The 111,620-nt window shown below is 73.0% G+C and carries 104 protein-coding genes and 4 pseudogenes (2 of these 108 running past the window's edge); 62 read left to right on the top strand and 46 right to left on the bottom strand.

The genetic code is table 11. From position 1 onward, the window contains the following. Positions 1-641: the final stretch of a potassium channel family protein gene (locus tag ACZ6ZT_RS11925; protein ID WP_469718305.1), read on the top strand. Its footprint begins 1,267 nt before the window's first position; only the last 641 of its 1,908 coding nucleotides appear in the window; the start codon falls outside the window, past its left edge; the stop codon is at positions 639-641. A gap of 53 nt (positions 642-694) precedes the next feature. On the opposite strand, the pseudogene ACZ6ZT_RS11920 reads toward ACZ6ZT_RS11925, so the two are convergent. The 6 genes and pseudogenes from ACZ6ZT_RS11920 to ACZ6ZT_RS11895 form a co-directional block, all read right to left on the bottom strand. Then, positions 695-1,992: pseudogene (locus ACZ6ZT_RS11920) on the bottom strand (ArsB/NhaD family transporter). Positions 1,993-2,007: 15 nt separating this feature from the next. Next, positions 2,008-2,478: a CBS domain-containing protein gene (locus ACZ6ZT_RS11915; RefSeq protein ID WP_469718149.1), complete on the bottom strand. Its 471-nt coding sequence runs from the start codon at positions 2,476-2,478 to the stop codon at positions 2,008-2,010. A 16-nt stretch (positions 2,479-2,494) separates the two neighbouring features. Continuing rightward, positions 2,495-2,852: pseudogene (locus ACZ6ZT_RS11910) on the bottom strand (cation:proton antiporter); the annotation flags it as partial. 356 nt (positions 2,853-3,208) lie between these two features. Further along, positions 3,209-3,598 (bottom strand): amphi-Trp domain-containing protein, encoded by a 390-nt coding sequence (locus ACZ6ZT_RS11905; protein WP_469718146.1) that lies wholly within the window; start codon positions 3,596-3,598, stop codon positions 3,209-3,211. A gap of 86 nt (positions 3,599-3,684) precedes the next feature. Next, positions 3,685-4,341, bottom strand: coding sequence for a GAP family protein (locus ACZ6ZT_RS11900; RefSeq protein ID WP_469718142.1), 657 nt, complete (start codon positions 4,339-4,341; stop codon positions 3,685-3,687). A gap of 66 nt (positions 4,342-4,407) precedes the next feature. Further along, positions 4,408-4,827 (bottom strand): SHOCT domain-containing protein, encoded by a 420-nt coding sequence (locus tag ACZ6ZT_RS11895; RefSeq protein ID WP_469718140.1) that lies wholly within the window; start codon positions 4,825-4,827, stop codon positions 4,408-4,410. A gap of 289 nt (positions 4,828-5,116) precedes the next feature. Between ACZ6ZT_RS11895 and ACZ6ZT_RS11890 the strand changes: the two genes are divergently transcribed. Together ACZ6ZT_RS11890 and ACZ6ZT_RS11885 are read left to right on the top strand one after the other, a co-directional pair. Then, positions 5,117-6,550, top strand: coding sequence for a DUF2252 domain-containing protein (locus ACZ6ZT_RS11890; RefSeq protein WP_469718138.1), 1,434 nt, complete (start codon positions 5,117-5,119; stop codon positions 6,548-6,550). A 145-nt stretch (positions 6,551-6,695) separates the two neighbouring features. Next, positions 6,696-7,124 (top strand): hypothetical protein, encoded by a 429-nt coding sequence (locus ACZ6ZT_RS11885; protein WP_469718134.1) that lies wholly within the window; start codon positions 6,696-6,698, stop codon positions 7,122-7,124. A gap of 57 nt (positions 7,125-7,181) precedes the next feature. Here ACZ6ZT_RS11885 and ACZ6ZT_RS11880 read toward each other — a convergent pair whose 3' ends face one another. After that, complete coding sequence (locus tag ACZ6ZT_RS11880; protein ID WP_469718130.1) at positions 7,182-8,507, bottom strand: chloride channel protein; 1,326 nt, start codon at positions 8,505-8,507, stop codon at positions 7,182-7,184. Beyond that, a complete protein-coding gene (locus ACZ6ZT_RS11875; protein WP_469718127.1) occupies positions 8,504-9,775 on the bottom strand; it encodes a DUF2254 family protein in 1,272 nt (423 codons plus the stop codon). Before ACZ6ZT_RS11875 ends, ACZ6ZT_RS11880 begins: the two co-directional genes overlap by 4 nt. Before the next feature lie 258 nt (positions 9,776-10,033). Here ACZ6ZT_RS11875 and ACZ6ZT_RS11870 point away from each other — a divergent pair, with 258 nt between their 5' ends. Continuing rightward, the gene (locus ACZ6ZT_RS11870; RefSeq protein ID WP_469718125.1) at positions 10,034-12,712 is read left to right on the top strand and encodes a winged helix-turn-helix domain-containing protein; all 2,679 of its coding nucleotides are present in this window, start codon (positions 10,034-10,036) and stop codon (positions 12,710-12,712) included. Positions 12,713-12,828: 116 nt separating this feature from the next. Beyond that, positions 12,829-13,026 carry a hypothetical protein gene (locus ACZ6ZT_RS11865; RefSeq protein WP_469718122.1) on the top strand — a complete coding sequence of 66 codons (198 nt, stop codon included), beginning with the start codon at positions 12,829-12,831 and terminating at the stop codon, positions 13,024-13,026. On the opposite strand, the gene ACZ6ZT_RS11860 is transcribed toward ACZ6ZT_RS11865, so the two are convergent. After that, positions 12,938-13,810, bottom strand: coding sequence for a YhjD/YihY/BrkB family envelope integrity protein (locus ACZ6ZT_RS11860; protein WP_469718118.1), 873 nt, complete (start codon positions 13,808-13,810; stop codon positions 12,938-12,940). The two genes, ACZ6ZT_RS11865 and ACZ6ZT_RS11860, sit on opposite strands and share 89 nt — an antisense overlap. A 184-nt stretch (positions 13,811-13,994) precedes the next feature. After that, entirely contained in the window at positions 13,995-15,230 is a 1,236-nt protein-coding gene (locus tag ACZ6ZT_RS11855; protein ID WP_469718116.1) for a hypothetical protein, read from the bottom strand. 290 nt (positions 15,231-15,520) lie between these two features. Here ACZ6ZT_RS11855 and ACZ6ZT_RS11850 point away from each other — a divergent pair, with 290 nt between their 5' ends. Beyond that, positions 15,521-17,143: an MFS transporter gene (locus ACZ6ZT_RS11850; protein ID WP_469718114.1), complete on the top strand. Its 1,623-nt coding sequence runs from the start codon at positions 15,521-15,523 to the stop codon at positions 17,141-17,143. Positions 17,144-17,238: 95 nt separating this feature from the next. Here the strand turns inward: ACZ6ZT_RS11850 and ACZ6ZT_RS11845 are convergent, their stop codons facing one another. Continuing rightward, positions 17,239-18,642 (bottom strand): DUF2252 domain-containing protein, encoded by a 1,404-nt coding sequence (locus ACZ6ZT_RS11845; protein WP_469718302.1) that lies wholly within the window; start codon positions 18,640-18,642, stop codon positions 17,239-17,241. A gap of 326 nt (positions 18,643-18,968) precedes the next feature. On the opposite strand from ACZ6ZT_RS11845, the gene ACZ6ZT_RS11840 reads away from it, so the two are divergent. The 12 genes from ACZ6ZT_RS11840 to ACZ6ZT_RS11785 all read left to right on the top strand — a co-directional run bounded on the left by ACZ6ZT_RS11840 (position 18,969) and on the right by ACZ6ZT_RS11785 (position 31,401). After that, complete coding sequence (locus ACZ6ZT_RS11840) at positions 18,969-20,279, top strand: diacylglycerol/lipid kinase family protein (protein WP_469718111.1); 1,311 nt, start codon at positions 18,969-18,971, stop codon at positions 20,277-20,279. A 170-nt stretch (positions 20,280-20,449) separates the two neighbouring features. Then, positions 20,450-21,274 carry a 2OG-Fe dioxygenase family protein gene (locus ACZ6ZT_RS11835; RefSeq protein WP_469718107.1) on the top strand — a complete coding sequence of 275 codons (825 nt, stop codon included), beginning with the start codon at positions 20,450-20,452 and terminating at the stop codon, positions 21,272-21,274. A 120-nt stretch (positions 21,275-21,394) separates the two neighbouring features. After that, a complete protein-coding gene (locus tag ACZ6ZT_RS11830) occupies positions 21,395-21,724 on the top strand; it encodes an STAS domain-containing protein (protein ID WP_469718103.1) in 330 nt (109 codons plus the stop codon). A 155-nt stretch (positions 21,725-21,879) separates the two neighbouring features. Beyond that, positions 21,880-22,785, top strand: a complete 906-nt coding sequence (locus ACZ6ZT_RS11825; protein WP_469718100.1) for an AraC family transcriptional regulator — start codon at positions 21,880-21,882, stop codon at positions 22,783-22,785. Between the two features lie 161 nt (positions 22,786-22,946). After that, positions 22,947-23,696 (top strand): SDR family oxidoreductase, encoded by a 750-nt coding sequence (locus ACZ6ZT_RS11820; RefSeq protein ID WP_469718095.1) that lies wholly within the window; start codon positions 22,947-22,949, stop codon positions 23,694-23,696. Positions 23,697-23,914: 218 nt separating this feature from the next. Continuing rightward, the gene (locus tag ACZ6ZT_RS11815) at positions 23,915-24,577 is read left to right on the top strand and encodes a hydrolase (RefSeq protein ID WP_469718092.1); all 663 of its coding nucleotides are present in this window, start codon (positions 23,915-23,917) and stop codon (positions 24,575-24,577) included. 5 nt (positions 24,578-24,582) lie between these two features. Then, entirely contained in the window at positions 24,583-25,095 is a 513-nt protein-coding gene (locus tag ACZ6ZT_RS11810) for a DoxX family protein (RefSeq protein ID WP_469718088.1), read from the top strand. A gap of 205 nt (positions 25,096-25,300) precedes the next feature. Then, positions 25,301-26,734 (top strand): dihydrolipoyl dehydrogenase family protein, encoded by a 1,434-nt coding sequence (locus tag ACZ6ZT_RS11805; RefSeq protein ID WP_469718083.1) that lies wholly within the window; start codon positions 25,301-25,303, stop codon positions 26,732-26,734. Positions 26,735-26,811: 77 nt separating this feature from the next. Then, on the top strand, positions 26,812-27,642 hold the full coding sequence (locus ACZ6ZT_RS11800; RefSeq protein WP_469718078.1) for an alpha/beta fold hydrolase: 831 nt from the start codon (positions 26,812-26,814) through the stop codon (positions 27,640-27,642). A gap of 144 nt (positions 27,643-27,786) precedes the next feature. Beyond that, entirely contained in the window at positions 27,787-28,740 is a 954-nt protein-coding gene (locus ACZ6ZT_RS11795) for an alpha/beta hydrolase (protein ID WP_469718076.1), read from the top strand. After that, positions 28,737-30,650 carry an amidohydrolase gene (locus ACZ6ZT_RS11790; RefSeq protein WP_469718073.1) on the top strand — a complete coding sequence of 638 codons (1,914 nt, stop codon included), beginning with the start codon at positions 28,737-28,739 and terminating at the stop codon, positions 30,648-30,650. The genes ACZ6ZT_RS11795 and ACZ6ZT_RS11790 overlap by 4 nt, the downstream gene beginning before the upstream one ends. 16 nt (positions 30,651-30,666) lie before the next feature. Next, on the top strand, positions 30,667-31,401 hold the full coding sequence (locus tag ACZ6ZT_RS11785; protein WP_469718069.1) for a GPR1/FUN34/YaaH family transporter: 735 nt from the start codon (positions 30,667-30,669) through the stop codon (positions 31,399-31,401). Positions 31,402-31,416: 15 nt separating this feature from the next. On the opposite strand, the gene ACZ6ZT_RS11780 is transcribed toward ACZ6ZT_RS11785, so the two are convergent. Continuing rightward, entirely contained in the window at positions 31,417-32,361 is a 945-nt protein-coding gene (locus ACZ6ZT_RS11780; RefSeq protein ID WP_469718299.1) for a helix-turn-helix domain-containing protein, read from the bottom strand. A 160-nt stretch (positions 32,362-32,521) separates the two neighbouring features. Next, positions 32,522-35,230 (bottom strand): ATP-binding protein, encoded by a 2,709-nt coding sequence (locus tag ACZ6ZT_RS11775; RefSeq protein WP_469718066.1) that lies wholly within the window; start codon positions 35,228-35,230, stop codon positions 32,522-32,524. Positions 35,231-35,444: 214 nt separating this feature from the next. Here ACZ6ZT_RS11775 and ACZ6ZT_RS11770 point away from each other — a divergent pair, with 214 nt between their 5' ends. The 11 genes from ACZ6ZT_RS11770 to ACZ6ZT_RS11720 all read left to right on the top strand — a co-directional run bounded on the left by ACZ6ZT_RS11770 (position 35,445) and on the right by ACZ6ZT_RS11720 (position 46,800). Then, positions 35,445-35,630 carry a streptamidine-related RiPP repeat protein gene (locus ACZ6ZT_RS11770; protein WP_469718064.1) on the top strand — a complete coding sequence of 62 codons (186 nt, stop codon included), beginning with the start codon at positions 35,445-35,447 and terminating at the stop codon, positions 35,628-35,630. A 105-nt stretch (positions 35,631-35,735) separates the two neighbouring features. Further along, entirely contained in the window at positions 35,736-36,560 is an 825-nt protein-coding gene (locus ACZ6ZT_RS11765) for a hypothetical protein (RefSeq protein ID WP_469718058.1), read from the top strand. Beyond that, positions 36,557-38,191: a CocE/NonD family hydrolase gene (locus ACZ6ZT_RS11760; protein ID WP_469718054.1), complete on the top strand. Its 1,635-nt coding sequence runs from the start codon at positions 36,557-36,559 to the stop codon at positions 38,189-38,191. Before ACZ6ZT_RS11765 ends, ACZ6ZT_RS11760 begins: the two co-directional genes overlap by 4 nt. Beyond that, positions 38,188-39,558 carry a YcaO-like family protein gene (locus tag ACZ6ZT_RS11755; RefSeq protein WP_469718052.1) on the top strand — a complete coding sequence of 457 codons (1,371 nt, stop codon included), beginning with the start codon at positions 38,188-38,190 and terminating at the stop codon, positions 39,556-39,558. Before ACZ6ZT_RS11760 ends, ACZ6ZT_RS11755 begins: the two co-directional genes overlap by 4 nt. Before the next feature lie 74 nt (positions 39,559-39,632). Then, positions 39,633-40,961 carry a YcaO-like family protein gene (locus ACZ6ZT_RS11750; protein WP_469718049.1) on the top strand — a complete coding sequence of 443 codons (1,329 nt, stop codon included), beginning with the start codon at positions 39,633-39,635 and terminating at the stop codon, positions 40,959-40,961. A 25-nt stretch (positions 40,962-40,986) separates the two neighbouring features. Continuing rightward, positions 40,987-42,174, top strand: coding sequence for a FecCD family ABC transporter permease (locus ACZ6ZT_RS11745; protein ID WP_469718046.1), 1,188 nt, complete (start codon positions 40,987-40,989; stop codon positions 42,172-42,174). Next, complete coding sequence (locus ACZ6ZT_RS11740; RefSeq protein ID WP_469718043.1) at positions 42,174-42,989, top strand: ABC transporter ATP-binding protein; 816 nt, start codon at positions 42,174-42,176, stop codon at positions 42,987-42,989. Before ACZ6ZT_RS11745 ends, ACZ6ZT_RS11740 begins: the two co-directional genes overlap by 1 nt. 4 nt (positions 42,990-42,993) lie before the next feature. Beyond that, entirely contained in the window at positions 42,994-44,037 is a 1,044-nt protein-coding gene (locus ACZ6ZT_RS11735) for an ABC transporter substrate-binding protein (RefSeq protein WP_469718041.1), read from the top strand. Between the two features lie 103 nt (positions 44,038-44,140). Further along, positions 44,141-45,373, top strand: coding sequence for an MFS transporter (locus tag ACZ6ZT_RS11730; protein ID WP_469718038.1), 1,233 nt, complete (start codon positions 44,141-44,143; stop codon positions 45,371-45,373). Positions 45,374-45,448: 75 nt separating this feature from the next. Continuing rightward, on the top strand, positions 45,449-45,619 hold the full coding sequence (gene rpmF / locus ACZ6ZT_RS11725) for a 50S ribosomal protein L32 (protein WP_469718034.1): 171 nt from the start codon (positions 45,449-45,451) through the stop codon (positions 45,617-45,619). 5 nt (positions 45,620-45,624) lie between these two features. Further along, entirely contained in the window at positions 45,625-46,800 is a 1,176-nt protein-coding gene (locus tag ACZ6ZT_RS11720; protein ID WP_469718030.1) for a GTP-binding protein, read from the top strand. Between the two features lie 129 nt (positions 46,801-46,929). Here the strand turns inward: ACZ6ZT_RS11720 and ACZ6ZT_RS11715 are convergent, their stop codons facing one another. The 4 genes from ACZ6ZT_RS11715 to ACZ6ZT_RS11700 form a co-directional block, all read right to left on the bottom strand. Then, on the bottom strand, positions 46,930-47,802 hold the full coding sequence (locus ACZ6ZT_RS11715) for a GTP-binding protein (protein WP_469718026.1): 873 nt from the start codon (positions 47,800-47,802) through the stop codon (positions 46,930-46,932). Positions 47,803-48,136: 334 nt separating this feature from the next. Next, a complete protein-coding gene (locus ACZ6ZT_RS11710) occupies positions 48,137-48,523 on the bottom strand; it encodes a hypothetical protein (RefSeq protein WP_469718022.1) in 387 nt (128 codons plus the stop codon). A gap of 36 nt (positions 48,524-48,559) precedes the next feature. Next, on the bottom strand, positions 48,560-49,030 hold the full coding sequence (locus ACZ6ZT_RS11705) for a Fur family transcriptional regulator (protein WP_469718018.1): 471 nt from the start codon (positions 49,028-49,030) through the stop codon (positions 48,560-48,562). Between the two features lie 203 nt (positions 49,031-49,233). Next, positions 49,234-50,052, bottom strand: a complete 819-nt coding sequence (locus ACZ6ZT_RS11700; protein ID WP_469718015.1) for a TrmB family transcriptional regulator — start codon at positions 50,050-50,052, stop codon at positions 49,234-49,236. Positions 50,053-50,417: 365 nt separating this feature from the next. Here ACZ6ZT_RS11700 and ACZ6ZT_RS11695 point away from each other — a divergent pair, with 365 nt between their 5' ends. Continuing rightward, positions 50,418-52,343, top strand: a complete 1,926-nt coding sequence (locus tag ACZ6ZT_RS11695) for a putative Ig domain-containing protein (RefSeq protein ID WP_469718295.1) — start codon at positions 50,418-50,420, stop codon at positions 52,341-52,343. A 104-nt stretch (positions 52,344-52,447) separates the two neighbouring features. Here the strand turns inward: ACZ6ZT_RS11695 and rpsN are convergent, their stop codons facing one another. Further along, positions 52,448-52,753 (bottom strand): 30S ribosomal protein S14, encoded by a 306-nt coding sequence (gene rpsN, locus ACZ6ZT_RS11690; RefSeq protein ID WP_469718011.1) that lies wholly within the window; start codon positions 52,751-52,753, stop codon positions 52,448-52,450. Next, entirely contained in the window at positions 52,753-52,989 is a 237-nt protein-coding gene (gene rpmB / locus ACZ6ZT_RS11685) for a 50S ribosomal protein L28 (protein WP_469718008.1), read from the bottom strand. The genes rpsN and rpmB overlap by 1 nt, the downstream gene beginning before the upstream one ends. A 104-nt stretch (positions 52,990-53,093) precedes the next feature. Between rpmB and ACZ6ZT_RS11680 the strand changes: the two are divergent. Further along, positions 53,094-53,516, top strand: a pseudogene (locus tag ACZ6ZT_RS11680) (hypothetical protein); the annotation flags it as partial. A gap of 132 nt (positions 53,517-53,648) precedes the next feature. On the opposite strand, the gene ACZ6ZT_RS11675 reads toward ACZ6ZT_RS11680, so the two are convergent. From ACZ6ZT_RS11675 to ACZ6ZT_RS11665, 3 genes are all read right to left on the bottom strand, one after another. Then, positions 53,649-54,536, bottom strand: a complete 888-nt coding sequence (locus ACZ6ZT_RS11675) for a metal ABC transporter permease (protein WP_469718004.1) — start codon at positions 54,534-54,536, stop codon at positions 53,649-53,651. After that, a complete protein-coding gene (locus tag ACZ6ZT_RS11670) occupies positions 54,533-55,336 on the bottom strand; it encodes a metal ABC transporter ATP-binding protein (RefSeq protein ID WP_469718292.1) in 804 nt (267 codons plus the stop codon). The genes ACZ6ZT_RS11675 and ACZ6ZT_RS11670 overlap by 4 nt, the downstream gene beginning before the upstream one ends. A 101-nt stretch (positions 55,337-55,437) precedes the next feature. Next, positions 55,438-56,382, bottom strand: coding sequence for a metal ABC transporter solute-binding protein, Zn/Mn family (locus ACZ6ZT_RS11665; RefSeq protein WP_469718000.1), 945 nt, complete (start codon positions 56,380-56,382; stop codon positions 55,438-55,440). Between the two features lie 362 nt (positions 56,383-56,744). On the opposite strand from ACZ6ZT_RS11665, the gene ACZ6ZT_RS11660 reads away from it, so the two are divergent. The 3 genes from ACZ6ZT_RS11660 (at position 56,745) to ACZ6ZT_RS11650 (ending at position 59,974) form a co-directional block, all read left to right on the top strand. Beyond that, entirely contained in the window at positions 56,745-57,782 is a 1,038-nt protein-coding gene (locus tag ACZ6ZT_RS11660; protein WP_469717997.1) for a permease, read from the top strand. Next, entirely contained in the window at positions 57,779-58,585 is an 807-nt protein-coding gene (locus tag ACZ6ZT_RS11655; protein WP_469717994.1) for a TIGR03943 family putative permease subunit, read from the top strand. The genes ACZ6ZT_RS11660 and ACZ6ZT_RS11655 overlap by 4 nt, the downstream gene beginning before the upstream one ends. Positions 58,586-58,699: 114 nt before the next feature. After that, positions 58,700-59,974 (top strand): APC family permease, encoded by a 1,275-nt coding sequence (locus ACZ6ZT_RS11650; protein WP_469717991.1) that lies wholly within the window; start codon positions 58,700-58,702, stop codon positions 59,972-59,974. Positions 59,975-59,989: 15 nt separating this feature from the next. On the opposite strand, the gene ACZ6ZT_RS11645 is transcribed toward ACZ6ZT_RS11650, so the two are convergent. Further along, entirely contained in the window at positions 59,990-61,228 is a 1,239-nt protein-coding gene (locus ACZ6ZT_RS11645; protein ID WP_469717987.1) for a hypothetical protein, read from the bottom strand. Between the two features lie 9 nt (positions 61,229-61,237). Beyond that, on the bottom strand, positions 61,238-64,039 hold the full coding sequence (locus ACZ6ZT_RS11640) for a hypothetical protein (protein ID WP_469717984.1): 2,802 nt from the start codon (positions 64,037-64,039) through the stop codon (positions 61,238-61,240). Positions 64,040-64,295: 256 nt separating this feature from the next. On the opposite strand from ACZ6ZT_RS11640, the gene ACZ6ZT_RS11635 reads away from it, so the two are divergent. After that, complete coding sequence (locus tag ACZ6ZT_RS11635) at positions 64,296-65,330, top strand: serine/threonine-protein kinase (protein WP_469717982.1); 1,035 nt, start codon at positions 64,296-64,298, stop codon at positions 65,328-65,330. Positions 65,331-65,360: 30 nt separating this feature from the next. On the opposite strand, the gene ACZ6ZT_RS11630 is transcribed toward ACZ6ZT_RS11635, so the two are convergent. Both ACZ6ZT_RS11630 and ACZ6ZT_RS11625 read right to left on the bottom strand, forming a co-directional pair. Next, on the bottom strand, positions 65,361-66,098 hold the full coding sequence (locus tag ACZ6ZT_RS11630) for a dienelactone hydrolase family protein (RefSeq protein ID WP_469717978.1): 738 nt from the start codon (positions 66,096-66,098) through the stop codon (positions 65,361-65,363). An 89-nt stretch (positions 66,099-66,187) separates the two neighbouring features. Continuing rightward, a pseudogene (locus ACZ6ZT_RS11625) lies at positions 66,188-67,356 on the bottom strand (DUF4246 domain-containing protein). Positions 67,357-67,895: 539 nt separating this feature from the next. Between ACZ6ZT_RS11625 and ACZ6ZT_RS11620 the strand changes: the two are divergent. From ACZ6ZT_RS11620 to ACZ6ZT_RS11600, 5 genes are all read left to right on the top strand, one after another. After that, positions 67,896-68,114, top strand: coding sequence for a hypothetical protein (locus ACZ6ZT_RS11620; protein WP_469717975.1), 219 nt, complete (start codon positions 67,896-67,898; stop codon positions 68,112-68,114). Between the two features lie 115 nt (positions 68,115-68,229). Then, entirely contained in the window at positions 68,230-69,036 is an 807-nt protein-coding gene (locus ACZ6ZT_RS11615; RefSeq protein ID WP_469717971.1) for a hypothetical protein, read from the top strand. An 89-nt stretch (positions 69,037-69,125) separates the two neighbouring features. Further along, positions 69,126-71,267 carry an NHLP family bacteriocin export ABC transporter peptidase/permease/ATPase subunit gene (locus ACZ6ZT_RS11610; RefSeq protein ID WP_469718288.1) on the top strand — a complete coding sequence of 714 codons (2,142 nt, stop codon included), beginning with the start codon at positions 69,126-69,128 and terminating at the stop codon, positions 71,265-71,267. Position 71,268: 1 nt separating this feature from the next. Further along, the gene (locus ACZ6ZT_RS11605; protein WP_469717966.1) at positions 71,269-74,142 is read left to right on the top strand and encodes an NHLP bacteriocin export ABC transporter permease/ATPase subunit; all 2,874 of its coding nucleotides are present in this window, start codon (positions 71,269-71,271) and stop codon (positions 74,140-74,142) included. Between the two features lie 49 nt (positions 74,143-74,191). Then, complete coding sequence (locus ACZ6ZT_RS11600) at positions 74,192-74,995, top strand: class I SAM-dependent methyltransferase (RefSeq protein WP_469717963.1); 804 nt, start codon at positions 74,192-74,194, stop codon at positions 74,993-74,995. 21 nt (positions 74,996-75,016) lie between these two features. Here ACZ6ZT_RS11600 and ACZ6ZT_RS11595 read toward each other — a convergent pair whose 3' ends face one another. From ACZ6ZT_RS11595 to ACZ6ZT_RS11580, 4 genes are all read right to left on the bottom strand, one after another. Further along, positions 75,017-75,361, bottom strand: coding sequence for a hypothetical protein (locus ACZ6ZT_RS11595; RefSeq protein WP_469717959.1), 345 nt, complete (start codon positions 75,359-75,361; stop codon positions 75,017-75,019). Positions 75,362-75,366: 5 nt separating this feature from the next. Beyond that, entirely contained in the window at positions 75,367-75,897 is a 531-nt protein-coding gene (locus ACZ6ZT_RS11590) for a DoxX family protein (RefSeq protein ID WP_469717957.1), read from the bottom strand. A gap of 66 nt (positions 75,898-75,963) precedes the next feature. Further along, positions 75,964-77,283, bottom strand: a complete 1,320-nt coding sequence (locus tag ACZ6ZT_RS11585; protein ID WP_469717955.1) for an aldehyde dehydrogenase family protein — start codon at positions 77,281-77,283, stop codon at positions 75,964-75,966. Positions 77,284-77,328: 45 nt separating this feature from the next. Continuing rightward, entirely contained in the window at positions 77,329-77,844 is a 516-nt protein-coding gene (locus ACZ6ZT_RS11580) for a MarR family winged helix-turn-helix transcriptional regulator (protein ID WP_469717954.1), read from the bottom strand. Positions 77,845-77,967: 123 nt separating this feature from the next. Between ACZ6ZT_RS11580 and ACZ6ZT_RS11575 the strand changes: the two genes are divergently transcribed. Next, positions 77,968-79,062 carry a hypothetical protein gene (locus tag ACZ6ZT_RS11575; RefSeq protein WP_469717952.1) on the top strand — a complete coding sequence of 365 codons (1,095 nt, stop codon included), beginning with the start codon at positions 77,968-77,970 and terminating at the stop codon, positions 79,060-79,062. A gap of 19 nt (positions 79,063-79,081) precedes the next feature. Here the strand turns inward: ACZ6ZT_RS11575 and ACZ6ZT_RS11570 are convergent, their stop codons facing one another. The 5 genes from ACZ6ZT_RS11570 to ACZ6ZT_RS11550 all read right to left on the bottom strand — a co-directional run bounded on the left by ACZ6ZT_RS11570 (position 79,082) and on the right by ACZ6ZT_RS11550 (position 84,579). Further along, positions 79,082-79,837 carry a class I SAM-dependent methyltransferase gene (locus ACZ6ZT_RS11570; RefSeq protein ID WP_469717950.1) on the bottom strand — a complete coding sequence of 252 codons (756 nt, stop codon included), beginning with the start codon at positions 79,835-79,837 and terminating at the stop codon, positions 79,082-79,084. 55 nt (positions 79,838-79,892) lie between these two features. Then, on the bottom strand, positions 79,893-81,092 hold the full coding sequence (locus tag ACZ6ZT_RS11565) for an aminotransferase class V-fold PLP-dependent enzyme (protein WP_469717946.1): 1,200 nt from the start codon (positions 81,090-81,092) through the stop codon (positions 79,893-79,895). Beyond that, positions 81,085-82,404, bottom strand: coding sequence for a pyridoxal-phosphate dependent enzyme (locus tag ACZ6ZT_RS11560; protein ID WP_469717943.1), 1,320 nt, complete (start codon positions 82,402-82,404; stop codon positions 81,085-81,087). Before ACZ6ZT_RS11560 ends, ACZ6ZT_RS11565 begins: the two co-directional genes overlap by 8 nt. Continuing rightward, positions 82,401-83,897, bottom strand: a complete 1,497-nt coding sequence (locus ACZ6ZT_RS11555) for a Y4yA family PLP-dependent enzyme (protein ID WP_469717941.1) — start codon at positions 83,895-83,897, stop codon at positions 82,401-82,403. Before ACZ6ZT_RS11555 ends, ACZ6ZT_RS11560 begins: the two co-directional genes overlap by 4 nt. Before the next feature lie 130 nt (positions 83,898-84,027). Continuing rightward, complete coding sequence (locus tag ACZ6ZT_RS11550) at positions 84,028-84,579, bottom strand: GNAT family N-acetyltransferase (protein ID WP_469717938.1); 552 nt, start codon at positions 84,577-84,579, stop codon at positions 84,028-84,030. Between the two features lie 206 nt (positions 84,580-84,785). Here ACZ6ZT_RS11550 and ACZ6ZT_RS11545 point away from each other — a divergent pair, with 206 nt between their 5' ends. The 3 genes from ACZ6ZT_RS11545 to ACZ6ZT_RS11535 all read left to right on the top strand — a co-directional run bounded on the left by ACZ6ZT_RS11545 (position 84,786) and on the right by ACZ6ZT_RS11535 (position 87,625). Then, positions 84,786-85,517, top strand: coding sequence for an alpha/beta fold hydrolase (locus tag ACZ6ZT_RS11545; RefSeq protein ID WP_469717935.1), 732 nt, complete (start codon positions 84,786-84,788; stop codon positions 85,515-85,517). Positions 85,518-85,838: 321 nt separating this feature from the next. Next, positions 85,839-87,104, top strand: a complete 1,266-nt coding sequence (locus ACZ6ZT_RS11540; protein ID WP_469718285.1) for a molybdopterin-dependent oxidoreductase — start codon at positions 85,839-85,841, stop codon at positions 87,102-87,104. Beyond that, positions 87,068-87,625 (top strand): hypothetical protein, encoded by a 558-nt coding sequence (locus ACZ6ZT_RS11535; protein ID WP_469717931.1) that lies wholly within the window; start codon positions 87,068-87,070, stop codon positions 87,623-87,625. Before ACZ6ZT_RS11540 ends, ACZ6ZT_RS11535 begins: the two co-directional genes overlap by 37 nt. A gap of 25 nt (positions 87,626-87,650) precedes the next feature. Here ACZ6ZT_RS11535 and ACZ6ZT_RS11530 read toward each other — a convergent pair whose 3' ends face one another. From ACZ6ZT_RS11530 to ACZ6ZT_RS11520, 3 genes are all read right to left on the bottom strand, one after another. Further along, positions 87,651-88,955, bottom strand: coding sequence for an MFS transporter (locus tag ACZ6ZT_RS11530; RefSeq protein WP_469717929.1), 1,305 nt, complete (start codon positions 88,953-88,955; stop codon positions 87,651-87,653). A gap of 387 nt (positions 88,956-89,342) precedes the next feature. Beyond that, on the bottom strand, positions 89,343-89,504 hold the full coding sequence (locus tag ACZ6ZT_RS11525) for a hydrophobic protein (protein WP_283454630.1): 162 nt from the start codon (positions 89,502-89,504) through the stop codon (positions 89,343-89,345). A 119-nt stretch (positions 89,505-89,623) separates the two neighbouring features. Further along, positions 89,624-90,160 carry a DUF2231 domain-containing protein gene (locus ACZ6ZT_RS11520; RefSeq protein ID WP_469717926.1) on the bottom strand — a complete coding sequence of 179 codons (537 nt, stop codon included), beginning with the start codon at positions 90,158-90,160 and terminating at the stop codon, positions 89,624-89,626. 243 nt (positions 90,161-90,403) lie between these two features. Between ACZ6ZT_RS11520 and ACZ6ZT_RS11515 the strand changes: the two genes are divergently transcribed. The 4 genes from ACZ6ZT_RS11515 to ACZ6ZT_RS11500 all read left to right on the top strand — a co-directional run bounded on the left by ACZ6ZT_RS11515 (position 90,404) and on the right by ACZ6ZT_RS11500 (position 92,636). After that, positions 90,404-91,438 carry a YihY/virulence factor BrkB family protein gene (locus ACZ6ZT_RS11515; protein ID WP_469718282.1) on the top strand — a complete coding sequence of 345 codons (1,035 nt, stop codon included), beginning with the start codon at positions 90,404-90,406 and terminating at the stop codon, positions 91,436-91,438. Between the two features lie 93 nt (positions 91,439-91,531). Then, positions 91,532-91,945 (top strand): phage holin family protein, encoded by a 414-nt coding sequence (locus ACZ6ZT_RS11510; protein WP_469717924.1) that lies wholly within the window; start codon positions 91,532-91,534, stop codon positions 91,943-91,945. Continuing rightward, entirely contained in the window at positions 91,942-92,373 is a 432-nt protein-coding gene (locus ACZ6ZT_RS11505; protein ID WP_469717922.1) for a DUF3618 domain-containing protein, read from the top strand. The genes ACZ6ZT_RS11510 and ACZ6ZT_RS11505 overlap by 4 nt, the downstream gene beginning before the upstream one ends. Next, positions 92,370-92,636, top strand: coding sequence for a DUF4235 domain-containing protein (locus ACZ6ZT_RS11500; RefSeq protein ID WP_469717920.1), 267 nt, complete (start codon positions 92,370-92,372; stop codon positions 92,634-92,636). Before ACZ6ZT_RS11505 ends, ACZ6ZT_RS11500 begins: the two co-directional genes overlap by 4 nt. Before the next feature lie 247 nt (positions 92,637-92,883). On the opposite strand, the gene ACZ6ZT_RS11495 is transcribed toward ACZ6ZT_RS11500, so the two are convergent. After that, positions 92,884-93,378, bottom strand: coding sequence for a hypothetical protein (locus ACZ6ZT_RS11495; protein WP_469717918.1), 495 nt, complete (start codon positions 93,376-93,378; stop codon positions 92,884-92,886). A gap of 323 nt (positions 93,379-93,701) precedes the next feature. Here ACZ6ZT_RS11495 and gvpO point away from each other — a divergent pair, with 323 nt between their 5' ends. From gvpO to ACZ6ZT_RS11440, 11 genes are all read left to right on the top strand, one after another. Continuing rightward, a complete protein-coding gene (gvpO, locus tag ACZ6ZT_RS11490) occupies positions 93,702-94,013 on the top strand; it encodes a gas vesicle protein GvpO (RefSeq protein ID WP_469717917.1) in 312 nt (103 codons plus the stop codon). Between the two features lie 50 nt (positions 94,014-94,063). Further along, the gene (locus ACZ6ZT_RS11485; RefSeq protein WP_469717915.1) at positions 94,064-94,498 is read left to right on the top strand and encodes a gas vesicle structural protein GvpA; all 435 of its coding nucleotides are present in this window, start codon (positions 94,064-94,066) and stop codon (positions 94,496-94,498) included. Beyond that, positions 94,495-95,214, top strand: a complete 720-nt coding sequence (locus ACZ6ZT_RS11480; protein WP_469717913.1) for a GvpL/GvpF family gas vesicle protein — start codon at positions 94,495-94,497, stop codon at positions 95,212-95,214. Before ACZ6ZT_RS11485 ends, ACZ6ZT_RS11480 begins: the two co-directional genes overlap by 4 nt. A gap of 5 nt (positions 95,215-95,219) precedes the next feature. Then, entirely contained in the window at positions 95,220-95,456 is a 237-nt protein-coding gene (locus tag ACZ6ZT_RS11475; protein ID WP_469717912.1) for a gas vesicle protein GvpG, read from the top strand. 8 nt (positions 95,457-95,464) lie between these two features. After that, entirely contained in the window at positions 95,465-95,788 is a 324-nt protein-coding gene (locus tag ACZ6ZT_RS11470; RefSeq protein ID WP_469717909.1) for a hypothetical protein, read from the top strand. A 329-nt stretch (positions 95,789-96,117) separates the two neighbouring features. Beyond that, on the top strand, positions 96,118-97,245 hold the full coding sequence (locus ACZ6ZT_RS11465; protein WP_469717906.1) for an SRPBCC family protein: 1,128 nt from the start codon (positions 96,118-96,120) through the stop codon (positions 97,243-97,245). Continuing rightward, positions 97,242-97,562: a gas vesicle protein gene (locus ACZ6ZT_RS11460; RefSeq protein ID WP_469717903.1), complete on the top strand. Its 321-nt coding sequence runs from the start codon at positions 97,242-97,244 to the stop codon at positions 97,560-97,562. The genes ACZ6ZT_RS11465 and ACZ6ZT_RS11460 overlap by 4 nt, the downstream gene beginning before the upstream one ends. Then, the gene (locus tag ACZ6ZT_RS11455) at positions 97,559-98,395 is read left to right on the top strand and encodes a GvpL/GvpF family gas vesicle protein (RefSeq protein ID WP_469717900.1); all 837 of its coding nucleotides are present in this window, start codon (positions 97,559-97,561) and stop codon (positions 98,393-98,395) included. Before ACZ6ZT_RS11460 ends, ACZ6ZT_RS11455 begins: the two co-directional genes overlap by 4 nt. Continuing rightward, positions 98,392-98,577, top strand: coding sequence for a gas vesicle protein (locus ACZ6ZT_RS11450; protein ID WP_469717896.1), 186 nt, complete (start codon positions 98,392-98,394; stop codon positions 98,575-98,577). The genes ACZ6ZT_RS11455 and ACZ6ZT_RS11450 overlap by 4 nt, the downstream gene beginning before the upstream one ends. Continuing rightward, positions 98,574-98,849 (top strand): gas vesicle protein K, encoded by a 276-nt coding sequence (locus ACZ6ZT_RS11445; protein WP_469717892.1) that lies wholly within the window; start codon positions 98,574-98,576, stop codon positions 98,847-98,849. Before ACZ6ZT_RS11450 ends, ACZ6ZT_RS11445 begins: the two co-directional genes overlap by 4 nt. Before the next feature lie 51 nt (positions 98,850-98,900). Beyond that, positions 98,901-99,278, top strand: a complete 378-nt coding sequence (locus ACZ6ZT_RS11440) for a hypothetical protein (protein WP_469717891.1) — start codon at positions 98,901-98,903, stop codon at positions 99,276-99,278. Between the two features lie 27 nt (positions 99,279-99,305). Here the strand turns inward: ACZ6ZT_RS11440 and ACZ6ZT_RS11435 are convergent, their stop codons facing one another. Beyond that, positions 99,306-99,737 (bottom strand): CBS domain-containing protein, encoded by a 432-nt coding sequence (locus ACZ6ZT_RS11435; RefSeq protein ID WP_469717888.1) that lies wholly within the window; start codon positions 99,735-99,737, stop codon positions 99,306-99,308. Between the two features lie 104 nt (positions 99,738-99,841). Between ACZ6ZT_RS11435 and ACZ6ZT_RS11430 the strand changes: the two genes are divergently transcribed. After that, complete coding sequence (locus ACZ6ZT_RS11430) at positions 99,842-100,096, top strand: DUF6213 family protein (RefSeq protein WP_469717886.1); 255 nt, start codon at positions 99,842-99,844, stop codon at positions 100,094-100,096. Positions 100,097-100,180: 84 nt separating this feature from the next. Here ACZ6ZT_RS11430 and katG read toward each other — a convergent pair whose 3' ends face one another. The 4 genes from katG to ACZ6ZT_RS11410 all read right to left on the bottom strand — a co-directional run bounded on the left by katG (position 100,181) and on the right by ACZ6ZT_RS11410 (position 108,593). Then, positions 100,181-102,370 (bottom strand): catalase/peroxidase HPI, encoded by a 2,190-nt coding sequence (gene katG, locus ACZ6ZT_RS11425; RefSeq protein ID WP_469717884.1) that lies wholly within the window; start codon positions 102,368-102,370, stop codon positions 100,181-100,183. A gap of 148 nt (positions 102,371-102,518) precedes the next feature. Continuing rightward, a complete protein-coding gene (locus ACZ6ZT_RS11420) occupies positions 102,519-104,078 on the bottom strand; it encodes a mucoidy inhibitor MuiA family protein (RefSeq protein WP_469717881.1) in 1,560 nt (519 codons plus the stop codon). Positions 104,079-104,086: 8 nt separating this feature from the next. After that, positions 104,087-106,156 (bottom strand): DUF4139 domain-containing protein, encoded by a 2,070-nt coding sequence (locus ACZ6ZT_RS11415; RefSeq protein WP_469717879.1) that lies wholly within the window; start codon positions 106,154-106,156, stop codon positions 104,087-104,089. Between the two features lie 88 nt (positions 106,157-106,244). After that, positions 106,245-108,593: an Orn/Lys/Arg family decarboxylase gene (locus tag ACZ6ZT_RS11410; protein WP_469717876.1), complete on the bottom strand. Its 2,349-nt coding sequence runs from the start codon at positions 108,591-108,593 to the stop codon at positions 106,245-106,247. Positions 108,594-108,932: 339 nt separating this feature from the next. Between ACZ6ZT_RS11410 and ACZ6ZT_RS11405 the strand changes: the two genes are divergently transcribed. Both ACZ6ZT_RS11405 and ACZ6ZT_RS11400 read left to right on the top strand, forming a co-directional pair. Continuing rightward, a complete protein-coding gene (locus tag ACZ6ZT_RS11405; protein WP_469717873.1) occupies positions 108,933-109,916 on the top strand; it encodes a magnesium and cobalt transport protein CorA in 984 nt (327 codons plus the stop codon). Positions 109,917-110,012: 96 nt separating this feature from the next. Then, positions 110,013-110,309, top strand: a complete 297-nt coding sequence (locus ACZ6ZT_RS11400; protein ID WP_469717871.1) for a WhiB family transcriptional regulator — start codon at positions 110,013-110,015, stop codon at positions 110,307-110,309. A 362-nt stretch (positions 110,310-110,671) separates the two neighbouring features. On the opposite strand, the gene ACZ6ZT_RS11395 is transcribed toward ACZ6ZT_RS11400, so the two are convergent. Beyond that, positions 110,672-110,860: a DUF6381 family protein gene (locus ACZ6ZT_RS11395; protein ID WP_469717868.1), complete on the bottom strand. Its 189-nt coding sequence runs from the start codon at positions 110,858-110,860 to the stop codon at positions 110,672-110,674. A gap of 118 nt (positions 110,861-110,978) precedes the next feature. Beyond that, a protein-coding gene (locus ACZ6ZT_RS11390) for an MFS transporter (protein ID WP_469717866.1) crosses the window boundary here: on the bottom strand, positions 110,979-111,620 show its 3' end. The gene runs 852 nt beyond the window's last position; 642 of the gene's 1,494 nt are visible here — the last part of the coding sequence; its start codon lies off the right edge, out of view; the stop codon is at positions 110,979-110,981.

The following is a 111,620-nucleotide window of genomic DNA, read 5'->3' as shown; positions in this document are numbered from 1 at the left end:
TGCACGTCCCGGTCGTCATCGGGGACGTCACCGACGAGGGCGTACTGGAGGCGGCCCGCATCCACCGCGCCCACTCCCTGCTGGCCATGACCAGCTCCGACACCACCAACCTGGAAGCCGCCCTGTACGCGCGCTCGGTCAAGCCCGAGGTGCGGGTCGTGATGCGGCTGTACGACGACGGCTTCGCCACCGCCGTCTACCGCACGCTGCGTGCCGCCCACCCGGGCGCCCTCACCCGCAGCCGCAGCGTCACCCACCTCGCCGCTCCCGCCTTCGCCGGCGCGATGATGGGCCGCCAGATCCTCGGCGCCATCCCGGTGGAACGCCGCGTCCTGCTGTTCGCGGCCGTCGAGGTGGCCGGGCATCCGGAGCTGGAGGGGCGCACCGTCACCGAGTCCTTCCGGCCCGGCGCATGGCGGGTGATCGCCCTGGACACCGCGGCCCCGGGCAACCGCCGCCCGGACCTCGCCACCGCCCCCGGCGACGACGCCGCGCAGCAGCCCGCCCTCGTCTGGGACCTGCACCCCGGCTACGTCCTCAGGCCCCAGGACCGCGTGGTGCTCGCTGCCACCCGCCGGGGCCTGGCCGATCTGCTCGGACGGGGACGAGTACGTACCCCGGGGCCGCCCTCAAGGCCGTGACGAAGGCCCTTCCGGCCGTGGCGCGGCCCGAGCGGTTCCTTGAGCCAGGCGGCTCATGCGAGGGCGAAGTAGCGGAGCCAGATGTAGCGGGCCGCGATGGCCGTGGTGGTGGCCGTGACGACGAGGCCGTACTTCGTGAACTGCCAGAAGGTGATCGGCTGGCGGTTGCGCTCTGCGATGCCGAGTACGACGACGTTGGCGGAGGCGCCGATGGCGGTGGCGTTGCCTCCGAGGTCGGCGCCGAGGGCGAGGGCCCACCACATGACGTGATCCCCGGCGCCGCCCATGGACTTGACGAGGTCGCTGGTGATGGGGGCCATGGTGGCGACGTAGGGGATGTTGTCGACGACCCCGGACAGCACGGTGGAGGCGCCGAGCATCAGCATGGAACCGCCCAGCTCCCGGCCGCCGATGGCGCCGGCGAGCGCGTCGGAGACGGTCTCGATGACACCGGTGTCGATGAGGCCGCCGATCATGATGAACAAGCCCGCGAAGAAGGCCAACGTCGGCCACTCGACCTCGGCCAGGACCTCGGTCTCCACGGTGGAGATCGCGACGAGAAGACCCGCACCGAGGAGGGCGACGATGCTGGGCTCGTAGTGCAGGACAGGGTGGAGGACGAAACCGGCGATGACCAGGGCCAGGACGATCAGGCCCTGGACGAGGAGGCGGGGATTCTGGATGGCCTCCTTCTCCTCCAGTGCCATGATCTCGGCGCGGCGCGGTCCTCGTCGTAGACAAAGGTCTTTCGGAACAGCCACCGGCACAGGCCGACCAGGACCGCCACCAGCACCACGCAGAGCGGAGCCAGGTGCACGAGGAAGTCGTTGAAGGTCAGGCCCGCACGACTCGCGATGATGATGTTCGGCGGGTCACCGACGAGGGTGGAGGCGCCACCGATGTTGGACGCGAACACCTCGGCGATCAGGAACGGCGCCGCGGGCAGGTTCAGCCGCTCGCACACCAGCAGGGTGACCGGGGCGACCAGCAGCACGGTGGTGACGTTGTCGAGGAGCGCCGAGGCCGTCGCGGTGATGACGATGAGCATGGCCATGACCCGGAAGGGCCGGGCCCTGGCCTTCTTGACCGACCAGATGGCCAGGTACTCGAACATGCCGGTCTTCTTCAGCACACCGACGATCATCATCATGCCCAGGAGCAGGAAGATGACGTTCCAGTCGATGCCGGAGTCCTCGGAGTGGAACGCCGAGACGTCGTCGGTCGCCCCGATCGCGAGCATCAGGCCGGCGCCGCCCAGGGCGGCGGCGACCCGGTGGATCTTTTCGCTGATGATCAGGGCGTACGTGCCGACGAAGACGGCGATCGCCGCCCAGCTGTGCCAGTCGCTCACGGGGCTCCAGTCGGGTCAGGGGGTCGGGTTGACGTCGAGCAGTCGGTCCAGGAGGTGCGCCGCGGTGATCACACCGAGCAGGGCGGTGGTGCCGTCCTTGTGCCGCTCGACGACGGCGACCAGCGGACTGCGCTGCCGAGCCATGAGGGCGGCCACCTCCAGCGCGGTGTCATCGGGCACGGCCACGGGCGGCGCCGGGGCCTTGGGCGGCAGACAGTCGCCGACGGAGCGTCCGGCCAGGGCGGCGCACAGCCGGTCGGCGTGCCTCTCGTCGATCACCGCCGCCAGGGCGGGGTCGTCGATGACGTACTCCGGCACCAGCATCCGGATCATCTGGGAAGCGGGCAGGATCGCCTTCGGGGCGCCCAGCCCGTCCAGGACCAGGAGTCCTGGCAGCCGGTGCGCGGCCATGAGCCGGGCCGCCTCCAGGGCATCGGTCCGGACGGTGACGGTCTCGTACCGGACTGCCAGGTCACGTGCGCGCATGGGCGGTTCCGTTCGCCTAGGTGGGAGTGTGGGGGCCGGGCTCGTCCGCGTCCGGGATGCCGACGAGGTCGTTGGCGTGGAGCATGCGGGCGACCGGTACGTCGGTACTGCTGTGGGCGATGACCGGGAAAGCGATGCACACCGCGATCAGCGTGTACGCCTCCTCGGCCTGCGGGATCCCGGACTGGAGCACCAGCAGCCCGTATACCACCGAGGCGAACCCCTTCGGCCCGAACCACGAGGGATTCGCCGAGCGGCTCGAACGCCTGCTTGGACTCGGGCGATACGGAGGCCAGTACCGCTCCCGCCGAGAACGCGGCGAGGAGCGGCTGGAGCTTCGGCTCGGCCCCCAGCAGCCGGAACCGGACGAGCCCGCCTTCCAGGCGCTGCGCAGGGCGGGGCGGGGAAAGACACGTGCAGCACCGCAATGAGCAGTGCCACTCCGAATACCGCGGCAAGCACCACGGTGTGAGCCCCCGATCGGAAAAGAGAGTTGACAGGACATTGTCGTGCCGCGGAACGCCTCGACGGCTGCCGGGATCCGGCGGCAGGTGAACGCGCGCACGCTCAGGTTCCCGATTCAGCGCACCGCACCCAGGAACACCCGCGTGTGTGTGGGGGCTTCGAAGAGTTGGCTCCGGGGGGCCGGTTTCGAGGACGCGGCCATGGTCAGGCAGCGGCGGAGGCGCCGGGTCCGCTCAGCGTGGGCCGGCGTCCTGCCCCGGCCGTCTCAGGAGGTAGGTGCGGCCGCACGCTTGGTGCTTTTGCTCGCGTCGGCAGCGGTCTTCCGGCCGGACTTGGGCGTCGCCCTCTTGCGCGTCGCGGCGGTACCGGAGTTGGTTCCGGGGGCCGTGCCGGTGCCGGTGGCCGCCCGTGGGGACGTCGGCCGGCGTGCTGCGGTCGGCCACTTGAACTCGATCTCCAACTCGACCTCCCCGTCACCGATCTCGACCTCCACCTCGCAGCGGAGCTCGTCGGCGACCCGCAGGCTCAGCGTCCCGGTACCGAGGTCCAGTTCGGCGTCCGGGCCCTCCCGCAGCGCGTCGGCGAGCGCGGTGAGCTGGTCGGCCGCTTCGCTGCGGGACAGCGAGCGCTTCTGCTCCAGCTTGAGGTCCTTCATGGGTTTCTCCGATCCGTTCGGATTCGGCACAGGGAGCGCATCACGCGTCACCTCAATTCTGGGGCCGCGGAGGGGATCGCTCATCTTCAGCCGGTGAGCTGGTAGAGGCTCCTGCCGACGAGCCACAGGCCCAGGAGCAGACAGGTGAGGATGATCGCCGGCTCCTTGTTCCGTTCCAGCCACCTGCGCAGCGCCCTCAGCGTGCGCTGGGCCCTGGCGGGCCGGAAGACCATGAAGAGCTCCATGGCCAGCAGGGTGGAAGTGGCCAGGACGCAGAAGGCCGTCAGGGCCACGAAGGACGTGCCGTGGGACAGGTCGGCCTGGACGACGGTGGCGGCCGCGGCGCCGACCATCCCCCAGGGCTGGAGGAGTACGGCGAGGGCCGCCGCCGACCAGTAGCCGGCCTCGCCCTCACCAACATCGTCCCCGTGGGCCTCGTCCTCACGGGACGCCGCTGCCGCACGGCTGCGGCGGCGGCGTTCGCCGTACACGACCAGTCCGGCGCCGATGACGAGCGTGGCCACGAGGGCCGCGACGGACGGCGGGGAGCGGGGCGGCGGCGGCTGGCCGCCGGTGAGCAGGAGCACGACCGCCATGACCGCCACGAGGCAGGCCAGCCAGGCGAGGATGAAGACCAGGCCCTTGAGCGCGCCGCGCGGTGAGGACACCACCAGGACGAAGGCCATGACCGGCAGCGGGAAGAGGGTGACGGCCAAGCCGATGAGGATGAGGTCGAGCACCATGGCGGCGCGTCCCGTTCCTGTGGTTCCTGATCCCGTTCCGGATGCCGGTCCCGTACCGCCCGGTGTTCAGGAGGCGAGGACTTTGGCCTTGGCCTGCTCGTACTCGGCTGCGGTGATGTCGCCGCGGTTCTTGAGCTCGGCCAGCCGCGCCAGTTCGTCGGCGCTGCCGGCGGGGCCGGCGCTCTCGCGTACGTAGGAACGGAAGGCCTGCTCCTGGCGTTGGGCCCGCTTCAGCTCGCGTTCGCCCATGCTGCGTCCCCGGACGATCAGGTAGACGAAGACGCCCAGGTAGGGCAGCACGATGACGAAGAAGGTCCACAGGGCCTTGCCCCAGCCGTTCAGTTCGTCGTCCCGGAAGATGTCACCGATGACGCGGAAGAGCAGCATGAACCACAGCACCCACAGGAAGCACAGCATCATGGTCCAGAAGATGTTCAGCAGGGGGAAGCCGTAGTCCTCTGCCAGATCGAGCACCGGGTAGTGCATGGCCTTGTCTCCTGATCGGTCGCGGAGGAGTACGGCGCCCGACGCCGGACGCCTTCCGAACGAAGGACGTGGGAGGCGGTGGGCGGAGGGGCTCGGGATGGGACCCGGACCGCTGCTGTCACCCCTTCCATCCTGGGCCTGCTCCCCGGGGTGCGCCACGCGGGCGGTGAGGGCGCCGCCCCCTGCGCGGCGCCGGAGCAGGTCCTACGGTGGAGGAGGCCGGGCTGTCTTCCGGACGCGGGGCTCCACCCCCGTCCGGGGAGCCGTAGGGCCAGGCAGGAGCGCACCGATGTCCGCCTACGTCTCCACCACCGCGATGCGCGCGGTGCCCCACAGCACCCCCGAGGAACGCGCGGCTCGCGGCAAGCAGGCCCGGCGCGGTGCGCCGCGGTCTCAGCACGCGGCGTACCGGCCGTCCCCGGGCCGGCCGGACCCCTTGGCGATCCTGGAGGCGCAGTCCGCTTCGCGGGTCGGCGAGCTGGTGCCGATCCGGTACGGGAGGATGGCGGAGTCCCCGTTCCGCTTCTACCGGGGGGCTGCCGCGATCATGGCGTCCGACCTGGCCGGCTCCCCGGACTCGGGGATCACGGTCCAGCTGTGCGGGGACGCGCACCTGTTGAACTTCCGCCTGCTGGCCTCTCCCGAGCGGCGGCTGATGTTCGACATCAACGACTTCGACGAGACGCTGCCCGGGCCCTGGGAGTGGGACGTCAAACGGCTGTCGGCGAGTCTGGCCATCGCCGGCCGGGCGAACGGCCTCGACGACTCCGAGCGGGCCGGCATCGTGCGTTCCGCCGTCCGCGCGTACCGCGAGGCGATGCGCGGCTTCGCCGGCATGGGCAACCTCGACATCTGGTACGCGAAGATCGACGCGGACCGCCTTGAGGACCTGACCGCCGGTCAGCTCGACGCGCGAGGACGGCAGAAGCTGGCCGGGGCCATGGCGAAGGCGCGTGGCCGGGACACCTTGCAGGCCTTCGGGAAACTCACGGAACTGGTCGACGGGCAGCGGATGATCCGGGCGGACCCGCCGCTGCTGGTGCCGATCGCCGACCTCATGCCCGATGTCGAGCGCGGTGAACTCGAAGAGCGCATGCGCCGGCTGATGACCCGCTACGGGCGGACGCTGCCGAGCGACCGGCGGGCGCTCCTGGCGGACTACCGGCTCGCTGACATGGCCCGCAAGGTGGTCGGTGTCGGCAGCGTCGGCACCCGCTGCTGGATCCTGCTGCTGCTCGGCCGCGACGGGCGCGATCCGCTCTTCCTGCAGGCCAAGGAGGCCGATGCCTCCGTCCTCGCGGCGCACGTCGGCGCGAGCGGGTACCGCAACCAGGGCGAACGGGTGGTGGCGGGGCAGCGGCTCATGCAGGCTGCCAGCGACATCTTCCTGGGGTGGGAGCAGTTGGAGGGGATCGACGGCAGGCGGCGCGACTTCTACGTCCGGCAGCTGCGCGACTGGAAGGGGATCGCCATGCCGGAGACGATGTCCCCGGGACAGCTCAGTGCCTTCGGGGAACTCTGCGGCATGACCCTCGCCCGGGCCCACGCGCGGTCAGGCGACCGGATCGCGATCGCCGCCTACCTGGGCCGCGGCGAGTCCTTCGACCGGGCGCTGGTGGGCTTCGCGGAAGCCTATGCCGACCAGAACGAGCGCGACCACCAGGCCCTGATCGAGGCGGTACGGGACGGCCGCCTGAGGGCGGAGGAACTGACGTCGGCCTGACGGCGGTCGGCCCGTCCCCGGGAACCGGCGCGCGCCTGCGAACGGTGAGAGTGCGGATGCAGAAAGTCACTCCTGTGCATATTTTGGCGTCTGTGGTCATAGATATCGATCACACGGTTATGCCCCCTTTGAGGAAGGCCTCTCCATGAAGCGTTTCCCCGTGATCGGCGTGCTCTGCGTCAGCGCGGCGTTCGGTCTCGCGGCCTGTTCCGACGACAGCAGCTCACCGTCCGAGCAGGCCACTCAGGCCGCCGCTGACCTCTGCACCGACCTGAACGCCCTCAAGGCCGACAATGCCAAGCTCAAGGCACTGAACCCGGCAGTGGCGACGAAGGACGAGGTCAAGAGCACCACCGACGCGATCAAGAAGGACTGGGAGGGCGTGAAGAACAACCTCGACAAGATGAAGGAACAAGAGCGCAACGCGGTCAAGACGGCTGCCGAGAACCTCACCAAGGCGTACGACGACCTGCCCGGTGACACCACGGGCCAGGACGCGCTCACCAAGCTCCAGCCGCAGATCCAGTCGCTCGACCAGGCGACCACGCAGGCCTCGACCGGCCTCAGGTGCTGAGCGGACGACCCCGCGCCCGTCTGGCCCCCGCCGGGCGGGGGCCCCGTCCCCCGTCCCTCACGCGGTCTTCGCCCCGGGCAGCAGCTCCGTGACGACGAAGGCCGCGACCGCCGCCAGGATCACCACCGGCATCATGGCGGCACTGCCCAGCAGCAGCACGACGAGCACCACGCTGCTCACCGGCAGCCGCAACGTCGCCGCCGTCGCCGCCGCCATCCCCGCCGCCATCCCGGGGACGACGCCCAGCCCGGGCAGCGGCGCCAGCAGCACGCCCGCCGCCGCGCCGAGGAACAGCGCGGGGAACACCGGCCCGCCGCGCAGGGCGCCCAGGCAGAGCGTGTAGCCGGCGCCCTTGAAGAGCAGGACGGCGACCAGGGCGCCGGCGCCCCAGGCGTGCGGATCGACGGCCAGCGCGGCGAGCGTCCCCTGCCCCGAGGAGGCCACGTCGACCGGGGAACGGCCGGTGGCCAGGGCGTACAGCGCGGCGCAGACGGCCGCGCCCAGGGCGCACAGCACCGTTCGCGGGAGGATCCCCGCCGAGACGTACGAGGCCACCCGGCGGGCCCCCGCCAGCACCGGGTGCAGGACGGCGGCCAGGGCCACCCCGATGAGCAGGGCCCAGAACACGTCGGGCACGTCCAGGTGGGGGAACGGGGCGTACAGCCGCAGGGAGAGGTCGCCGGTCGCCAGCCCGGTCCAGCGCCCGAGCCCGGTGAACACCACGGAGCCGACCCCGCTGGAGAGCAGAGCCGGAAGCATCACCGCGAACAGCCGGGGCCCGCCCACCCCCGCCACCTCGATCAGCAGCACCGCGGCCACCAGCGGGTTCCCGAAGATCGCCGCGACGGCCGCCGCCGCTCCGGCCGCGCCCAGCAGCACCGGGCCCTGCGGAGTGTCCGACGCCCGGACGAGCCGGCGGAAGGCCAGCGCCAGGCCGCCGCCCAGCGCGATCAGCGGCGCCTCGGGACCCAGGACGGCGCCGAGCGGCAGGCACAGCGCCGCGAGCAGCACCCCCGGCACCGCCGCCGCCGAGGCCCCGCCCGTGTGCAGGCCGGACGCCGGGACGTGCCCGCCCGCTCCGGTAAGCCGGGCCGCGACGAGGCCGACGACCACGCCGGCGACGGCGAGCAGCGGGAAGGGCCACCACCAGGGCGGGGCGCCGAGGCCCAGCGCCTCCGGGACGTCGGCCCACAGGACGTGCTCCAGCTCGTGCAGGACCACCAGGAACCAGAACGCGGCGAGGGAGACCGGGATGCCGATCAGGGCGGAGAGGACGAGGGCCTTCAGGTAGCCGGGGCCGCGGAGCAGGCTGCGCAGGACCTCGGCCTCCTCGGGCTCGGCCGCGCCCGGGGGCGGGCCGGGCCGCGGCGGTGACTCCGTCATGGCGTGCTCCCTTTCCGTTCGTCCGTCGGCCCCCCGGTGTGCGGAGCGCCGCCGTCCGGCCAGATCAGCGGGTAGCGCTCGCGGCCCGTGCGCTCCACCCGGCGCAGCCGGTCCCGTACGACCTCCCGGCGGTCCTCGGGGCACCGCTCCAAGAGCCCGGCGAGCAGGGCGCGCAGCCGGCTCAACGCCATGGGCGAGCCGACGGCGGCGAAGGCGAGCTCGTCGACGGCGGTGTGGACGTACCGCTCCCAGTCGGGCACCGGGACCGTCACCCGCAGCCGGCCCGACGCGTCGTCGAAGCGGCCGATGGCCAGCTCCCGGTCGGCGAGGCGGGCCAGCAGGTCCTCCGTACGGTCCATGCTCTCGACCGCCGTCGCGGGGTCGTTGACCGCCGGGGACAGGGCCCGCAGGGCGATGTCGGCGAGCAGCCTGAGGGGCAGTTCGGGGTCCTGCTCGAAGGTCCGTTCGATTCCGGTCAGCAGGGCGGCGCGCACCTCCCGCGCGGCCGGGGCGGAGCCCGTCACCTCGGCGAGGAGCGTGTCGCGGGACAGCGGCCGGCCCGGGGCGGTACGCAGCAGGATCGCGCAGTCGTGCCGCTCGGCCAGAGCGACCAGCGCGGATACGTTCACCTGCTGGAGCACGACCGCCGGCCCGGTCCAGCGGATGGGGACGGCCGCGGGGGCGGCGGTGGCCGGGGGCGCGGCGGGGCGGGCGGGGTCGTACGGGTCCGCGTACAGGGCGTCGAAGAGCCGGTGCCCGCGACGCGTGATGGCGGTCAGCGAGTGCGCGAGCTGGATCGAGTCGAAGGCCCTCATCTGGAGCGTCCTCATCAGGGTGAGGGCCACCAGCGTGAGCACCATCGCGACGCACGGCAGCACGGCCGACACGCTCGTGCGGGCGCCGATGGACAGGCCCGAGGCGACGCTGAAGACGAACACGCCGACGGTGAAGGCGAAGGTCCGCCAGACGATCGGCTCGTCCCGGAAGAGGCCGAGCCGCGGGGTGAAGGCGCTCGCCGAGAACTGCACGACGAGGAACAGCATGGAGTAGATGATGCTGACCAGGCTGATGACGCCGAACCCGAGGGTGAACAACAGCGTCGCCGCCCGGCCGGCGTCGACCTGTGGCCCGGCGCGGAGCAGTGGCACCAGCAGCCCCAGCACCAGTCCGAGGACCGCGCACACCAGCTGGGAGAGGTCCCGGCGCATCGCGCGCCGGGGGCGGCGGAAGACCGTGCCCACGGGGCGCCGTTCGGTCGAGCCGGACATCCAGCCTCCTCCACGGCCCACCGTCGGACGGGAGCCCGCTGAGGATGCAATCACGGGAAGGCCGGGAGGATGCGGTGAAATGCCGGATATCAGGCATTTCTTCGCCATTCTCGTGCAAGGGAGACCCGGAGTGTGCGCTGCCGGTATGCGACGTAAGATCGACGGCAAAGGCATGCATCGCAACCCGGTTCACACGTCGGCGTAGGGGGACCTCCCAGAGCGCGGCGCTCCGCGCCCGCCTTCCTCCCGGTGATCGCCATGGGTGAAGAACCCGAAATCTCCTGCTTCTCCGGTTCCCGGCTTCCGGTGCTGCCGTCCGGCGACGCGATGCTGTCCAGCCGCTTCGCGGTTCCCTCGGTACCCCCCGGTTTCGTGCGCAGGTCACGCCTCGCGGCACAGCTGACCGAAGGTGTCCGCGGGCCCCTGACCCTGGTCACCGGGCCGGCCGGAGCCGGCAAAACCCTGCTCGTCGCCGACTGGCTCGCCCGGAATCCGGTCCCCTGGCCCACCGCGTGGCTGACCTTGGAGTCCGGCGACGACGCCCCGGGCACGTTTTGGGCCTGTTTCCTCCAGAGCCTGTGCCAGCACCGGTCCGCCCTCACCGAAGACGTGGGCAGCCCGGCGCGCGCCGACGAGGTCGACCGGTCGCTCCTCGTACGCCTTGCCGCGTATCTGAGCGGACTCACCGGTCCGGTGCTCCTGGTGCTCGACGAGTTCGACAGGGTGTCGTCCCCGGAGGTCGCGGACCAGGTCGAATTCGTCCTACGGCATTCCGGCCCCGTACTGCGCCTCGTTCTCATCAGCCGCACGGACCCGCTGCTGCCGCTCCACCGGCGGCGTGCCGCAGACGAGATCGCCGAGGTCCGCGGGGCCGACCTCGCCTTCACCCAGGAGGAAACGGCCGCCTTGCTGGCCGGGCACGGGCTGCACCCGACGGCCGAGGCGGTACGGCTGCTGTGCGGGCGCACGGAAGGCTGGGCAGCCGGGATCAGGCTGTGCGCCCTGGCGATGCGGCGGGCGCCGGACCCGGACGCGTACCTGAGGGAATTCGAAGCGGGCCACAGTACGGTCGCCGATTTCCTGCTGGGCGAAGTGCTGGCCACACAGCCCTCGAAGACGCAGGACCTGCTGCTGCGCACCAGCATCCTGGAACGGACCCACCCCGACCTCGCGAACGCCATGACCGGCCGCGAGGACGGCGAAGCCGTCCTGGCCGCGCTGGAGCGGTCGAACGCGTTCGTCACCGCGGTCGGCCACTCGTGGTACCGGCACCACCCGCTCTTCGCGGAGATCCTGCGGGTGCGCCTGCGGTCCTGGAACCCGGGGCTGGAACGGGAACTGCACCGCACGGCGGCACGTTGGCTCTGCGCGGCCGGGCAGCTCACCGACGCTCTGCCACACGCCGCCGCAGCGGCCGACTGGGACTTCGCCGCGACGCGGCTTGTCGACCACCTCGCACTCGGACAGCTGTTCACGGGCCTCGACGCCGGCAAACTGAACGCGGTCTTCGCGGGCATGCCCCACGACACCCGGGGCGCGGCGCCCGAGCTGGTGCGGGCGGCGCGTGCCCTGGCCCGGTACGACGTCACCGCCGGGCTCGCGCATCTGCGCCCGGCCGGGGAACGCCTCGTGGACGACGCGGAGGCCGGGCCCGCCGTCGCACTCGGCCGCGCGTTCCTGCGGGTGCAGGCGGCCAGGCTGCTCGGTTCGGCGGACATGGCCGAAGGGGCCGCGGCGGACGCCGGGCGACTGACCCGGCAGCTGCCTTCCGAGGAACTGGACCGGCACCCCGAACTCTCTGCTCTTCTGCTGACCGGTCTCGGGTCCGCACAGCTGTGGGCCGGGCACCTCGACGCCGCCAGGAGAACGCTGGCCGCCGCGGTGCGGACCCCCGACGGCCCCGGCACAGCGTTCCCCCGCCATGAGGCCCTGGGCGGGATCGCCCTGATCGACTACCTGCACGGGTGGCCCGGGAGGGCCGCGGCCACCGCCCGGGAAGCCGTTGCGCAAGCGGCGAGGGCCGGGCTGGCACCGGCCCACTGTGGCGGAGCCGCCCACCTGGTCCTGGCCGGCGTCGCCATCGATCACGACGACCTCCGGGCCGCTCGCGCCGACTTGGATCGCGCCGCAGCGTCCTGCGGCGCCCGCGAAGATCCGGTCATCGCCGCGGCCCTCACCGTTCTGCACTCCCGGCTCCTGCTGGCGGCCGGGCAATCGCAGGCGTCACTGGACGTGCTCACGGGAGCCGACGACCATTCGGCGGCGGGCCTGCGCTCGCCCTGGGTGACCTCCTGGCTGGCCCTGGCCGTGTCCACCGCGCACCTGGCACTCGGACGGCCCGAGGCCGCGCTGGACGCCTTGGGCGCGGACCTGGACGGCAGCCGGGAATGCGCCGTCGCCGCGGCCCGCGCCCACATCGCCCGTGGCGAGGGCGAGCGGGCGGCCGACGCCCTCGACCTCCTCCTCGCCGAGCCCGGCGCAGGTCCCGCCGTCACCGTGGGGGCACTGCTGGCCCGGGCCGAGGCGGCCGACTGCCTGGGAGACGCGGCGGCAGCCCTGCGCCTGGCCGTCCGCGCCCTCGGCCTCGCCCGCCCCGAGCACCTGTGCCGCCCCTTCCGCGACGCCGGACCGTGGCTGCGCCGGACCCTGCGGGGCCGACCGACCCACGCGGACGACTGGCTCTCTCCCGCACCCGTCGGCGCGTCCTTGGCGGAGCGGGGAGGGACGACGGCGCTCCTCGTCGTCGAACCGCTCAGCCCCCGCGAGCACGACGTCCTGGAGCGTGCGGCGCAGATGCTGTCGACCGAGGAGATCGCCGCCGACCTGTGTCTGTCCGTCAACACCGTCAAGACCCACCTCAAGAGCATCTACCGCAAGCTCTGCGCCAGCCGCCGCGGCGAAGCGGTGCGGCGGGCCCGTGAGCTCCAACTGCTCTGAACGCCCCGTCCACCGGCACGGCTCCACGCTCACCTGCGCGGGGTGAGTCCCCACTGCCGCCTCCCGCTCACCATGAGACAGAGGGGGGAATTCGTCCGTCGGGAGAGAGCGGCCCCATGCGATACGAGATACGCATCGGCGGACAGATGTCCGAGGCGCTCAGCGGGGCGTTCCCCGAGCTGGACAAGTTCGTCGTGTCCGATGAGACGGTCCTGTTCGGTCCCGTCACCGACGAGGCCCACCTGTACGGCCTGCTGTCCCGTTTCCAGTCCCTCGGCCTGCACGTCCTGGAGATGCGTCGGCTTCCGGATTAGGCGACGTGCCCAGCCATCGGTTGAAGGGACGCTCGTGGGCGAGGACGTAGCCCAGCGAAATGCCGAGGGAGACGAGAGCGAACAGGACGATCAGCCAGGACAGCAGGGTGAAGACGGAGCCGAGCGGGCCGAACTGGCTCACGCTGTGGTTCAACGCGGCCGGCAGGTAGAGCCGCGACACGGTGGGCGTGAGGGCAGCCGCGATGCCCGTGAGCAGCGCACCGGGCAGCAGGGGAAGCCACCGGACGCGGCCGCCGAGGAGAAGGTGCTGGGTCCACCACCACAGCAGAACGCCGGCGATCACCGACAGCGGGATGCCCAGCCACGCACTGACGCCGAACCCGCTGCGCAGGGTCTCCTGGAACAGCAGAAAGACCAGCCAGACCAGCAACCACGCCACCCATCGCCACGCCGCCAGCCGAGAGCCCGCCTTCGGAAGATGCCACGAGCGTTCGCACAGCCGCTGCAGCGCTCGGCTACAGGCCGTGGCCGACAGGATGGTGACCACCGCTCCCATCGCACCGTACGCGTCACGCGTCTGCTCACTCGTCGGCGTGTACACCCGCTGCACCTGCTCCAAGGAGGCCCCGTCAAGGCCGAGAACGGCCCGCAGCGAGGAGACCAACTGCTCACGCAGGCCCGGCGGGGCGTAGGCGCCGACGACGAACAGCACGGGCAGCGCGGTCAGGAAGGTCTGCGCGGCCAGACGCGTGGCGTTGTCCAGAATCCTGATGTGGCCGAGTTGCGCGAAGGCCCGCTCGACCGGCGGAGGGAGGCGGCGCATGGCCGGTGGGCCGTCAGCCGCTCACGTACGCGGCGAGCGGGACTCGGTGGCCGGCGGCGTAGGCACTCCGACCGGTGCTCCGTGCGGCAGCGGTCGGCCGGGACGGGCGAAAGGCATGACGGTTCTCCTCAGTTCGTGCCGGGGACTGCCCGGTGGCCACCACAGATCACCCTTGCGGGCCGTGTCACCCCCGGCCGTCCGGGTGCGGCTCGGCGGGCCGCTCCGCTTCCGCGGTCGCCCGGCCGGACGCGGCCAGCAGCGCGAGCAGTGCCAGGACGGCGAGCAGGACGAGGACCAGAAGCAGGATCGTGAGAACCGTCGGGTGGTTCCACAGAGCGAAGACCAGGGCCACGACGAGCAGCGCGGCCACGCTGATCCACCGGCGGTACGTCTGGAACCACATCCCGGCCCGTCCCGCGTGGACCTGGTGGCGGTACGCCCACAGGGCGGCGGAGTCGGCGGTGCGGTCGGACACGCCGCGCACCGAGCGCGGCAGCCGGCCGGGACCGACCAGATAGGCGCCCAGTGCGATGACGATGCCGAGCACGACGGCCGTGCGCAGGCTGACCCGCAGGAAGCGCACGAGCGTGTCGAAGATGGCGGCGGCCGCGGCCGGGGACTGGACCTGGGCGGGGAGGTGGTCGAGGTAGTAGCGCCGGGCGACGACCAGCCCGATGATCATCACCAGACAGGCGAAGGCCGCGCCCAGGGCCGTGCGCGCGAGGGCCCGGCGGCGGTGGTGGGCCAGCAGCACCCCCGCCGTGCCGATCAGGACGACGAACAGAAGGATCCAGTTCCCGATCACATCCAGCAGGTGAGCGCCGCCGCGGATCTTTTCCAGCTTGTCGGACTGGAAGAGCACCATCTGTTTGTCGACGTCCGGGATCTTGCTCGCGGGGGAGAGCCCGGCGGCCACGAGCTCCTCCCTGATCCGGTCCACGGCCGCGCCGACATCGAGGGTGACCGTACCGTCGTCGATTCCCACCGCCCCGCGCCCCTCGCCGGTGAGGGCGCGCACCACGGCCGTGTGGGCAGCCCGGTTCGCTCCCGTCCAGACATCGGCGAACTGATCGCTCCGCACCACCCGCGTGGCCACCTTGGTGACCGCTTCGTCGACGGCGGAGTCGAGCTGCGGTGCCAGTCCCTCCAAGGCCTTGGCGGCCTTGGGCGGCAATCCCCGCGACTGGAGCCAGGCCGATACGTCCGACACCACCTCGCGTGCGTCCACACGGACGTCGACGGCCTGCGTGGCGCGATGGACCGCCGCGTCCTGCACAGCGGGTTCGGTGGCGAGAGGAGCCATCGTGGACACGTACCGGTCGGTGTCGAGGACGATGTCGTGCACCCAGACGGTGAGCAGCGCGACGGGCACCAGCACGCAGGTCAGGACGATGAAAATCGCCGAGGCCGTACGTCGCACGATGCGGCCGCCCGGTGATCCGCGCGCATGACCGTCTGCCCCGCCCCCCGGGCCCTCCGGGTGTGCGGGCTCGTTCGGGGGCTGCTCGTGGGGACTGGTCACGGAGGCTCCGGGAGAGGTCGGTGGTCTGCCTCCATTGCGGACCCGGTGGCCCCTCACGGCACGTCCGGTGGACCGTACGGGCGAAGGAGCCCGAGTACGCGCCGGACCGCGTACGGGGCGTACCCCGGTCGGTGGACTCGCGCGGCGAGCCGACGGGCGGCCCTCCCTCTGCGTGGAAGGCTCCGTACATGGCAGCCAAGGCACATGAGACACCCGCCTCCGGAAAGGCGAAAGCCGCGCGGTCCGTCCTGCTGACTCTGGCGGCCGGCCAGTTCCTGATGGCCCTGGACAGTTCGGTCATGAACGTCTCGATCGCCACGGTGGCGCAGGACATCGGCACCACGGTGAGCGGCCTCCAGGGCGCGATCACGGCCTACACGCTGGTCATGGCGATGCTGATGATCAGTGGTGGCAAGGTCGGGGCACTGATCGGCCGCAAGAGGGCGTTCATGATCGGTTGCGTCATCTACGGATGCGGGTCCCTCACCACGGCGCTCGCCCCGAACCTCACCGTTCTGCTGCTGGGCTGGTCGTTCCTGGAAGGGGTGGGAGCGGCGTTGATCCTGCCGGCGATCGTGGCCCTCGTCGCCTCGAACTTTCCGGTGGAGCGACGACCGGCCGCCTACGGGCTGGTCGCCGCCGCGGGCGCGGTGGCGATCGCGGTGGGTCCGCTCGTCGGCGGTGTGGCGACCACCTACTTCTCCTGGCGCTGGGTGTTCGCCGGCGAAGTGGTGGTCGTACTGGTGATTCTCCTGCTCGCCCGCAGGGCTGCCGACGCACCCCCCGGAGCCAGACCGCGCATCGACGTCCTCGGCGCGGTCCTGTCCGCACTGGGCATCGGGCTGTTCGTCTTCGGCGTGCTGCGCACCAGCGAGTGGGGCTGGTTCCGGCCCAAGGCCGGTGCGCCGTCGTGGTTCGGCCTTTCTCCCGTCGTGTGGCTGGTGCTGGCCGGTCTGCTGCTCGTCTGGCTCTTCTTCCGCTGGGAGGAGCGCCTGGTCTCACGTGGTACCGAGCCCCTGGTGGATCCGGGGCTCATGCGCAACCGGCAGCTCACCGGCGGTCTTATGATGTTCCTCTTCCAGTACCTCGTCCAGATGGGCGTGTTCTTCGTCGTACCGCTCTACCTGTCCGTCGCGCTGGGCCTGTCCGCGGTCAAGACCGGTGTGCTGCTCCTGCCCCTGTCGATCTCCCTGCTGGCCTCCGCGGTCGGGATCCCCAGGTTCCGTCCGCACGCCTCACCGCGGCGCGTGGTGCGACTGGGAATCCTGCTGATGCTCGTCGGCGCCGTCGTCCTGCTGGCGGCCCTGGACGCGGATTCCGGAGCCGCCGTCGTCACCGTCCCGCTGCTGTTGATCGGACTGGGCATGGGGGCGCTGGCCTCCGAGCTCGGGGCGGTCACCGTGTCCGCCGTCCCGGACGAGCAGACCGCCGAGGTCGGCGGAATCCAGAACACCGTCACCAACCTCGGCGCCTCGATCGGCACCGCCCTCGCCGGGTCCATCCTCATCACGGTGCTGACCGCGTCCTTCCTCGCGACCATCGAGACCAACCCGGCGATCCCGGCATCGGTCAAGGACCAGGCGAACACCCGGCTCGTCGGCGGGGCACCTTTCCTGTCGGATGCCCAGCTCACCGCGGCACTCGACGAATCGGGTACGGATCCCGCGGTGGCCCAGAGCGCCCTCGACGCCAACGCGACGGCGCGCATCGACGGTTTGCGGGCCGCGCTCGCCGTCCTCTCCCTGGCCGCGCTGACCGCGCTCTTCTTCACGCAGCGCATTCCCTCGACCCAGCCCGGAGCCAGGCCCTGAGGCCGCCGGCCTGCCGCTGACCGTGCGCAAGAAGCGGCGCCGGGTGAAGCCGATGACGACCCCTCTCGGGGCCGGTCCGGTGCGGAGAGGGGTGATCAGCCCTCGGCCGTCGGTACGCGGCCGGTGCGCGCGGCTTCGACGAGCAGGTCGTAATCACGTTGGTTCTGGTCGGCGTAGGCCTCGGCGAATCCGACCAGCGCGCGGTCGAAGGCGTCCCCCGTGCCGAGATAGGCGGCGATGGCGACGGGGTCGCCCGAACGCGCATGACCCCGTGCCAGCGAGAAACCGCAGGCACGGGCCAGGAGACACAGGCCCTTCGGGCGCATGGTCTCCGTCGGCAGCGCCCCCTTCCAGTCGAGCAGCTGCCTGACGTAGAAGTCCCGGCGCAGGCCGTCGATGCCCGTGACCTGGGCCCAGCCGAGGAAGATGTCACTGGTGGCCTGCATCAACCGCTGCCCGGTGACGACGCGTCGGCCTTGGCTTTCGTACGCCGCGGGGGCGACGTAGGGGGCCAGTACGGACTCCCCGGCTTCCTTCGCCTGGAGCAGCAGCGGGTCGTCCTCGTCCCGGCCGGCCAGCAGGACGATCCAGCAACGGGTGCCGACGCTGCCGACGCCCCCCACTTTGCGCGCCGCGTCGACGACGTGGAAGCGTGCGAGCAGGTCCCGGCGCTCGGGCGCGAGGGTGTGCCCGTAGGCGTCGATGATCCCCCGTACGGCGGTGTCCGCGTCCGTACCGGCTGACTCCTCCAGCAGGTCGGACAGCGGAACGATCAGCGGCGGATCGGGCACGATGCGCAGCCTCCCGTCGGCTCGGTGGGTGAGCTTGGCGAGCGCCTGGAGGTGGTCCCTCGTGCGGGCCCTGGCAAGGACCCGGTCGGTCCGGCGCAGGGCGCGCTTGCCGCCCTGGGCGGCGATCAGCCGCAGGGCGTCGGAGTCGTCCTGGGCGTACCAGATGTCCAGGACGCGCATGCCGGCGAGACGTCGCATCCGCCGCCGGTACGCGGATACGGCCTCACGTACGACCGCGGCCCGTTCCCGCGCCGTGAAGCAGTTCTCGCGGCCGGCGATGGCGAGGCTCGCGGCGAGACGTTTGACGTCCCATTCGAAGGGGCCCGGGTGGGTCTCGTCGAAGTCGTTCACGTCGAAGACCAGGGAACGCTCGGGCGAGGCGAAGAGGCCGAAGTTCAGGACGTGGGCATCTCCGCACAGCTGGACGGTGAGGCCCGTGTGGGGTGCGGCCCCGAGGTCGGCGGCCATGACGGCGGCGGCCCCTCGGTAGAAACGGAAGGGTGACGGGAGCATCCGGCCATAACGGACGGAGGCCAGCTCCGGAACGCGCGTCGCGGCCTGATCTTGAAGCACCTCGACGGGATCGGGTCGGTGCGCGCCCGGTTCGAACCGGGCATGCTGGGAGCGCGGTATGTTCGCACGTACCCCTTTACCGCGTTCGGCCCGTTCGGCCGGGGTGAGCGCACCGCCTGCGCGTCCTTCGGACATGATCATGGCGCTGCCGCCTTCTGCCTGCGTCGTCCGTCTGCCCGCGCGCCATCCGCCTTCCGCGTACCACCGGACCGGTGTCGCGCGTCTCCTGGCCCATGCTGAGCGGTGTTCCGTCCGTGCGAACTCACCCGGCGCAGGTGAGAATCGGCTCGGGGGTCCGGGACACCGGGTTTTGCCCGCATGATCTCGTCCCGCGGTCTTGATCGCGTGCCCCGCACCTCACCCGGGCCGGGCGATGCGCGCGGCACCGGGCCAGGTCGCCAATGGACAGTGCGGTGACCGCACGGTTCTGCCGCGGGTCGACGGGAGGTGACGGCGTGGGCATGCGCGCCAAGGCCCGTGTGGCCCTGCTGGCCGGCGCGGCGGCGCTCGCCGTCATGATGGTCTTCGCCGGTCTCCGCGGTCTTGTCCTCACCGCGGTGGGAGTGGCCGGCGTGGCCGTCACCGCGGCCTCGGCCTGGCTGTTCCTGGCCCACCACGGGCCGGTCCGGTGGCTTTCCCTCGCGCTCGGCCTCGCCGCCCCCGCCGCTCTGGTGCTCGCGTACGTGCACGCGGGACTCCTGTGGGTGGTGCTGGGCGCGCTGGCCCTGTGGGCGTTGGCCGTGGCGGCCGGGCGGGCGGCGCTGGCCGACGAGGCGCTGTCGGGGATGCCGGGACGTCCGGCACGGCCGCCGCGACACCCGTTCCTGATCATGAATCCCCGCTCGGGTGGCGGAAAGGTCGGTATCCACCACCTCCGGGAGAAGGCCGAGGCGCTCGGCGCCGAGGTGGTGGTGCTCGACCCGGAGCACCACCAGGACGTCACCGCCCTCGCGCGGCGCGCCGTGGAGCGTGGCGCCGATCTGGTCGGTGTGGCCGGTGGTGACGGCACCCAGGCCCTGGTCGCCGCGGTCGCGGCGGAGCACGACGTTCCGTTCCTGGTCATCAGTGCCGGCACGCGCAACCATTTCGCCATGGACCTCGGACTGGACCGGCGGAACCCGTCGACCTGTCTGGACGCGCTGACCGACGGAGTCGAGGTACGGGTGGACCTCGGTCGCATAGGTGACCGGACCTTCGTCAACAACGTCTCTTTCGGCACCTACGCGGAAGTGGTGCGGGACCCCGCGTACCGCGACGACAAGATGCGTACGACGCTGAGCCTCCTACCGGACCTCCTGGCCCGCCGGACCGGACCCCGGCTGACCGTGCGCACCGACGACGGAACCGCCGTCGAAGAACCGCAGGCCGTGCTGGTGAGCAACAACCCCTACGGCACGGGTGACGTCGCGGGCCTCGGCCGTCGCCCCCGCCTCGACTCGGGCCTCCTCGGCGTCCTCGGGGTGAAGGTGGACAACGCCGCCCAGGCCGCGGGCGTCCTGCGCGGCCGGAACTTCACGGGGCTGACGACGCTGACCGCACGCGAGGTGGTGGTGGATTCGGACGCACCGCACGTCCCCGTCGGGATCGACGGAGAGTCGCTCACGATGCCGGCACCGGTGCGCTGCCGGGTGGGGCCAGGTGCGCTGCGCGTGCTGGTGCCCAGGCACCGGCCCGGGAACCGCGGGGGAATCCCGATGAACTGGGCCGGCGTACGCAGACTGGCCCTCGGCATGGGCCGCGCGGCGGGCGTACGTGCGCGGCCCCCTCGGTAGGCGCCCCGAGGAACGTAGCGGGTGCCCGGGCCCGTGGGTTCACCTGACCGGCGGCCGTGTGACGGCGCCGGGCCGCCGCCCGTGTCAGCCTGGGATCCCCACGACCTGCCACGACGCGTGGCCGCACAGCCGCCCGAGGCCGAGCTGTGCCCGGTGGCTCAGGAGGCCCGGTGAAGCAAGCCCCGACCCTGTACGACCGCCGCCCGCACACCGCCGACGCGGTCACCGACGCCCTGCGCGGCCAGGGCTTCGCCCGCTACCGCGCCGCCGACCTGGACCTGGACCCGGACGCGCACCGCCGGGACCTGGCGGAGATCGAGACCGTCTTCGCCGCGCTCCCCCTCGACCCGTACGCGCCCGGAACCCACCGGTTCCGCCGCTACTCCCACGCCGTGTACCTGCCGTGGACCGGGCAGCTGTCCTTCACCCCGGGCGCCCCCGACCCCGTCCACGGCACGGTGACCGAGTACTGGCAGGACGACCACAACCCGGAGTTCCCGGACGTACGCCGCCGCCTGCCCGACCTGCCGACCACCCTGCACGACAACGCGCTCCTGCAACGCCTGATCCACACCGACCTCGCACACGCCATGTGGCTGGAGGACCTCCAGCGCACCCCGGTCTACGTCGGCGTCCACTTCCTCAAGCTCGCCGTCGACGCCGACGCCGAAACCGCCGTGTCCTCGCCCGACTGCCTCCACCAGGACGGCGGGAACGCGGCGACGTTCACCTTCGCCCACTTCATCGGCTCCACGAACATGAGCGGCGGCGAGAACGTCATCGCCACCCCCGAGTCCGCCGGCCGCCGGCCCGCGGACCTCCCCGACAGCGTGCTGCACGCCCGCTTCACCCTCACCGAGCCCCTCGACGGGTACGCCGTCCACGACCACCGCGTCAGCCACTACGTAGCCCCGGTCAGCCGCGGTGACGGCCCGGGCCCGGGCGAGCGCCGCATCCTCATCATCGGCCTGGCCCCATACGGCCCCCGCCTCTAGGACGACGCCTCGCGCTGGACCCGGCCGTCGAGACCCGCGCGCTGACGCGGCGGCCTTCTTGCCCCGGACGCCCGCCGCCGCCGAGAATGCCCGCAGGCTCGACGTGGGGAGTGTGCGGGGATGGATCAGCAGGTCACGGTCCTGCCGGACGACGATGGCATCCGGGTCATCACGTGCGCGGGTGAGTTCGACCAGGACACGCTGCAACCGCTCGCGGCGGCCGGCATGGCGGCCACCGCCGCACCGGATGTCCGCCGGATCATCGTGGACGTCAGCCAGGTCACCTTCGCCGACTCCTCCATGCTCAACCTGATGCTGCGCCTGCTGCGCTCGGGCCGCCTCGTCCTGGCCGGCCCCGTGCCGGCGCGGCTCGACCGGCTCCTGCACCTCACGCAGGCGCGCGACCTCTTCCAGATCGCCGACGACATCACCACGGCGCGCACCCTGTAGGGGTGGCAGCCGTGGCGGCTTTCTCCCCGCCGGGGGAGTGGGACGGTGTTCCTGAACGGCCCTGGCCTGCGGAAACGTAGAGCGATGCCCGCGCGTGCGTGCACGATCCTCCTGTGCCGGGCGGCTGCGCCGTGACAGGGTGCTGCAATGGGGGCATGCACCTCGAAGAGCTCCGCGCCCTGCTGGCCAGGCATGCCCGCGCAGACTGGACCACCGCCCTCGACGGGGTGCTGATCTCGAAGGTGGACCGGTCGGATCCGCCCGCACCCTCGATGTCGGGCACGGTGCTGGCGGTCATCGCCCAGGGCGCCAAACGGCTCGCACTGGGCGAGAGGGTCTACGCGTACGGCCCCGGCCAGTACCTGGTGGCGTCCGTCGACCTCCCCGTCACCGGCCAGTTCACCCAAGCCGATCCCGAGCGGCCGGCCCTCGGCTTCGGACTCACGCTGGAACCGGCCACCGTCGCCGAACTGCTGTTGCGGGCCGGCCCCGGAGACATCCCCCGCTCCGGGACGGGCGCACCGTCGGGGATCGCCGTCAGCGACGCCCCGCCGGGCCTGCTCGACGCGGTGGTCCGGCTGCTGCGTCTGCTGGACGAACCCCGCGACCGGGCCGTACTGGCACCGCTGGTCAAGCGGGAGATCCTGTGGCGCCTGATCACCGGCGAGCAGGGGGCGGCGGTCCGCCAGCTCGGCCTCGCCGACAGCGGCCTCAGTCACGTCTCCCGCGCCGTGCGCTGGATCCGCGAGCACTACGCCGAGCCCTTCCGGGTCGAGGACGTGGCGCGGCTGTCCGGCATGAGCGCGTCCGCGTTCTACCGCAACTTCCAGGCGGTGACCGCGATGAGCCCCATCCAGTTCCAGAAGCAGATCCGGCTCCAGGAGGCCCGGCTGCTGCTCGCCAGCGACCCCGGCGACGTCACGGGGGTCGGCCGGCGCGTCGGCTACGACAACCCCTCGCAGTTCAGCCGCGAGTACCGCCGCCAGTTCGGCGAACCCCCGAGGCGCGACGCCGCCCGCCTGCGGGAGTCGGCGCGCACTCCCGCGTCCGTACTGCCCTGAGCCGACGAGAAGCGCCGCGCGGGAGGATCGTGCAAGAGGAGGCGAGGATAGTTCTACTATCTGCGCAGCTCAGAGCGCTTCAATGGGATCAGCACTTCTTCCGCCGGGCAGGAACATGCCTGTCCCTCCGCGGATCCCACCGCCGTCGCAAGGGGCCCGACATGAACACCGTACTGATCACCGGCACCTCCTCCGGATACGGGCGGGAGACCGCCCTCCACTTCCACGCGCAGGGGTGGAACGTCATCGCCACGATGCGGACGCCGCGCCCGGGCATCCTGCCCGAGTCCGACCGGCTGCGCGTCATCGAGCTCGACGTGACCAAGCCGGAGAGCATCACCGCCGCGTTCGCGGCGGCGGGCCCGGTCGACGCCCTGGTCAACAACGCGGGCATCCCGTCCATGGGCGTCTTCGAGGGCACCTCCATGGCCCGGGTGCGGGAGGTGTTCGAGACCAACACGTTCGGCGTGATGGCGATGACGCAGGCGGTGCTGCCCCAGCTGCGCGAACGCGGCTCCGGGGTGGTGGTCAACGTGACCTCCAGCGTGGTGCTGGGCCACATGCCGCTCACGGCCGTCTACAAGGCGAGCAAGATGGCCGTCGAGGGGTTCACCGCATCGCTCGCGCTCGAACTGGCGCCCTTCGGCGTGCGGGCGAAGACGGTCGAGCCGGGTGCCTGCCTGACGACGAACTTCGGGGCCAACGCGGCGAAGGACGGGACGCCGGCCGAACTGGTGGCGGCGCCCTACGCGGAGTTCGTGAAGAAGTCCATGGACGACTTCATGGGCGAGGACCTGTTCACCAAGGAGAGCGACGTCGCCGAGACGGTGTGGCGGGCCGTGCACGACACCACCGGCCAGCTCCGGTTCCCGGCCGGCCCCGACGCGGTCCGGCTCGCCCAGGCGAAGTGAGCCCGGCGGACCGGCCGTCGCACCCCGGGACGCGGTGCGGAAGGGCCCTGGAAGCGCGCAGAGCGGGCGGGTGCGGCGGCTGGTGCGCTCTCGTGCCAGTTCCCGTGCCCTGGCGGCAAAGACGGTCAGCCGGGGCGGTCATAGGTTCGGGATGAGCCGGGCCGCGACGGAAAAGCGGCCGGCGAACCCCTCATGACCGCTCCGGGAGGACGCCCCTCATGTTCGACACCCACAAGGTCCAGGCCGCCCCGAGCCGGGACCTGCTCACGCCGGACAACGCGGTGATGGTCTTCGTCGACCACCAGCCGCAGATGTTCTTCGGCACCGGGAGCGGCGACCGCGCCTCGATCATCAACAGTACCGTGGGCCTCGCCAAGGCGGGCCTGGCCTTCGACGTACCGGTCGTCCTGACCACGGTGGCCGCCGAATCCTTCTCCGGTCCGCTCCTGCCCCAGCTGGCCGACGTGTTCCCCGGACACGAGGTCATCGACCGCACCAGCATGAACGCCTGGGAGGACGAGGCCCTCGTCGCCGCGGTCAAGGCCACCGGCCGCAAGAAGATCATCCTGTCCGGTCTGTGGACCGAAGTGTGCCTCGTCCTGCCCGCGCTGTCCGCGCTGGAGCAGGGCTACGAGGTCTACGTGGTCGCCGACGCCTCCGGCGGCGTCACCCCGGCCGCGCACGAGCACGCCCTCCAGCGGATGCTGGCCGCCGGCGCCGTGCCCGTGACCTGGGTGCAGGTGCTGCTGGAGCTCCAGCGCGACTGGGCGCGCCAGGAGACGTACCCCGCCGTGATGGAGATCGTGAAGGCGCACGCGGGCGCGTACGGCCTGGGCGTCGTGTACGCGCAGGCCGTCATCGGCGCGCACGCGGCCGGCTGACCGCCTTGGACACCGGCATTCTGATCCTGCGTCTGCTCGTGGGCCTGCTCGTCGCGGGCCACGGGGTGCAGAAGGTCAGCCGGCGCCTGGGCGGCAAGGGGCTCGACGGCGGCGCGCGGGAGTTCCGCGCGGACGGGTTCCGCGGCGGGACCCTCACCGCCCTCGCCGCGGGCGGCGGCCAGATCGGATCCGGCCTCCTGCTGGCCGCCGGGTTCCTGACGCCGCTCGCCGCGACCGGGGTCATCGGTGTCATGACCGTCGCCCTCACCGTGAAGTGGCCCCACGGACTCTGGGTGCAGAACGACGGGTACGAGTACCCGTTGTTCCTGATCGGCGCCGCCGCGGCCCTGGCCGCTACCGGCCCCGGCGCCTGGTCCCTGGACGCCGCCTGCGGCCTGACGCCGTACCCCCTGTGGTGGACGGCCGTCGTCCTCGCGGCCGGCCTGGGCAGCGGACTGCTGACCCGGCTCGCCCTGCACCGCGCCCCGGCCGCCGGAACCCCCGCCACCCGGCCCTGAGCCGTCCACCCTCCCCGTACCGGCCCACGGCCGCAGACCGGACCCGGCCGGCCGCGTATCCCCGTACCCGCGTCCGGCCGGGTCCTCCCACCCCGTCCCGCCGCTTCCCGATCGCCCGACTGACCTGCTCACTGGAGTACTTGATGCAACCCGCACCCACCACCGCACGCGAACACCTCGCCGGCACCCCGCCGGTGCGCGCCTGATGGACGGAACGTACGACGTCGTGGTGATCGGCGCCGGCCCGGCCGGTGAGGTCGTCGCCGACCGGATCGTCCAGGCCGGGCTGAGCGCCGCCGTCATCGAGGCCGAAGCGGTCGGGGGCGAATGCTCCTACTGGGCGTGCGTACCGAGCAAGGCCATGCTGCGCCCCGGCGCGGCCCGCCAGGCCGCGCTCGCCGTCGAAGGCGCCCGGCAGGCGGTGACCGGGCCGCTGGACGCGGCCGCCGTCCTGGCCCGTCGCGACCGCTTCACCGCCCGCGGCGCGGACGACGGCCAGGCCGACTGGCTCAGCGGCGCCGGCATCACCCTCGTACGGGGCCACGGGCGGCTCGCCGGGGAGCGCCGGGTCGAGGTCACCGGGGCCGATGGCGGAGTCCTTACCCTGCGGGCCCGGCTCGCGGTCGTGCTCAGCACGGGCACGGAGGCCGCGCTGCCACCCGTCGAAGGGCTGGACCGGATCGGCGTGTGGACCAACAGGGAGGCCACCGCGGCCGACGCGGTCCCCGCCCGGCTCGTCGTGATCGGCGGGGGAGCGGTGGCGTGCGAGATGGCCACCGCCTGGCGTTCCCTCGGCGCGGCCGTCACCCTCCTCGTCCGCGACCGGGCCCTGCTGACCGGCTGGGAGCCGTACGCGGCCGAGGAGGTCGCGCGGAGCCTGACCGACCAGGGGGTCACGATCCGCTTCGGGGTCTCGGCGACCCGTGTCTCCCGGGACGCGGGCACCGGTGAGGTGACCGTCGAGACCGACGACGGCTCCGCACTGGTCTGCGACGAACTGCTGGCCGCCGTCGGCCGCCGGCCGCGCACGACCGGCCTCGGCCTGGAGCACGTCGGACTGGCCGCCGGGGAGTGGCTCCAGGCCGACGCCGACTGCCGCGTCACCGCCGTGGACGAGGGCTGGCTGTACGCCGTAGGCGACGTGAACCACCGCGCGCCGCTCACCCACATGGCCAAGTACCAGGCCCGCGTGTGTGCCGCGGCGATCGCCGGACACGCGGCGGGCCGCTGCGACGGCACCGTACGCCGGCACGCCAGGAGCGTCGACGCCGGCGCCGACCGCACCGCCGTCCCGCAGGCCGTCTTCACCCGGCCGGAGATCGCCTGCGTCGGACTGACCGAGCGGGCGGCCCGGGAAGCGGGCATCGAGGTGCGCACGGTCGAGTACCGGATCGACGACGTCACCGGAGCCCGGCTGTACGCGGACGACTACCGCGGCCACGCCAAGCTCGTCGTCGACGCGGACCGCGGGGTGATCGTCGGCTGCACCTTCACCGGCCCCGGGGCCGCCGAGCTGATCCACACCGCCACCGTCGCGATCGTCGGCGAAGTCCCGCTGGAGCGCCTGTGGCACGCCGTCCCCGCCTTCCCCACGGTCAGCGAGATCTGGCTGCGCCTGCTGGAGGCGTACGGCCTCTAGCCCCCCTCACACGCCCGTACAGCAGAACCCCGACCCGCACCCCGACACACCTGAGAACAGAGACAGAGGACCACAGCATGCCGTTCATCAAGGTCGCCGAAGGCAACTCCGCTCCCGTCGAGCTCTACTACGAGGACCACGGCACCGGTCAGCCCGTCGTGCTGATCCACGGCTGGCCGCTGAACGGGGCCTCCTGGGAGAAGCAGACCTCCGCGCTGCTCGCCGCGGGCCACCGGGTCGTCACCTACGACCGTCGCGGCTTCGGCCGCTCCGACCAGCCCGCCGACGGCTACGACTACGACACCTTCGCCTCCGACCTGCACGAGGTGCTCACCGCGCTGGACCTGCGCGACGCCGTCCTCGTCGGCTTCTCGATGGGCACCGGCGAAGTCGCCCGCTACCTGGGCACCTACGGATCCGGGCGCATCGCCAAGGCCGTCATGATAGGCGTGGTCCCGCCCTTCCTCCTGAAGACGGACGACAACCCGGGAGGCGTCGACGCGAGCGTCTTCAAGGGCATCGAAGAGGCCCTCACCGCCGACCGGTACGCGTTCCTGACCGCCTTCCTCGCCGACTTCTACAACGTCGACGTCCTGGGCGGCGACCGCATCAGCGAGCAGGCCGTCCAGGCAAGCTGGAACGTCGCCGTGGGCGCCTCGGCCAAGGGCACCCTCGACTGCGTCCAGGCCTGGCTCACGGACTTCCGCGCGGACCTGCCGCGCATCGACGTCCCCACGCTGATCATCCACGGCGACGCCGACCGCACGCTGCCCATCGACGCCACCGCGATCCCCCTGGCCCAGCACATCAGCGGCGCCCGGCTCACGATCGTGCCCGGCGGACCGCACGGTCTGACCTGGACCCACGCCGACGAGGTCAACGCGGCGCTCCTCGCCTTCCTCGCCTGAGGCGCACAAGCTCCACCAGGCCGCCGGTCCGTCCGCCGCCGAACGGCTGACGGACCGGCGTGCCAGACCCGTCCGACCGGGACGGACCAGGCATACGCCGTCACCGTGTTCCCGCCCAGCCCACTCACACCAGGAGAGCCCACCGTGCCGAACCAGCCGGTCCTCGAACCCGCCGCCCAGGCCTTCGCCGATGCCACCGCCCGGCCGCCGTTCCTCTACCAGCTGCCCGTCCCCGAGGGCCGCAAGGCGCTGGACGACGTACAGAACGGCGAAGGCGTCGCGCTGCCCGACGTCGACGAGGAATGGATCACCGTCCAGGGCGGCCCCAGCGGGGACGTCCGGGCCCGGATCGTCCGCCCCCGCGGCCTGTCCGGCCCGCTCCCCGTCATCCTCTACGTCCACGGTGCGGGCTGGGTGTTCGGCAACGCCCACACCCACGACCGTCTCGTCCGCGAACTGGCCGTGGGCGCCGGGGCGGCCGTGGTCTTCCCCGAGTACGACCTCTCGCCCGAGGCCCGCTACCCCGTCGCCATCGAACAGAACTACAGCGTCGCCCGGTGGGTGGCCCGCGAGGGGCGCACCAAGGAGCTCGACGGCACCCGGATCGCCGTCGCGGGCGACTCGGTCGGCGGCAACATGAGCGCCGCCCTCACCCTCATGGCCAAGGAGCGCGGCGACGTCCGCCTCGTCCACCAGGTCCTCTTCTACCCGGTCACCGACGCCGCCTTCGACACCGGTTCGTACCAGCAGTTCGCCGAGGGCTACTACCTGCGCCACGAGGCCATGCAGTGGTTCTGGGACCAGTACACGACCGACGAGAGCGACCGCGCCCGGATCACCGCCTCCCCGCTGCGCGCCACCACCGACGAACTCACCGGTCTGCCGCCCGCGCTGATCATCACCGCCGAAGCGGATGTCCTGCGCGACGAGGGCGAGGCGTACGCCGCCAAGCTCCGCGCCGCCGGAGTCCCGGTCACCGCGCTGCGCGTCCTCGGCACCATCCACGACTTCGTCATGCTGAACGCGCTCCGCGAGACACAGGCGGCCGAACTCGCCACCGCCCTCGCGGTCGCCACCCTGCGCAAGGCCCTGGCATGACGGGGAACGCCGCGATAGCCGGCGGGGCCGACGGGCCGGGCATGCCCGTGGCCGGAGTCGTCCCCGCCCCGCACCCCCGGCCGGCGGCGGCCGACCTCCTCGTCCGCAACGCCAAGGTGTACACCGGGGATCCCGGCCGTCCCGCCGCCCAGGGCGTCGCCGTCCGCGACGGCCGCGTGGTGGCCCTCGGCGACGACCACGACCTCGCCGCCCTGGTGGGCCCGGCGACGAAGGTGGTCGACGCCCTGGGCCGCCGGGTGGTCCCGGGCCTGAACGACTCGCACCTGCACGTCATCCGGGGCGGCCTGAACTACGTGCTGGAGCTGCGCTGGGACGGCGTACGCAGCCTGCGCCAGGCCCTGGCCATGCTCCGCGAGCAAGCCGGCCGCACCCCCAAGGGGCAGTGGATCCAGGTCGTCGGCGGCTGGACCGCCGAGCAGTTCGCCGAACGCCGGATGCCGACCGTGGCCGAACTGAACGCCGCCGCACCCGACACCCCCGTCTTCGTCCTCCACCTCTACCAGTCGGCGCTGATGAACCGGGCCGCCGTCCGTGCCGCCGGATACACCCGTCAGACCCCCGACCCGCGCGGCGGGCAGATCGTACGGGGCCGGGACGGCGAACCGAACGGGGTGCTGCTCGCGGCGCCGAGCGCGCTCCTCCTGTACTCCACCCTCGCCAAGGCGCCGACCCTGGACGCGGCCGACAAGCGGACCTCGACCCGGCACTTCCTGCGCGAGCTCAACCGCTTCGGACTGACCTCGGCAGTGGACGCGGCGGGCGGGTTCCAGAACTTCCCCGACGACTACGCCACCGTCGTCGACCTGGCACGCTCCGGAGAGCTGTCGCTGCGGATCGCCTACCACCTCTTCCCGCAGACGGCCGGGCAGGAACTCGCCGACCTCAGGCGCTGGACCAGTACGGTCAAGCCCGGGGACGGCGACGAATGGCTCCGGCTGAACGGCGCCGGGGAGAACCTGACCTGGGCCGCCGCCGACTTCGAGAACTTCGCCGAACCGCGGCCCGACCTCGCCGTGGACTACGAGACGCAGTTCGAGCAGGCGGTCCGGCTGCTGATGGAGAACGGCTGGGGCTTCCGGCTGCACGCCACCTACGACGAGACGATCCGCCGCGACCTGGCCGTCTTCGAGAAACTGGCGGCCGAAGGGCTCTTCCCGGGCGGCAACCGCTGGCTCTTCGACCACGCCGAGACCGTCTCCGCCGACAGCCTGGACCGGATTGCGGCCCTCGGCGGAGCCGTGTCCGTACAGAACCGGATGTCGTTCCAGGGCGCTGCCTTCCTCGACCGGTACGGGGCCGCCGCCACCGCCCACACCCCGCCCGTCCGGGCCATGCTCGACCGGGGACTGACCGTCGCCGCGGGCACCGACGCCACGCGCGTGTCCTCGTACAACCCGTGGGTCTCGCTGCACTGGCTGGTCACCGGCCGCACCGTCGGCGGCACGGCCCTCTACCCGGCCGCGAACCTGATCGACCGGGAGGCCGCGCTCGGCCTCTACACCCGGGGCGGTGCCCGGCTCACCGGCGAGCAGGACGTCAAGGGCGTCCTGCGCGAGGGCTGTTACGGGGACCTCGCGATCCTGTCGGACGACTACTTCACCGTGCCCGAGGCCGCCATCCCCGACATCGAGTCCGTGCTCACCGTCGTCGGCGGCCGGATCGTCTGGGCGGCCGCCGAATACGAGGGCCTCGACGAGGCCGTGCCGCCCGTCAGCCCGCCGTGGAGCCCCGTGGCCCACTTCGGCGGCTACCACTCCCGGGGCGCCGACCAGGCCCTGGCCATGGCCGAGGCCGTCGCCGACTCCGAGGAGCAACGGCTGTGGCGCGCCGCACGGGGCTCCGGACCCGGGACGCCCCCGCCCCTCACCGACCCGTGCTTCGCGCACTGAACGGGAGAACCCACCGATGAGCGACATCCCCGCCGACGTCCCGGCCGAGGGCCACCCCGCACCGCCCGAACCGCCCCCCGCACGGCGCTTCGAACCCGACCTGCGGTCGATGACGCGGATCAACCTGCGCCCCATCGCGTCCCCGATGCCCCTCGGCTTCTTCACGGTGGCCATCGCCTCGGTGATGACGGGCTGCCTCCAGCTCGGGGTCTTCGAGGCCGCCGACCGCACCGCCGTCGCCCTGTGCGTCGTACCCGCCTTCGCCCTGCAACTCCTGGTGAGCTTCCTGTCCTTCGGGGCCCGCGACGTGATCGCGGCCACCCTGATGGGCACCTTCGCCGGCAGCTGGCTGGCGTACGGCCTCGTCATCGGGACCGGAGCCGCCGGCGGACACCGGGTGCTGGGCGTGTTCAACCTGGCCTTCCTGTGCTTCGGGGCACTGATGGCGGCCGTGACCCGGCCCAAGCGGGCCCTGTGGCTGGTCCTGGTGGTCTCCCTGCCCAGGTGGGCGGCGACGGGGCTCGCGGGGCTGACCGGAGCGCACTGGCTGACGTACACGGCCGGAGCCCTCGGGCTGCTCGTGGCGCTCGTCGCCACGTACGCGGCCTACGCCCTGATGCTGGAGGACATGCGCAGCGAGGAGGTGCTGCCCATCGGCCGCAGCGGCCCCGCCCATCACGCGGTCGAGGGCGACCTGGCGGTGCAGCTGCGCAACCTGGAACGGCAGGCGGGCGTCCGGCGCACCCTGTGAAGCCGCGGTGGGACCTCACGCGGTGCGGGCGAGGGACCGCCATGCGCGGGGCGACATGCCGTAGGCGGCCCGGAATGCCCGGCTGAAGTGCGAGGGGTTCGCGAACCCCCACCGGTGGGCGACCACCGAGACGGGCGGCGCCGCCGGGCCGCGCGCCAGGTCGCGGCGGCACCGCTCCAGGCGCTCGCGCCGGATCCAGGTGCCGACGGTGCACCCCTGGGTCTGGAAGAGCTTGTGCAGGTACCGCACCGACAGGTGGTGGGCGGCGGCGATCCGGTCGGGGGTCAGGCCCGGTTCGGCGAGGTGGCGCAGGATGTACTCCTTGATCCGCGCCAGCATGCCGCGGGCGGTCTCGGACGCCTGCGGGTCGAGCCGGCCCAGCCGTTCACGGACGAGCACGGCAAGCAGGTCCGCGGCGGTCAGGGCGAGCTGCCCGCCCGTGTACGGGTCGAAGCCAGCGGCCCGTTCGGCCAGCCGGGACAGGTACCCGGCCACCAGCCCGGCGGTGCCGCACTCGTCGCCGAAGACGGTTCCGGTGACGGCACGCAGATCGGTGTCCGCCACCCCCAGCCGCTGCTTGGGCACCCGGATCGCGGTGAAGCGGAAGCGGTCCGGCTGTCGCCTCTCGTAGGGTCGCCCGGCGTCGGAGCAGGTGAACGTCCCGGGTCTGACCAGGGCCTGACGCCCGTCCTGAGTGAGCTGCGCGGTTCCGGAATGCTGGAGGGTGACGGTGATGTACTCGTCCCCGCCCCGCGCGATCAGCCGCTTGTCGCGCCGGACGGTCTGGGGGCCCGCCTCGACCACCGATATCCGGAGGGGGCCGAGGTGCTCGCTGGTGATCGTCCCGACCGAGGGCTCGGGTTCGTGGAGCGTGACGTCCAGCGGGATGAAGGTGTCGGAGACCACGTGGTGCCAGTAGTCCGCCCGCTCGTGCGGCGACAGCGGCGAGGTGGACACCACGACGGCGCCGACGGGCGAGCATTGCGCGGGCGCGGCAGGGGGTGACGAGGTCGGGCTCACGGGGCCTCCGGGGCGAAGTGACGGTCTCCTCCGCCCAGTCTTGGATCACCCGCCTCCGGAGCCATCCGTCACATGACTTGCGCTCTGCCCGACCCGCCCTTCAGCCCGCGGTGTCCTGCTCGACCACATCGCGCAGCTGACTGCGCGAGGCCACCCCGAGCACCGGGAACGCCTGGTACAGGTGGGTGCCCACGGTGCGGGGCGACAGGAACAGGCGCTCGCCGATCTCCCGGTTCGTCAGACCCTGCGCGGCCAGCCGGACGATGCGCTGCCGCTGGGGGGTCAGGGTCCTGAACGCGCTGCGCGGGGACGATTCGACGGCGACGCCGGCGGCCCGGAGCTCGGCCTGCGCCCGTTCGCTCCACCGCACCGCCCCGAGCCCGTCGAAGACCTCGCGGGCTTCGGTCAGGGCCTCCCGGGCCTCGGCGATCTGCCGCTGCCGGCGCAGCCACTCCCCGTACTCCAGCCAGACCTGGGCGTGTTCGAACGGCCAGCGCCGTCCCGCCGGATCCTCCAGGGCGCGCCGGAAGGACGGCCCGGCCTCGGCCGGATCGGCGAGCAGCGCGGCGGCCCGGTGCAGGATCTGCCGCAGCCGGGGCGAGGCCCCGTCACCCACTTCGGAGCGCACGCGCGACAGGGCGGCCACGGCCTCCTCGGCGCGGCCGACGAGCACGGCGGCGGCGGCGAAGTCCGCGACGGCGTAGCACGACAGGTGGAAGTGGACCGGCGCGCCCGCCGCGTCGAACAGCGCCCGCAGATGCCGGAACGCCGACGCGTGGTCGCCGAGGGCCACGGCGGCCAGTCCCGCGGCGCGGCGGGCGCGGGCGACGGTGCCGAGCACGCAACCGGGCTCGGTCGCGGCCATGACCGCGGTGGCGTGGCTCACGGCGAGTGCGGGCTCGCCGGTGAGGGCGTGCAGGGTGGCCAGGACGGTGAGGGCGCGGGTGACTCCGAGGGTGCGCTCCCCGGCCAGGAACCGCAGCGCGAGCCGCTCCACCCCGAGCCGGGCATCCGCCCACCGGCCGCTGTCGAGGTTGGCCCAGGCCAGGTCGGCCGCGGTCATCCCGCCGTGGAAGGCGTCGGCGTGCTCCCACTGCGGGTTCGCGACCTCGCCGAGCAGGCTCACCGCCGTCTCGGTCTCGTCGAGGATCAGGCACAGTACGCCCAGCGTGTGGATCTGGGTCGTCGGCAGGCCCGTGGCCGAGGCCACGGCGGGCAGCACGGCCCGGATGGCGTTCCCCTGGCCGAAGGGGTCCGTGACGCCCGCGTCCCAGAGGTGGAAGGGGTGGGGCCGGGCCTCGTCCGACACCCGGCCGGCCAGCCACCGTACGAGCTGTTCCCGCTGCGCGAGGTTGCCCGAGTGGTAGGCGACGCCGGTGGCGATCGTGGACATGCCCGTGTGGATGTCCGCCGGGCCGGGCGGCTGCGTAGGGGCCACCAGGGCGAACGCGCGCGCCAGGCGCATCATCAGCATTTCCACCAGCCCGGTCAGGCCCGAGATCCAGACCAGGGCCGCCGGATCGGTGTTGAGTTCGGCGGCCGTCGCCGCCAGCGCCTCCGCCTGGGCGATGTCGCCGACCAGGACGGCGGCGTAAGCGGCCGTGGACAGCAGCCGGGTCTGCTCCTCGGCGGAGGAGTTCAGCTGCGCGGCCCGCTCCAGGCCGGCCACGGCCTCCGCCATGGCTCCCCGCGCCTGGGCGCGCAGGGCGGTGGCCTCCAGTGCGGCCGACACCGACGCGTCCGGTGCGACCGTCGCGGCCGACAGCTGCCAGGCCCGGCGGTCGGGATCGCCGCCGAGGACGGCGGCCAGCGCCAGGTGGGTGCGGCGGCGCTCCGCGAAGGGTGCGGATCCGTAGATCGCCGAGCGGACCAGGGGATGCCGGAAGCTGATGCGGTCCGCCTGGACCCGGATCAGTCCCGCTGCCTCGGCGGGCAGCCACACGTCCATGTCCGTGTCCGCCGGCAGGGCGGCCACCACGTCGGCCAGCCCCGCGCCCTCGGCCGCCGCCGCGACCAGCAGTGCCTGACGGGTCGCCGCGGGCAGCGCGTCGACCCGGTCGGCGAAGGTCCGCTCCAGCAGATCGGTGACGGGGACGTGCCCGGTGGCCGGGAGGGCCCCGTCCCGCGCCGCCGAACGCGCCAGTTCCACCAGGGCCAGCGGATTGCCCGCGGCGGTGGCCAGCACGTGGCGGCGGGTGGAGCCGAGGGGTGGATCCGGCTGGGTGCTGAGCAGCGTCTCGGCGTCCTCCGGCGACAGCGGCGGCACCACCAGCTCCGGTGTCGACGGGTCGAGCCACTCGGGCCGGCGCGTGCCGCGAGCCGCGACGAGCAGGCCGATCGGTTCACCGGCCAGGCGCCGGGCGACGAAGCCCAGCACCTGGCAGCTGCCCGGGTCGATCCACTGGGCGTCGTCCACGGCGAGGAGCAGGCGCTGGGCCGAGGCGGTCTGGGAGGCGAGGGTGAGGACGGCCAGGCTCATCATCATGAGGTCGGGCGGGGTCGCGTCCTCGCCCAGCCCGAAGGCACTGAGCAGGGCGGCCCGCTGCCGGACCGGCAGCCCGTCCACCCGGTCCAGGACCGGCAGCAGCAGCTGGTGCAGGCCGGCGAAGGCCAGTTCGGTCTCGGCGGCGTTGCCCCGCACCCGGAGCACCTTGGTGCCGCCGCGGGCGGCTTCCTCGACCGCCATGTCCAGGAGGACCGTCTTGCCGACTCCGGGTTCGCCGAGCAGCAGCAGTACGGACGCCGGCGCGGCCGCCGGTGACAGTGCGGCGCCGATGGCCGCCCGTTCTTCTTGACGCCCGATCAGCACGCTGTTCCCCGAACCTGTTCAACAGTGGACACATCCGCCGTTCGTACACCAGGGCGGACGGCACGGTCCGGAGCATAGTCGGATCAAACGCCCGGCAGAATTCGGCGCTTTCCGCCCATGTGATGAGACGCCCCTTGCGCAACGCGCCATCGCGCCCTAATGTCACCTCCAGTTGGAAACGACAATCGTTTTCATTACTTAATGAGGAGGACACATGTCGGTCGCGTTCGAGCAGCTTGAGGCCAACGGCTCCCTGGCTGCCCCGCAGGGCCCCGGTACCAACGCCCTGGTGCACAACCCGTTCGCCTTCGAGGAGCTCGCGGCGGACGGCTCGCTGTCCGCCCCGCAGGGACCGGGCACCAACGCCCTCGTGCACAACCCCTTCGCCTGGTCCGCCTGATCGGACAGCGCGCCGCCGCCCGCGGGATTCCCGCGGGCGGCGGCCCCCCCCCGACCCACCAGCCCCGCTACGCAGCACGCACCGCCGAGGAAGGCGCAACGTTCCATGGACCGCATCGCACCCGGCCATCACCTCTACGAGGGACCCGACGGAGAATGGCGGCACGGCGCGCCCGACGGGCGGTTCATCCGTATCCGGGGCCCCAAGGACCTGCTGGGGGACGCCCGGACGCGGGCCTACGGCGGGGCGGCCGACGCTCCCCGCGACGGCGAGGCGCTCGCCCTTGACGCGGCCCTGCGCGAGCGCGGGGTGCTGGCCGCCGCCGACGCCCCGCGAGCGGACGCCCCGTGGGCCGTCCACATCGAGGACGGGACGCCGGTCGCCGAAGCCGTCGCCCGGCTGCTGCCGGCCACGGCCGAGGTGAGCGCCGGGCCGATGACCGAAGAGGCCGTCCGCGGTGCCGATGCCGTCATCTCCTGCGCCGGCTGGCTGCCCGACGCGCGCTGGCGGCACACCGACGCCTGGTGCCGCGCGTACGGCACGGCCTGGCACCGGTGCCACGCCGAAGGACTCCGCTTCGTTCTGGGCCCGCTGTTCGTCCCCGGACGCACGTCCGGCTACGCGGACACCCGCGGCCGGATCCTCGCCGCCGCCGACCTGCCCGACGAACTCGCCGCGCACTGGGCCTACCTGGACGCAGGTCATCAGGACGCCCGTCCCCACGCGCTGCCGCCCGTTCCCCGGCTCTCCGAGGCCGCGACCGCGGTGATCGCCGGCCTGCTGGTCGAAGACCTGCTGCGCCATCGCGCCACCGGCCACCCCGCCGCCGAGAACGTCCAGCTGGTGTTCGATCCGGCCACCGCCACCCTCGACCGCCACCACGTTCTTCCCCTGCCCGTCACCGCCCACGCGCCGAGGGCGGCCGGATGAGCGCCCCGCCCACGTCCCGGGCCGTGCTGCGCGCCAACGAGCGGGTGCCCGGCTGGGACGGGACTCCGCTCGCCGTCGACATCCATCTGCCGCCGCGCGCGCAGTGGCCCGTACCCGCCGTCGTGACCCGCACCCCGTACGGGCGCAGCTCCCACCTCGCCGAAGGGGCGGGCTGGCGGGCCCGGGGGTTCGCGTACGTCGTCCAGGACGTACGGGGACGCTACGACTCGGACGGGCACTGGCAGCCGTACCACAACGAGCGCGGCGACGGCGCGGCGCTGGCCGACTGGATCCTGGCCCAGCCATGGAGCGACGGACGTCTCGTCACCTACGGCGGCTCGTACGCCGGGCACACCGCCTGGGCGCTCGCGGCGGAGCGGCCCGCGGCGGTGGCGGCCGTCGTCAGCATGGGCCCGTCCATGTCCCTGGGCCGCACCAAGTTCGAGCACAGCGGCATCCTGCGGCTCGCCGAACACGCCGCCTGGTGGCTGGAGCGCGCCGACGCGCGCACCAGCCGGGACGGGCTCACCGCCCACGTCTTCCGGGAGCAGCCGAAGCTGCTGGACCACCTCCCCGTCATGGAGCTGGGCGAACGGCTCGGCGCCCGCCTCCCCGGCTGGGCCGAGGTGGTCGAGAACGGCCCGCGCCACCGCGCCGAAGGGCCGGACACCGCCGAGCTGGAGAAGGTCCCGGCCGCGGCGCTGCACATCGGCGGCTGGTACGACCTCCTGGTCGACGAGGTGCTCGAACACTTCCACCGGGCGGGCGGCGCCCTCACCCCGAGACCGCCCCGCTCGCTGGTCATCGGCCCGTGGGGCCATGACCTCTCCTACGCTCCCGGCACCCGGATCGGGGACCGCGACCACGGGCCGGCCTCCCGCCTGGACCTCGGCGCCCTCCAACTGGACTGGCTCCGCCGGGTACTGGCCGGCAAGCCACGTACCGCCGCCGAAGCCGCCGAAGCCGCCGCCGACAGCGAAGCGAAGGTGTTCGTCGTCGGCGCCGACACGTGGTGGACCGGCGCGTCCTGGCCCCCGCCGGGCACCGGGACGGTCTGGTACGCCCACCACGACGGCACGCTCGCCCGCCCGGCACCGGCCCGCGGGGGCCAGTGCCGGTTCCGCTACGACCCGGCCGATCCCCACCCCTCACGCCGGCCCGCCGTGGACCGCGCCCCCCTCGCGGCCCGTGCGGACGCCGTGCGGTTCACGACCGCGCCGCTCGACGCTCCGGTCCGGGCGGCCGGCCGCCCGACGGTCGTGCTGGCCGCGCTGACCACCGCGCCCTCCACCGACTGGATCGTGCGCTGGAACGAGCTCACGGCCGACGGCCGCTGCCTGGAGCTCGCCCACGGCAGCGTCGACACCGGCCGGGACGGCGACGGCGGCGGCCGGTACGAGATCCCGCTCGGCCCGGTCTGCGTCACCGTGCCGGCCGGATCCCGCCTCCAGCTGGAGGTCACCAGCAGCGACTTCCCCCGCCTCGCCCGCGCCCTCGGAACCCACGAGGACCGCTACCGCGGCACTGCCTGCGCCCCCGCCCGGCAGACCGTCCTGACCCGGCCCGTCGACGGCACCCGGCTGGTCCTCCCCACCCCCGACGACCACCCCACCGAGGAGGAGACGCCATGAGCAGCGCTCTGCTCGACGCCCGCACCGGGCTGATCACCCGGCTGGAGCCGCAGCGCCGGCGCCCCGGGCTGCCCCGGATGTGGGTCGGCTACGGCGCCAGCGTGGCCCGTACCGACGTGTTCGCGCCCTGGCTCGCCGACCGCTTCGGCTTCGGCGCCTCCGCCGGGGACCACGACCGGGCCCGGCGTGCCGCCGTCGGAGAGGCCGTCGAGCGGTACTGCGGCAACGCCATCCCCGAGGGGCTGCGCATCGCCTCGTACGACGAACTCGTCGGCGAGGGCCGAAGCGCCCTGGATCCCACGACGCTCGCCCTGTACTCGGCCGCCCAATACGCCACACCCGGCTTCCCCTTCACCCCGTTCGGCCGGGACCTGCCGGTGGCCTGGACCACGGGCCGGGACCTGCACGACGGCGCCGCGACCATGATCCCCGCCTCGCTCGCCTGGCTCGACTACCACCACGGCCCCCGCACCACCGAACCCGCCGTCCACTCCCTCGTCTACTCCGGCATCGCCGCCGGCGAGAACCCGGCCCACGCCGAACGCTTCGCCCTCGAAGAGCTCTTCGAGCGCGACGCCACCACCATCTGGTGGAGCACCGGCGCCGAAGCCGCCGCCCTCACCGCGGCGGACACCGCCACCGTGACCGCGCGCCTGGGCGGCCCGGCCCCGGGGGAGGGCGCGGGACCGGCGGTGCGGCTGCTGCACATCCCCTCCGAGTTCGGCGTGCCCGTCGCCGCCGCCTTCCTCGAAGACACCGAGCGGGGCATGGTGGCCTTCGGCAGCGCCTGCCGCGCGACCCCCGAACTCGCCGCCGGGAAGGCTCTCGTCGAGGCGTACGGGCTGTACTCCCTCACCCGCCAGCTCGCCGAGCCGGACAGCGAGGTGTGGCGGGCCGTCGGCGCCGGGACCCTGGAGCGCCACGTCTTCCGGCCCTTCCGCGCCGACCGCGGCTACCGGGAAGCCTTCCGCCGCGACTACCGCGACCTGACCGACCTGCCCGCCATAGCCCAGCTCTATCTCGATCCCAGGATGCAGGGCGCCCCTCTGGACCGGCTGCGCGGCACCGGCCGCGTCGCCTTCGCCGACCTGCCCCGCATACCGGGCGAGGACGCGCGCGGCCCCTACCTGGAGCGGATCGCGTCGGCCGGGCTGCGTGCCTACAGCGTCGACCTGACCACGCCCGACGTGGCCGCCGCCGGTCTCGCCGTCGTCCGCGTCGTCGTCCCGGGCCTGATCGGCAATGCCCCGCCGGCCTTCCCCCACCTGGGGGGCGAGCGCCTCTACCGGACCCCGGTCGAGCTCGGCCTGGTGGCGGCCCCGCTCGCCGAGGACGCGCTGTACCCGCACCCCCTGCCCCTGGCCTGACCGGCCCGGCGCCCGTCCGAGCGACCAACGACCAACGACCAACGACGAGCGACGAGCGACGAGGAATCCCGCCCATGCCCTACCCCCTGCTCACCCACGCGCGCACCGGCATCGTCCGCCGGCTGGCCCGCCCGCCGGTCCCCGGCCACTTCCCGGCCGGCTTCGAACTCATCGCCTCCGAACTCGCCGACACCTCCCGCTTCTGCGCCTGGCCCGCCGACTCGGCCGGCGCCGGCTACGCCTTCGCCCAGCCCGAGGCCGCCCTCGGCGCCGCCCTGGGCGAGGCGGCCGAACGCTACTGCGGCAACCTGGTGCCCGACGGCCTCGTCCGCGCCTCCTACCGTGAGCTGCGCGAGCGGGGAGTACGGGCCCTGGACCCCGAGACCCTCGCCCTCTACTCACCCGAGCAGCACGCCGAACCGGGCTTCCCGCTCACCGCGTTCACCCGCGAGCTGAGCGTGGAGTGGACGGAAGGCACCGATCTGGCCGACGGCGAGCCCGTGCTGGTCCCGGCGTCCCTCGTGTGGGTCTCGTACGTCTCCGCCGACGTCGAGCAGCGCGGCCCGCGCACGAACCCCGTCATCCAGGCGGGTCTGGCCGCCGGGGCCACCCCGCGCGACGCCTGCCTGGGCGCACTCGGGGAGATCGTCGAGCGGGACGCCATGACCCTCGGCTGGCACGGCCGCGCCGGCCTGCGCCCCATGACGCCCGCCCCCTGGCTGGAGCAGTTCGCGCGCGGCCCCGCCGGGCAGCTCGACACCCGCTTCCTCGCCTTCCCCGCCCTGTTCGGGATGACGGTCGCCGGAGCGCTGGTCCGTGACGCCGTCACCGGATACCTCACCCTGGGGGTGGCCGCCCGCAGCGACGGCGAGGCCGCCGCGCTCAAGGCGTACGGCGAGGCGCTGCAACTCCAGCTCTTCACCGCCGACTACGACGATCCCGCGGGCCCGTACATGCGGGCCGCGGCCGATCCGCGCAGCCCCCTCAAGCCCTGGCGCCGCGACCGGGACTACGCGTCCGCGTACCGCGAGGACCTGCGTGACGTCGTCGACTACGGCTGCCACCTCCAGCTGTACCTGGACCCGCGCGCCCAGCACGCCTTCGAGGCGGAGCTGCGGACCGCCCTGACCGAGGGGCCGCCGACCGGTCCCGGTCCGGCCGCGACGTGCGGTGACGGGGATCCGCTGGAGGCGGTCGTCCGCCGGATCACCGAAGCCGGGCACCGCGCCGTCGTCGTGGACGTGACCACCCCCGACGTCCGCGCCGCGGGCCTGCACGTGGTCCGGGTCCTGGTCCCCGGGCTGTACTCCAACACCGCCGCCGGACTGCCCTTCCTCGGTGGCACACGCCTCACCGACTCCCTGGCCGGCGCACCCCGCCGGCCCCTGCCGCTGCCCCACTGAGCCCGCGATCCGAAGGACTACCGCCGTGACCATCCGGCCGCCGCGCCCCGCCGGCGACACCACCCCCCGCGCCCCGCAGGCGGCCTGGCCCCCGCCCCGCGCGAGCCTGCGGCCCGGCCGGGCGGCCGGTGTCCGGCCCGGCGGCGGCGTACGTCCCCCCGCCGCCCGGGGCCCCCTGCTCTCCGCCCCGGTGCTGCTGGCCTGGTTGCTGGTCGTGCTCCCCGTCGCCGCGCTCGGATCCGTCGCGCTGGGCGCGGCCTCCCTGCCGCTCTCCGACGTCTGGAGCGACATCGCCTCCCACCTCACCGGCGGGGGGCGGCCGGCCACCGTCTCCGGGATCGACGACGCCATCATCTGGGGCTCCCGCGTCCCCCGCACGCTGCTCGCCATGGTCGCGGGAGCCGGACTGGCCGTCGCCGGAGCCGTACTCCAGACCGTGGTCCGCAACCCGCTCGCCGACTCCTACGTCCTCGGCGTCACCTCCGGTGCCTCCCTGGCCGCCGTGGCCGTGCTCACCCTGGCCCCGGCCGGGCTCGCCGGACCGCTCCACCTCGGGGTGTCCGCAGCCGCGTTCGCCGGAGCGTGCGCCACCCTCGTCCTCGTCGTCGCCCTGGGCCGCAGGCACGGCTCCCTCGCCCCCGCCCGGCTGGTCCTGGCCGGCGTCGCCGTCTCCTACCTCCTCCAGGGCGCGACCAGCTACCTCCAGCTGCGGGCCCGGCCCGACCAGCTCTCCGGCGTGCTCTTCTGGCTGCTGGGCTCGGTGGCCGGCGCCCAGTGGGGCGACCTCGGGCTGCCCGCCGCGGTGGTCGTGGCGTGCACCCTGTGGCTGCTGCTCCACGGCCGCGCCCTGAACGCCCTGGCCATGGGAGAGGAGACGGCCGTGCTCCTCGGCGTCCCGGTACAGGCCCTGCGCCTTCGACTCCTCGCCGTCGCCGCCGTCCTGACCGCCGCCGTCATCGCCGTCGCGGGCGGCATCTCCTTCGTCGGCCTGATCGTCCCGCACTGCGTACGGCTCCTCATCGGCGCCGACCACCGTGCCCTGCTGCCCGCCACCGCCTTCACCGGCGCCCTCTTCCTTCTCCTGGCCGACCTGGCCGCCCGTACGGCGGCCGCACCGATGGAACTGCCGCTCGGCATCGTCACCGCCGTGGCCGGGGCGCCCTTCTTCCTGTGGCTGCTGCGCCGCGACCGCCGGACGGCAGGTGAATCCTGATGACCGGCTCGACACGACCGGACCGCGTCGACGTCGCCCTGGAAGGGGTCAGCCTCGGCATCGGCGGCCTGCCCCTCGTCATCAGAGCGACCCTGTACGCCGCCCCCGGCGAGATCGTCGGCATCGTCGGCCCCAACGGCAGCGGCAAGTCCACCCTGCTGCGGTCCGTCTACCGGTCGCTGCGGCCCACCGCCGGCGCGGTCCTGGTCGGCGGCGAGGACGTATGGCGGACCCTCGGCGCACGGGACGCGGCCCGGCGGATCTCCGTGGTGGCCCAGGAGAACCCGGCCGTCTTCGACTTCACCGTCGCCGAGATCGCCGCGGCCGGCCTGACCCCGCACCGGGGAGCCTGGACCCGCGACGCCCCGCAGGACGGGGCGAGGATCGCCGACGCCCTCGCCCGCGTCGGCATGGCGCACACCGCCGACCGCCCGTACGCCACGCTCTCCGGCGGGGAGAAGCAGCGCGTCCTGCTGGCCCGCGCCCTGGTCCAGGGCGGCCGTCTCCTCGTCCTCGACGAGCCGACCAACCACCTCGACATCGGTACCCAGCTCGACCTGATGGAGCTCGTACGGGACCTGCGGGTCACCACCCTGACCGCCCTGCACGACCTCAACCTCGCCGCCGCCTACTGCGACCGCGTCCACGTCCTGCGCGACGGACACCTCGTCACCACGGGGCCGCCCCGGGACGTGTTCACCCCCGAACTGCTCGATGACGTCTTCGGCGTCCGGGCCGTCCTCGGAACCCACCCGCTCACCGGCCGTCCCCAGCTGAGCTTCGCCCCCGCCCTCACCCCCGCACCACCGGAGTAGACCGATGAAGACCCTCTCCCCGTTCCGTCAGCGCGCCGGCCGTACGAGGGCGGCCACCGCCGTGCTCGCACTCGCCGCGTCCGCCGCCCTCCTCGCCGCCTGCGGCACACCGGCCGCCCACGACACGGCGAAGCCCGCCGCCCACGAGGCCGCCGCCGGGGACGCCCGTACGTCCTATCCGGCGCAGGCCGCCAACTGCGGCCGCACGGTGCGCGTGGAGCGCGCACCGCGCCGCATCGTGTCGTTCTTCCCGTCCAACACCGAGCTGCTGCTCACGCTCGGCCTGGGGGACCGGATCGCGGGCCAGACCTGGACCAACCAGTCGCCGCCCAAGCCCGCTTACACCGGCGCGTACGGGAAGGTGAAGGTCCTCGCCCCCGGGGAGATCTCCCGTGAGGCGCTGCTCGCGGCCCGCCCCGACTTCATCCTCGCCGACGGGGAGTACCAGTTCGACGGGAAGAAGCTGCCGACCATCGAGGAGCTGGCGAAGCTGGGTGTGCCCGTCTACATCGACAGCGCCTTCTGCCCCGAGGCCACCGGCACCGCCACCCTCGACGCGACGACGGCCGACCTCACCGCCCTCGGCACCCTGCTGGACGCCTCCGGACCCGCCGCGGCGGCGGTCACCGGCACCGGCAGGCAGCTCGCCACCGTCGACACCGCGCTCAAGGGGCGGCCCGCCACCTCGGCCGCCATGGTCCAGATCGTCGACCAGCAGCTCTACGCGCTCGCCGGGGGCCTGTACTCGGACATCGTCCGCCGGGCCGGCGGCGCCAACGTACTCGACCCGGACGTGCCCAAGGGCAGCAACTTCTCCCCCCTGTCCGCCGAGGCGCTGGCCAAGCGGGACCCCGACGTCCTGATCTACCACTACACCGGCGACGCCGACCGTGCCGCCTCCGCCCAGTGGCTGAAGGAGCACCTCGGCGCCACCAAGGCCGTCCGGGAGAACCGTCTCATCGCCGTACCCGCCGCCGACTTCTCCGAACTGAGGGCGGTCGACGGCACCCTCACCCTGGCCAAGGCGCTGCACCCGGACGCCTTCTGAGTGCTCATCGACCCACCCCGGACGGCCCGAGGGCCGTCCGGGGTTCCGTCGTACCGCTCACTCACACGTTCCTCACACCCCTCACGCCCCAGGAGTCACGTCCATGGCCACTGTCTCCCGCCCGGGCTTCGGCCTCTTCCTCACCGCCCGTACGGTCTCCTGGGCAGGTTCCGCCGTCACCACCGTGGCGCTGCCCGTCCTGCTCTACCAGCGCACCGGCAGCGCCGCCCTCAGCGGACTCCTCACCGCCCTGGAAGCCCTCCCGTACCTCGTCCTCGGGCTCCCCGCCGGCGCCCTCGCCGACCGGTGGGACCGCCGCCGCACCCTGACGCTGTGCAGCTGGTGCAGTGCCGCCCTCATAGCCGCGATACCGCTCGCCGCCGCATGCGACGTACTCGGCACCCTCCAGCTGATGCTCACCGGACCGGCCGTCTCCTGCGCCTTCGTCTTCTTCGACGCCGCGGCCTTCGGGGCCCTGACCTCCCTCGTCGGCCGCGACGGCATAGCCGGCGCGACCAGCCGCATGATGAGCGCGAGCACCCTGGTCGGCCTCGTCGGACCCTCGGGCGCCGGGGCACTGATCGCGAGCACCGGCGCGCCGGCCGCGATCACCCTCGACGCGCTCAGCTACGCCTGCGCGGCCCTGCTGCTGGCCCGGCTGCCGCTCTCCGGCTTCCCTTCCACCACCGGGCAGAAGGGCGTCCGCGGCACCCGCGCGGACATCGCCGAAGGACTGCGCTACATACGCCGCCATCCGCTGATCCGCCCCCTGACGCTCCTCGGCATCGGGAACAGCTTCACCGAGGGCGCCGTGGTCGGGCTGATCGTCGTGGCCGCCGTACGCCGCTTCGGGCTGACTCCGGACGACGGGCGGATCGGCCTCTTCTGGGTGGCCGCCGCACTCGGCGCACTGGCCGCCGCCACCGCCTTGCTCCGGCTCCAGAAGGCGCTCCCGGCCGGCTGGATCACCCTCGGCGGCCTCGCCGCCAACGCCGTGTTCCTGGCCTGCTGGGCGCACACCCCCGGGCTGTCCGCGGGCCTCGTCGCCCTGGCCCTGTGGCAGGCGGCCAACACCACCGTCAGCCTCAACGGCATCGTCATCCGCCAGCGGGTCACCCCTGACCGCCTCCAGGCCCGGGTCAACACCACCGCCCGCATGATCGCCTGGGGCGGCCAGCCACTGGGCGCCGCCACCGCCGGCTTCCTGGCCGAGGGCATCGGCGTCCGGGCCGCACTCTCGCTCGCCTGCCTCGGCGCCCTGGCCTCGCTCGGCGCGGGGCTGGCGACGCCGCTGCGCGGGCGGGACCGGCAGAGCCGCGCGGTCCTCCAGGACTGAGCGGCCGCCTTTTTGGAAATGGAATCCATTTCCATGTAGGGTGATGACCGTTCCCCTGACTCCCGGAGGTTGGTCATGGCCGTTCCCAAGCGGAAGATGTCCCGCAGCAACACGCGTCACCGTCGAGCGCAGTGGAAGGCGACGACGCCCCAGCTCGCGCCCGTGACGGTGGACGGATCCGTCCACCTCGTACCGCAGCGGCTGATCAAGGCGTACGAGCGCGGTCTGCTGCGCCCCGAAGGATGAGCGCGATGGGTAGCGCCCCTGACCGGCGGCTGCCGGTGACCGTGCTGTCCGGCTTCCTCGGAGCCGGCAAGACCACGCTCCTCAACCACGTGCTGAGCAACCGTGAGGGACTGCGGGTCGCGGTCATCGTCAACGACATGAGCGAGATCAACATCGACGCGGCGCTCGTGCGCGGCGGCGCGGCGGCCCTGTCGCGGACCGAGGAGCGCCTGGTCGAGATGACCAACGGGTGCATCTGCTGCACCCTGCGCGACGACCTGCTGGAGGAAGTGGACCGCCTCGCCCGCGAGGGCCGCTTCGACTACCTCCTCATCGAGTCCAGCGGCATCTCCGAGCCGATGCCGGTCGCCGCGACCTTCGCCTTCCCGCGCGACGACGGCGCCACCCTGGGCGACCTGGCCCGCCTGGACACGATGGTCACCGTCGTGGACGCGGCGAACTTCCTGCCCGAACTCGCCGGAGGCGACGGCCTGGCCGAGCGCGGACTGGACCAGTACGAGGAGGACGAGCGGACCGTCAGCGACCTGCTGATGGACCAGATCGAGTTCGCCGACGTCATCGTCCTCAACAAGCTCGACCTCGTCGACGCGGTGGACGCCCTGCGCCTGCGCGCCGCGCTGCTCCGGCTGAACCCGGCCGCCCGCCTGGTGACCGCCGTCCGGGGCCAAGTGGCCGCCGCCGACGTCCTGGGGACCGGTCTGTTCGACCTGGAACGCGCGCAGCAGGCACCCGGCTGGGTCATGGAGCTCAACGGCGACCATGTCCCGGAGACCGAGGAGTACGGGATCTCCAGCATCGTCTTCCGCTCCGAACTGCCCTTCCACCCGGGCCGGTTGTTCACCTTCGTCACCAAGGGGCTGGACAGCGGCACGTTCGGCACGGTCCTGCGCTCCAAGGGCTTCTTCTACCTGGCCAGCCGGCCGCACGTCACCGGGCTCTGGTCGCAGGCGGGCTCCGTGGCCCGCTTCGAACCGTCCGGCGTCCGCGACGACGCCCAGGGACAGGAACTGGTCTTCATCGGCACCGGCCTGCGCGCACAGGCCCTGCGGGCGGCGCTGGCCGGATGCCTGATGGCCGAGGGCGAAAGCCTGCCCGACGTCGACCCGTTCCCCGCCTGGGACACCTACGGGATCGAGGACGCCTGCGAGCACGAGCAGCCCCCGCTCGCACAGGCGGCGTAGAGACTCCGGGACGGGCGGTGGTCGCAGCCACGGCATCGCCCGCCCCGGCCCCCTGAAACCTGAAGGCACCTCGCGGAAGCGAGGTGCCTTCAGGCGTTGGTGCGGGGGTGGGCGCTCACTCGGCTCGGCTCAGTGGTCTTCGTTCGCGCCGAGGAGCGGATCACTCATGGCGCCCCAGCCCTCCCGGCCGAGCGAGAGTTCGGCGTCGGTGAGCAGGGCGGCGTCGAGTGCGCCCGCGATCCGGTCCAGGTCGAGGCCCGCGCCCGTGAAGGCGATCTCGTTACGGCGTTCGCCGTAGTAGTCGTCCCAGAACCAGCAGGCCATCGTGCGCCGCCCGGGCGAGGCGGCTGCCCACGCGGGCGAGGCCGGTGCCTCCAGCCAGCGGTCGGCCTCGCGGATCTCCAGGTGACCCCCGGCCGATCGCCAGGTGACGACGGCGTCCGGCCGGCTGGCGAGCCAGAGGTGGCCGCGGCTGCGCAGGACGCCGAGCATGACGTCGCCCAGTGCCCCGGCGAGCCGCTCGGGGTGCAGGGGGCGCCGGGAACGCCACACGACGGTGGAGACGGCCTGGTGGGATTCGGGGTGCGCGTACGGGGAGGCCACCGCGTCCAGTCGGGACTCCCACGCCTCGCGCGCCTGCTCCGGGACCTGTCGGCGGGTCAGGACCCGGCCCGAGGCCGGCTGCCGGGCGGTGACCCTGCCGAGAGTGATCATGCCGGCACGGGCGTTGAGGTGCCGCAGGAGCGCGGCGGCGGCCTGGCCGGACCTCTCGTCCGCCGGCGAGGCGTCCGTCAGGACGAGGGCGTCGGCCGCTTCGACCTGACGGACGGCGGCCTCCGCCGGTGTCAGCGGCTCGCCCTGGGCGTCACCGCCCCAGACGTGAACCGCGCGGTGGACGCAGGCGATGTCCGCGAGGAACGTGGCCGGGTCGACACCGACGAGGACGGGGGCGGCGTCGTAGTGGTCCTCCAGGCTGTCGGCGACGGTCCGGGCCCGCCACAACTGGAGGAGGAAGGGCAGTACGTCGAGTGTCCGGGCAGAGCCAGAACGACGTGCACGTCCTTCGCCGAGCGCCGGAGGGAGACCAGGTCCTGACGCAGGATCACCACCGGGTCGCCGGTCGCGCCCGACGGGGCGTGCGCCGCCGTCCGGGCGTCGGCCGTGGTCACCATGCGCTGGACCACCGGGTAGCCGCCGGAAGGGCTGTCGTGGACCGACACCGAGAGGACGACGGCGTCGGGGCTCGCCCGCAGCAGCTGCTCGACGAGCCCGCCACGGATCTCCGGCGAGTTTCCGGCGACCACGCTCAGCAGGCCCTTCGGCGGCCGGACGCCCGTCACGGGCGCGGAGCGCGCAAGGGGCGCGCGGCGAGGAGCCCGGCGGGCAGGCCGGTGGCGCCGGGCATACCGTCGAGGAGCCAGCCTCGTAGCGTCTCCGCGTCCGCCGCGCTCTGGAGCGGACCCAGCGGCACGGCGGCTCCGGCCGGCCGGCGGTCTTCGGTACAGGGCTGGACGATCACGTGCGCGCCGCGGCCCGATGAGCAGTCCAGTACGTGGGCCAGGCACTGCGTGGCCACCATGACGCCGTGCGGGCACGCGCGCACCGCCTGACGGAGCCGACCGATGACCGCCTGGCCCGCCCACTCGGCGCAGGGCGCGCAGCTGATGAGTGTGTACGGACGGGGGCGATCCACGCCCGCCTCGTCATGACCGGCATCGTGCATGGAAACCCCTTGATGGAAATGGTTTCCATTTTTATATCACGCTCGGGCGGGGAGGCACCTGCGACAGGTCCCGGTCACGCTCACCGCGTGCCGCACGTCGTGGAACCCGTAGCGGCGCCCCAATCCCGCGAGCCACTCCTCCAGTCCCTCGGAGGCGAACGGGACGCCCTCCCCGCACCCGCGGCATTCCAGGCGGTGTTCGTGCGCGCCCGGCAGCAGGCGGTACCTCTTTCCCGGGGAGCGGTGCACGACTTCGAGCAGACCGGCCGCGTCGGCGGCCCTCAGGGTTCGGTAGACCGTGGACAGGCCGATGTGCCGGCCTCGCGTCGCGGTGAGGGCGTGCAGCTGCCGGGCGGTGAGAAACCTCCCCGCGTCTCCGAGGGCCCTCAGGATCTCGGTTCGCCGCTCCATGGACCTGCGGCGGGCCGCGTCGGCGGGGGCGGGCTCGTGGGCGGCCTCCTCTTCGCCCGGCACCCGGGTGTCCGCCTTGCGTTCGGCATGCGCCAACGCAGCCGCGTGCGACGCCCGTTGGAGCCCCCCTTGGCGCCGGACGAGCGTCGCACGCGACCTCGCACACCTTAGGTCGCCATGGTAATCGTTTTCAACTGATGACCCGGAAGAAGTCGGTACTTTGACAATCGTTTTCCATCGGCCCTCTCGGATGGGGGGCGGACGAGGGTGCGGATGTGGACGTGGACGCGGACGGCGCGTCAGCCGTCGGCCGCTCCCGGTGCGATGCGGGCCTGTTCCCATACCGAGAGGAAGGCGAGCCGCAGACAGCCGGCGAGCGCGGGGTGTTCGATGTACAGGGCCGTGGTGGCGTCGGTTCCGGCCACCGGGTCGGGCATGTCGCACAGCACCAGCGAGGCGTCCGCGACGATCAGCTTGAGCGGGAGGTCCGGAGTGAAGCGAGACTCCTCGCCCGCCGCGGCGAACCGGCGTACGTTCTCCAGCACTTCGGCGTCGTCGAGGGCGTCGTGGGTGTAGACGGCGCGGGCCGTGCCCCCGGCCCGGCGCAGGCGGCGGACCGTCTTGATGCCCTCGTTGTTGGCCGGGGGAGCGACGAACGGCGGTTTGCAGAAGCTGAGGAGCTCGCGGGAGGCCTGCTCCTGGATGCTGTCGAACCGCTCCGCTATCGCCCGCGGATCGCGCAGCACCTCGATGTAGTCGAGCGGATCGGTGTGGGTGCGTCCATCGGACCAGATCGGGAGCAGCGCCGCGGCGAGGGCGGTCGACACGCCGTTCAGCCGTTCCAGGGCCTCCCGTTGCAGGGTCATCAGCCGGGCGAGGGCCAGTTCGGGAGCCACCGCGGAGAAGGCCGCGACCCGGCCGGGGCGCAGCACGGCGAGGCGCCGTCGCACCAGGGCGTCGAGTACGTCGTAGACGCGCTGGCGGGGGACGTCCGCGGCGCGGGCCGCCTCGGCGGCGCTGTACGACTCGCGCCGGACCAGGGCGAGATAGACCCGGGCTTCGTAGCGGGAGAGCCCGAGGGACATCAGGTCGTTGACCGCGCTGTCGTCCAAGTCCATGGCAGGAACGGTATACGCGGATATCACTGACCGAAAGCAACCCTTTACCATTCGCCGGGTAGTTCCTTGGCCCGGACTGTCCCTACCTTCGGCGTTGGCCACCACTCCTCGTGGTGACATCCGCACCGTCGCACGCGTGCCACTCGCAACCCCCACGCCGACCCTCCGGTCCGGCATGCCCTGACGTGCTCGTACGTCATGTCGTATGTCATGATCACGTCAATGTCAGGGGATCCCCCGGCGTGGGCACCCCACCCCCCATGGAGGGCAGTTCCTTGCGCAACGCCCTGTCCCACCGTGCCGCGCGGCTGAGCCGCCGCGGCACGACCGCCTTACTCTCGGCGGTCGCCCTGATATCCGGCGGGATGCTCGCCTTCGCCGCACCGTCCCTCGCCTCCGCCGGAGCCGGCGCGCCGGCCGGCGCCGCCGCCACGGCCGTGCACACCCAGCGGCTCTGCTCGGAGCCCTCGAAACCCGGGTACATGGCCTGTCACGCGCTGGCCCGCACCGACCTCAAGCAGCAGCTCAGCCTCGCGCCCAACGTGCTCCCGTCCGGCTACGGTCCCGCCGATCTGCAGGGCGCGTACGCGCTGCCGGCCTCCGCCGGCGCCGGTGCGACGGTCGCCATCATCGACGCCTATGACGACCCGAACGCGGAATCCGACCTGGCGGCCTACCGCTCCCAGTACGGCCTGCCCGCCTGTACCACGGCCAACGGCTGCTTCCGCAAGGTCGACCAGAACGGCGGCACCAGCTACCCGACCGCCGACTCCGGCTGGGCCGGCGAGATCTCCCTCGACGTGGACATGGTCAGCGCTGTCTGCCCGCAGTGCCACATCCTGCTCGTCGAGGCGAACCAGCCCTCCATGGCGGACCTCGGCACCGCGGTCAACCGCGCCGTGACGATGGGCGCCAAGTACGTCTCCAACAGCTACGGCGGCGGCGAGGACTCCACCGACCCCGCCTCCGACTCCTCGTACTTCAACCACCCCGGCGTCGCCATCACCGTCAGCTCCGGTGACAGCGGCTACGGCGTCGAGTACCCGGCGGCCTCCCAGTACGTCACCGCCGTCGGCGGCACCTCGCTCAGCCGCGCCGGCGGCACCTCCCGCGGCTGGTCCGAGAGCGTCTGGGGCACCAGCTCCGGCGGCAACGGCGCCGGCTCCGGCTGCTCCGGCTTCACCACCAAACCGTCCTGGCAGAAGGACACCGGCTGCGCCAAGCGCACCGTCGCCGACGTCTCCGCGGTCGCCGACCCGGCCACCGGCCTCGCGGTCTACGACAGCTACCAGGCAAGCGGCTGGAACGTCTACGGCGGCACCAGCGCCTCGGCGCCGATCATCGCCTCCGTCTACGCCCTCGCCGGCACCCCGGCCGCCGGCTCCTACCCGTCCTCCTACCCCTACGCCCACACCGCGTCGCTCAACGACGTGACCAGCGGCGCCAACGGCTCCTGCTCCAGCAGCTACCTCTGCACCGCCAAGGCCGGCTACGACGGCCCGACCGGTCTCGGCACGCCCAACGGCACCGCGGCCTTCACCGGCGGCACCAGCGGCGGCAACACCGTCACCGTCACCAGCCCGGGCAACCGCTCCACCACCGTCAACACGGCCGTCTTGCTGCAGATCCAGGCCACCGACTCGGCGAGCGGGCAGACCCTCACGTACAGCGCCACCGGGCTCCCGCCCGGCCTGTCCGTCAACGCCTCCACCGGCCTGATCAGCGGTACGCCGACCACCGCGGGCACCTACAACGTCACCGTCACCGCCAAGGACAGCACCAACGCCAGCGGCAGCGCCTCCTTCACCTGGACCGTCACCCCGGTCGGCGGCGGCTGCACCCCGGCCCAGCTGCTCGGCAACCAGGGCTTCGAGACGGGCACCGCCGCGCCGTGGACCGCCAGCACCGGTGTGGTCGACAACGGCAGTGGTGAGGCCGCGCACTCCGGGTCCTGGAAGGCCTGGATGAACGGTTACGGCTCCACCCACACCGACTCGCTCTCGCAGTCGGTGACCATCCCGGCCGGCTGCCACGCCAGCCTCAGCTTCTATCTGCACATCGACACCGCGGAGACGTCCACCACCACGGCGTACGACAAGCTGACGGTGACGGCCAACTCCACGACGCTGGCCGGCTACTCCAACCTCAACAAGAACGCCGGCTACGCGCAGAAGACCTTCGACCTGTCCTCCTTCGCGGGCCAGACGGTCACGGTCAAGTTCGCCGGCAGCGAGGACTCCAGCCTGCAGACCTCGTTCGTGATCGACGACACGGCGCTCAGCGTCAGCTGACGCCAAGGGCACAAGAGGGACCGGCGGGTCACCGTATCTTCACGGTGACCCGCCGCTGTGTCAGCGCCCGGCCGGGCAGCCCTCCCGGGCAGCCGTCGCCGGGGTCACCAGGAGGACTTGGTCACTCCGGGGAGGAAGCCGGCGTGGGCTTGCTGGCGTGCGCGAACGCGGGAGAGCCCGAACTTGCGCAGGTAGCCGCGGGGGCGGCCGTCGACGCTGTCGCGGTTGCGGACCCGGGTGGCGCTCGCGTCACGCGGCTGGCGGCGCAGCTCGGCCAGTGCGGCTGCGCGTTCCTCCGTGGTGGCGGACGGGCGGCGGATGATCTCCTTCAGCTCGGCGCGCCGTGCGGCGTAGCGGCCGACGACGGCCTTGCGCTTCTCGTTCTGCGCGATCTTGCTCTTCTTCGCCATCAGATCTTCCCCCCTCGGGCACGGATCCGCGCCACGGCCGCCTCGATGCCGATCGTGTCCACCGTCTTGATCGCCTTGGCGCTCAGGGTCAGGCGGACGTTGCGGCCCTCGCTGGGCAGCCAGTAGCGCTTGTGCTGGATGTTCGGGTCGAATCGGCGTGAGGTGCGCCGGTGGGAGTGGGAGATGTTGTTGCCGAAGCCGGGCTTGGCGCCGGTCAGCTGGCAGTGGGCGGACATGGGTGTATTACCTGCCTCTCGCGGAACCATCCCGGTGTTGGAAATGGAAACCATTCCCATATAGTAGCGTCATGGCACGCAACGAACTCCGCCCGGTCATCAAGCAGTGGACGGTGGGGGACACCTGGGTCCGGCAGCTGGAGTACGCGCCCGTCCTCGTCCTCGTGGACAACGGCGAGGCCGATGACGAGGACCGTGCTCTGCTGGCCCAACTGCACCCCACCGCCCGCCAGATGCCGGCCGGCTCGGGTGGACTGGCCGAAGCGGCCTTCGCCGGCTTTGATGTCGAGGCCGCCGCGGCGGCGCAGGACCCCGCCTGTGCGCTGCTGCCCCAGGACGCCGACGACGCCGGGGTCACCACCCTGGTCTGGCACCGCCGCCGGCCCTTGCGCCCCGAACGCCTCTACCAAGCATTGGAGGACCTGTGCTGCGCGGCGGCGCGCAGCACGGACGCCGAGTACGCGGCCGGGCGTGAGGGCTGGAAACACCTCCCCGCCGCCTTCGACACCCTTCTCGACCCCGTCTGACCCTCCCCGATCCAGGAGAACAGGTCCCGCTGGGCGCCGCGCCCCGTGCCGGCTTCCCCGCCACCGGTCTGGCGGGGCGCCGGTCGGCCGGCACCGGGGGAGGGGTTCCGGTGCCGGCCGATGGTGTCCACTCTAAACCGTCATGGCAATCGTTTTCAGCGGATGCTGACGTCGTTTCACGGGCCGGTGGGTGCCCACCACTCGGCAGACGAGGTAGAGGGTGAACGAGATCGTCGTGACGTACGGGCTGATGGGGATCGAGCTGCCCACGGCCAGCAGGATGCCGCCCTCGATGGAGACCACGGCGAACACCACGCTGAGCAGGGGGAGCAGGACGGGAGAGGCGGTGACGCGGGCGGCGGCGGCCGCGGGTGTGACGACGAGGGTGAGGACCAGCAGCGCGCCGACGATCTGCACCGACAGCGCGACCGTGAGACCGAGCGCGAGCATGAAGACGAAGGACAGTGACCGCACCGGCACCCCGCGGGCCTGGGCGACGTCCGGGTCGCTGCTCGCGAAGGTCAGGGGACGCCAGATGACCGCGAGGACGGCCAGGACGAGGGCGGAGGTGCCGAGCAGCCAGGCCGTCTGCGGGGTGTCGACGGCGACGATCTGACCGGTGAGGAGACCGAACTTGTTGGCCGCGCGCCCCTTGTAGAGGGCGAGGAAGAGCACGCCGAGCCCCAGGCCGAACGGCATGATGATGCCGATCACCGAGTTGCGGTCGCGGGCCCGCGACCCCAGGACACCGATCGCCCCGGCCGCGAGGAGCGAGCCGACGATCGAGCCCGCCACCACGTTCACACCCAGCAGCAGGGCTGCCGACGCGCCCGCGAACGACAGTTCGCTGATGCCGTGCACCGCGAAGGGCAGGTCGCGCATCATGACGAAGACACCGGCGAGGCCGCCGACCAGGCCCAGGGCGGCGCCGGCGATCAGCGAATTGTGAACGAGCGCCAGGAGTTCGCCGTAATCGTCGAAGGTGAAGATCTGGTGCCAGATCCCGTCGCCGAGCGTCATGGGCGGGCTCCCTCGTTCTGCTGGGTTCCGCCGGTCGCACGGGCGGGATGGTGTGCGGGCGCGGCGACCTCGTCGGGTGCTCCGACGACCACCACGCGCCCGTGGACGCGGACCACGTCGACCCGGGTGCCGTACAGCCGCGACAGCGACGCGGAAGTGAGGACCTGCTCGGGCGTACCGACGCGGTAGCCGCCCCGCGCCAGGTAGAGCACGCGGTCGACCAGAGGGAGGACCGGGTTGATCTCATGGGTCACGAAGACCACGGCCGTGTCGTGCGAACGGCGTCGGGCGTCCACCAGTTCGGTGACGGCCCGTTGGTGGTTCAGGTCGAGTGAGAGCAGCGGCTCGTCGCACAGCAGGACCCGGGGGTCGGTCGCGAGAGCCTGGCCGATGCGTACCCGCTGGCGTTCCCCGCCGGACAGCAGGCCGAGCGGGGTGTCGGCGTACGCCGACGCGCCCACCGCCTCAAGGATCTCGTCGACCCGGCGGCGAACGGCGTGCGTGCGCGGCCGTGGCCCGAAGCGGTGCCCGTCGATCCCGAAACGCACGAGGTCGCGGGCCCGCACCATCGCCTGCGCGGACAGCTCCGCCTGCTGGGGGACGTACCCGATGTGCCGCCCGGCCGCCCTCGCGGGCCGGCCGAGCACGGTCAGTTCCCCCGTGGACAGCGGCTGTCGGCCCAGCAGCGCCCGGACCAGGCTGGTCTTGCCCGAACCGTTCGGTCCGAGCACGGCGAGGAACTCCCCGGGCCGCACGTCGAGATCGAGGCCGCGCCACACCACGCGCTCGCCGTAGGCCATGGCGGCTCCGCGCAGCCTGATGACCGGCGCGGAGCCGGTGGCGTCGTCGCTTCCGGCGTCACCGCGGCGCGTCCGGGGTACGGGGGCCACGGCTGCCCGCCTCACTTGGCCAGCGCGCTCGCGAGCGCGTCGAGGTTCGCCGTCATCCAGCCGACGTAGTCCTTGCCCTCGGGCAGGGTCTCGGTGACCGGCACGACGGCGATACCGGCCGCCTTGGCGGCGTTCTCGACCTTCTCCGTCTGCGGGCCGGAGGTCTGCGCGTTGTAGACCAGCGCCTTGACCTGATTGTCGCTGTAGAGGGCGAGGGTCTCCTGGAGGGCCTTCGGGGAGACGTCGTCGCCCTCCTCGACGGCCTCGCTGAACTCCTTGGGCGTCTTGTTGACCAGGCCGCTCGCCTCGGTCATGTACAGCGGGACCGGCTCGGTGATGCCGACGCCCTCGCCGTCGTGCTCCTTCTTGATCTGGGCTGCCTTGGTCTCCAGCGCGGCCACCTTCGCCTTGAAGGCCGCGGCGTTCGCGGTGAAGGTGGCCGCTCGCTCCGGAGCGGCCTTGCCCAGGGCGGCGGCGACGCTGTCGGCGATCTTGGAGACGCTGGGGAAGTCGTACCAGACGTGCTCGTTGAGCTCGCCTCCGGCCGGGGCGGTCTTCCCCGAGACCTTGACCGCGTCGATCACTTCGGCGGAGGACTTGCCGCTCTTCAGCATCCGTTCGATGAAATCGTCGTAACCGCCGCCGTTCTCGACGACGACCTTCGCCTTGGACAGGGCCAGCTGGTTCTGGGTACTGGCCTCGAACGAGTGCGGATCCTGGCCGGGGTCGCTGATGACCGACGTGACGGCTACACCGTCACCGCCGATCTGTTTCACGATGTCGCCGTACACATTGGTCGAGGCGACCACCGCGATTCCGGAGGGGGAGGACGGAGCCGCGTCCGACGCGGAGCCCTTGGGCTTTCCGGAGTCGGTGGAGGCTCCGCAGCCGGCCACGAGCGCCAGCGAGGCACCGGCTATCAGCGCCAGGCGGCGGCGGGACGGGAACGAAAGCATGGATCCTCCAGGACAAGTCGGGAGCAAGGGCCGGCCAGAGCGGGGGGCGGCTGTGAGGGGTCGCCCGTGCCGCCTGACGGTCACGCTAGATGAAAATGAATGCCAACACCATCAACCGGCCTGATTGATGTGAAAATCGTTACCAGGAGGCCGTCGAGGGTCGGTGCTCGCGCTGGAGTCGACCGAGGCGAAGGGGCGGATTTTTGCCCTTTCTTGGCAGGAATTCTTCATCTTTATCGGCAATGTGACGAGTTCGCTGAGGTAGATTTCCCGACCCGTGAGGCCTGGTGAGTCAGGGGCGCATGCCCCTGGCCCGGCCCCGGCCGAACTTCATCACAACGTCGCCGACACGCGGAGATGGCATGCACCAGACAGCCGAGCTCGCCGGGGAAGCGACGGTGGGCGTCGGGGCTCCCGAGTCCGCCGGTGACGCGTCCTCCGGGGGTTCGATCCCCGGGTGGGTGTTCCTGTGGGCCATGGCGATGGCCGTGTGCGGTGTCATGATCCTGGTCGGCGCCGGATGGCTGGACGCGGCGGCGGTGCGGGCCTGGCGGACCGTCTGTCTCGCCGTCACCGTGCAGGCGCTGCCGTTCCTGCTGCTCGGCACGGCCCTGTCCGGCGCCATCAACGCCTTCGTCCCCGAACGGGTCTTCACGCGGATGCTGCCCAAGCGGCCGGCGCTCGCCGTCCCGGTCGCCGGCCTGGCCGGCGTGGTCCTGCCCGGCTGCGAATGTGCGTCGGTCCCGGTCGCCAACAGCCTGATCGGCCGGGGGGTCACCCCGGCCGCGGCCTTCGCCTTCCTGCTGTCCGCCCCCGCCATCAACCCCGTCGTCCTGACCGCCACCGCCATCGCCTTCCCCGGCAGCCCCGCCATGGTCCTGGCCCGGCTGCTCGCCTCGCTCGCCACCGCCGCGGTGATGGGCTGGCTCTGGCTCTGGCTGGGCCGCGCGGAGTGGCTGCGTCCGGCCGCGCGGCACACCGGCCATCAGGCGGGGGGCAGCCGCTGGAGCGAGTTCCGGCTCGGCTTTCAGCACGACTTCCTGCACGCCGGGGGATTCCTGGTACTCGGAGCGATGGCGGCGGCCACCTTCAACGTGGCGGTCCCGCGCTCGGTCCTCGACCTGGTCTCCGGCTCGCCCTGGCTGTCCGTCCTCTTTCTGGCGGCCCTCGCCATCGTCCTCGCGGTGTGCTCCGAAGCCGACGCGTTCGTGGCCGCCTCGCTGACCGGCTTCTCGCCCCTGGCGCGGCTGGCGTTCATGGTGGTCGGCCCGATGGTCGACCTGAAACTCATCGCCCTGCAGGCGGGCACGTTCGGCAGGGCCTTCGCTGTCCGCTTCTCCACCGCCACGACCGTCGTGGCGGTGCTGTCCAGTGTCCTGGTCGGAGGGATCCTGCTGTGAAGCGGTCGGCACAGGCGTTCCTGCTGCTCCTCATTGGCTCCGGCCTGCTGCACGTCTCCCTGTTCACCGACCTGTGCCTGAGGTACGTCAAGCCGGGCATGCGGCCCCCGCTGATCGCCTCCGGTGTCCTGCTGCTGGTGCTGGCGGCGGCGGAGATCTGGTCCCACCGCACCTCGTACATGCGGCGCAGGGCCACGAAGACCGACGAGCACACGGACCACAGCGGCGACGGCGAGGCCAACGAGGCGGACCACCCGCCACACGCATCCGCACACGGGCACGACCATTCCCGCGTCCCCCGGGTGGCCTGGCTGCTGTTCCTGCCCGCCCTGAGCCTGCTCGTCTACGCCCCGCCCGCCCTCGGCTCGTACACCGCCTCCCGCGCCTCCGCCCAGGCCGTCACGGTGCAGCAGCGCTTCGAGGCGCTGCCCGCCACCTCGCCGCTGCCGATGACCCTCACCCAGTTCACACGCCGCGTACAGCAGGACCCCAGCCAGGCCATCAAAGGACGGGCCGTGCAGATGAGCGGCCTGGTCACCTTGGACGAGGGCAGTGACGACTGGTACCTGACCCGGATCATCATCTCGTGCTGCGCCGCCGACGCGCAGTCCGTGAAGGTCCGCGTCCACTCCGTGCCCGCCCCGCCCGCCGACACCTGGGTCTCGGTCACCGGCACCTGGCACCCCGGCGGCACACTCGGCACGCGGTCCGCGCCGGCCGAACTGGACGCCCAGACCGTCGAGAAGGTCGACCAGCCGGTGAACGGGTACAGCGACAGCCTGCCCCTCGTCCCCTCGGGCTGACGGCCGGTCGGACGGGGCGTTCACCTGCCCGACACCCCGTTCCGCTACCGTGCGCGGATCCATCGGAGTCCGGCAATGGCCGGGGGCCGTTCCGCCGCCGTCGGGGAGTGAGCGATGAGTACGCCGGCCGTGTCCGCCGACAGCGGGGAGCTGCGGCGCCACCTGGGCCTGACCGACGCCGTGGTGATCGGCCTCGGCTCGATGATCGGCGCCGGGATCTTCGTGGCCCTGGCGCCGGCGGCGGGGGCGGCCGGGTCCGGGCTGCTGCTGGGACTGGCCCTGGCCGCGGTGGTGGCGTACTGCAACGCGACCTCCTCCGCGCGGCTGGCGGCCCGCTACCCGCAGTCCGGCGGCACCTACGTCTACGGCCGGGAGCGGCTCGGAGACTTCTGGGGTTACCTGGCGGGCTGGGGCTTCATCGTCGGCAAGACCGCCTCGTGCGCGGCGATGGCCCTGACCGTGGGTTCCTACGTCTGGCCCGGCCAGGCCCACGCGGTCGCGGTCGCGGCGGTGGTCGCGCTCACCGCGGTGAACTACGCCGGGGTGCAGAAGTCGGCCCTGCTGACACGGGGGATCGTCGCCGTGGTCCTGGCGGTGCTCGCCGCGGTGGTCACCGCCTGCCTCACCTCCGCCGACGCGGACGCGGCCCGCCTCGACGTCGGCTCCGACACCTCCCTCGGCGGGGTGCTCCGGGCGGCCGGGCTGCTGTTCTTCGCCTTCGCCGGATACGCCCGCATCGCCACCCTCGGCGAAGAGGTCCGCGACCCGAGGAAGACGATCCCGCGCGCCATTCCGCTGGCACTGGGCATCACGCTGGTCGTCTACGCGGCCGTCGCCACCTCGGTGCTGCTCGTCCTGGGCCCCGACCGCCTCGCCCACGCCTCCGCCCCGCTGGCCGAGGCGGTCCACGCGGCCGGCGTCCCGGCTCTGGCCCCCGTCGTACGGGCCGGGGCGGCCGTCGGGGCCCTCGGTGCACTGCTCGCCCTGATCCTCGGCATCTCGCGGACCACCCTGGCGATGGCCCGTGACCGGCACCTGCCCCGCGTTCTGGCCGCCGTCCACCCCCGCTTCCAGGTCCCGCACCGGGCCGAACTCGCCGTCGGCGCGGTCGTCGCCGTCCTCGCCGCCACGACGGACGTGCGCGGCGCGATCGGCTTCTCCTCCTTCGGAGTGCTCGCCTACTACGCCATCGCCAACGCCTGCGCCTGGACCCTCACCCCCGCCGAAGGCCGCCCGGTCCGCCTCGTCCCGATCGTCGGCACGGCCGGCTGCCTGGTCCTGGCCTTCGCCCTGCCACTGTCCTCCGTACTGACCGGCGCCGCGGTGATCCTGGCCGGCGCCGCCGCCTACGCGGTGCGCACGTTCACCCACCGAGCCCGGCCGACCTGACCGGCCGGCCTCGCGTCAGCCGGCCGCAGCCCGGGCCGGGATCAGGTAGGCCAGGCGGGCGGCGATGGCGCGGAAGTCGCGGATGAACTCCGCGAGGTTGACGATCCCCTGTCTCAGCAAGGCGGGGGTGGCCGCCAGGGCGGACAGCCCCTCCTGGCCCACCGCCGTCAGACCGGCGATCACGCCCGCTTCGACGGCCACCCAGACGAAGAGGGCCAGCACGGCCGCCGCGCCGAGGCCGGCGAGGAAGAGTTCGCCGTCCTTCGTGAAGAGCCGCCGGTCGGCCTGCATCACCGTGGCCAGTTCCGGCACCAGCGTCGGGCCCGGGGCCCGACGCTTGCGCGCCCACTCCCGTACCGCCTGGTTCATCCGCTCCTTGACGCTCTTCGGGATCAGGGAGCTGTCGAACGAGGCCCGGTGAACGTGGTACAGCATCAGCCCGTCATAGCCGGGGCGGCCGGTCTCCGGCCGCGGGAACTCCTTGAAAGCGGCCCGGTTGGTGGGCCAGAAACAGATCCAGTCGGACACCACGCCCTTCCCGCTCGTGCTGTCGATGTGCAGGGGCAGCGGCAGCAGCATCAGCGCCGGATGCAGCCGCCAGGTACTGGCCCGGGCGCTGACCTGGAGGGAACGCTGCATCCCGGCGAGTTCGAGCCGCATCCGGACGGCGCAGGGGTCCTCCAGGATGGACACCTTGCTCCGCAGCTCCTTGTACGTTTCGAGGCCCCCCTGCCGGGTGCCGACCTCCACCTCCTCCATGCTCAGCTCACCCGCGTAGGACTGGAGGCCGAGCATGTCCGGTTTGAGCTGCCCACCCGGTACGAGCTTGCGCACGGCTTCGATCAGGACGCCGGCCGGTGCTTTGCGGCCGGGGTCGAGCAGCTTCTGTAGCTCCAGGACCTTCGACGGCGAGACGGGGTTGCGGAAGTCCTCGCCCAGCACCCGCAGGGCCATCCGCAGGACCGGATCGCTGGGCTGGACCGTGAGCCGCTTGTACGGCGCGCCTTCCCCGCCGGACATCGGGGGCCGGCCGCCCTGGCCCTTCTCCTGGCCGGCGATGAGGTCGAAGACCTCCTGGAGCCGGTCCAGCTGGTGCGTCACATGGGTGGAGCCCGGCAGCTCCGCCATGTGCTGCTCGAAGTGGTACCTGACCCAGAGCTCGGCGGCGATCCACTCCCACCCGGTCAGCAGTGCGCTGTCCCGCTCGCCCAGCAGCTCGCAGCGGGTCTCCTCGTCCAGTTCGTCGGCGGGCACGGCGTCCCCCTACGCGATCGAGCCGAGGTTGGACGTGACGGCGATGTCCGTCCCGGACGACGGGGTGTACTCGTTCCACTCCGCGATGAGCGCCCCCTTGGTTCCCGGCTGGAGGACCGGGATCGCGGCGGGCGACGGCGAGTGGGTCCGGCTCAGCTTGCCGACGACGATCTCGTTGCGGAGCGTGTTGCCCGCGACGACGGTCTGCGCCTCCTGGAGCCCGCGCTCGTCCGCCACGTCGATGACGACCGTCGACCCGGCCAGGAACCCGGCGGCCGACTCGACCTTGACGGTCACGGGACCGTCCGGATCGACGGGGTTGGGCGCCAGCGGGGTCCCGCAGGTGGTGTACACGGCGTCCTCCAGTCGTACGGCGGAACGCCCCGGGTTGGCCGGCGGGATACCCGGATAGTTGCGGTCGTCGTACGCCGCCACTTCCTTGGCGATGCTCAGGTAGTACGGCGGGGGCTGGCTCGGCGGCGGGTCCTGGTGGTGGAAGCCGCCCTCCACGAACTTCACCCACTCCTGCTCCCAGCCCTTGCGCACCGTCAGCACCACCCGCGCGCAGCCGGCGCGCAGGAAGGCCTGCCGGTTGGCGTCGGAGTGCTGGATCTGCCGGATGAAGTCCCAGCTCGGCGGCACGTCCCAGAAGTACGAGTACAGGTACGAGTACAGGAACGTGACGACGTTCTCCCACTCGATCGCCTGGTTGAGGAACCGGACGTCGGACTCGTGCCGGCGGAAGACGGCCCAGTCGGTCGCGCTCCAGCCCAGGGAGTTCCCGTCGAAGCCGATGCCGTGCTCCAGATCGACGCCCGCGGAGACGAACAGCTTGACGACCTCCTCCGGCATGAAGTCGAAGCCCGGGCCGAGCAGGGCGCGCAGGACGCCCTTCATCACCTCGTCGCTCTCCTCGCGGCGGAGCGTGAGGGTGTCGACGTTGTTGATCCGCTCCTCCAGGGCGGAGATCCGTGCGGCCACGTCCTGCTGCTGCGAGTAGTACTGGTTCTGGGCGGCGTCGCGCAGGGCGTTCCAGACGGCCGCCTGCCACTTCTCCCTGACACGGGTGTTCACCGGCGTCTCGCCCGGCCCCGGCTCCCCGCCCACGGGGATCTCCTCCAGCTGCGCCACGACCTTGACGGAGGTGTGGCGGTTGTCCCCGAGACGGAAGGAGACCGGCACCTTGCCGGTGGCGCGCAGCTGGAAGCCGCCCCATTGCGGCAGGGTCAGCTCGATCGGTCCGTGGCTGCCGAACGGCTCGGTGATCTGGTACGAGGAGCCCAGCACTTCCAGGTGGTACTGGTGCTCCGAGCCGGTCTTGCTCGCCGAGCTGAACCAGAGGTTGAGGGTCTTGATCCGGTAGCCGTCGGGGATCTCCAGCGGCTCGGGAGTGAAGATGCGGGGCTCGTCGGAGTCCGGCGCGTCCACGCTGAACTGCGGTGGCGACGGCGGCTGGGGCGGATCCGGCACCACCGCTCCGTACCGTTCGCCGAGGACCAGGTGGTGGGGCTGCGTCTCGTGCTGCTCGGTGAGGATCTTGTCGGTGATCTCGGAGTGCGGCACATCGAATCGGAAGGGGCCGATCTGCAGCCGCAGGGCCTCCAGTTCCTTGTACGCCTTGCGCAGCGCGGCCCCCGGCTCCGCCACCACCAGGTCGTACGTCAACCGCAGGCCGTAGCGGTACAGCCGCACGCGCCATTTCCGCATCAGGCTGAAGTAGTCGATCCGGACGGCGTCGGTCTGGCTGGGATTGCGCAGCGTGCGCGTGGACTCCTCGGAGCTTCCGGTGACGGTGGTGGTGGAGATCGTGACCTTGTGTTCCTGCTTCGCGCGCGACGACGCCTTCTTGGTGAGCTCGGTGGCGTGCTTGGTGCTTTCCGTCGCCGACTGGGAGGTGGAGTCCTGGGCGGTGAAACTTGAGCTGGCCGAACCGGAGATGACGGGGATGCCGCCGCGCACGGTGCCGGTGACGTTGAACTGGTTGGAGTGCTGTGCCTGGGACGAGGTCGACTGGGCCAGCTCGGTGTTGTCCGTGACTCCGGTTTCGCTGGTGTTCTCCAGCGAGTCGGTCACGATGGAGCTGAACTCCTTGGTCTGCACCGACCATTCCTTGTGCGTGACGGCGGTCTGCTCCAGCGGCGCGAGGGGAATCGTCGCGATGAGCTCGCCCCGCTCCAGGCCGGCGGGGGCCATCTCCATGCGCTCCAGGTTGATCCAGCCGATGTTGGGCGCGACCGAGTTGGCCTCCAGGGACCTGGTCCCCACGACCGCGGCCCGTAGCGCCAGTTCACACCGTGCCCGGTCCGCGTCCGGTGCCGCGGCGGCGGCTCGCCGGATCTCGACCAGGGCGTTCCCCACCGCGGTGAGGGCCGCCACCGGCACGGCCGTGAAGGCGCTCGCCGGGGGAGTGGTGCCGGGATCCGGGGCCGGTACTCCGGGCGCGGCGAAGGCGGTGGTACCGGCGCCGAGCAGCTCGAAGACCTCATCGGACACGGGCTCCGTCCGCTCGCCGCCCGTACGGACGTGGACGCCCTCCGGATCGCGCAGCCGGCTCCGGACCGCCTCCAGTTCCGCACCGGAGAGGGCGAGCCGCCGGACGAAGGCGGACTTCAACAGGGCCTGCCCGGTGGGCGGCGGGGGTGCTTCCAGCTGGACCAGGGTGGCCTTGAGCATCTCCCTGGTGGAGCTGGTCAGTACCGGCGGTGCCGCGGGGGCCGGAAACGGGGGGTAGACCGGCGCCGCGGCGGGCGGCCCGGTGCCGGCGGAGAAGCCGCTTGACGCGGTCACGTCCATGGATTCGGTGCCGTCCATCAATTTCCCCATCCCCGCCCCGGCCCTCTTATAGGGGCCCCCTATGGCTCCGCTTCTCAAATTACTGGAAAGGAAAGGGAATTAATCAGGGTGATTTTCCGCCGCCGTTAAATAAACGATAATCCTATGAGGAATTCCCGATTCGATGTCGGGCGTGCTCCGACGGACGCGACCGGTCCCTCAACACCTCTACGGCGTAGCGGCCTTCGTGCCGGGTAGGCGCGGGGCACTGCCCGCCAGTCGAGGAGGACCACGCATGTGCAATGTCTTGCTCGCCGGTCGCTACCGGCTCCTGGCGGCCATAGGTGCCGGCGGTACGGCAGACGTGTTCCGGGGGCTCGACGAGGTGCTGGGTCGCGAGGTGGCGGTGAAGGTGCTCCGACGCGACGCGGGCGCGGTCACCGCCGACACCTTCTGCGAGGAGGCCCGTACCCTGGCCCGGTTGTCGCACCCCGCCCTCGTCACGGTCTATGACACCGGGCGCGATGCACACCGGCCGTTCATGGTCACGGAGCTGATCCGAGGGACCACCCTGCGCACCCGCGTGGACGCCGGTCCGCTCAGCCCGCTCACGGTCGCACGGATCGGTGCCGAGATCGCCTCCGCCCTCGACCACGTACACGCACAGGGCATCGTCCACCGTGACGTCAAACCCTCCAACATCCTCCTGGGTGAAGACGGGGCCGCCTACCTGGCCGACTTCGGCCTGTCGAGCAGCAGCGACAGCCGGCCCGTCCGGGAACCCGAGACTTTCGTCGGCACGCCCGCCTATATGGCCCCCGAGGAGCTGCTGGGCGACAGCGCGGGCACGGCGGGCGACGTGTACGCCCTGGGGCTGACCCTCCTGGAAGCCCTCAAGGGCCGCCGCGAGTACCAGGGGACGCCCATCGAAGCCGGCACCGCCAGCCTCCTGCATCCGCCCCGCATACCCGTCGGCCTGCCCGGCGAACTCGGCGGGCTGATCGGGGAGATGACCGAGCGGGAACCCTCTGCCCGGCCCGACGCCGCGCGGGTGCACCGGGTGCTGCGCGACATCGCGCGCACGCCGGCCACGCGGCCCACCGCCCGCCACCCGGCCCCGCCACAGCAGGTCCCGCCGGGCCGGCACGCCGCAACCCGCCACCGGGCGGCCGCGTGGGGCCTGGCGGCAGCGAGCGTCGTCGGCGCCTGCACCCTGCTGATGGGCAGCGTCCCCGACCGGGTGAAGGCGTCCCCCTCCGCCGCCACACACGTATGGACGTCGATACCGAGTCACGCCGAGACCCCGCTTCCGCGTCCCCCGCGGCCCTGAGGTGCTCCAGGGCCCGTACGGGTTACCGGGTCACGCCCCCGGATCCTCCGTCACGGGCAGGCACTCGCCGAGCAGGTCGACGACATCGCGCCAGGCTCGCCGCGCGTGCCGTGGGTGGTAGCCGACGCCGGGGACCACGGGGTGGTCGACCGGCGGGTGGTGGAAGGCGTGCAGGGCGCCGCCGTAGACCGTGAGACGCCAGTCGACGCCAGCGGCCTGCATCTCGGCGGTGAACGCGTTCCGTTGCGCGGGCGGCATGATCGGGTCTTCCGACCCGACCCCGGCCCACACCGGGCAGCGGATGCGCGCCGCCTCGCCCGGCCGGCCCGTGGTCAGTGCGTTGACGGTCCCGATCGCGCGCAGATCGACGCCATCGCGCCCGAGTTCCAGCCCGACGGCGCCCCCGGTGCCGTAGCCGACGACGGCGATCCGGTCGGGGTCGGTCCGGGGCTCGGCGCGCAACACGTCGAGCGCCGCATGGCCGATGTCCCGCATCCGGCCGGGATCGGCGAGCAGCGGCAGGCAACGGGCCAGCATCTCCTCGGGGTCGCCCAGATAGCGCCCGCCGTGGAGGTCGAAGGCCAGCGCCACATATCCCAGCTCGGCGAGAGCATCGGCCCGGCGGCGCTCGACGTTGCTGAGCCCCATGCCCTCCGGTCCGAGCAGCACCGCGGGCCGGCGGTCGACACCGGCCGGGAGCGCGAGGTGCCCGATCATCGTCAGACCGTCGGCCGGGTACTCGACCGTACGCGTCGTCATCATCGTCATGGGACCGGACTGTAGTGAGCGGAGAGCCCGGTCCGGCCGCTGTTCCGCCGCCGGCGGAACAGCGCGGACGTTCCGCTGAAACCCCGGGTTCAGTGCTCGCAGAGGGAGAATTCGCGTGCGTAGACCTGGTCGTTGTGTTCGTCGACGAAGAACTTGCGCTCCCGCATCAGCTGTTCGCGGTAGTGCTTCGCCTCTTCCAGCGTCATGGTCGAGGTGTCGGACCACGGCTGTTGCGGTGGTACGTCGGAGGTCGAGACGATCCTCTGCGACGGGTCGACCAGGAAGAATGCGAGGATCTTGCGGTGTCCCGGGCGGGTGCTGTCCACGAGGCGGAACGGGCTGACGCGGTGTTGCAGGACGTTCGGGAACGCCAGGCAGCGGCCCGCCGGGGTCGAGGTCGAGCCCAGTACCTGGTTCAGGGCGTCCTCGTCCTCCAGGCCGTAGACCTCGCGCAGACCGTTGTCGCCGTTCTGTTCGTAGTGCGGGTCGGCGAGCGCGGCCCGGAAGGCGAGCCGGCTCTCGGTCGTGTTCTCGCTGTCCCAGTAGTAGATGGCGGTCGAGACGATCCGCTCGTTCAGCATCCCCTCCACGTGCCAGGAACCGCCGGGGTACTCGGGCTTGTCCGGGGTGAGGTGGAGGGTGGCGAGCTTGACGATGACCTGGAGGCGGCGGCCGCGCAGGTCGACCCGGGCGGAGGGGCGGGGCGGCTCGGGCGGAGTGAAGTCCGGGGCGTCCGGGACCACCGGGCGCCGGGCCCCCCACCATCCTCCTACCCCGACAAAGAGGCTTACGGGCAAGCGCTTCGCGTCTGGGAGGAGGCCCATGACGCATGCACCAGATCCAGCACCTGGCCGTCGGAACCGGGATGCCAGTCCCGTTCCGCTTCGGGGACCTGTTCCAGAACCCGGACCGCCTCGCGCAGCCGGGTGCGGAGCGCGTCGTCGACCAGGGAGTCCGACTGCCACACGCCGTCCACGGCGGACACTTCGATGCCGGTCCGTGCGTCTCTGAGCCCGGCGTAGTGCGCGAGTTCGGCGAGCACGTAGCGCACCTGCGCCTCGGTGAGGCCCTGGGCGACGGCTTCGCGTGTCCACCTGGCCACGATGTCGGCCTCGTTCATCTTGTCGAACCACCCCGGCTTCGCCCGGATGTGTGCGCTGCACTGCGTCATCTGCAGTTCCCGCAGGGTCCGGGGTGTCGCGAACGCTATGGAACGGGACGTGTGAAAGGGCAGCGGGAAGGCAGGCAGGCCGGTCAAGCTACTGGTCCTTCGAGTAGATGTGCGATGGGGATGGCGATGGCGGTGGCGGTGGCGGTGGCGCGAAGAGTACTTCAGCGCGCCGACACCAAAGGGGCGGGTGTGCGCTGGGTCATGGGTCCGTCGCGGACCGCGACCGCCACGGAATCTTCACAGCGTGAGAGTGGAGTGTATGACTCCTCTTATCTGTACGGGCGTTATGCCGGAAATGAGCGAGACGATTGATTCGCATATGTCCCTTGTGTGCTCTGTAAGGTGCGCGTCCCGCAGATGTGTTACTCGATCTTGTGGGGAAGGCGTGATGATCCGGCGGGTGAATGGAAAAACCTTCCCGCCCCGCGTCCACCCCGCCCGTCCGGACGCGTCAACACGGTTCGCCCCCTCACCCGTTGGCGTGCTTACATCGGCGCATCGCAGCGGTTCCGGAAGCGGCGTCATCATTCACGTTGGCCGGAGCCCTCGCACAGGTGGTCGGACCGCCTTGGCGCGGTCTGCCCATGCCCATCCCCACACCTCAGACGAACGAAGGGTGCGCTCCCATGCGTAACGACATCGAGACCCGCGAGATCGCCGACGACGAACTGGACGCCGTTTCCGGCGGCATCGCCCTCGGCGGCGGCCTCCTCGGCGGTGTGACCGGCGACGTGCAGAACGTCCTCGGCGCCGTCACCTCCCTGCACACCGTCCACGGCGCGCTGGCCCTGCCCGGCCAGGTCGAGGGCATCGTCGGCGTCCGCGCGGGCGTCGCCGGTCTCTGAGCGGTCCGGTCCGGCGTGACCAGTGAACCCCGGAACGCACCCGTTCCGGGGTTCACCCCGTGCGTCACGCAGCCGCGCAGGCAGTCGTTGGGCGTCGAGGAAAGAGTCCGAGTCCGTGCAGTTCCGTCACAAGGCGCTCTCCAAGCTGCAATCGCCCGAAGAGCTCGATCTTCCCGTGCGGTTCGCGCGCCCCCAGGGCCGGCTCGTCCTGGCCGTCACCGTCGTCGTCATGGCGGCCGCCGCCTGTTGGGCCTTCACCGGATCCGTGTCCTCCAAGCTGAGCGCACCCGGCATCCTCACCCGCGCCGAAGGCAGTTACCTCCTGCAGAGCCCCTTCGCGGGGCAGGTCACCGCCGTGCAGGCCAAGGAGGGCCAGCTGCTGGCGCCCGGCGCACCGCTGCTCCAGGTCAGTACCGCGCAGGGGGACCGGACCGTACGCGCCGTGGCCGGGGGCCGGGTCACCGCCCTGCTCGCCAGGGTCGGAGCGGTCGTCACGACCGGCGCCGACGTGGCGACCCTGGAACGCGCCAAGAACCCCGACGACCCGCTGGTGGCGGTGCTGTACGTACCCGCCGCGAGCGGCGCGGCCGTCCCGGTCGGCGCCGCCGTCGACCTCACCGTCCAGTCGGTGCCGCAGCAGCGCTACGGCGTACTCCACGGCCGCGTCCAGGACGTCGGCCGGACCCCCCAGACCCCGGCGCAGATCGCCGGGTTCCTCGGCGACGCCCGGCTCGCCGCGCAGTTCAGCCGGCAGGGCAATCCCGTCCAGGTCCTCGTACGGCTCGAACGCACCGCGCGGACCCGCTCCGGCTACCGGTGGTCCTCCACCGACGGCCCCCCGTACGCCCTCGACTCCACGACACCGGTCACCGGCGCCGTCCACCTCTCCGTACAGCGCCCCGTCGATTGGCTGCTCCCGTGACCACCCCCACCCCCACGGCTGCCCCCACCGGCCACCGCTCCTCCCGCCGCAAGCCCGCTCCCGCCCCCCGGGGAGGCACCCCCCGCGCCGTGCGCACCCCCACCGTGCTCCAGATGGAGGCCGTGGAGTGCGGCGCCGCCGCCCTCGCCATGGTGCTCGGCCACCACGGCCGCTTCGTCCCCCTGGAGGAGCTGCGCATCGCCTGCGGCGTCTCCCGCGACGGCTCCCGCGCCGCCAACCTGCTGCGCGCCGCCCGCGGTTACGGACTGCAGGCCAAGGGCATGCAGATGGACCTCGCCGCGCTCGCCGGGGTGCGGCCCGCGGCCATCCTCTTCTGGGAGTTCAACCACTACGTCGTCTACGACGGCATGGGCCGCCGCTTCGGCCGCCGCGGCGTGTACGTCAACGACCCCGCCAAAGGCCGCCGGTTCGTGCCGATGGACGAGTTCGACACCAGCTTCACCGGAGTCGTGCTCACCTTCGAACCCGGCGCCGGCTTCCGCCGCACCGGCCGCAGGCCCGGCGTCCTGGCCGCCCTGCCCGCCCGGCTGCGCGGCACCTCCCCCTCCATGCTCGTCGCGGTGCTCTCCAGCCTCCTGCTGGTGGCCGTCGGCGCGACGGTGCCCGCGCTGAGCCGTACGTACATCGACATGTTCCTGATCGGCGAACAGACCTCGCTGCTCGGCGTGCTGTTCGCCTCGATGGCGGTGGCCCTGGCCCTCACGGCCGTCCTCACCTGGCTCCAGCAGGCCAACCTGCTGCGCGGGCGCATCATCTCCTCCACCCTCGGCAGCGCCCGCTTCCTGCGGCACCTGCTGAGGCTGCCGGTCACCTTCTTCTCCCAGCGCAACCCGGCCGACCTGGTCCAGCGCCTCCAGTCCAACGACGCCGTCGCCGAAACCCTCGCCCGCGACCTGGCCGCCGCAGGGGTCGACGCCGTGGTCGTCGTCCTCTACGCCGTCCTGCTGTGGACGTACGATCCCGGTCTCACCCTCGTCGGCGTGCTGATGGCGCTGCTCAACGTGGTGGCGCTGCGGATCGTCATCCGGCTGCGGGCCACCGGCACGCAGAAACTGCGCGCGGAGAACGCCCGGCTCACCAACACCTCGTACAGCGGCCTCCAGCTCATCGAGACGATGAAGGCCACCGGCGGCGAGAACGGCTTCTTCCGCCGCTGGGCGGGCCAGCACGCCGTCACCCTCGACGTACAGCAGCGGCTCGGTGTGCCGAGCGCCTGGCTGGCGATCGTCGCGCCCACCCTCGCCGCGTTCAACAGCGCCCTGATCCTGATGATCGGCGGTCTGCGCGCGGTGGAGGGCCACCTCTCGATCGGTCTGCTCGTCGCCTTCCAGGCCCTGGTCACCAGCTTCACCGCCCCCATCACCCGGCTCGGCGGCGTCGCCGGCCGGATCCAGGACTTCGCGGCCGACGTGGCCCGCCTCAAGGACGTGGAGAACTTCCCCGTCGACCCGCTGTACTCGCGCCGCGAACCCCCGGCCGCCACCCGCCGCCTCAAGGGCCACGTGGAGCTGGAGCACATCACCTTCGGCTACAACCCGCTGGACACCCCGCTCCTGAAGGACTTCTCCCTCACGGTCGGCCCCGGACGGCAAGTCGCGCTCGTCGGCGGCTCCGGCAGCGGCAAGTCCACCGTCTCGCGGCTGATGTCCGGCCTCCACGCGCCCTGGGAGGGCGCCATCCGCATCGACGGGATGCGGCTGGAGGACATTCCGCGCGGGGCGCTCGCCGCCTCCGTCTCCTTCGTGGACCAGGACGTCTTCCTCTTCGAGGGAACCGTCCGCGACAACATCGCCCTGTGGGACCCCTCCCTCCCGGATGAGGCCGTCATCACCGCGCTGCGCGACGCCGCCGTGTACGACGTCGTCTCCCGCCGCGCCGGCGGCATCCACAGCCGCGTCGAGCAGGACGGCCGCAACTTCTCCGGCGGCCAGCGCCAGCGCCTGGAGATCGCCCGCGCCCTGGTGCGCCGTCCCAGCGTGCTGGTCCTGGACGAGGTGACCAGCGCCCTGGACGCGGCGACCGAGCGGATCGTCATGGACGGCCTGCGCCGCCGGGGCTGCGCCTGCGTGGTCATCGCCCACCGGCTGAGCACGGTGCGCGACAGCGACGAGATCGTCGTACTGGACCGGGGAACGGTCGTGGAACGCGGCCGGCACGAGGAACTGCTCGCCCGGCAGGGCGCGTACGCCGCACTGGTCAGGGAGCACTGAGGTGACCACCACCTGGCAGACGCAGGCCGTACCCGACCCCGTGGTGGCCGCCCTCGCCGCCGTCGGCTCCCCGGTCGACTGCGCGGGCCTGCGCAGCCTCCCCCTGGAGGGTCCGCTCGTACTGTGGCTCGTCGAGGGCGGCGCGCTGGACCTGTTCGCCGTCGACGCCGCGCTGGAGGGGCACTGGCACTTCCTGGGCCGGCTGGAGGAGGGATCCCTGCTGCTGGGACCGGCCGACGGCTGCGCGCACACCCTGGTCGCCAGGCCCGTGCACGGCTGCCGCATCCGCCGCATCGAACTGCGGGAACTCCAGCGCCCCGAGCACGCGGCCGCCGGGATGGCGCAGGACGGCTCCTGGGGCTGGTACGCCGACCAGAGCGGGTACGGGTACGGCCTCCCCGGCGGCACCCTGAGCCCCCTCGAAGAGGCGTTCGCGCTCGGCGTCGGCCGCGGGATGCGCGTGCTGTACCAGGCACCGCTGGAGAGCCGGACCGCCACCGGCCCCGGCCGCGACGACGACGTCCTGTGGATGCAGATCACCCCGGGCAGCGTGCGGTACGGGGCGGCGTACGAGGGCCACGGCATGGCCGGGGCGCTCCTCCTCGACGGGGCGATGTGGCAGGGCATGGTCGACCAGCAGTACCGGCTGCTGTACGCCCTGGACCGGTGGATCGAGCAGCTGGAGCGCGCCCACGAGGACCGTACCGCCGCCGGCATCGAGGCCGGTGAGGCGGCCCGCACCCAGGCGGACCGGGCCCTGCTCGCCTCCATCGGGCGCGCCGGCCGGGGCGCCCGCGCCCACCGGCCCGCGAGCGACGACGCCACCCTCGCGGTGTGCCGCCTGGTCGCCCGCGACGCCGGCATCACCCTGACGGAACCGGCCGGGACGTCCCCCGTCTCCGAGGGGACGGATCCCCTCGAACGCATCGCGCTCGCCTCGCGGATCCGGACCCGGCCCGTCCGGCTCGCCGGCCGCTGGTGGCGGGAGAACAGCGGCCCCCTGGTCGGCCGGCGCGCCAAGGACCAGGCGCCGGTCGCTCTGCTGTGGCGGCGCGGCGGATACACGGCCGTCGACCCCGCCACCGGGACGCGCGAACGTATCGGCAAGGCCCACGCCGACACCTTCGAATCCGGCGCCGTGATGCTGTGCCGCCCGCTGCCCGACGGCAGGCCGAGCCTGTTCACGCTGGTCCGCTTCAGCATCCGCGGCACCGGCCGGGACCTGCGCAGCCTCGTCCTCGGCGGCCTCGTCGCCGTGGGTCTGGGGGCGCTCGTCCCCCTGGCCACCGGCCGGATCCTCGGCACGTACGTGCCCCAGGGCGAAGGCGGCCTCATCGTGCGGTGCGCCCTCGCGCTCATCGCGACGAGCACTGTGTCGGCCGCGTTCATGCTGCTCCAGAACATCAGCGTGCTGCGCATCGAGGGCCGGATCGAAGCCACCTTGCAGCCCGCCGTCTGGGACCGACTGCTGCGGCTGCCGGTGCCCTTCTTCGCCGGCCGCTCCACCGGCGAACTGGCCGGCGCCGCCCTCGGGATCAGCTCCATCCGCCGGGCGGTGTCCGGCATCGGCGCGGTGTCCGTCCAGGCGTCCGCCGTCGCCGCGATGAACCTCGTCCTGCTGCTCGTCCACAGCGTGCCGCTGGCGCTCGCGGCGCTGGCCATGCTGCTCGTCATCGCCGCCGTGTTCCTGGGTCTCGGCCTCTGGCAACTGCGCTACCAGAGACGGCTGGTCAAACTGGGCAACAAGCTCAACAACCAGGCGTTCCAGACCCTGCGCGGCCTGCCCAAACTGCGCGTGGCCGCCGCCGAGAGCTTCGCCTACGCCGCCTGGGCGCGCGAGTTCGCCCGGACCCGCGAGCTGCACCAGCGCATCGGCCGCATCAAGAACGCCGTCACCGTCCTCAACGCGGTGTGCCTGCCGCTGTGTTCGGTCGTGATGTTCGTACTGCTGGCCGGCCCGGCCCGGGGCAGCATGTCCGCGAGCGAATTCCTCACCTTCAGCACCTCCGTGACGATGATGCTGTCCGCGGTGACGCAGCTGACCGGCGCCCTCCTGTCGGCCGCCGCCGTGCAGCCGATGTTCGAGGAGGTCAGGCCGCTCCTGGAGGCGGACCCCGAGGTACGCGGCTCCGGCATCCGGCCCGGGACGCTGGGCGGCGCCATCGAGGTGAAGAACCTGTCCTACCGGTACGCCGACGACGGCCCGCTCGTCCTCGACGACGTGTCCCTCCAGATCCGCCCGGGGGAGTTCGTCGCGATCGTCGGGGCCAGCGGCTGCGGCAAGTCCACCCTGCTGCGCCTGCTCATCGGCTTCGACGCACCGGCCTCCGGCAGCGTCCTCTACGACGGCCAGGACCTGGCGGCGCTCGACCAGGCGGCCGTCCGCCGCCAGTGCGGGGTCGTGCTGCAGAACGCCCAACCCCTGTCCGGCTCGATCCTCGACTGCATCGGCGGCGCGGAGTCGTGCTCGCTGGAGGAGGCGTGGGAGGCGGCCGCGCGGGCGGGCCTGGCGGAGGACATCAAGGCCATGCCGATGGGCATGCACACCGTCCTCTCGGACGGCGGCGGCACCGTCTCGGGCGGCCAGCGCCAACGGCTGATGATCGCCCAGGCGCTCCTGCGCGAGCCGCGCGTCCTCTTCCTGGACGAGGCCACGAGCGCGCTCGACAACGCGGCCCAGAGGGTGGTCATCGAATCCACCCGCGCCGCGCGCTGCACCCGTGTCGTGATCGCCCACCGGCTCTCCACGATCATGGACGCCGACCGGGTGATCGTGATGTCGGAGGGACGGATCGCCCAGCAGGGCGCCCCCGCGCAGCTCCTCGCCGACACGGACGGCCCCTTCCACGACCTGGTACGCCGCCAGGTCGGCTGACCGGCTCGGGGCCCGCCGTCGTCCGGGGGCCGTCTGCCACAATTCCCGCATGGCCGGACACGACACCGAACGCGGGTACCTGCTGGACAACCGGCAGTCCCAGGCGGGTGTCCGCTTCGGCGCCCTCGCCGAACTGTTCGACCCGGTGACCTTCCGGCACGTCGACCGGCTCGGCATCGGCCCCGGCATGCGGTGCTGGGAAATCGGCGCCGGCGGGCCCTCCGTCCCCCTCGGGCTCGCCGAACGCGTCGGCCCGGCCGGCACGGTGGTCGCCACCGACATCGACGTGTCCTGGATCCGGCACATCGCCGGCGGCCCGATCGAGGTGCTGACCCACGACGTGACGGCGGACCCGCCACCGCCGGGCGGCTTCGACCTCGTCCACGCCCGGCTGGTACTGGTGCACCTCGCGGACCGGGCCCGGGCGCTGCGTTCGATGGTGCGGGCACTTCGCCCCGGCGGGCTGCTGCTCCTGGAGGACGCCGACCCCGCGCTGCAACCGCTGCTCTGCCCCGACGAATCCGGTCCCGAACAGCGCCTCGCCAACCGGCTGCGGTCCGGCTTCCGCACCCTGATGGCGGCGCGCGGCGCGGACCTCTCGTACGGGCGCACCCTGCCCAGGGTGCTGCGGGAAGCCGGCCTGGACGACGTGGAGGCCGACGCGTACTTTCCGCTCACCTCCCCGGCATGCGCCGTGCTGGAGGACGCCACGGTCCGCCAGATCCGGCACCGCCTCGTGGCGGAAGGACTCGCCACGGACGGGGAGATCGACCGGCACCTGGCGAATGTCGCCGCGGGGCGGCTGGACCTGGCCACCGCGCCGATGATCTCCGCTTGGGGACGCCTCCCGTAAACGCGGCAGGGGCCCGGCCCTTCAGTCCCCGCGCCGCCGCAGGTCCAGCATGTCCAGCAGACGGGCCAGGTCGTCGGGGCCGGTGGTACGGGACTCGACCGCCTCCTGCGCCAGCTCACGACGGCCGGTCCCGCCGGGGGAGGCGTCCGCGCGCCGGAGCCGGCCGGCGACGGCCGGTCCGGGCCCGCCCCGGCCGCCGGAACGCGCCCGGGCCTCGCAGGCGCTCGCGCAGACGGCGGCGGAGCGCCCGGTACGCCGGCGCCGCGCGCTCCGGGCGACGGCGGCCAGGGCCCGCGCCCACGCACGCGCGCCGACCGGGCCCGGCCGGGCGGAAGCGGGCCTTCCCGTCCCGCGGTCGATGGCCACGGCGCTCAGCGGGAGCCGCGCGCCGCGGCCTTGACGCGGGCGGCCGTGGTCGCCGCAGCCGCCTCCACGGGACGGCGGGCGGCCCGCACCGGGTGCCGGTGGTCGAGCGCGTGCCGGGAGCGGTAGGCGAGCGAGGGCTTGCCGTGGGTGTCGGCGGCGGCGATGAGCAGCCCTCCCAGTGCGGAGAGGTCCGTCAGGAAGTGCGCACGCCGGCGGGCCCGCTCCTCCGGGTCCTCCACCGCCCAGAACGCGTGCGCGGTGAGGGCCGTCGGCACCAGCGTGGCGGCGAGGGTGAGCGCGGCCAGGCGCGGGGCGCGCCCCGTCGCGAACAGCAGGCCCGCTCCGGCCTGGACCGCGCTGGTGACGCGTACCGTTTTCAGCGGGTCCGCGGCCAGTGCCGGGACGCGTTTGCCGACCGCTCGGGCGAGGGGCTGGGCGAGTTCCGCCCCGGCCTCGGGGTGGCGCAGGGTGCGCAGCCCGCCGGTGACGAACGGGGCGGCCAGCAGGGGACGGGCGAGCTTTCGAAGAACAGCCATGTCCACCCTGATGCCCCGGCTCGGCCCGTCCATCCGGCCGGATTCCGCCCGCTGGCCCCGGGGCCGTCAGCGCAGGGGCTTGTCCAGGACGGCCTTGCGGTGGCTGAAGGTGTCCAGGGAGTAACGGCCGTGGTAGCTGCCCATACCGCTTTCCCCCACACCGCCGAAGGGCAGGTCGGACACCGTGAGGTGCGCCACGGGCAGGTTGAACGTCAGACCGCCCGAGGAGGTCTCCCGGGTCAGGCGCTCGCGCGTGGTGTCGGACTCGGTGAAGGCGTACAGCGCCAGCGGCTTGTCCCGGTCGCGGATGAACGCGATGGCCTCGTCCAGCCCGGCCACCTCGACCACGGGCAGGATCGGCCCGAAGATCTCCTCGCGCATCACGGGGGAGTCGGGCGCCACCCCGGCCAGGACGGTCGGGGCGAGGTAGCGGTCGGCGCGGTCGTGGGCGCCGCCGGTGACGGTGCGGCCGGAGCCGAGCAGGCCCGTCAGCCGGTCGAAGTGCCGCTCGTTGACGATCCGGCCGTACTCCGGGGAGGCCGCGGGGTCCTCTCCGTACAGCGCGAGCACGGCCTCGGCGAGGGCCTGCTCCAGTTCCCGGGCGGTGTCGGGGTCGGTCAGCACGTAGTCGGGCGCGACACACGTCTGGCCGGCGTTCATGAACTTGGTGGACGCCAGCCGGGCGGCCACGACGCCCAGGTCCGTGCCGCGGTCGACGAAGACGGGCGACTTGCCGCCGAGCTCCAGCGTGACCGGGGTGAGGTTCTCGGCGGCGGCCCGCATGACGATCCGGCCGACCTGGCCGTTGCCCGTGTAGAAGATGTGGTCGAACCGCTGCGCGAGCAGCTCGGTGGTCTCGGGCACCGCGCCCTCGACCACGGTCACCGCGTCGCGGTCCAGGTAACGCGGCAGGAGGTCGGCGACGGCGCGCGAGGTGGCGGGCGCCAGTTCGCTGGGCTTGGCCACGACGCAGTTGCCGGCCGCCAGCGCGCCCACGACCGGGGCGAGCAGCAGCTGGAGGGGGTAGTTCCAGGGGGCGATGACGAGGACCACGCCGAGCGGGTCCCGCACGGTGTGGGCGGCGGCGGGGCTCAGCCGCTCGGGTACCGGGGCCGGCTGCGGCCGCAGCCAGTCGGCCAGGTGTTCCAGGGTGTGGTCGATCTCCCGCACGGTGAAGTCGATCTCGGTGCGGTAGGCCTCCGCCCGGCTCTTGCCGAGGTCGGCGTGGAGCGCGGCGGCCAGCTCGTCACCCCGCTCGGTCAGCAGCCTCCGCAGGGCTTCGAGCCGGCCGGTACGCCAGGCCAGGGGCTTCGTACGCCCGGTGTCGAAGGCGGCGCGCAGCCGGGCGACGACGTCTGCGGGCTTTTCGGCGGGCTGGTCCGACATGCGTATCTCCTGGGGTCGGGCGAAGGCTATCGATGTATATAGCAACTAATTGGCGGGTGGTATTCCCGGCGGGTCGGCCGGATGCTCCGGATGCTCGGGAAGCGCCGAGCGTTCGTTGTAGCGCAGCAGGTAGGCGGCGAAGCGGTCGAGGTCGTCGGGATCCCAGTCCGCGAGCCGCTCGTCGAACATCGCCCGCCGGTCCCTGGTCGCCCTCGCAAGCGTCGCGGCGCCCGCGGGGGAGAGCTCCAGTACGTGCACCCGCTGGTCGTCCGGATCGGTGCGCCGGGCCACCAGCCCCGCCCGCTCCAGCGCGGCGACCTGGCGGCTGACCGTCGAGCGGTCCAGCGCGTAGTGGGAGGCGAGGTCGGAGGCCCGGCAGCCGTGGCGCTCCTCCAAGTGGCTGAGCAGGGTGAACGACACCAGGGAGAGCTCGGGGTGCATCCGCGCGGCCGCGGACCGGGCCCGTCGGGCGAACGCGGTCATCTCGCGCTGGATGGTCTCGACGGCCGCCGTCCGGCGCTCCTGTCCGGGCCGGGCGCCGCCCCGTGGTTCCGCGGTCATGGCGTCTCCTCTCGATGTAGTTGTATAGTACAACTGCAAGGGAAGTTGTAAATGCCAACTATGTCGGAGGAGCCGCCGGGGCCTGCCCCGCACGGCCCGGGCCGGCACCGGAGGTCCTGTCGCATGTCCGGTCACGCATCCGCCCACCACCCCGCCGGGGGTCCCGCGCTGCGCCACGTTCTCACCCATCTCCTGACCCCGCTGCTGATGTGCCTCGGCATGGGCCTCGCCTACCTCGGCGCCTTCGTCCACCCCGAGCCCCACCACCTGCCGGTCGCCGTCGTCGGCGAGGGGCCCCGGACGATGGTCTTCGCCCAGACGCTCAAGGACGGCGCCGGCGACGCCCTCGACGTACGCACGCTCGCCCATCGCGCCGACGCCGTGGAGCAGGTCAAGGACCGCCAGGTCGTCGCCGCCTACGTCCCCGGCGACACGGCCCCCGAACTGATCGTGGCCACCGCCGCCTCCGACACGAGCGCCACCGTGGCGGAAAAGGTCTTCACCCCGGTCGCCGCCCGGCAGGGCCTGCCGCTCAAGGTGACCGACGTCGTCGGCACCGTCCATGACGACCCGACCGGCCAGGGGCTGTTCTTCCTGCTCGTCGCGGTCAGCATCGGCTCGTACGCCTCCGTGGCGGTCCTCGGCGGCGCGGGCGCCGCGCTGCGCATGCGCGGGCGGGCGCTGCTCGTCGTCGCAGTCTCGGGCGTCGTCAGCGCGATCGGCGCACTGCTCGCCGGGCCGGTGTTCCACCTCGCCCACCACGACCTGGCCGGAGTCTGGGGCCTGAGCTGGCTCTACTCCGCCGGCATCCTCTTCATCGGCGTCGGCCTGCACACGTTCCTGAAGCGCTGGACGACGCTGGCCATGATGGTGCTCTTCGTGATGCTGAACTTCACCAGCTCCGGCGGGCTGTTCCGGCCCGAGCTGCAGAACGGCTTCTTCGGCTCCCTGCACGCCTTCTGGAACGGCGCCGGGTACATGGACGGCCTGCGCGGCCTCCTCTACTTCGGCAACGACGGCCTCGCCCGGCAGCTGGGCACCCTCGTCGGCTGGCTGCTCCTCGGTCTGGCCCTCACCGCCGTGGCCGGACTCACCGAACGCCGCCGGGCCGCCGCGCAGCGCCCCGCCGCCGTGGACGGGCCCGTCACCGAGGACCGGACCGTCGCCGAGAAGGAAGAGGACGAAGAGGAGGAGATGGCGGAAGCGGTCGGCGTCTGAGGCGCCGGTCCGTGCCGGTTCAGCGGACCGCGACCACCACGTGGCTGTTGCCGAACTGCCAGACCGTCCCGACGTGTTCGAAGCCGGCCTCGCGCAGGAGTGCGAGGTGGTCGGTGAGGGTCAGGTCGTTGCCCTCGCAGTGCGGATGGGTGCGGCGGTCGCGGTCGGCGAGGAGGGGCGTCAGGTCGGGATCGGCCCGCACCCCCGACCACCACGACTCCCAGTCCTCGTGTGCGTGGGCCTGCTGGCGCTCGGCCCGCCGCCGCCCGATGTCCACGGCCAGCTCGTGGACCTTGGGCGAGTCCGGTTCCAGATGGTCGCCGTTGACGAGGACCCCGCCGGGCCGGATGCGCTCCGCCAGCTCCCCGTACGTCTGCCGCAGGGTCTCCGCGCCGAGGTAGTGCAGGGCCGTGGTCGAGACGGCGGCGTCCACCGGGCGGTCCAGCCCCAGCGCACCGAGCCACCCCGGCTCCCCGATGCGGGCCTCCGCGAACCGCAGGGCCGGGCCGTGGTGGGCCCTCCCCAGCTCCAGTAGCAGCGGATCGGCGTCGACGCCCACCACCTCGGCGGCGGGCATGCGCCGCGCCAGCCGGGCGGCGAGCGACCCCGGTCCGCACCCCAGGTCGAGGAGGAGCGGGGCCGGATGGCCCGCCGTCACCCGCTCCACCACGTCGGAGATGACCGTGAACCGCTCCTCGCGGTCGATCGCGTAGCGCTGCTGCTGCCGCTCCCAGCGCTCGACCCACCGCGTGGCCGCCACCGTACGCACGTCCATGTCTCGGTCCGCTCGTGCCTCTGCCGTTCTCACGGCGCTGAACTCCACATGAAAATCATTGCAGAGTCGCCAGGGCCGCGATCAGCTTTTCGATCTCCTCAGGTGTGTTGTGGACGTGCAGACTGACGCGGACCGAGCCGTCCGACTCCCCGGCGCCCGCCTGGCAGTGCCCGTCGGAGCGCACCATGAACCCCTCGCCGTAGAGGATGAACCCGAGATCGCGCGAGGGGATCTCACGGTGCCGGAACGCCACGATGCTCCGGCGCCGCTGCACCTCCGAGCCGGCCGTCAGACTGGAGCGGCAGCCGAGGACCTCGTACGCGGACAGCCGGCTCAGGCCGTCCGTCAGCCGGGCCGCCAGCGCCACCGTCCACGCCTCGATCCGCTCCGTTCCGGCCGCGTCGAGCCAGTCGAGGGCGGCGGTCAGGCTCGCGATGCCGACGGTGTTCGGCGTACCGGCCCAGCCGCCCGGCCGGAACTGCGGCCCGCGCCGGCCGCGCGCCCAGACCGCGCCCGTACCCGGCAGCGCCATGGCCTTGTGCCCGGAGAACACCACGAAGTCCACGTCCAGCCCGGCCAGGGACAGCGGCAGGTGGCCGACGCTCTGCGCGGCGTCGAGGCAGATCGGGACGTCCGGGCCGGCGACCCGGCGGATCCGGTGCACGTTCATGTCGACGCCGTACACGTGGTGCACATGGGTGACCGCCACGAAGCGGGTACGCGGACCCACCGAGGCGGCGAGCGCCGCCGGATCGTAGTCGCCCGAACCCGCCTGGTACGGCAGCTCGCGGACCGCGATCTTGACGCCCTGCCGGGCCAGCAGTTCCCGTACCTCCAGCCACGGCGCCAGGTTCGCCTCGTGGTCGGCGAACGGGACGACGATCTCGTCCCCGTCGGCCAGCCACCCCGCCAGCCAGTCCCGGCCGACGGCCCGCAGCCCCTCGGAGGCCCCGCTGGTGAAATGCACCGACGAGTGCTCCGGCGCGGGATCGCCCAGGAACTCCTTGACGCGTGCGCGGGCCCGCTCCACCAAAGCCGTCGTCGCGTTCGCCCACGGGTACGAACCACGGCCCGCGTTGGCGTTGGAGGTGGTGAGGTAGCCCTGTACGGCGTCCAGTACGGCCCGCGGCTTCTGCGCGGTGGCCGCGCTGTCCAGGTACGCCAGCTCCGGGTTCGCCACGACGATGGGGAACTGCGCGCGCAACGGGGCTTGCCAGGAACGGAGTTCCTCCACGGCGTCGGTCACGTCAGTCACGCACCAGCGGCGCACCGGCGTCGCGCCACGCGATGATCCCTCCCGCGAGGCTGCGTACGTCGGGATGGCCCATCCGGGTCAGCAGGGCGGCGTACCGCGCCGACTGCTCGCCCACCGGACACGCCAGCAGCACCGGCTGCCGCTTGCCGAACGGCAGGCCTCCCCGCACCATTTCGTCGAACAGCTCGTCGACGATGTTCACCGACCCGTCGATGTGCAGCGCCGCGTACGCGAAGGAGCTGCGCAGATCGACCACCAGGGGCCGCTCCGCCGCGATCCACTTCCGGGCGTCCGCCACCTCGATGACCTGCGCCGCCCGCACCTCGGCAGCGGTCAGCGTCGTCACGGAGTTGCGCGCGGGCGGGCGGCCCAGCAACTCCGGGCGGCGCTGTTTGATGTAGCCGAGATAGCTCTCGACGCGGTCGCAGACGATGAAGACGGCCGTCTTCCGCTCGGTCAACTCCGCGTCGAGCGGGGCGAGGTGGCGCACCGCGCCGTGGTACGCGGCCCCGCCGGTGGGGCCGGCGAGGATCCCGCAGCGCCGGACCAGGGTGAGCATGCCGTCGATGGCGTCGCCGGAACCGACCGGCTCGATCGTGTCGTAGGTGGCCGGGTCGAAGAGGCCGACCTCGTGGACCTCGTCGATCGTGCGGATGCCGGGGATGAAGTCCGACTTCTCACCGACCAGCCCGACCACCCGTACGCCGGGATCGTGAGCGCGCAGGCTGCGGGCCACACCGGTGGACGAGCCCGCCGTACCGACGCAGGCGAGGAAGAAGTCCGGGGCGCGGCCGTCCAGGTCCGCCACGATCTCCGGGCCCGTGCCCGTCTCGTGCGCCTCGGTGTTGAGCGCGTTGAAGTACTGGTCGGTGTGCAGGTGGGCGCTGCCCGATTGGTTCAGCCGCTGGTGGAAGAGGGTCAGCGGGTCCTCGGTGTCCATCGGGTCCAGGCATTCGCTGCGGCCCGGCAGCTCCTCGATCTCGGCGCCCAGCAGCAGGAGCAGGTCCTTGACCTCCGGGACGCGCATCCGGTTGGTGACGCTCTTGAACGACAGCCCGTGCATGCCCGCGATGACGGCCAGTGCCTTCGCCGTGTTGCCGCTCGACAGCTCGACGACCGTCGCGCCGCGCTCGCGCGCGTCGGCCAGGCCGGCCCGGGCCATGCTCCAGGCGGCCCGGTCCTTGACCGAGCCGAAGGGGTTGAGCATCTCCAGCTTCGCGTACAGGTCGATGTGGCGCAGGCCGTGAACGGCCGGATCGATACGAACCAGCGGTGTGTTGCCGATGGCGTCCGTGATGCTGTCGTACCTCATGCCCGTCCCCCCGAATCGGTGATCCCGTGCTCCTCGTCCGGCCCGTGCTCCCCGACCGGCCAGTACTCCTCGTCCAGGCACCAGCGCCAGGCGTCCCCGGCCCGCCGGACGGCCACCTTGCGGGCCACCGGCTGCCGTTGGGCGCGGGTGGCGCCGAAGTCCATGCAGTACCCGGCGGTGTTGGCGAAGCCGAGCAGGTCGCCGGGGGCGGGCAGCCGCGGCAGGAACACCGTTCTGCGGGTGATCAGGTCGGCTTCCAGGCAGAGGTTGCCCATGAGGTGGACGGCGGCCGGTTCCGGCGGGCCGGCGGGGCCGCCGTCGCGGGGCAGCAGCACGGGGTCCATGAGGATGCCGTGGTCCTCGAAGGTGACGTCGCTCGCGTTCATGCCGAGGCGGACGAGCGCGGGGCCGGTGTCCGTACGGCGCACCTCCAGCACCCGGGCCAGCGACAGCCCGCACTGGTCGGCGAGGGCCCGGCCCGGCTCGGTGTACAGGTCGTAGAGGCTCTCCAGCAGCAGGGTGCCCAACGGCCGGCCCAGCGTGGGGGCGGGCCGGGACAGGAGCGCGTCGAGGTAGCCGACGCCGGCGACCGGGCGGTGGGCGGGATACAGGCTCAGGGCGCCGCGCAGCGTTCCCCCCTCGGCGTGCAGCCCGTAACCGTGGCCGCCCCAGGTCAGGGGCGGACGCCGGCCCAGCACCGCGGCGGTGAGCTCGCTCGTGTAGCGCTCCCACTGGGCGGCGTGGGCGAGGTAGCTGACGCCGAAGCCGCCGCCGATGTCGACCGCGCGCGGCTGGAAGCCCCGTAACCGCAGGTCGTCCATGGCGCGCAGGCAGCCTTCGAGGGCGACGGCCTTCTCGTCCGGGCTCGTGGTGTCCAGGTGGTAGGCGACGCCGACCGGTTCGAGGAGGTCCCGGTGGCGTTCGAGCAGGTCCAGCAGCGGTGCCAGGGCCTTCACGGACGTACCGAACCGGCTCGCGCGCGACAGCGTCCTGGGCCCCGACGTCTCGAACCCGGACAGCCGTACGAGGACCTTCGGCCGCGGCAGACCGTGACGCCGGACGAGGCCCGCCAGGGTCTCCAGCTCCTGCGGCCCGTCGGCGTTCACCAGGGCCCCCGACCGTGCGGCCAGCCAGAGGAACGCCGGATCCTTGGGCCCGGTCGCCATGACGCGGTCCCCGGTGAAACCGGCGCCGAGGGCGTGCTGGAGCTCGCCCAGCGAGGCCACGTCCACGGCGGCGTCCGCGGTGGTGAGCCGGCGCACGAGCGAACGGGAACGGTTGCTCTTGTGGGCGAAGAAGATCCGGCCGCCGAGGCGGTGGCGGCGGTAGACGGAGCGGAAGTCCTCGGTGTTCTCCGCTATCTGGTCGGGCAGCAGGACGTTGAGGGGCGAACCGAGGGCGTCCACGAGCGTGTGCAGGAAGGGCGCCGAGCCGAGCAGTGCGGCCGGCCGGGGGGCCAGCCGGGGTTCCAGGTACAGGGGGGCCGTGTCCATCCCAGCCGCTCCTCCCGCCTCGCGCCGGTCGTACGACGATATTCCTCGCGGCCCTGTTCCTGCCCTTCCGGCATGGTGGGGACGCCTGACGGCGGGAGATGGCCGAAACGCGACGGTCCGGGCCGGGGGTTCAGAGCGCCAGGTGCATGAGGATCTCGTCGCGGTCGTCGCCCGGCGCGACCCGCAGCCCGCCGGGCCAGCGCCCGATCTCGCGCCAGCCCAGCCGGCCGTAGAACTCCTCCAGCCCCAGGCCGGCCCGTACGGCGATGTGCAGCTGCTCCAGCCCCATCTCCTGCCGGGCGAGCGCGCGGACGCGGTGCATCAGCGCCGTACCGATGCCCCGGCCCCGGAAGTCGGGGTGGGTCATGACGTGGTTGACGACACCGCAGTGCGCGACGAGAGGATGCGGGTCGCGGCGCACAACCAGCCACCCCGCGAGCCTTCCGTCGGCGGTGGCGACGAGCAACCGCGCCCGGTGCGGGTCGAGTTCGCCGAGCAGCAGGGTCATGACCGGGCCGGCCTGGCCCGTGCTCACCGGCGGCATGGGGAGCCCGCGGGGGATCACGGCCCCGCCGGCGTTGATCACCCGTACCCAGCAGTCGACGAGCTGGGCCCTGAGGTCCGCGGTCAACTCCGCCGGACGGCTGACCTGTGTGAAACCGGGCGTGTCCTCCATCGTCATGCGCTCCAGCGTGCCAGACGCCGCCCGCCGGGTCCGGGGGCGTTCCGGCCGTGGCCTCGACGCAGGTGCGGGCGACGCCGATCGCCGTCGCGACTTCGTCAGGTCGGATGCCCCGCGCGCGACCCGCGCCGCCGTGGCCGCCACTAGCCTGAGCCCGCGCACTCTGCACCCCGCCCCGCACGCCGTCCGACCGCGAGGAGATCCAGATGAGCACCTCCGCCCCCACCCCCACCCCCACCGCCGTCCTCGTCCACGGGGCGTTCGCCGACGCGACCGGCTGGACCGGCGTGATCGCGGAACTGCGGGGCCACGGCATCCCGGTGATCGCACCCCCCAACCCGCTGCGCGGCCTGGTCTCGGACGCCGCGTACGTCGCCTCCGTGGTCGCGCAGATCGACGGCCCCGTCGTCCTGGTCGGCCACTCGTACGGCGGTGCGGTCATCACCGTGGCCGGCGCCGCCGAGAACGTGGTCGGGCTGGTCTACGTGGCCGCGTACGTCCTGGAGGAGGGGGAGAGCCTCGGTGAGCTCCAGGGCCGCTTCCCGCCCACCCCGTTGGTGAGCAACCTCACGCAGTGGACGTACCCCGCCGCGGACGGCGACCCGGCGGTCGAGGTCACCATCGCCGTGGACGCGTTCCCGTCGGTGTTCGCCGCCGACGTGCCCGAGGAGGTCACGAGGATCATGGCCGTGACGCAGCGTCCGCTGTCCGGGGCCGCCTTCGTGGAGCGGGCCTCGGCGGCCGCGTGGAGGACCAAGCCGTCCTGGGCGCTGGTGGCCGGCGCCGACAGTGCGCTCCACCCCGAGGTGGAGCGCTTCGGCGCGAAGCGTGCCGGGGCCATCACCGTCGAGATCGAGGGCGCCTCGCACGCCGTCGCCGTCTCGCGGCCGAAGGACGTCGCCAACCTGATCCGCGAAGCGGTGCGCGCGACGGGCTGACCGACGCGGGCCGCGCGGGAGCGTCCTCCGGGCGCCCGCTCGCGGTCGCGCGTGGCGTGTCACACGGCCGGTCTCCGTCCCGGTACGGCATGTTCTCCTCAGCGGAGGATGTCCGATAGGCCCGGTGTGTACGGAGGTGGCTCGGTGGGCGCGACAGGCGGCGGGCAGGCGGACGGGGAGCGGGCGGACGGCGGGCGTGCGGGCGCCGGGCAGGCAGGTGGCGACCGGGCGGACGGCGGGCCGGACCGGCCTCCCCCCGCACCGGACGCCGGCGACGGGGCGAAGCGGCGGGCGGTCCTCCCGGAGCGGGCGCGTGCCACGCTGCGTTCCGTCATCCCCCCGGGGCCCCCGCCGGGGCCCGCGCGGCCGGAGTTCTGGCGCAGCCCCCTGCGGGGTCCGTGGCTGACGGCCGTGTTCGGGCTCGTCCTGCTGGCCGGCGTCACCGTCATGTTCGTGACCGGGCTGCTCTCCTACGCCGCGTACAACCCGGACCTCGCGCCCGTCAACGACCAGACCCCCGACAAGGGGTGGCTCGGCTTCTACCTGTTCTCCTGGCCGACCTCGCCGTACTGGCTCTACCGGCTGACCCAGGGCGTGCACGTGGTCCTGGGCATCGTCCTCGTCCCCGTCCTGCTGGCCAAGCTGTGGTCGGTCATCCCCAAGCTGTTCGAGTGGCCACCCGTGCGGTCCCCCGGCCACGGCATCGAGCGCCTGTCCCTGCTCCTGCTGGTGGGCGGCGCCGGCTTCGAGTTCGCCACCGGCATCCTCAACGTCCAGCTGCACTACATCTTTCCGGGTTCCTTCTACACCCTGCACTTCTACGGGGCCTGGGTGTTCATCGGCGCCTTCGTCGTGCACGTGGCCGCCCGGCTGCCCCGGGCCGTGCGCGCCGTCCGGGCCGGACCCCGGCAGCCGGCGGCCGGCACGCCCGAGGCGGCCGGGCTCGTCTCACCGCGGCCGGCGCCCCCGACCCTCTCCCGCCGGGGCGCCCTGGGCCTGGTCGGGGCCGGATCCCTGGCGCTGCTCGTGGTGACGGCCGGGCAGAGCGTGGGCGGCTGGTGGCGCCGGACCGCGCTCCTCGCCCCGCACGGCCGCGACCCCGGCTCCGGCCCCAACGGCTTCCAGATCAACAAGACCGCGGCCTCCGTCGGCATCCGGCCCGCTGACATCGGCCCGGCCTGGCGGCTGACCGTGCGCGGGGCGGGCCGTCAGGTCGTCCTGACCCGCGAGGAACTCCTGGCCATGGAGCAGCACGAGGCGGCCCTGCCCATCGCCTGCGTCGAGGGCTGGTCGACCCCCGACCAGCTGTGGAGCGGCGTACGGCTCACCGATCTGGCCGGCCTGGTCGGGCAGGGCACCGACACCCCGCGGGCGCTGGTGGAATCGGTGCAGCGGGGAGGCTCGTTCGGCTCGGTCGTCCTGCGGGACAACCAGGTGCGCGACCACCGCTCGCTGCTGGCCGTACGGGTCAACGGGGCCGTCCTCTCGCCCGATCACGGCTATCCGGCCCGGGTGATCGTCCCCGGCGCCCCCGGCGTCCACAACACCAAATGGGTCACCCGGCTGACCTTCGGGGAGCGGGCGTGAGCGGGGCGGGTACGGTCCGCCAGACCGCGTTCCGCCGCCGCTACGGGGCCTCCCCGCTCCATCTCCTCCTCGTACTCGCCTCCTTCGCGCTCGCCGCCTACGCGGGCCTGCGCCTGCTCAAGGGGAACACCGTGGGGGTGGCCCTGTGGTTCGTCGGGGCCGCACTCCTCCACGACCTCGTATTCCTCCCCCTGTACACGGTGACCGACAGGGCGGCACAACGCCTGTTCCCGGAGCGGGGGAGGGGGCTCCAGAACGTCAACTACGTACGGTTCCCGGCCTTCCTGTCCGGTCTTCTGCTGCTGGTCTGGTGGCCCCTCATCCTGGGCCGGGTCGACCACTACACCGCTGCCACGGCGCTTCCGGCCGACGGGTTCCTGGAGCGCTGGCTGCTGATCACGGCCGCTCTCTTCGCCGCCTCCGCGGCGGCCCTGCTCGCCCGCGCCTGGCACGCCTCGGCGCCGCGGAGACGAGCGGCAGGCCGACGCCGCCGGGAGGCGCGCCGCCCGCCCGCGGAGTGAGGGCCCCGCACTCCCCGCTGACCGGTCACCGGACGCCGCCGGCCCGTGAGGTGAGGTCGGCCGCGGTGAGGGGCATGGTCGTCAGACGGGACACGGGGGAGCGCCACAGGACGGCGACCGGCACCAGGAGCAGCAGCGTCCCGACGAGCAGGGCGCCGCGCACCCCGTACACGGTGGCCAGCCCGCCGCCCGCCAGGGCCGCGAAGGGCTTGCACCCCGAGGCGAGCCAGGTGGAGGTCTGCTGCGCCCGCGACCGCAGCCGCGGCGGGCAGATCTGCTGGCGCAGGGACCGCTGCGTGGTCCCCGCCACGGCGGCGGCCGCCAGCTGGAGGCCGCCGGCCAGGGCGAGGAGCGCCAGCCAGCCGGGGCCGGGGCGGGCGATCAGCAGGGGTACGTCCATCAGCGGACAGACGGCGAATCCGGCGAGCAGGGCCGGCCCGGGGCCCATGCGGGCCACGATCCGGGGCGCGAGCAGCGCCCCGCCGAGCGCCCCGGCGCCCGACACGCCCATGACGATGCCGAGCCCGGCCGGGCCCGCCTCCAGCGTGGTCAGCAGGTAGTACGCGAACAGGGCGCCGGTCAGGCCCACCCCGAGGCCGGTGACGGCGAGGGCCAGCACGAGGTCCCGGACCAGCGGGGTCCGCGCGGTGTAGGCCAGGCCCTCCCAGATCTCGCCGGCCATCCGGCGCCGCGCCCGCACCTCCCCGGCGACGGGCCGTCCCGGCTCGGGGATCCGGCTCGCGTACCAGGCGGACACCACGTACGACAGGGTGTCCAGCCAGAACGCCCGCGCCGCCCCGACCGAGGCGACGACAGCGGTCCCCAGGTAGGTGCCGGCGGTGTCCGCCGCGCCGAACGCGGCCCCCACCCGCGCGTTCGCCCGGTGCAGCAGGGCCGGCTCGACCAGCTGAGGGACGATCGCCAGGGCCGCCGCCTGGTGCAGCACGCCGACCGCGCCCAGCACCACCGCGACGGCGCACAGCACGGGAACGGACAGCCGGCCGGTCAGGGACGCCACGGGGATCACCGCGACGGCCACGGCGGCGGCCAGGTCGGTGCCCACCATGAGGGCGCGCTTGGGGTGCCGGTCGACGACGGCGCCGGCCGGCAGGGCCAGCAGGAAAATGGGCAGCCGGGCCAGGGCCGCGAGCAGGGCGACCTGCGCGGGGCCGGCGCCCAGCTCCAGCACGGCCACCGTGGGCAGCGCCACGAGGTGCACCGACGTGCCGACCAGGCTCGCCGACTCCCCGCTCAGGTAGGCCGTGAACGCGCGGTGGCCCCGCAGGGACGCCCCCTGGCCGGGCACCGGAGGCGGCGAGGACGCGCTCACCGCGGCCCGGCCCCGGGCCGGCCGCCCGTCCCGCTCGGGCCCCTCACCTCGTACCCGCGATGACGGGCGGGGTGGCGCGGCATGCGGGTGCGGGGGGCACGGCGTCCTCCGGAAGGGCACGGGACGGGTACTGGTGCTCCAAGAACGGCTCCGGAGCGAGCCCGTCACGGCGCTCCGAGGGGCAATCGGGGAACGGATGTGCTGCGGCCCCGGGGGCGGGCCTGCGAGCGCTGGCGGGGCGGCGGTGAAACTCGCTCGAACAGGGCCGTTCCTCCGCGCGGGGGATTGCCGGGGCCCGCACGACGACACGGCGGTGGCCTGCCACCCCCGGGGGAAGGGGGTGGCAGGCCACCGCCGTGCAGCGGCTGGGCCGCGTGCCGTCAGCGGCTACCAGCGGTACCAGCGGCCGCTGCCGCTCTTGGGACGGGCGACGAATCCGATCAGCCACAGGACCAGCACCGCGATGGCCACCCACCACAGGATCTTCAACGCGAAACCCGCACCGAAGAGGATCAGGACCAGCAGCAGAACGAGAAGCAGGGGAACCATGGGCATCAACCTCCGCAGCACCGTCTGCCCGGCCGCGCCCTCCTCATGCACGCGAGCGTGATCACCCCGGGGCATTCCACCCGGTCGGCCCAGCACCGGGAGGCCGCCCCGGGCGCCCCTCAGGCCGCGGGCTGGGACCCGACGGCCTGCCGGTAGGCCACGTGCCCGCCCAGCGCGCCGGAGAGCGCCACGGCGGCCAGCCCGCCCATCGACCACATCCGGCCCTTCGCCTGGTGGCCGCGCAGCCGGGCCGCCAGGGAGGCGGTGTAAAGGACCGCCACAGCCGCGTTGGAGACCGCGTGGGCGAATCCGACCCTGGCCTGCTCGGGCGGCAGGTCGGCCCAATCCACCCAGCCGGCCCACGCCGCCGGGGCGACCCCGGCCAGCCCGACCGCGGTGAGGGTCGTCGCCGCGTGCCGCGCCCCGGGTACGACGTCCAGTACGCCGGCCGACAGCCAGCATCCGATCGGCACCTGCACGAGAACGGGGTGCACGGGGTGGCCCAGCGGTCTGCCGCGCAGCACATCGCGCATCCCGCCCAGGGGCAGGGAACGGATGCCCCGCTGGAGCGCTCCGATCGCCGGATCGGCCACCGTCGTCCGTTCGAGCCGGTCAAGGGTCCTCAGCCACCACGCGGAGGCAGTGTGTGCGTTCATACCCCACGCCTACCCGGCTTCGCGCCGCGATCCCGGCCCGGCGCCGACTGCACCCGAACGACCCGCTCGCCGGCGGCCGGGCGGCGGCCACGGGATTCGGTGCGCCCCCGCTGACATGACTGGCCCGCGGATGGAAATTCGCTGGGTATGACACTCCCACCGAAGCGGGGCCATGGAAGCGACGGCGCCCGCGACCACCGCGACCACACCCCCGACACGCGTACGGCCGACGCGGGGCCGGTTATGGGACCGCCGGGACCGGCCGAGGGGCCCGGCGCGGGACCGTCCGCCGGACCGGACGCCGGACCCGACGAGCGGGTCGAGCACCGCGCCCCCGACCGCCTCCACGAGCTGCCCGCGCGGTCCTGGCGCGCGGTCCTGCGGGGCACGGTCAGGGAGTTCCGCGACGACGAGCTCGCCGACCGCGCCGCGGCCCTGACGTACTACGGAGTGCTCGCGCTCTTCCCCGCCCTGCTGGTGCTCGTCTCCCTGCTCGGGATCGCCGGTGACTCGGTGACCCAGCGGGTGCTGGACAACGTACAGAAGCTGGCCCCGGGCTCCGCAAGGGACGTGATCAGGGACGCCGTGGTGCAGCTGCAGGGCCGCAGCGGCGTCGGATCGCTGCTCGCGGTCGTCGGGCTGGTCGTGGCCGTGTGGTCGGCGTCCGGCTACATCGCCGCGTTCATCCGCGCCGCGAACGCCGTCTACGACATCCCCGAGGGCCGGCCCGTGTGGAAGGTGCTCCCGCTCCGCCTCGCGCTCACCGTGGCCCTGATGGTCCTCGCGTGTGCCAGCGCGCTGATCGTCGTCTTCACCGGCGGCCTGGCCCGGCAGGCCGGCACGGCGCTCGGGATCGGCGACAGCGCCCTGACCGTGTGGTCGATCGCGAAGTGGCCGGTCCTGGTGCTGCTGGTCACGGTCATGATCGCGCTCCTGTACTGGGGCGCGCCGAACGCCAAGGGGCGCGGCTTCAAGTGGGTCACGCCGGGCTGTCTCCTGGCCCTGGTGATCTGGATGCTGGCCTCCGCCGGCTTCGCCTTCTACGTGGCGAACTTCGCCTCGTACAACAAGACCTACGGCACGGTCGCCGGTGTGATCGTCTTCCTCGTCTGGCTGTGGATCACCAACCTGGCGATCCTCCTCGGGCTGGAGTTCGACGCCGAAATGGCCCGCCAGCGCGCGATCGCCGGCGGTCTGCCGAAGGATGAGGAACCGTACGTCCGCCCCCGCGACACCCGCGCCTGGAGCGAGGAGGACCGCCACCGCATGGAGCAGTGACGCCGGCCCACGAGGCCGCGTGCCCGCGCGATTGCCGGGTAGGCGCGAGCCGGGTGGCCCGATCAGAGCGAGGACGAAGGCAGAGGTGATGCCATGAGCACCGTAGGACGGGAAACCCGCGGCACGGAGGAGTCCGTGGGCGTGCTGGTCTCGCGCGCTTCCCAGCAGATCTCGGAGCTGGTGCGCGAGGAGATGCAGCTGGCCCGGGCGGAGATGACCCAGAAGGGCAAGCGTTTCGGGAAGGGCGGCGGCCTGGTCGGCGCCGCGGGCCTGATCGGCGTCCTGGCGGCCCAGGCCCTGGTCGCGGCGGCCATCGCCGCCCTCGCGCTGGTCCTGCCGGTGTGGGCTTCGGCCCTCATCGTCACGGCGGTGCTGGCCGTCGTCGCCGCGGTCGCCGCCCTGGCCGGCAAGAAACAGTTCGCCGAGGCGGGGAGCCCCGCCCCCGAACAGACCATCGACAGCGTCAAGGCCGACCTGGCCGAGATCAAGGAGAAAGCACACCGATGACGGACGACGACGCGCACACCCACATCGGCACACCCACCCCCGAGGAGCTGCGCGAGCAGGTCGAACGCACCCGCGACGAGCTCGGCGAAACCGTCGAGGCGCTGGCCGGCAAGGCGGACGTCAAGGCGCGGGCGAAGGAGAAGACCGCGGAGGTGAAGGGGCAGGCCGCCGAGAAGACCGCCCAGGTCGCCGATCAGATCCACACGAAGGCCCAGCAGGCCGCCGACCTGGCCGCACGCGCCTCCGAGCAGCTCGCCCAGACCACGAGCCGGGCCGCGCGGCTGGCGGCGGACAAGACCCCCGACCCCGTGCTCGACACGGCGGGCCGCGGCGCGGCGGTGGCCCGCGCCAACCGGGGGCCGCTGCTCGCCGCCGGTGCGGCCCTGGCCGTCTTCCTGCTGATCCGGCGGAGCCGGAGGTGCCGGTGAACGCGGTCAAGGTCGCCTACAAGCCGGTCGGGCTGGTGCTGGGCGCGGTCAGCGGCATGGTCGCCGGCGCCGCCTTCAGACAGGTCTGGAAGGTGGTCGAGGGGGAGGGCGACGCCCCCGACGCCACGGACGAGGGCCGTTCGTGGCAGGAGATCCTGCTCGCCGCCGCCCTCCAGGGCGCGATCTTCGCCGTGGTCAAGGCCGCGGTCGACCGGTCGGGCGCCGTCGCGACCCGACGCGTGACGGGCACCTGGCCGGGCTGAACGCCGCCCACGACGCGCGGCCCGACGGCCCCGGCCCCCAGGGGCCGGGGCCGTCGGCATGACCACGGGAAAGTACGTACGCGACCCAGCCCGCAGTCGGCCATCCGGCCGACGAGACCATGCCGGTGAACGGCGGAACCGCCCGGGCGACTCGCCCGGGCCGAGGCCGACGCCGCCTCCGGCGGCCGCTGCCCCCGGCACGGCAGCGACCAGGGCCGCGTGCCCTACGTGAACCAGCCGGAGCGGGTCAGCTCGCCCCGCTGACGACGGCGCCGGCCGCGTGCGCGCACACGGCGCCGACGCCGCTGTCGGCCGTCGGGATGCGCATGCGGCGCAGCAGGTCGCGCGTCGTGCGCAGGGTCACCGTGCTCTGCCAGGCGATGCCGGGATGGCGTGCCCGCAGGTGGGACAGGGCGCGCGTGTCGAGGCCGGTCGAGCGGAAGGCCCCGTCGATGTCGACGCCGGTGATCACACCCCGCGCGCAGGCGGCGCAGAGGCGGTAGCGGATCTGGCCGACCACCTTGCGGACGTGCACCAGGAGCAGGAACTCCTCGCCGGTGGCGCCGCGGCCGCCGCCGGTGGCACCAGACGTCAGGAACTCGATGCCGCTGTAGGCCAGGATCCGGCCGCGCAGCCGCCTCCTGAAAGGGTGCCGGCGCCTCGCCGCGTGGGCCGGGCAGCCCTCGGTGTCGCGGGCGGAGTGGAACAGCGTGCTGGTCGGGCGTGCGTGTTCTCCGGACATGCGACGCGTGTGCCCGGCCGTGGCCCGACGATGCTCACTCGTGCGGGTGCAGCGCTCCGGGGCCCTCGCTGACGGCCCCCGGCCCCGGTCGTGATGCGTGCGGACGCAGGGCGCGGGAATGCGCGGGGCGCCCCCGCTCGTCCGCCCGGTCGGCAGGGAGACGGAGCGCCGTACCCGCACCGGGCCGCACAGCGCGCCCCAACGCACCCGCACCACACGGCCAATCGGACATAGCGGAGCAAACAGCAACGACCCCTCCCGCACCCGGTTCCCCACCCGTTTGAGGCCCGGGGGGACGGCCCCATACGCGCCAGGAGGAAGTCATGGCCAACACATCTGACAACGGCACACAGAAGAAGGCGGACGAAGGGAAGCCCGCACGCCCCGCGGCGGTGATCCTTTCGGCGATGCAGCAGCTCTCCCAGCTGCTCGGCCTGCCGGCGGAAGCGGTGAGCTCGTGCGAGCGCGCCGAGGACGGCACGTGGAAGCTGTCGGTCGAAATCGTCGAACTGACCCGTGTCCCGGACACGATGACGCTGCTCGCCTCCTACGAGGTCGTGGCCGACGCCGACGGTGAACTCATCGGATACCGGCGCACCCGCCGCTACGAAAGGGGCCGCGCGGACCGCCGCTGAACAGCGGCACACATCCCGGCCCTGCCCCCAAGAGAAAGGGAACCGGAAAAATGACTGTCGTTCCTGCCCAGCCCGCTCCCGCCGCCTCCGGTGGCGGTGGTTCCAGCGGCCTGTACGACGTACTCGAACTCGTCCTGGACCGGGGTCTGGTGATCGACGCGTTCGTACGCGTCTCCCTGGTCGGCATCGAGATCCTCAAGATCGACATACGCGTGGTCGTCGCCAGCGTCGACACCTACCTCCGCTTCGCGGAGGCCTGTAACCGCCTCGACCTCGAAGCGGGACCGCGCAAGAGCCCGGGCCTGCCCGACCTCGTCGGCGACATGACCGAGTCCGGCGCGCGCGGCAAGACCAAGGGCGCCCTCAGCGGCGCCGCCCAGACCATCTCCGACGCCTTCAGCCAGGCCCGTGACGAGGGCTCGGAGGAGAAGACCGAGAGCCGGCCGCGCCGGCGCACCGCCACCCGCCGGGAGGAGAAGGAATGAGCACCTACGTCTACGGCATCACCCGCGCCGCACAGAAGCTGCCCGACACCATCGACGGGATAGGCGAACCGCCGCTGCCGGTCCGTACCGTACGGGCCGGGGAGCTGATGGCCCTGGTCAGCGACGCGCCCGCCGAACTGAAGGCGAAGCGGCGCGATCTCCTGGCCCACCAGCGGGTGGTGATCCAGGCACAGGTCGGCGGACCCGTCCTGCCCATGCGGTTCGGCGGCGTCTCGCCCGACGACGAGGCCGTCGGCGCGATCCTCAGCGAGCACCACGACGCCTACCTGGCCCGCCTGGAGGCGCTGGCCGGCCGTGACGAGTACAACGTCAAGGCCAGCCACCAGGAGGAAGCCATCCTCTACGCCGTGCTCGCCGCCGACGACCAGCTCCGCGCCCGGCACCAGGCCATGCGCGCGGCGGGCGGCGGCAGCCACGACGAGAAGCTGCAGTTCGGCGAACTCGTCGCCCGCGCCGTCTCCGACCGCGAGCGCGCGGACGCCGGCCTGATCGAACAGACCCTCACCCCGCTCGCCGAGGGAGTGCGCCGCGGCCCCGAGGGCACCGGCTGGCTCGCCAACCTCTCCTTCCTCGTCGACCGCGAACGCCGGGAGGATTTCCTCGCCGCCGTCCGCGCCCTGCACGAGCAGCACGAGCACCTCCAGGTCCAGGTGACCGGTCCGCTGCCGCCCTACAGCTTCGCCGAAGCGGGCTGACCGCCATGGGCCTGCTGAAGGAGGTCCTGCTGCTGCCCGCCGCACCGGTACGCGGCACCGCGTGGGTGCTGCGCCGGGTCGTCGAGGAGGCCGAACGGCAGTACTACGACCCGGCCGTGGTGCAGCGGGAACTGGCGCAGCTCGTCGCGGCCTTCGAGGCGGGCGACATGGACGAAGCCGAATTCGACCGCCGGGAGGACGAACTCCTGGCCCGACTGGAAAGCAGGATGCGACCGCAATGAACAACCGCATGGCAATGGGACTGGCCGTCAGCGCCGGCTACGTACTGGGCCGCACGAAGAAGGCCAAACTGGCCTTCGGCCTCACCACGCTGGTGCTCGGCAAGAAGCTGGCTCCCAACGGAGCGTCGGTCGCGTCCTTCCTCGGAAGCCGTCTGGGCGACAACCCACAGGTGAAGGAGATACGCGAGCAACTGCGTACGGATCTGCGCGGAGTGGGGTCGGCCGCGATGAGCGCCGTGGTCGACCGGCAGCTGGAGGCGGTGGCCGACCGGCTGCACGACCGCACGCTGGACGTACAGGACCGGCTGGCGGGGGCTGACCGGCGGCGGTGACGGCAAGGCCCGGGACGACGAGGAGGACGAGGACGACGGGGCCGAGGAGGGCGGCCGCCCGGAACCGCGCCGCAGCAGTCGCGGCAGCGGTAAGAGCCGGGACGACGACGCCGACGGCGGCGAGGGCGCTGACGACGGCGACAGCGGCCGGCAGCCCCGCAAGCGGGCGGCGGCGCCCCGTAAGAAGGCGCCCGCCCGCACGGGCGGCGCCCGCGGCGGCTCCGCCACCTCCAAGACCTCCGAGCGGACGGCGGGCAAGAGCACCGACAAGCCGGCCGCCCGGCGCACCGCGAAGCGACCCGCGCGCCGCGGCCAGGGAGGTGACGGCGATGCCTGAGTCCACCCTGGCACGACTCAAGGACAGCCCCGCCGCCGACCGGGCCAAGGAAGAGCTGGAGCGCTACCTCATGGCCCAGGCCGAACGGCTCCTCGCGGGCGCCGGCCGGGCCATGGGCCGCTCCACGGCCCACCTCAACGCCATCGCCGACGGCAGCAGTCCCGGGCTCAAGTCACTGGCGCTCGACAGCGCCCGCAAGATCGGCAAGGGGCGCGGCCCGGTGCGGTCCGTCGTCGAAGCCGGCGCGAAGCAGGTGAAGGACAAGACCGCGCACGCCCTGCGCGACCGGCTGGGCCGCCGCGGCGGGAAGCCCGGCCGCGGCCGGCCCACCGTCATCATGGAATCGGTGGACGTGGGCGTGCCCGTCAAGGACGCCTACAACCAGTGGACCCGCTACCGCGACTTCCCCGAGTTCGCGCACGCGGTCACCAGCGCCGAGGCCACCGACGAGACCACCAGCAACTGGAACGCCAAGATCTTCTGGTCCCGGCGCAGCTGGACGGCGCACGTCACCGAGCAGGTGCCCGACGAGCGCATCGCCTGGACCTCGGAGGGGAGCAAGGGGACCACCCGAGGCGTGGTCACCTTCCACGAGATGGCGGTCGACCTCACCCGCGTCCTGCTGGTCATCGAGTACCACCCCCAGGGCCTCATGGAGAAGACCGGCAACCTCTGGCGCGCCCAGGGCCGGCGCGTCCGGCTCGACCTCAAGAACTACGCCCGCTTCCTGACCGTCAAGGGCGGCCAGGAGGACGGCTGGCGCGGCGAGGTCCGCGAGGGCGAACCCGTCGACCCCGCCGAGCAGGACCAGGACCAGGAGCCCGAGGACCTGCACGACGCCGAGACCGACGCGGACGCCGGGACGGACGAGCCGGACGACCCCGCGTACGAAGAGGTCTACGAGGACGAGGACGAGGACGAGAGCGGGGCCGAAGACGACGGCGAGGCCTACGAGGACGAGCCCGAAGACGGCTACGAGGACGAAGCCGACTACGCCGAAGCCGAGGAGGCGGACGCCGACGCCGACGCCGAGACGGCGGAGCCGTACGACGAGGAGGCCGAGCCCGAGGAAGAGCCGGAACCCTCCCGGGGCCGTCGCGGAAGCCGACGGTCGGCATGACCACGCCCTCCGGCCTGCCCCGCCCCTACGACGACAACTCCGGCGCCAACCTCGCCGACATCCTCGAACGCGTCCTCGACAAGGGCGTGGTCATCGCCGGCGACATCCGCATCAACCTCCTCGACATCGAACTGCTCACCATCAAGCTGCGCCTGGTCGTCGCCTCGGTCGACCGGGCCAAGGAGATGGGGATCGACTGGTGGGAACAGGACCCCGCCCTCTCCTCCAAGGCGCGCCACCGCGAACTGGGCCGGGAGAACGAGGAACTGCGCCGCCGCGTCGCGGAGCTGGAAGCACGCCGGGAGGAGCACCCGTGACCGACCGACTGTTCCACGTCTACACGGTGGTGCGCACCCCAGCGCCGCCGGCGCCGCCCCTGGCGCTCGACGCCGAGGCCTGTCTCGGTACCGGCCTGGAACTCGTCGGGCACCAGGGGCTCACGGCGGTCGCCGAGCCCGTCGACCCGGCCCACTTCGACGAGCAGCCGCTACGGGCCCACCTGGAGGACCTCGACTGGCTGGCCGGCGTGGCCCGGACGCACCACCGCGTGGTGGCCCGGGTCGGCCGGCTGGCCACCACCGTCCCGCTCCGGCTGGCGACCATCTGCCGGGGCCGGGAAGGCGTGGAGCGGATGCTGGCCGAGGCCCACCAGCCCCTCGGCGAGGCCCTGGAACGGGTCACGGACGCGCAGGAGTGGGGCGTCAAGCTCTACGCCGCGCCCGCGCCCGCGTCCGCCGGCCCCCCGGCGGCCGGCTCCGCCCCCGCCGCCGGGACCGGCCCCGCCGCGGCCGGTCCCGGCGGCCCCTCGGGCCGCGACTACCTGCGCCGCCGCCTGAGCGACCGCCGGGCCCAGGCCGACCGCACCGGCGAGGCCCGGCGCACGGCCGAGGCCCTCCACCGGCGGCTCACCGACCAGGCGTCCGGCGCCGTACTCCACCCGCCCCAGCAGCAACAGCTCTCCCAGACGCCGGGACAGAACGTCCTCAACGCCGCTTACCTGGTGCCCACCGCCCACCGGCAGGCCTTCCTCGACAGCGTCCCCGCCGCCGACGACCTGCCGGCCGGTCTCACCGTCGAGGTCACCGGCCCCTGGGTGCCCTACTCCTTCACCCACACCGCCTCCGCCCCGGCTCCGGCCCCGCCCTCATGATCGGAGACCAGGACGTCGCCCTCGTCGACCTCCTCGACCGGCTGCTGGCCGGCGGGGTGGTCCCGGCCGGCGACATCACCCTGCGGATCGCCGACATCGACCTCGTACGCATCGACCTCAAAGCCCTCATCAGCTCGGTGAACGACACCGTCCCCTCACCCTGGGACCAGGGAGCACCATGAGCCGACCGCCCCAGAAGCTCGACCTCGACCCCGACACCGTCGAACGCGACCTCGCCTGCCTCGTCCTGACCGTCATCGAACTCCTGCGCCAGCTCATGGAGCGCCAGGCGCTGCGCCGCGTCGAGACGGGCGATCTGACGGAGGAGCAGGAGGAGCGCCTCGGCCTGACCCTGATGCTCCTGGAGGACCGCATGGACCTCCTGCGCACCCGTTTCGGACTGCGGCCCGAGGACCTCAACATCGACCTCGGCCCGCTCGGCAAACTCCTGTGAACGAACGGACACCAAGGGTTTACCGTCCGGAGTTCCGGTCACACCCGCAGCATGACTGAATCGGAGAAGTCCACGAACAGCCGCTCCACCTCCAGCAGCGCCGCGAACGGGACCAAGCCCCGCTCGCAGGCCGCGAACGCGGCCCGCAGCGGAGCGAAGGCGACGACCGAGGCGGCCACCGACACCGCGGGCGCCCTCACGGCACTGCCCGCCCCCCTGGCGGAGAAGACCCTGGCCGCGGCGCAGGCCGTACGCGGCAGCGTGGGTCGCGCCGGATGGGTCTGGACCGCCGTACGGGCCCGCAAGGCCATCGCGGCCGGTGCCGCGGGCGCCGGGGCCGTCGTGGCCACCGCCGCGTACGCCGTCGGCCGCCGGGCCGGACTGCGCCGCCGCGGGCCGCTCTCCCGGCTCACCGGCGGCCGCATCTGACCGGTCCGCCCGGTCCGGCCCCCGGCCCTACGCGTCGGGGGCGGACGGGCCCGCCGCAGCGATGGCCGAGAGGGGCGATCCGGGGTCCCGTTCGACCTCCAGGTCGCCCAGGCTGACGATCCCGACGAGTTCGCCGTTCTCGCTCTCCACGGGCAGCCGCCGCAGCGCGTGCCGGCGCATGAGATCGACCGCCCGGTCGACGTCGTCATCGCGCCGCACCGTGATCAGCTCGCCGGTGCAGACCGAGAGCACCGTCGTCTCGGCCGGGGGCCGGTCCTCCGCCAGCGCGCGGACCACGATGTCACGGTCGGTGAGGATGCCGAGCAGTCGGCCCCCGTCGACGACCAGGACATCGCCGATGTCGGCGTCCCGCATCACGCGCGCGGCCTCCGCCAGCGAGGTTCCCTGCTCCACGCTCACCGGATTCCCGGTCATCACCTCGTGGACGCGTCGGGTCATGGATCCTCCCGCTGCTGGTAGCGGCCCCACAGTGGTGCGCTTACCCCTCCCTGTGCGGGGTAAGCGCGACCCGTACGCGTACGGGCTCTCCGGGAGGCGGTTCCATGATCCAGGTCACCATTCCGCTCATCCCGGCAGGTCACGACGGGCCCCTGATCCCCGCCGCCCAGGTCACCGCCCTGCTGCGCACCATCGCCGACGACTGGACGCGCTCCGCGGCGGACGCCGCCGACACGACGGTCGACCGGGACACCGTGGACAGCCTCGCCGGCGTCCTCGACGGACTCGCGGACAGCATCGAGGTGGAGTGCATCGCCCTCGCCTCGACCCCGGGCGACACCGAACCGGACGGGGAGTGATCACCGGCCCCCAGCGCCCGGCCGACGCACGGCGGGGCGCCGCGCCGTAGCAGCGCCGCGGTGCCCCACCGGTGCGGCCCGGGGTCAGTCGAGGTCGAAGCGGTCGAGGGTCATCACCTTGTCCCAGGCCTTCACGAAGTCGTGGACGAACTTCTCGCCCGCGTCCTGGGCGGCGTAGACCTCCGCCAGGGCGCGGAGCTGGGAGTGGGAGCCGAAGACGAGGTCGACGGCGGTGGCGGTCCACTTGACCTGGCCGGTGGCGCGGTCCCGGCCTTCGAACACGTTCTCCGCCGAGGCCGACGCCTTCCATTCCGTGTTCAGGTCCAGCAGGTTGACGAAGAAATCGTTGGTCAACGTCCCCGGGCGCTGGGTGAAGACCCCGTGCGGGGACTGCTTGAAGCCGGTGTTCAGGGCCCGCATGCCGCCGGTCAGGACCGTCATCTCGGGAGCGGTCAGGTTCAGCAGGTTGGCCCGGTCCAGGAGGAGGGTCTCGGGCGAGAGCTTCTCTCCCGCCCGCAGGTAGTTGCGGAAGCCGTCCGCCCGCGGTTCCAGTACGGCGAACGACTCGACGTCCGTCTGCTCCTGTGAGGCGTCCGTACGGCCGGGCGCGAACGGCACCGTGACCTCGTACCCGGCGTCCTTCGCCGCCCGTTCGACGGCCGCGCACCCGCCCAGGACGATCAGGTCGGCGAGCGAGACGGAAGCCCCGCCCGACTGACCGCCGTTGAAGTCCTGCCGGATCCCGTCGAGGGCCCGCACCGTCTCGGCCACCTCCGGCACGGCGTTGACCTCCCAGTCCTTCTGCGGCGCCAGCCGGATCCGGGCGCCGTTGGCCCCGCCCCGCTTGTCGGTGCCGCGGAAACTCGCCGCCGACGCCCAGGCGGTGGTGACCAGTTGGGGCACGGACAGGCCCGAGCCCAGGATCCGCTCCTTGAGCGCGGCCACGTCCGCGTCCGAGACCAGCGGGTGGCCGGCCGCCGGGACCGGGTCCTGCCACAGCTGCGGCTCGGGGACCCACGGACCGAGGTAGCGCGACACGGGCCCCATGTCGCGGTGCAGCAGCTTGTACCAGGCCTTGGCGAACGCCTCCGCGAGCTGGTCCGGGTTCTCGTGGAAGCGCTTCGCGATCGGCCCGTAGACGGGGTCCACCTTCAGCGCGAGGTCCGTCGTCAGCATCATGGGGGCGTGCCGCTTCGACGGGTCGTGGGCGTCGGGCACGGTGTCCCGGGCCGAGGCGTCCGTGGGCGTCCACTGCCGCGCCCCGGCCGGGCTCGTGGTCAGCTCCCACTCGTACCGGAACAGGTTGTCGAGATATCCGTTGTCCCACTTGGTCGGCTCGGTGGTCCACGCCCCCTCCAGCCCGCTGGTCAGCGCGTCGGCGCCCCGGCCGCTGCCGCAGGTGTTCCGCCACCCCAGGCCCTGCTGCTCCAGGGGAGCGGCCTCCGGCTCCGGACCGATGCACGAGGGGTCGACGGCGCCGTGGCACTTGCCGAAGGTGTGGCCGCCGATGATGAGCGCGGCCGTCTCCTCGTCGTTCATGGCCATGCGCCCGAACGTCTCGCGGATGTCCCGCGCCGCGGCCATCGGGTCCGGGTTGCCGTTGGGCCCTTCCGGATTGACGTAGATCAGCCCCATCTGCACGGCGCCGAAGGGCCCGGTCAGCTCCCGGTCGCCGCTGTAGCGCTCGTCCCCGAGCCAGGTGTCCTCCGGCCCCCAGAAGATCTCCTCCGGCTCCCAGATGTCCTGCCGGCCGAAGCCGAACCCGAAGGTCTTGAGCCCCATGGACTCGATGGCGCAGTTGCCGGCGAAGACCAGCAGGTCCGCCCAGGAGATCTTGCGGCCGTACTTCTGCTTGACCGGCCACAGGAGCCGCCGCGCCTTGTCGAGGCTCGCGTTGTCCGGCCAGCTGTTGAGCGGGGCGAAGCGCTGGGCACCGGCCCCGCCGCCGCCCCTGCCGTCCTCGATCCGGTACGTCCCCGCCGAATGCCAGCTCATCCGGATGAACAGCGGTCCGTAGTGGCCGTAGTCGGCGGGCCACCAGTCCCGCGAGGTGGTCATCACCTCGAAGACGTCCCGCTTCAGCGCGTCGACGTCCAGGGCCGAGAACTCCCGCGCGTAGTCGAAGTCCTCGCCCATCGGATCGGACAGGGGCGAATGCTGGTGGAGAACCTGGAGGTCCAGCTGGTTGGGCCACCAGTCCCGGTTCGTCCGGGGGCGGGCCGGCGCGGGGGCCGGGGCGGGGATTGCTGGGTTCTCGCTTTCGCTGCCGGACACGTCCGTCCTTCTTTCCTGTCTCGGTGTTTCCCCCCGCTGACTGCGTCCGTATGGTCGCGCACCACGGACCGCACCGCACGGGAACACGCAGGGCGCCACCGCACAACAAACGCACGGCAACGCGACGGCAACGCACGAGCGGCCGGGCTCAGAGCCCCGAGACCCCGGCGCCGGCCGACACCTCGTACACCAGCGTGACCGTGCGGCGGCCGCCGGGCGGCACGGCGACGTCCCAGCGGACGATGCCCTCGGCGTCGGCCTCCCCGGGCGCCGGGGAACAGGCGTCCGCGCGCAGCCGCACCGCCACCGCCTCCACCTCCGAGACCGGGATCCGCTCCCGCAGCGCCACCACCCGGTCGCCGGCCTCCCCGGGCGCGGAGAACCGGGACAGGTGCAGCCGGACCGTACGGGTGACCACGGTCCGCTGCCCGAATCCGGCCGCCTCGCGGGACTCCTCCGTCTCCCGGACCACCCGGTGGTCGTCACGGCTGCCGAAGGCCAGCTCGACGGGGGCGCCCGGGGGAGTGAAGTCCAGGGTGCCGCGGCCGGTGAACCCGCCGCCGCGGACCAGGTCCACGGGGCCGGCCAGCAGCGCGTGCCCGGACCGGTTGTCGCACCGCGCCACCTGCGTGACCAGCGGCGACAGCTCGGGCGAGCAGGCGTACTCGGTGGCCGCCGGCGCGCTGAAGACGGACACCGGTACGCGGTGGGCGCGGCCGTCACCGGGTACGGAGACCGGTGCGGGGCAGCTCAGCACGCGCGCCTCGCCGCCGTCGTCCACCCCCGGCAGGCCGAGCACCGGGGCCGGCCCGAGGGTCGCGGAGTCCTCCTCGCGCAGTTCGACGTCCACCGTACGGCGCTCCGCCGCGGACCGGTCCCACAGCGTCAGCCGGTCCTCCGCCAGCCCGGGCGGCTCGGTGGCCAGCGCCGAGCGGGCGGTCGACAGCGTCAGCCGTACGTCCGCCCAGTCCTCGCCGGTGCGCTGCCAGACCATGGCGTCGGTCTCCAGGGTCAGCGCGTCCCCGTCGAGCACCGCCCGGTAGGCGGGCCGCCACAGCGCACACGGGACGAGGTGGCTCAGCCGCAGCCCGGCCGGCCCGGCGGCCGCCGCCTCCACGGTCAGCTCGATGTGGCCGACCAGCTCGGCGGGTTCCGTCTCGGCGGCCCGTACGGCCTGCCGCATGTCGGCGCGTTCGGCGGTGAGGGCGGCCAGCCGGGCTTCCACGGCGCGCAGTTCCTCGCCGTACGCGTCGCGCTCGCCGTCCACCCGGTCCAGTTCACGGGCCCAGCGCGGCCGTTCGCTCTCCCCGCGGCCCGCCCCCTCGCCGATCTCCCGCAGCAGCTCGGCCGCGAGGCGGCCGAGCAGGTCGAGGCGGGCGTGCAGCCGGTCGCGCCGCCGCTCCAGTGCGAGCAGTTCCCGCTCGACGCGGTGGACGCGCCGGCGCAGGGCGGAGTCCTCGGCCGACGGCAGCGGCCCGCGCGGCGTCCACGTGCGGACGATCCGTACGTCGAGCACGCGCGCCGCGTGGCCTGCGGTGAACTCGGCGTGCAGGGTCCGGTCGACGGCGAGCGCGCTGACCGGCCCGAGGCGCAGCCGCCGCACTCCCGCCTCCAGGTCCAGGACGACGGCGCGCTCGACGTGGGCGCGGTCCTCCAGGCAGGTGACGGCGGTGACGGGGAGGGGGATCGGCGGGGTGGCCGTGGACATGGGGTGCGTCAGCTCCTGCGGTTGCCGCCGGCCAGGCCCTTGCCGGTCGGGATGCGGATCTCGTAGCCGCCGTCGAGGGCGGCCGTGGCGCCGGCGGGCAGGTCCAGCCGCCAGACACGGGTGCCCGGGGGGTGGCGGTCGGGCCCCGCGCCCTCTTCGGGCGCCGTCCAGTCTGCCCGCTCCTCGATCCGGACGTCGGCTTCGGAGGTGACCGGAACCCGCTCGCGGACCTCGACGGTGACGGGCCGCGCGAGGCGGTTCGCCAGCTCCACGCGAACGCGGTGATCGAGCACGGTGGTGTTGCCCCGCAGCCCGGCCGTCGACTCGCGCAGGTTCGTCCGGCGGGTGACGCGGATGCCCTCGGCGGGCCCGAGGCCCACCCGGCGGACACCGCCCGGCGCGAGGGTGGGCAGGGCGGCGGTGAGCAGGAAGCCGTCGTCGACGACGACCTCCACCGGCCCGGCGAGCAGCGCCTGACCGGTGGCGTTGGACAGCACCAGCGTCGCGTACACGGTCTGCTCCACCGACGGCACGCACAGGTACTCGGTGCGCAGGCCGACCGGGACCTCGGCGACGGTGACGGTGTGCCAGATGCCGTCCGAGGGGACGTCGGCGCGGGCGGCGGCGTCGTAGCGGTGGTCGAAGGAGCCGGCCGACTCGCGGGGCCGCACGGCGTGTCCGGGCAGCGGCAGCGCGGCCACCGCCTCGGCGCGACGGCGCCGCTCGGCCGCCACCGGGTCGCCGGGGGAGCCGGGGAACAGCCGGCCCCGGCGGGCGGCCGGCTCGTCGGGGCCGGCCAGGACGAGACCGGCGTAGTCGAGCTCGGCGCCGCTCGGCCGCGGCGGACCGGCCACCGGCGCCGCAGCGGGGGGCTCCGGTGCCACGGCGGCCAGGGCTGGCCCGAACGGCCCGGAGCGGGCGCGGGGCGCGCCGCCCGCGGGTGCGGAGACGGGCATCGCGCCGCCGAAGGCCTGCGGCGGCGGGTAGTCCGCGCTGCCGGGTGGTACGGGCGCGGGCGCGCCGTAGCCCTGCGGCACGGTCGGGAGAGGCGGTGGAGGGGGAAGGGCCCCGGAGGCGGCGACGGCCCGAGCCTCTGCCGCCGGGGGCGCGGCGGCCGTGCCGGGGCGGGGGCCGGCCGCCTCGTACCCGGCGAACAGCCCGGCGAGCCCGGCCGGCGGCTCCCGCCAGCCGGACGGCGCCGGGGCGGGCTGACGGCGTCCGATCCGGACCGAGCGCAGCCTCGGCACATCGGTGCGGCGCCCCAGGTCGGCGGTGGCCAGGGCGATGCGCACCCCGGTCCAGTCCTCGCCGGTCCGCTGGGCCACCGAGGCGCGCAACATCAGCCGCCCGTCGCCGTCGCCCTGACGGTACGTGAGCCGGTACCCCGGCACCCAGACGGCGCCCGGCACCCCGTACTCCAGCTCCAGCTCCAGCTCGACCTCCGACTCCGACTCCGCCTCCCCGTCCCCGGCAGCGGCGCCGTCGAGGGTGAGGACCGCGCAGACGGCGCTCTCCAGGTGCTCCTGAGGCGCGTCGGTGGAGGCGCGGGCGAGCCGGTCGCGGGCGACGGCGTGCGCGTGCTCTGCCTCGCGCAGCGCCTCCTCCAGCTCGGCGAGGCGGGCGTGCAACGCGGTCAGCCGTTCGTCGACGAAGCCGGCGAGCTCCAGCCAGGCGTCGACCGGGGTGCGCCGGTGCGGCTCGTCAGGCTCGCGGACGGGCGGCACCGGGCGGAGCGCCCCGGCCTCCTCGATCAGGCCCAGCTGCCGGTCGCGCCGGGCCCGCGCGGCGGCGTACGCGTCGCGCAGCCGCTCGGCCTCGGCCCGCAAGCCCTCGGGTGCGCCCGTACCGGCCGACCGGGCCTCGACCTCCACCCCGGCCGCGGTGACGCGTACGCCGGGGGCGTTCAGCACCCGGGCCCGCAGCGAGCCGGGGTCCAGCGAGCGGGGCAGACCCGTCACCCGTACCCGGCCGTCGGAGGGCACGCGGCCGCGAGCCAGGCGTCGGCAGAGCGCCCCCCGCGCGTACACGACGACCGAATCGAGGGCCGACCCCCACCGCTGTTCCGTACCGACTGTCATGTGCTCCGCCCCCGCCGCGCCCGTGCCGAGCCGAAGCCTACGCCGAACGGGGGACGTGCGGACCGGGGCGGCGGACTCGACGCCTCTGTCAACGGACGCACTCGATCAGGTAGTCGCCGTTCTCGGGGTCGACGGTCACCCCGTGGGCCTCGCTGTGGAAACCGGGGAAGGCGCGGTCGAAGGCTTCCAGGGCGCGCAGGTACCGCAGCAGCGGTCCGTCCGGGGCGCCGGTGGCCTCGCCGGGCATCAGGACGGGAATCCCCGGCGGGGTCACCGTCACCATGGCCGCGGCCACCCGCCCGGCCGCGTCGGCCAGCCGTACGCGCTCGGTGCCGCCCCGGACCAGCAGCTGGTAGCAGTGCCGCGGCGGCGCCACCGGCTCCGGCAGGTCCTGGAAGGCCGCGTCGAGGGCGCCGATCAGCTCGGCGCGGGTGAGGTGCTCGTGCATCCGCCGGCACAGCGCGCCGAGGGTGGTGCGGCCGTAGTGGCGCGGGAACCGCTCGACCAGCCCGGGCAGGACCCGGTCCAGCGGGGCGTCCGCGTCGTGCAGGGCCTTGAAGTCCATGAGGGCGTCCATCAGGGTGCCCCATTTCCCCTTGGTGATCCCCATCGAGAAGAGGACCAGCGTGGTGTAGCTGTCGGTCTTCTCCACGACGATCCCGCGCGCCTCCAGATAGGCGGTCAGGATCCGCGCCGGGATGCCCCAGTCCCCGGTTTCGCCTGTGGCGCTCACCCCGGGGCAGGTCAGGGTGACCTTGACCGGGTCCAGCAGGCAGTAGCCCTCGACGAGGCCGGCGAAACCGTGCCAGTCGGCTCCCGGCTCCAGGTGCCAGCACGACGGCTCGCGGCTCAGCAGTGAGGGCGGTGCGTCCGCGAACGCGACGCGCGCGCCCGTCGCCGGGTCGGTGACCGCCTCGGGCTGCCACACGCCGAAGAACCAGTCCGGCCGGTCCCCGGCGGCCGCGATGCGCCGTCCGGTGCGGACGACGGCCTGACGGAACCGGATCGCCTCGGTCACGGCCTCGTCGATCAGCCACTGGCCCTGCGGGCCGTCCATCATGGCGGTGGCCACGTCCAGGGAGGCGATCGCCGGATACAGCGGCGAGGTGGTGCCGTGCATCATGAACGCCTCGTTGAACCGCTCGTGTTCGACGGGGGCCCGGGGCGCCGACCGGACGTGGACCATCGCGCACTGGGAGAGCGCGGCGAGCAGCTTGTGCGTGGACTGGGTCGAGAAGACCGTGGGCCGCCCCGGGTCCCCGCCGCCGTCCGCGTCCGGCAGGGGGTCCGGGAAGGTGTCCGGCCCGACGGCCATCCCGTAGCGGCCCGCGTACAGCGGATGGAAGCGGGCGTAGGCGAACCAGGCCTCGTCGAAGTGCAGCCGCGGCGTGCTCGGCGCCAGTGCCCGCGCCGCCGCCACCGTGTCGTAACACAGGCCGTCGTAAGTGGAGTTGGTCACCACCGCGTACTGGGCCTCGGGGGAGAGCGCCCCGGCCGTGAGCGGGTTCGCGGCGATCCGGGCGGCCACCGCCGCCGGGTCGGTCACGGCGGGTGGCAGCGGGCCGGCCAGCCCGTAGCCGTTGCGGGTCGGCACCAGGTAGACGGGCCGCGCCCCCGAGATCACGAGCCCGTGCAGCACCGACTTGTGGCAGTTGCGGTCCACCAGTGCGATCTCGTCGCCCGTCACGCTGTAGTGGCCGACCATCCGGTCCGCGGTGGAGTCGCCGTGCAGGACGAAATAGGTCCGGTCGGAGCCGAAGACGCGGGCGGCGTTGCGTTCGGCCTCGCCGATCGGACCGGTGTGCTCGAAGAGGGAACCGAGCTCCCCGACCGAGATCGACAGGTCGGTGCGGAACAGCCGTTCCCCGTAGTAGTCGAAGAACGCCCGCCCGGCCGGGGACTTAAGGAACGCGACCCCGCCCGCGTGGGCGGGCGTGTGCCAGGAGTACTCGTGGGAGTCCTCGAACCGGCGCAGGGCCTTGAAGAACGGGGGCAGCAGGTCCCGGTGGTAGGCGTGGGAAGCGGTCGCGACGCGGCCCGCGATGAAGGAGGGCGTGTCCTCCAGCGGCCAGATGTAGCCGACCACCGTCTCCGAGACCCACAGCGGCAGTCGCTCCAGGTCCTGGTCGGACTCGTCCGCCATCACGAGGAAGACCGGCAGGTCCTTGAAGCGCCGCCCGATGTGCCGGAGCACCTCCCCGCCGCCGCCCTCCTCGACCGCACCGCCCGCCGTGCGCGGCAGATCCCAGGCGACCACCGCCGCCGCGAGGCCCGCCTCGGTCTGCAGGGCGGCCCGCGCGTCGCGGGCGCTCGGCGCCCAGCGCAGGTCCATGCCCTTGTTCTCCAGCTCCTTGCCGATGCGCCGCAGCTGCTCGGCGCTGACGCCGCCGCCCATCGGGTTCTCCCGCAGTGCCAGCAGGACCGTGCCGCTCTTCATGCCTACGCTCCCCGTGCCAGGGGTACGGCCGTCCGTACCGGGGTCCAGCCTCCCGGCCCGCAGGGCGCCGTCGGCGGCGTTCGGCGGGATTTCACTCGCGGGTGGGCGAGGCGGCGCACTGCCCTGACGCGGACGTACGGACCGGGACGGCCGTCGATCCTGGAGGTGAGCAGGTCCCCTGCTGCGTCACGACGACCGCCCCGGCTGCCCTCCGGATACCCGCGATATCCGATTTCACCCGTTAGCGGAACCCGTCGATGGAGGCGGGGAGACGGCCGGCCCCCGCGCCAGGGGAATGAACTCGCGGCTTTGAAGCATGCGCGACCCATGGAATGCGTGGTGTACGAGGAACGGACGGGCAGGTCGGAGACGGTCGAGTGCGCCCTGGAGGACGAGGCGTGCCGACTGGTGCTCAAGCGGCTGCGCGATCTGGACGACGGTGAATTCGGCTGGGTGCGGCTGGCCGACCCGGCCGAGGAGGAACTCCTCCAGCTGGCCGAGGAACTGGGCCTGCACCCCCTCGCCGTCGAGGACGCCGTCCAGGCCCGGCAGCGCCCCAAGCGGGAGCGGTTCGGCGACGTCACGGCCATCGCCCTCAAGACGCTCTGGTACGTCGAGGAGGAGGCGGCGGTGGAGACCGGCGAGATGATGCTCTTCGTCGGGCCCCGCTACGTCCTCACCGTCCGCCACGGCGCGGTGGACCCGACCGCCGACGCGACGCGCCGGCTGGAGGCCGATCCGTCCATGCTGCGCTTCGGTCCGCTGTCCGTCCTGCACGCCGTCCTCGACGTCGTCGTCGACGCCTACGGCGAGGCCGCGGAGACCGTGCGCGGCGCGCTCGACCGGCTGGAGGACCGCGTCTTCTCCTCGTCCCGCGTCGACCACACCGAGGAGATCTACTCCCTGAAGCGCGAGGTCCGCGAGTTCCGGGACGCCGTCCAGCCGCTGGTCCCGGTCCTGCCCGGCCTGCTGAACGGGCTGGGCGAGGAGGAGCGCGCGGCGAAGGTGCTCCCGTACTTCCGTGATGTCGCCGATCACCTGCACCGCACGGACACCGAGGTGCGGACCCTGGACGAGCTGCTGAACTCGGTCCTCGACGCCCAGCAGGCCCGGGTGGGGACCTGGCAGAACGACGACATGCGGCGCATCTCCGCCTGGGCGGCGATCTTCGCGATCCCCACGATGGTCGCCGGTGTCTACGGGATGAACTTCGAGCACATGCCGGAACTGGGCTGGAGTCTGGGCTACCCGTTCGCCGTCGCCCTCATGCTGCTGGCCTCGGGCCTTCTCTACCGCGCCTTCCGCCGCAACGGCTGGCTCTGAGGCCTGTGGGGTTTCAGGAGCGATCGGCGGGTCAGACGAGAAGCGATCGCGCGTGGGAACGCGTGTGCCGTCGAGGGGAGTTCTGAGGTGGGGAACGTGTCGCGGCTACCGGGTCGGGCCGAGCATCACTGGCTGTGGCAGGAGGACGCCGCCTGCCGTGAGCTGGGCTCGCGGCTGTTCTTCCATCCGGCGGGGGAGCGGGGTCCGGACCGCGACCAACGGGACGCGGCCGCGAAGGAGGTGTGCGCGCTGTGCCCGGTGCAGCGCGACTGCCTGCGGCACGCGCTGCGAGTGGAAGAGCCGTTCGGGGTCTGGGGCGGGCTCACCGAGCGGGAACGGCGCCGTCTTCTCGCCGAAGAGGCGGAACGTTCCGCCCTGCCCTCCACCGCGTGAGCGGAAGCCGGCGTCGCGTGCGCCGGCCGGCCCGGCCGGCTGCCGTCGGGACCCGCTGCCCGGGGGCGGCGGTCCGAGCGTCGTCGCCGGGGGTTTGCCGGGCTTCCCCCGGGCTGCGTCCCACGAAGGGACGGAGCCCGGGGGGCCCGGCTGCCGTGCGGTCCCCGGACGGCAGTCCGATGGTGCCGGTGCTCGAAGCCGCGTCGTACGGGGGAGGCGTCACGCGGCCCGGAGCGGTGACGGGGCCTCGTCCGGCCGTCGGCCGGAGGAACCGTCTCTGCGCGTGTGACCAGCCTGGTGCCACGTAAACGTCCCTGGGAACAGCGCATCTGAACGCACGTCACCACCGACCGGACCGCCGCCTACATGGGGTCCATGGTGCCGGCGCCCGGCCCCTCCACCCGTTCGAGTTCCTCCCGGATGCGCAGGGCCTCGTCCGTCAGCCGCTGCCGCTCCGCGGGGTCGGAGGCGTGCTGGGCCTCCTGTTCCAGGCCCTGGGCCTTGTCCCGCATCCGCCGGACGCGCTCGCTCGGCTGGTTCTCGCCACTCATGATCAGTTCCTCGCAATCGTGGGGTCCGGACGCCACCAGCAAACCAGCAGCGCCGGACCCCCACCAGTTGGACGCCCCCCGGGTGAAGGGTCCGGGGGGCGTGGGAGAGTACGGCCGCTCAGGACGCAGCGGCCTCGGGGGCGGGCGTGCCGGGAGCCGGCGTCACGGAGAGGGGGGTGGCGATGTCCTCCAGCGACTTGCCCTCGGCGGCGACGGCGAAGAAGACGGCGACCACCCCGGCCGCGACCATCAGCCCGGCCCCGACGCAGAAGGCGATCACGGCGTCGGAGACCACCCCGCTGGAGGTCAGCCCGGCGAAGAGCAGCGGGCCGGAGATGCCGCCCGCCGCGGTGCCGATGGCGTAGAAGAAGGCGATGGCCATCGCCCGCGTCTCCATGGGGAAGATCTCGCTGACCGTCAGATAAGCCGAGCTGGCGCCGGCGGAGGCGAAGAAGAGCACCACGCACCAGCAGGCGGTCATCGTGGTCGCGTTGAGCACACCGGCGCCGAAGAGCCAGGCGGTCCCGAAGAGCAGCAGACCGGACAGGATGTAGGTGCCCGCGATCATCGGGCGGCGGCCGAGCGTGTCGAAGAGCCGGCCGAGCAGCAGCGGGCCCAGCAGGTTCCCGAAGGCGACGACGGCGAAGTAGTAGCCCGTCACGCTGCTGGACACGTCGAAGAACTTGACCAGGATGGACCCGAAGCCGAAGGTGATCGCGTTGTAGAGGAAGGCCTGGCCCACGAAGAGGGACAGCCCGAG

Source organism: Streptomyces sp. NPDC102258 (assembly GCF_055584685.1).
This window is presented reverse-complemented; position numbering and strand designations above follow the sequence as displayed.

Bases quoted from the DNA above. Each gene is read 5' to 3' on its own strand.
- ACZ6ZT_RS11485 (WP_469717915.1), top strand. From the start codon at position 94,064: ATGACTGTCGTTCCTGCCCAGCCCGCTCCCGCCGCCTCCGGTGGCGGT.
- ACZ6ZT_RS11770 (WP_469718064.1), top strand. From the start codon at position 35,445: ATGTCGGTCGCGTTCGAGCAGCTTGAGGCCAACGGCTCCCTGGCTGCC.
- ACZ6ZT_RS11545 (WP_469717935.1), top strand. From the start codon at position 84,786: ATGAGCACCTCCGCCCCCACCCCCACCCCCACCGCCGTCCTCGTCCAC.
- ACZ6ZT_RS11535 (WP_469717931.1), top strand. From the start codon at position 87,068: ATGGGTCACCCGGCTGACCTTCGGGGAGCGGGCGTGAGCGGGGCGGGT.
- ACZ6ZT_RS11860 (WP_469718118.1), bottom strand. From the start codon at position 13,810: ATGCGCCGCCTCCCTCCGCCGGTCGAGCGGGCCTTCGCGCAACTCGGC.
- ACZ6ZT_RS11760 (WP_469718054.1), top strand. From the start codon at position 36,557: ATGAGCGCCCCGCCCACGTCCCGGGCCGTGCTGCGCGCCAACGAGCGG.
- ACZ6ZT_RS11850 (WP_469718114.1), top strand. From the start codon at position 15,521: ATGGCAGCCAAGGCACATGAGACACCCGCCTCCGGAAAGGCGAAAGCC.
- ACZ6ZT_RS11465 (WP_469717906.1), top strand. From the start codon at position 96,118: ATGCCTGAGTCCACCCTGGCACGACTCAAGGACAGCCCCGCCGCCGAC.
- ACZ6ZT_RS11450 (WP_469717896.1), top strand. From the start codon at position 98,392: ATGATCGGAGACCAGGACGTCGCCCTCGTCGACCTCCTCGACCGGCTG.
- ACZ6ZT_RS11555 (WP_469717941.1), bottom strand. From the start codon at position 83,897: ATGGACACGGCCCCCCTGTACCTGGAACCCCGGCTGGCCCCCCGGCCG.
- ACZ6ZT_RS11600 (WP_469717963.1), top strand. From the start codon at position 74,192: ATGGCCGGACACGACACCGAACGCGGGTACCTGCTGGACAACCGGCAG.
- ACZ6ZT_RS11660 (WP_469717997.1), top strand. From the start codon at position 56,745: ATGCACCAGACAGCCGAGCTCGCCGGGGAAGCGACGGTGGGCGTCGGG.
- ACZ6ZT_RS11700 (WP_469718015.1), bottom strand. From the start codon at position 50,052: ATGGACTTGGACGACAGCGCGGTCAACGACCTGATGTCCCTCGGGCTC.
- ACZ6ZT_RS11635 (WP_469717982.1), top strand. From the start codon at position 64,296: ATGTGCAATGTCTTGCTCGCCGGTCGCTACCGGCTCCTGGCGGCCATA.
- ACZ6ZT_RS11890 (WP_469718138.1), top strand. From the start codon at position 5,117: ATGTCCGCCTACGTCTCCACCACCGCGATGCGCGCGGTGCCCCACAGC.
- ACZ6ZT_RS11750 (WP_469718049.1), top strand. From the start codon at position 39,633: ATGCCCTACCCCCTGCTCACCCACGCGCGCACCGGCATCGTCCGCCGG.
- ACZ6ZT_RS11510 (WP_469717924.1), top strand. From the start codon at position 91,532: ATGAGCACCGTAGGACGGGAAACCCGCGGCACGGAGGAGTCCGTGGGC.
- ACZ6ZT_RS11800 (WP_469718078.1), top strand. From the start codon at position 26,812: ATGCCGTTCATCAAGGTCGCCGAAGGCAACTCCGCTCCCGTCGAGCTC.
- ACZ6ZT_RS11865 (WP_469718122.1), top strand. From the start codon at position 12,829: ATGCGATACGAGATACGCATCGGCGGACAGATGTCCGAGGCGCTCAGC.
- rpmF (WP_469718034.1), top strand. From the start codon at position 45,449: ATGGCCGTTCCCAAGCGGAAGATGTCCCGCAGCAACACGCGTCACCGT.
- ACZ6ZT_RS11410 (WP_469717876.1), bottom strand. From the start codon at position 108,593: ATGAAGAGCGGCACGGTCCTGCTGGCACTGCGGGAGAACCCGATGGGC.
- ACZ6ZT_RS11560 (WP_469717943.1), bottom strand. From the start codon at position 82,404: ATGAGGTACGACAGCATCACGGACGCCATCGGCAACACACCGCTGGTT.
- ACZ6ZT_RS11480 (WP_469717913.1), top strand. From the start codon at position 94,495: ATGAGCACCTACGTCTACGGCATCACCCGCGCCGCACAGAAGCTGCCC.
- ACZ6ZT_RS11885 (WP_469718134.1), top strand. From the start codon at position 6,696: ATGAAGCGTTTCCCCGTGATCGGCGTGCTCTGCGTCAGCGCGGCGTTC.
- ACZ6ZT_RS11640 (WP_469717984.1), bottom strand. From the start codon at position 64,039: ATGGACGGCACCGAATCCATGGACGTGACCGCGTCAAGCGGCTTCTCC.
- ACZ6ZT_RS11875 (WP_469718127.1), bottom strand. From the start codon at position 9,775: ATGTCCGGCTCGACCGAACGGCGCCCCGTGGGCACGGTCTTCCGCCGC.
- rpmB (WP_469718008.1), bottom strand. From the start codon at position 52,989: ATGTCCGCCCACTGCCAGCTGACCGGCGCCAAGCCCGGCTTCGGCAAC.
- ACZ6ZT_RS11420 (WP_469717881.1), bottom strand. From the start codon at position 104,078: ATGTCCACGGCCACCCCGCCGATCCCCCTCCCCGTCACCGCCGTCACC.
- ACZ6ZT_RS11460 (WP_469717903.1), top strand. From the start codon at position 97,242: ATGACCACGCCCTCCGGCCTGCCCCGCCCCTACGACGACAACTCCGGC.
- ACZ6ZT_RS11900 (WP_469718142.1), bottom strand. From the start codon at position 4,341: ATGGTGCTCGACCTCATCCTCATCGGCTTGGCCGTCACCCTCTTCCCG.
- ACZ6ZT_RS11475 (WP_469717912.1), top strand. From the start codon at position 95,220: ATGGGCCTGCTGAAGGAGGTCCTGCTGCTGCCCGCCGCACCGGTACGC.
- ACZ6ZT_RS11575 (WP_469717952.1), top strand. From the start codon at position 77,968: ATGTCCGGTCACGCATCCGCCCACCACCCCGCCGGGGGTCCCGCGCTG.
- ACZ6ZT_RS11845 (WP_469718302.1), bottom strand. From the start codon at position 18,642: ATGTCCGAAGGACGCGCAGGCGGTGCGCTCACCCCGGCCGAACGGGCC.
- ACZ6ZT_RS11765 (WP_469718058.1), top strand. From the start codon at position 35,736: ATGGACCGCATCGCACCCGGCCATCACCTCTACGAGGGACCCGACGGA.
- ACZ6ZT_RS11825 (WP_469718100.1), top strand. From the start codon at position 21,880: ATGCACCTCGAAGAGCTCCGCGCCCTGCTGGCCAGGCATGCCCGCGCA.
- ACZ6ZT_RS11730 (WP_469718038.1), top strand. From the start codon at position 44,141: ATGGCCACTGTCTCCCGCCCGGGCTTCGGCCTCTTCCTCACCGCCCGT.
- ACZ6ZT_RS11815 (WP_469718092.1), top strand. From the start codon at position 23,915: ATGTTCGACACCCACAAGGTCCAGGCCGCCCCGAGCCGGGACCTGCTC.
- ACZ6ZT_RS11495 (WP_469717918.1), bottom strand. From the start codon at position 93,378: ATGTCCGGAGAACACGCACGCCCGACCAGCACGCTGTTCCACTCCGCC.
- ACZ6ZT_RS11440 (WP_469717891.1), top strand. From the start codon at position 98,901: ATGACTGAATCGGAGAAGTCCACGAACAGCCGCTCCACCTCCAGCAGC.
- ACZ6ZT_RS11395 (WP_469717868.1), bottom strand. From the start codon at position 110,860: ATGAGTGGCGAGAACCAGCCGAGCGAGCGCGTCCGGCGGATGCGGGAC.
- ACZ6ZT_RS11805 (WP_469718083.1), top strand. From the start codon at position 25,301: ATGGACGGAACGTACGACGTCGTGGTGATCGGCGCCGGCCCGGCCGGT.
- ACZ6ZT_RS11670 (WP_469718292.1), bottom strand. From the start codon at position 55,336: ATGGCCTACGGCGAGCGCGTGGTGTGGCGCGGCCTCGATCTCGACGTG.
- ACZ6ZT_RS11785 (WP_469718069.1), top strand. From the start codon at position 30,667: ATGAGCGACATCCCCGCCGACGTCCCGGCCGAGGGCCACCCCGCACCG.
- ACZ6ZT_RS11755 (WP_469718052.1), top strand. From the start codon at position 38,188: ATGAGCAGCGCTCTGCTCGACGCCCGCACCGGGCTGATCACCCGGCTG.
- ACZ6ZT_RS11830 (WP_469718103.1), top strand. From the start codon at position 21,395: ATGGATCAGCAGGTCACGGTCCTGCCGGACGACGATGGCATCCGGGTC.
- ACZ6ZT_RS11820 (WP_469718095.1), top strand. From the start codon at position 22,947: ATGAACACCGTACTGATCACCGGCACCTCCTCCGGATACGGGCGGGAG.
- ACZ6ZT_RS11580 (WP_469717954.1), bottom strand. From the start codon at position 77,844: ATGACCGCGGAACCACGGGGCGGCGCCCGGCCCGGACAGGAGCGCCGG.
- ACZ6ZT_RS11870 (WP_469718125.1), top strand. From the start codon at position 10,034: ATGGGTGAAGAACCCGAAATCTCCTGCTTCTCCGGTTCCCGGCTTCCG.
- ACZ6ZT_RS11550 (WP_469717938.1), bottom strand. From the start codon at position 84,579: ATGACGATGGAGGACACGCCCGGTTTCACACAGGTCAGCCGTCCGGCG.
- ACZ6ZT_RS11470 (WP_469717909.1), top strand. From the start codon at position 95,465: ATGGCAATGGGACTGGCCGTCAGCGCCGGCTACGTACTGGGCCGCACG.
- ACZ6ZT_RS11790 (WP_469718073.1), top strand. From the start codon at position 28,737: ATGACGGGGAACGCCGCGATAGCCGGCGGGGCCGACGGGCCGGGCATG.
- ACZ6ZT_RS11675 (WP_469718004.1), bottom strand. From the start codon at position 54,536: ATGACGCTCGGCGACGGGATCTGGCACCAGATCTTCACCTTCGACGAT.
- gvpO (WP_469717917.1), top strand. From the start codon at position 93,702: ATGGCCAACACATCTGACAACGGCACACAGAAGAAGGCGGACGAAGGG.
- ACZ6ZT_RS11515 (WP_469718282.1), top strand. From the start codon at position 90,404: ATGGGACCGCCGGGACCGGCCGAGGGGCCCGGCGCGGGACCGTCCGCC.
- ACZ6ZT_RS11650 (WP_469717991.1), top strand. From the start codon at position 58,700: ATGAGTACGCCGGCCGTGTCCGCCGACAGCGGGGAGCTGCGGCGCCAC.
- ACZ6ZT_RS11620 (WP_469717975.1), top strand. From the start codon at position 67,896: ATGCGTAACGACATCGAGACCCGCGAGATCGCCGACGACGAACTGGAC.
- ACZ6ZT_RS11880 (WP_469718130.1), bottom strand. From the start codon at position 8,507: ATGACGGAGTCACCGCCGCGGCCCGGCCCGCCCCCGGGCGCGGCCGAG.
- ACZ6ZT_RS11590 (WP_469717957.1), bottom strand. From the start codon at position 75,897: ATGGCTGTTCTTCGAAAGCTCGCCCGTCCCCTGCTGGCCGCCCCGTTC.
- ACZ6ZT_RS11430 (WP_469717886.1), top strand. From the start codon at position 99,842: ATGATCCAGGTCACCATTCCGCTCATCCCGGCAGGTCACGACGGGCCC.
- ACZ6ZT_RS11915 (WP_469718149.1), bottom strand. From the start codon at position 2,478: ATGCGCGCACGTGACCTGGCAGTCCGGTACGAGACCGTCACCGTCCGG.
- ACZ6ZT_RS11710 (WP_469718022.1), bottom strand. From the start codon at position 48,523: ATGCACGATGCCGGTCATGACGAGGCGGGCGTGGATCGCCCCCGTCCG.
- ACZ6ZT_RS11415 (WP_469717879.1), bottom strand. From the start codon at position 106,156: ATGACAGTCGGTACGGAACAGCGGTGGGGGTCGGCCCTCGATTCGGTC.
- rpsN (WP_469718011.1), bottom strand. From the start codon at position 52,753: ATGGCGAAGAAGAGCAAGATCGCGCAGAACGAGAAGCGCAAGGCCGTC.
- ACZ6ZT_RS11435 (WP_469717888.1), bottom strand. From the start codon at position 99,737: ATGACCCGACGCGTCCACGAGGTGATGACCGGGAATCCGGTGAGCGTG.
- ACZ6ZT_RS11695 (WP_469718295.1), top strand. From the start codon at position 50,418: ATGCTCGCCTTCGCCGCACCGTCCCTCGCCTCCGCCGGAGCCGGCGCG.
- ACZ6ZT_RS11525 (WP_283454630.1), bottom strand. From the start codon at position 89,504: ATGGTTCCCCTGCTTCTCGTTCTGCTGCTGGTCCTGATCCTCTTCGGT.
- ACZ6ZT_RS11840 (WP_469718111.1), top strand. From the start codon at position 18,969: ATGCGCGCCAAGGCCCGTGTGGCCCTGCTGGCCGGCGCGGCGGCGCTC.
- ACZ6ZT_RS11735 (WP_469718041.1), top strand. From the start codon at position 42,994: ATGAAGACCCTCTCCCCGTTCCGTCAGCGCGCCGGCCGTACGAGGGCG.
- ACZ6ZT_RS11445 (WP_469717892.1), top strand. From the start codon at position 98,574: ATGAGCCGACCGCCCCAGAAGCTCGACCTCGACCCCGACACCGTCGAA.
- ACZ6ZT_RS11740 (WP_469718043.1), top strand. From the start codon at position 42,174: ATGACCGGCTCGACACGACCGGACCGCGTCGACGTCGCCCTGGAAGGG.
- ACZ6ZT_RS11520 (WP_469717926.1), bottom strand. From the start codon at position 90,160: ATGAACGCACACACTGCCTCCGCGTGGTGGCTGAGGACCCTTGACCGG.
- ACZ6ZT_RS11570 (WP_469717950.1), bottom strand. From the start codon at position 79,837: ATGGACGTGCGTACGGTGGCGGCCACGCGGTGGGTCGAGCGCTGGGAG.
- ACZ6ZT_RS11905 (WP_469718146.1), bottom strand. From the start codon at position 3,598: ATGAAGGACCTCAAGCTGGAGCAGAAGCGCTCGCTGTCCCGCAGCGAA.
- ACZ6ZT_RS11505 (WP_469717922.1), top strand. From the start codon at position 91,942: ATGACGGACGACGACGCGCACACCCACATCGGCACACCCACCCCCGAG.
- ACZ6ZT_RS11585 (WP_469717955.1), bottom strand. From the start codon at position 77,283: ATGTCGGACCAGCCCGCCGAAAAGCCCGCAGACGTCGTCGCCCGGCTG.
- ACZ6ZT_RS11720 (WP_469718030.1), top strand. From the start codon at position 45,625: ATGGGTAGCGCCCCTGACCGGCGGCTGCCGGTGACCGTGCTGTCCGGC.
- ACZ6ZT_RS11630 (WP_469717978.1), bottom strand. From the start codon at position 66,098: ATGACGATGATGACGACGCGTACGGTCGAGTACCCGGCCGACGGTCTG.
- ACZ6ZT_RS11665 (WP_469718000.1), bottom strand. From the start codon at position 56,382: ATGCTTTCGTTCCCGTCCCGCCGCCGCCTGGCGCTGATAGCCGGTGCC.
- ACZ6ZT_RS11895 (WP_469718140.1), bottom strand. From the start codon at position 4,827: ATGCACTACCCGGTGCTCGATCTGGCAGAGGACTACGGCTTCCCCCTG.